We start from the raw sequence: 115,343 nt of genomic DNA, 5'->3' as shown, positions 1-115,343 counted from the left end.
GGATGTTGAGTAGTGAGTAACGGGAAAAAGATTTTTATTAGTCATAGTTCAAAGGATCAAGAATATGTGGATGCGTTTATCCAATTATTGAAAAAAATAAATAAATGTAAAGCTACTTTTGCATTTTGTTTAGAATCCTGAAATAATTTTAAAGGAGGTCCTAAAAATGAAAGTAAATTTATATAAAATTTTAACTGAAAAAAAGGAAGAATTTTTTGAGCAAATTAATTTAGAATATAAAATGGAAAGTAATGAAGTTCGTCAATATAGACAAAAAAGTGTACATATTCAGTTATATATTGATCGAAATAACTTAGAGGGAACTCCAAAATGGCAATGGATAATTGATGAATTAACAGAAGGAATACATCTAAAAACTTATGGAGCACCCAAAGGAATTTTAACAGTTTCTTTGGATGATGAGTTATATGCGTTTTCTTTTAGTCATGCGCATCATTGTGTTCATAAGTTTGCAGATAAAGAATTTGCCTTTCGTTTTGCGAGAAAGTTAGACTACAAAGAAATAAAGCGTACAGCTAAAGCAGCGCCGCATAGTTCTAAGGTAAAGATGATCGATGCTTTTAAAGATAATAAATATTTTGATTTTGATAGTGGTGAAGCTTATTTAAAAGTTAAAGCTACCCAAAAATTACCAAGAGATTTTGGAATATATAAAGAAAATATCGAAATTGGGGATGCTTTATCTGTTGAGTTGAAAAATGACTGTCTAACACACATGTTAGCGCTTGTATTTTATGCAAAAAGAATCATTACATCTGAGAAAGAAGAAATAAAAATTCCATTATTGAAGAAATTGGACAAGAATGATGATAATCTTATTAAGAAATTAGATGGGAAATTAATAAAAAAAATAATTGATGGAGAAACACCTATTTATTTTTCAGATTTTGATATTATAGGAAACATAGAGAGTTTTAATGATTATAGTACGGAATATACAGTACATTATTTAAATAGAAAACCGGTTTTTTTAGATGGATTTGACATCAATGATTTACGCATGTTCATTGAAAAAAACAAATTAATAGGCGAAGATATTTTTAAAATCTTTATAGGTAAAGAAATTGAAGGCAAGAGAAAAAAATATGAGATAAAGAAAATATTAGATTACACAGATGAAGAAGAGCGTTATACACTACTAAATGGTGAGTGGTATTCTTATAATAATGACTATATAGATTATTTAAATGATTCACTTAGTGAAATTCCAGTAATCTATAATCCTGAATATGATTTTTCTAAAAAAAGGCATGAAACTTTTTGTGCTAAGAAATATGAAGAAGAAAAAAATAGATCTGATTTTACTGGCAAAACAAAGAAAGAGATTAAAGAGTCAATAAAAAGAAAATACTATAAAGAAAGAGTTTATAATCTCTTGCTAGCAGAAGAAAATGAACATTTGGAGAATCATGATCGTCAGTTGACCAAACTATCTAATAATGAAGACATTGAGATTGCAGATATATATTGTAAAGAAACGCAAACATTATTTGCAGTTAAAATCGGTGATGCATCATCCAAGCTAAGTTATGTAGTTACTCAATCACTTGCTTCTTTAGACATTATTCGCTCAGGATTAGTAAAAGATATACCGTCTGTAGAAAAAATAGGTTTGTGGCTTGTATTAGACAAGAAGACTAAGTTGATTGAGCGAGAAAAAGGAATACCAGACTTAACATATTTGAAAATGTTTTTATTCAAAAATTATTTAGACAATTGGAAAAAACATGTATTATATTCTTCTAAAAAGCCAGTTATCTATATAAACTATATGATAGAGTAGAGCAACTTAAAATTTGAGAAAAAGCTTCTCAGCGGTTGCCGCCGCTGAAGAAAACTAGTTCATTGCACAGGCTGATCGTTTCAGTAAAAATTTTAAAGATGCTAGTAATTTCACTGAAAATCGGGTACACTAAAATTAGCTAGTGTAACTAGCAAAAAAGGCAACTGGAATAGATAGGTTGTGCTGTCTATGAAGGGCTTTGTTTGTCAGGTGGTGCTGACATACAAAGTGCCTTTTTTCTTTTTCTCAACATTTTAAGGACAAAAAACGATTGCAACATGTCACAATCGCTAACCTCGGAGAAAAAGGAATTTTTCTCCAAGGGCCATTTCGATAACCTGTTGTGTGTTTCGAAACATTCAGAACGGTGGTGCGTTCTTTCAGTGCCTAATTATCCAATTCGTTTCTTGTTCCTCTATTTACAGTATACTGAATGAAAGCCTATTCTGCAATGATAGAATCAGGTTCCTGTGATTAAATAACATAAAAAATGGGCTCCTTATATAAAGAAAAATAACAAAAGAAATTTTGAATATTGACGTTTTTTTTAGGTACGTTATGATAAATGAGAGGTGATTTTATGTTAAAAACGCAAATTGTTGATTATTTACGCAATCAAACAGCTTTTTTTGAACCATCTTTAGTCAGTGAAATTTTCACAGCAAGCAATATTGCAACGACATTTTCTATCAAACGAAATACAGCTAGTCACTATTTAAATCAGTTAAACGAAGAAGGGATTCTAGTTAAGATCAATACACGACCAGTTTACTTTTTTCATAAAGAAGCGTTTCAACAACAAAACTATCTTTTAAAAAGAACTGTTTATCAAAGTTTCCAAGAAATGATCGATGAACAGCCTGTTTTTGATCGCAAAAGTGATTTTTTTCAGTCGGTCATTGGTTATCGCGGTAGTTTAGCTCAGACCATCGAACAATTAAAAATGGCAGCGCTTTATCCTGGCGGTGGATTGCCTGTCTTAATTACAGGTGAAAGTGGTACGGGTAAAAGTTTTTTAGCATCCTTATATTATCAGTTTTGTCTTTCAAAAGAACTACTTGACGATTCAGCACCTTTTGTGACAGTTAATTGTGCGCAATATGCCAACAATCCAGAGCTTTTAACTAGTCAATTATTTGGGCATCTTAAAGGCGCTTTTACGGGAGCAGATTCCGATAAAATTGGGGCCTTTCAAAGTGCAGAAGGGGGCGTTTTATTTTTAGATGAAGTTCATCGTTTGAGTCCTGAAGGGCAGGAAAAATTGTTTACATTTTTAGATCAGGGTATCATTTATCGGATGGGTGAAACCAATCGGCCCATTCCTGTTACGTGTCGGTTGTGCTTTGCCACAACTGAAGAAATTTCTAGCACCTTTTTAACGACATTTTTAAGACGAATTCCTATTCAAATTAAAATCCCAAGTCTTGCTGAACGCACTCAAGCGGAAAGAAAACAATTAATTATGCGAGCATTTTATGAGGAACAGCAAGCTATTCAAAAAGCAGTTACTATCACGCCACAAGTTATCAAACTTTTAGAAAATCACCATTATGTAGGCAATGTAGGTGAATTAAGAAATAATATAAAAATTATTACTGCACGCAGCTTTGCCGCCAATCTTGATAAACGTGTTATTCCAATCACTTTGCACGATCTACCGAAAGAATTTCTGGATCAATCGATCAGACTAGCTCCTGATGAAAATGAATTGCCTATTCGTTTAGATGAGCAAACAAATCTGGTTAGTTTGTTAGAGGAAACAGAGCTTGCGCAAAGAAGAATTATCCAGAGTTATGAACGAATCCTTCGTCTTTATGTCTCTCACCATCATCATCTTTCCACTGCCAATAACGACATCTCGAAAGAAATTGAACGCTTATTCGATGATTTATTATTTGAAAAGAAGCGAGAGAAAAATCACGAAATGCTATTGTTTATTACGCAAAATATCCGTCAATTATTGGAAACGATTGAATCGTCTTATCAAATTCGGTTTAATGGCAGTTTAGTCTATGCATTAAGCACCTATCTGTTTCAACGAAGATGTATTGATTGGTTTCCAGAAAAAGAACCTACAACAGTCATTGACGAACTTTTAACAGAAGTTCAAACTAAATTAGCAACTAGTTATGGCTACGCTGAACAACTGTTAACTTTAGTGAAACGTTCATTAGATATTGAACTATCCCAGATGGATCGAATTATTGTCACCATTTATCTTCACTATTCGGGTTCAGTAAAGGAAAGTCACTATCCGAAAGCGGTGATTGTTGCCCACGGATATGCCACAGCAAGTAGTATTGCGAATGTTGCAAATCGGCTGTTAAATGTGCCAATTTTTCAATCGTTTGACATGCCGTTAGATGTTACTCCCAAAAAAATTTCCGAACACTTAATTCACTATATGGAACGTCAAGAAACGAGGAATGGTTTAGTAATTCTTTTTGATATGGGTTCATTGAAAGAAATTTATCAGTATTTTCCGGCAGAAGAAGAAGGTCCTTTTTTATTAATGAATAATGTGACAACAAGCTTGGCTCTGTCTATAGGAGAAGCCATTAAAGACGAAGTTTCTTTTGAAGAATTGCCCCAAAAAGCGTTAACGGTTCATCCAAATGAATGGGAAATCATATTACCTGAAAATAAAACGGAACGTGTCATTTTAACAACGTGTAGTACCGGAATTGGTACAGCCGTTAAAATTAGAGATTTACTTGAAAAAAGTTTACCTGCGGAAGCACAATTAAAGATTATTCCTTGTGAATATAATCAATTACGTAATGCAGAGTCGATCAAAGAAAGTTTCCCAGAATATGAGATTGTCGGCATCATCGGTACAAACAACCCGTCTTCAAATGACCTCCCGTATATCTCTTTAGAAGAGTTGATTGCAGGAAAAGGAATTACGACCCTTTTAGAATGGACAAAGAGAGAATTAACTAAAGATATGCTGTCCTATGTAAATCATGAGTTGATTCGTAACTTTTCATTAGATCGGGTCATTCAATCAGTGACGATTTTAGATACAGAAAAAATTATTCGACAAGTAGAAGTCTTTTTAATTCAATTAGAAGAGCGGTGGCAACAAACGATTCAAAATGATCGTAAATTGGCGGTATATGTCCATGTCAGTTGTTTAATTGAACGATTAATCCGGAATGAACCTATTGAAAATTATAATGGCGCCGAACAATTAAAGCAGTGTCAAAGAACGGTCTTGCAAGAGTTAAAAGAGGCGTTTAGTGTCATTGAAAAAGTTTATAGTGTCAATATACCTGAATCGGAGCTTTTTTATGTCTATGATGTGTTGTTTGGAAAAACGGAGTTTAACAACGCAGAAAGCGATTTTTAAAATAAAAAGGAGGGAGTGCCACTTTTTTGGCACTCTTTTTGCTATATAAAGAAGTAAGTGAGGTGAAGAAAATGGAACGTAAAATTATTCTGGCAACACATGGTAATTTCGCTGCAGGGATTCAGACATCATTAGCTTTAATTTGTGGTGAAACAAAGAATGTGGAATGTCTTTGCGCTTATATGGAACAACCTTATGATTTAGCCAAGACGGTCAAAGACATTTTAAAGAACAATCAACAAAATGAATTAATTGTGATTACAGACCTATTTGGCGGAAGCGTGAATAACGAATTCTTTAATTATGTGGGGAAACAAGCAATGCATTTAATTTCAGGATTAAATTTAGCAACGTTAATTGAAATATATACCCAAATAAATACTGTTGATTCATTAGTTGATTTAGTAAAACGCGCCGTTGAAAACGGACAAGAAAGTCTTTGTTATTGTAACGAGTTATCTAGTAAAGAAATTTTAGAAGAAGAATTTTAGGAGGAAATGAAATGATTAAATTGTTAAGAGTCGATCATCGCTTGTTACATGGTCAAGTGGCTTTTTCATGGACCCAAGGCTTAGGCGCCGATTGTATTTTAATCGCAAATGATGACGTACCTAAAAATGATATTCGAAAAACAACCATTAAGCTAGCTAAGCCAGCAGGAGTAAAACTGGTCATTAAAACGATTGAAGATGCGATTGCCGCACTAAAAAGTGGTGTTACAGAAAAATACAAACTTTTTATTGTAGTTGAGAGTGTGGAAGATGCTTATCGATTGGCTACTGCTTATCCAGAAATAAAAGAAATTAACTTAGGAGGGATGAAAGTAAGGGAAAATACTCGAAACATTTCTAAAGCAATTAATATTACGCCGGATGAAGAAAAAATGGTTAAAGAATTGGTCGCAAATGGTTGTGAAGTTGAAATTCGACAAGTCCCAAATGACAAAAAAGTAGCAGCATTAAATGTCTTGTAGAAAGGAGAAATACAAATGATAGGACAAGCGATTCTTTTAGGTTGCATCGCTTTTATTGCGCAGTCGGAATATGCTTTAGGAACCTCGTTGCTTTCAAGACCAATTGTAACCGGTTTATTTGTCGGAATTGTATTAGGTGATGTTAAAACGGGCGTAATCATGGGCGCGACCTTAGAGTTAGCTTTCATCGGTTCTTTTTCAGTGGGCGCATCAATCCCACCTGATGTAGTGACTGGTGGGATTCTTGGTACAGCGTTTGCTATTACTGCTGGCGCAGGAACAGAAACAGCCTTAGTCTTAGGCTTGCCAATCGCAACGTTAACGTTGATTCTTAAAAATATTTATTTGGGTTTGCTCATCCCAATCATGAGTCAAAAAGCTGATCAGTATGCTGAAGAAGGAGCATATAAAGGGGTGGAGCGCATGCATTTACTTGCAGGCTTTGGCTTATCGTTCATGCTAGCGCTCATTGTAACTATTTCATTTGCCGTGGGCAGCAACACCATTAAAGGCTTACTTGATCTGATCCCTGAATTTATTCAACATGGGTTGTCTGTTGCAACGGGGATTATTCCAGCGCTAGGATTTGCGATGCTTGCACGCTTACTGATTAACAAACAAGTGGCGCCATATTTCTTTTTAGGCTTTGTCTTAATGGCTTACTTTAAGTTACCTGTAACAGGAGTAGCAATTTTGGGTGCCATTACAGCAGTAATTGTTGTGAATATCATGAATTATGCCAAAGGAAAGAATGAAACAATACAAACAACAAGTGGGGAGGTAATTGATGATGACGAAGACTTCTAAAACTAAGACAGAAAACTTAATTACAAAAAAAGAACTTAATCAAGTCTTTTGGCGTTCATTTCAAATGGAATTTTCATGGAATTATGAACGTCAGATGAATATGGCTTATGTCTATGCCATGATCCCTATTTTAAAGAAATTATATCCTCAAAAAGAAGAGATGGCGGCAGCTTTAAAACGGCATCTTGCTTTCTTTAATACTACGCCGCATATCGTGACGTTTATTTTAGGAATTAATGCTGCAATGGAAGAAGAAAATGTTCTGGACGAAAATTTTGAAGTTGGAACAATCGATAGTATTAAAACCTCGTTAATGGGACCTTTAGCTGGTTTAGGTGATTCCTTTTTCTGGGGAACCTTACGCTTGATTGCAACAGGTGTTGGAACTTCGTTAGCTTTACAAGGGAATGTGTTAGGGCCAATTCTATTTTTACTCATTTTTAACGTCCCCCATGTGATTGTTCGTTATTTACTGAATCGTTGGGGCTATAAATTAGGAACTGGTTTTCTCAAAAAGATTCAAGCAAATGGCATGATGGAAAGTCTCACATTAGGCGCTTCAATAATTGGCTTGATGGTGGTAGGTGCTATGACCGCCTCCATGATTGATTTAACTATCCCGATTACAATCAGCGGAAGTGGCAAAAATGCAGTCACAGTTCAAAGTATCTTTGACGATATCATGCCTAAATTATTACCGCTTGCATCTTTTGGTTTTGTTTTTTATTTATTGAAAAAAGAAGTAAAACCTTTAGCGATTTTAGGTGGCATGGCAATTGTCGGAATTCTTGGCTCATTAATTGGTATATTTTAGGAGGCAAAATATGAAAACGATGCTGGATTATATAAATGAGGAGCAAGCAGCTCTAACTCAGATTCTTAACCAATTTCAATTAACTGATACAGACGTTTCAAAGGTCACGCACTGTCTAATTTTAGCAACTGGCTCGTCACATAACGCTTGTCAGGCGGCTAAAGTTTACCTTGAAGAAGTGGCGCCTATTTATGTGGAAATCCAAGAGCCGTTCAATTTTGCTCATTATGGCAAAGTGGATGATCGGTTTGATCTGGTCGTAGCGGTTTCACAAAGTGGTAAAAGTGCTTCAACAATTGATGCCATTGCAAAAATTAAAAACCAAACGTCTGTAAAAACAGTGGCCTTGACAAGTGATGTCACCAGCCCGATTACGGAGGTTGTGGATGAAGTCCTGGATTTAAAAATGGGGCTTGAAACAGTTGGTTTTGTCACAAAAGGCTATACGACAACACTTTTAAATTTATTTCTATTTGGTTTGAAACTGGGCTATCAAAAGCATCAATTAACAAAAGTAGAGGTTGAAGAAGAATTAGCAAAACTTGCCAAAGCAATTCAGGAAATCGATTCGGTGATTTATAAAACCGAACAATTTTGGCAAAAAACGAAAAAAGAATTAACAGAGGGGACACGATTTATCGCAATTGGTTATGGACCTAATATTGGTACGGCAAAAGAGTTTGAGACGAAGTTTACAGAAACAGTTCGCTTACCTTCCCAAGGATTTGAAGTCGAAGCCTATATGCATGGGCCTTATCTTGAAGCGGATACTACACATCTTTTGTTTTTTATTGAAAATCAAAGTCCTATTCAAGCACGTAGTCAAGCCTTGAGAAACTATCTAGCCAGTTATGTTGGCCAATGTTACACAATTACAACGCGTTCAACGAGGGCATCAAATACGTTAGAGTTAGCAAGTGATGTCGAAGAAAAAATTAGTCCTTTATTGTTAGTTATTCCATTTCAATACTTGGCGTATCAAGTAGCTACAAGTAAAGGAATTGATTTATCTCAACGGATTTTTGATGATTTTGATTGTGTCCTAAAAAGTAAAATAGCAAAGAAAGAGGGAAATCAGCCATGTTAAAATTTAATGAAGAACAACAAATCAAAGACATACGAGGTGCCTTAGCCTTGCGTTCAGATGTTGAAAAAGTTGTTGATCAAGTTTGGACGAAAGGATTTGATGCGGTTTATTATTTAGGAATCGGCGGTACTTATGCTTCAGCCATGCAAGCAGTTACTTATGCGAATGGAAAAAGTAATTTACCAATCTATGTTCAACATGCTGCTGAGTATTACACAACAGGCAATAAACGTTTAACAGAAAAATCATTCGTCATCTTGTCTTCCGTTACTGGGACAACACAAGAAGTGGTGCAAGCCGTTCAAGAAATCAAAAAGGTCGGCGCAACGTTATTTGGTTTTATCGATGCAAAAGACAGTCTTTTAGCAGATTTATGTGATTATGTGGTGACTTATCCAGCTCCAGGAACTGAGCAAATCAAGTTCTTTATGGTAGCTGATCGTTTAATGCAAAAAAACAACGAATTTACAGATTACGAAAATTATTACCAAGAATTGGAAGAATATTTGCCTACAGGTTTAGCTGAAGCCGAAAAAAGTGCCGATGCGTTTGGCTTAGCTTTTGCGGAAAAACATCGTCATGATAGCATTCACTATTTTATTGGCGCAGGGAACCAATGGGGAGCGGTCTATTCTTATGCAATGTGCTATTGGGAAGAGCAAAGTTGGCTTCGCTCAAAATCAATTCATGCAGCAGAGTTCTTACATGGAACGCTAGAAATTGTAGATGAAACTACGCCAGTAACGTTGTTTATTGGAGAAGACGAGCAGCGACCGTTGGCAGAACGAGTAGCAAAATTATTGCCGAAAATCTGTGCCAATTATACAATTATTGATTCGAAAGCGTATGAACTTCCAGGAATTAGTGAAAAATATCGTGGCCGAGTTATTTCATTTCTCCTAATGCATGCGGTAACGCAACGCATTGATGCGCATGTAGAAAAATTGAATTGTCACCCATTAGAGATTCGTCGTTATTATCGTCAATTTGATTACTGAGACAAAATAGCCTCTTTTTCCAGCAATCCTGTGGTAGACTGAAGAGAGAATACTTCAGAAAGTAGGAAAACCAATGACAAAACCGAAAATCTATACAATGACCTTTGCCAGTGTTTACCCGCTATATATCCAAAAAGCAGAACGTAAAAATCGAACGCAAGCGGAGGTTGACGAAATTATTTATTGGTTAACTGGTTATGATGAAAAAGGCTTGCAACAACAATTGGCTCAAAAAGTAACGATGGAAACATTTTTTGAAGAAGCACCCAATTTTAATGAAAATGCCCAATTGATCAAAGGCGTAATTTGTGGCTATCGCGTGGAAGAAATTGAAGATCCTTTAATGCAAAAAATCCGTTACCTAGATAAGTTAATCGACGAGTTGGCCAAGGGAAAAGCGATGGAAAAAATTTTAAGAACATGAAAACAGGGTCTCAATGAGACCCTGTTTTCATGTTCTCTTGTACACGGAATTTAACTATTTCCTGTATTAATGAAAGAGGTAACTCTTGCGTGTAGGGAAATTGAATGGCACCTTTCGAGGTTTTAAAAGGGCGTAATTCTTTGCTGAAACGTTGGATGGCTGATGGCGTAGGATAGAAACCTAAATGTTGCTTGGCCGCCGCAAAATGCACTAAATTGCCATTTAAGTAAAAGGTCGGCATTCCATAAGCGATTTTTTCAGTAGTCTCCTGAGGAACAACCGCTAAAATTGCTTGGTAGATTTCTGTTAACTGTGTTTGATGTTGGGGTTGCTGGCGAATATAGTTTGCAATGATGGTCATATAAAAACACCTCCGTTTGTTTCAGTATACTATGTAAAAAATAAAAGGCGAAGAAGATACAAAAAAACCGTCTAGTATTTTTTCTTTACTAAACGGCTTTTAGCTTAAATAACTACCTAAAGGGTCTTGCATGGAAATGTTTGTCACTCCTTAGTTTAATTGTTTTAAGTGTGCAATTGCTTCTTCAATTGTGTGACCAGTTGCTGTTTTACTTTCATTTTTTGCATCAAAAACAATGAAAATATTTTTGTCTGTGTCTAATTGAATACGGTATTGAATGTTTTTTACTTTGTAAGTCATAGTTATTCTCCTTTCATAAAGTACTCTAAAAAGGCGACGATAACTGATAACGAAATTCCATTGTTACTATACCACTGGAAAATTATTTTTGCAACAAATAACATTTTTTCTTTACCATTCCTTAGACTTCTTTGCTAGCTACTTCTTTACATTCTTTTTCAAGAAGCATAAAATAAATACATTACTAGTTTTTGAATAGGAGATCGATGTGAAAAAGAGAGTTGAGAAATTTAGACGATGGCCTTACCGCTACCTTTTGTATGGAATCGGGTTCATCTTATTAATTATTTTTAGTAATTTATATTTGCAATGGTGTCAGAATAACTTGTCTGTTGATTTAGCCTTCAAGTTTGCTTTTTCGTGGCATACGGAAAAGTTTTTCTTAGGTTGTTTTGTGCTAAGCGTTTTTTTACTTTTTTTATGTAGTTTGGCAGGTTCATTAGGAGTTGGCGCTCTTTTATATAGTGTCATAATAGGTGTTTTAGGATTTGCGGACTATCAAAAGATGTTTTATCGTGTCGAACCTATTTACCCAGACGACTTAAAAATGATCACAGAAGTTAGTTTATTAAAAGAAATGGTTGGTTTATGGCCGTTTGTTTTTGTGGTAGCGTTAGGTTGTGTAGCACTTTTTTTCTTAGGAAAAGCCTTTTATAAAAGTTTCTTTTTATCGAAGAAAAAACAAACGATTCGTGTGTTAAGTCTTGTTCTTTCGATTGGTCTATTTTCATATATTGGTGATTTTAACAATCCGCAAAATTTGTTACGTAAAGCCTATAATAAAACCGCGTTATGGATTCCTTACAGCCAAAAAATGAATTACTACAATACAGGATTTATTGGTGGTTTTCTATATAATTTAAAAGTAGAGGCTATGGACCAACCAAAGGGTTATTCAAAAGAAGCTATTTCAGAAATTACTCAGAAGTATCAAAAGTTGGCCGAGACGAAAACAGTGCCGAGCAATGAGCAACCAAATATTGTGTTTGTCATGAGTGAAAGTTTTTCAAATCCAGATCATCTGAAAGGTTTGTCCATTATTGGTAATCCTTTAGCTGATTATCAGCAAATCGCTGATAAAACTTACAGTGGCCAGATGCTTTCACAAAACTACGGGGGCGGAACTGCGAATATTGAATTTGAAGCCTTAACAAGTTTTTCGATGGAATTAATGAATGCCCAAATGACTACACCTTATACAATGATGATTCCTAAGATGACGGAATTGCCTTCCATTGTTTCATTACTTAAGGAACAAAAGTACCAAACAACGGCTATTCATCCGTACAATACATCTATGTATAAACGAAAAGATGTGTATAAAATTTTAGGTTTTGATCAATTTATCAATGAAAAAACAATGAACTATACGGATAAACTAGAAAATAATCCTTACATTTCAGATCAAGCAGCGTATCAGGAAGTGACGACACTGCTTAAAGAAAAAGAGCAACCGCAATTCATTCATTTAGTTACTATGCAAACACATATGCCCTATGAAAATAAATACACAACGTCCAATTATTTTTCTCAAGGAAACGGCAATCAAGTCGCGCTCAATAATTACTTGCAAGATATTGCCTACAGTAGCGAAGCTTTGAAAAATTTCCTACAAGAAATCGAAAAAATGCCCAAACGCACATTAGTCGTTTTTTGGGGAGATCACTTACCAAGTATTTATGATGAAAACATTCAAGCGTTGAATGAAGGGGCAGCCCTTCACCAGACCGAATTTCTAATGTATGATACGGCGAATCAGTTAACAGAAAAAAATCAGCATCAAGCAACTATTAGTCCATTTTATTTTGCTCCCTCACTGTTCCAACAAAGCGGCTTACCGCAATCGGGATTTTACGCTATGCTAAATGAGGTACAAGAACAATTGCCTGCTTTTGAAAAGGGGAATTACTATCTCGGTGGGGAATGGAAAAAAACAGTAGAAATGAATAAAAAGCAAGAACAACTATATGAGGAATACCGACTGATTCAATATGACATTGTTTCAGGGAAGCAATATAGTTTAGAAAATCAATTTTTTAGCTAAAAAAAACACACGAAATATTCGTGTGTTTTTTGATTTTTATTTTAAAGTTTTACGATAAACAATGACATAATAGCTGAAAGCTAACAGGCAAGCAAAACTTAAAAAGTAAAGCGGCAAGACCCAAATGGTACCATTGTGAAAGTAACTAATCAAATAGGTAAAGAAACTAACAAACAAGTAATAGACAAAACTAAAAATTCCACTGGCAGTACCAATTACAGATTCATAGCCTTTTAAGGCCATACTTAAGGCATTGGGCAAAGTAATATTAATCCCTAAGAAAAAGAGAAAAATAAACAAAATAAGACCAATGATTGTTTCAAATTGTGTCATTATTAATAAACAGCAAGCCGCAAAGATACTTAGCAGCAAACCAGCAAAGGCAATTTTTTCCGCTGACCAATATCCTAGCAACCAATTGATAAGAACTGCAGCAAGAATATTAGACACAGCTAAAACTAAACCAAGAAAGCCATATTGGACACTGCTAAAGCCAAAGTGATTGATGAAAATAAACGGAGCTTCTGCATAGTAGCTAAACAATAAACCATTAATGCCCCCAATCAATAAGCCGTAGCACCAAACTTTCGAGTCGAAGGAAAGGCGTTTCGCCACGGACCAAAAAGGTGCTTTCGTTAAAGTATTTCCTAAGTGAAAGGTTTCTGGTAAACGATAAAAACTATAGAAAAGTAATAGAACAGCCATGACAATTAAGGTGCTAAAGACATGCTGATAGCCAAAATAGGTTTGAACAAGTCCGCCGACTAAGGGTCCGATGGCAGGAGATAGCGATAGGGCAGCGCTTGTTTGAGCAAAAATTTTCCCTCTTTGAAGATCGTTAAAGCTTTCCCGCATCATTGATTGGGTAATGACAGAACCAACGCTTGCACCAAATGCTTGAATTAAACGGAAGAATAACAGCCAAGGAAATGTCGGACTCAAAAAAAGGCCAATATTTCCAATTAAATAGCATAAAATTCCTAATAACATAGCTGGGCGACGTCCAATCGTATCGGATAAAATTCCCCAGAATAAAACGCCAACGGCAAAGGCAACAAAATAAATACTCATGGTTAATTGTGCTACGCTATCGTGAATGTTAAAAGCAGAACTAAGCGCTGGCAAAATGGGTGTGAAAATCGACTCGCTGATTTGTGGAAATCCCACAAGCAAAATAATAATTAGTAATGATGGGACGGTGTTTCGGGTGTTTTTCATGATTTTTCTCCTTAAAAGTTTAATCTAATCAAAAACACCCATTGTCTTTTACAACCGCCAAATTTAAAATAAGTAAAATAATGTCACCAACTTTCCTTGAAATTTTTTATTATACAAAGTCTAAATGAAGAAGCGCTTCTTCTTGACTAAATTCATAAGTGTAGCGACCAGATAAACCGGAAAGCTCACCTGATGCTTGAAATAGTTCACCTGGGCAGTCTAAAAGACCCTGTGTAAACGTCCCTTTTTCGCAAGCAGTAAAGGTGCCTTTTTTTCCTAAATAAGTTCCTTCGAAATGTAGGAAACCGACCACTTGAGCCACAGCTTCAAGCCCATCTGCCATTGAAGAGCCTTGATAAGTCATTAAGTATTCTACAGAAGCTGTCCCAGATAAGGCGCCTGACAATTGATAAGTAGCGCTCGCTTGATTCACTGGGAAATTTTCATTAAGATTGTCAATCGGTTGTTCTTGCCAACTAGATACAGTAAATGATGCTTGCTCCATTGCTGTCCCTTCTTTCTTATTAATAAGAATAGGGTAGCGGGAAGCGCACTATTTGTCAACAATCCACCACTTTAACTCTTCATTTTTTGCACAAAAGAATGTAACGCTAAGCGGTTGATGTGATAAGCAGTTCCTTGTTTTTGAATAAAGCCGCGCTCTCGAAATTGTTTGAAAGTATAAATAAGATGGCGATAACTAACCCCTAAGTATTCGGCAATCTCAGTATGCTTTTCTTTATAAACATCTTCGTGATTAGCGGCAACCAATAGCAATTCCGCTAGCCGATAACTTAGTTCATAGGTCTGATTCGTTGTAAAGTGGTCCACCCGTTGGAGCATTTTTTTCCCTAGATAATGGCTGAGTTGCTGCATAAAAAGTACCTTGTTTTTTAAAACAGTTTCTGCGTAAGCTAAAGGTACAGCCAAACAACAGGTTTCACCTAAGGCGATAACGTCCTTGGTTATCGTTTCCGCTTGAACTAATGTTAAATCGCCAATTAAATCACCTGTCGTTAAAAACTGAACAATGGATTGGCGACCATTGCGTTCTGTTTTTAAAATTTTCGCTTTTCCTTTGATTAAATAAAAAAGATAATTTAATGGCTCTGCTTGATGATGAATGAATTCTTGATTTTCAAAATCGATAATAAAACTGTGTTTTAAATCAGTTTCATTAAAAAAAGGCGTATTTTTAGCTAATTCTTGTTTCGGTGATTGTTGGTAGGCTGTTTTAAGCATTTTTTCTCCTTATAATAGGAGATATCTCCTATTTGTTTCTTCTATTGTAGCACATAATAGACGTATCAAGAGTAGAGGAGTTTTTATAATGTGGAAGAAAAAAATTGTACTATCGTTTCTTTTTTATTTAATTAGTGCATTGGGGATCAGTTTGACAATTCAAGCAGGCATCGGGGTTAGCAGTTTTAATGCGTTTAATGTGACCTTTGCAACACTTACACATTTAAAAGTCGGAACTGTTACCACAGCTATCAATTTAGCTTTTTTAGGCACGTGTTGGTTGTTAGATCAGCAGCGTAAAATTCAGGACTATTTGATTATTTTGGTGGCGTTAATTGGCTTTGGTTTTGTCATTAATTTTTTCTTATATCAATTATTTGGTTCGCTTGTTTTTCAAAATTATTTGGTTAAAATTGTTCTATTTATTTTAGGGACAATCATAGCAGGAATTGGGACAGGACAGGTAGTTGCGCTAGGTGTTTTGCAATTTCCCATTGAAAAATTTTGTACACTTATTTCTGAAAGAACGCGCTATAGTTTTCAGTTTTATCGTTATTTAGTTGATATTTTTTGTGTCAATTTAGCACTAGGATTGTCCATTAGTTATCATTTGCCGATTTTTGTTCGTGAAGGAACCGTGATTAGTCTTTTCTTACTTTCTTGGGTTATTAGTTGGTCGAGAAAGCGGGGACAACAGCGTATTTTACGAATACAAATCAAGAAACTGGAATCCGAATGAAAGGATTTCAGTTTTTTTCAAATGAGCAGAACTTTTATTTGAAAAAAAGAGTGGAAAACGGTATACTAATTAAGTAATTATTCATAACATTGGTTCTCCAATCAATGTTAAATAGTTTTTTCATGAGGGAGTAACTGACAGTATTTATGCTGTGACAACATCACCAACTCCGAAAGCAATTTCTGGTGTTGTCTTAAACGGTGAGACTTATGTATGTTCGACGAAGTAGCATACACAAGTCTATTTTTTTTCATTTATTTTTGATGAAATGTAAAATAGTACTTGAAGGATGCTGCAAAAAATAGAGGAGGAAGAACATGTCAGAAGAAAAGAAAACACAATTGTCTGAAGCGTTTTACGCACAAGACGACACAGTTGTTTTGGAGAAAATGAACACAACAACTGATGGATTAAGTGCACAGGAGGCTCAAAAGCGTTTAGAAACGTACGGGGAAAATGTGCTAGATGAAGGGAAGAAAAAATCACTTGCCGTGAAATTCTTTGAGCAATTCAAAGATTTTATGATTATTGTTTTATTAGCGGCAGCGGTCATTTCAGCCGTCTTTTCCCATGATGTGGTAGACTCGATTATCATCTTAGTGGTTGTTATCTTGAACGCCATCTTTGGGGTCATCCAAGAAGCTAAAGCGGAACAAGCCATTGAAGCATTAAAAGAAATGTCTTCACCAAATGCGAATGTTCGCCGTGATGGACACGTCATTACTGTTAAAAGTGATGAATTAGTGCCAGGTGACATTGTTTTATTAGAAGCAGGGGATGTCGTTCCAGCCGATTTACGTTTATTGGAAGCGAATAGCTTAAAAATTGAAGAAGCAGCGTTAACCGGTGAATCTGTTCCAGTTGAAAAAGAAGTAACCATCTTAGAGGGAACCGATATTGGTATCGGTGACCGAATCAATATGGCTTATTCCAATAGTAATGTGACGTATGGACGTGGTCTTGGCGTTGTGGTTGGCACAGGAATGAATACAGAAGTCGGTAAAATTGCTGGCATGCTAGCGAGCGAACAAGAAACGGAAACGCCTTTAAAACAAAACTTAAACCAATTGGGTAAAATGTTAACAATTGCCATTTTAGTCATTGCAGCGGTGATGTTTGTGGTAGGAATGATGAATGGTCGTTCATGGATTGACATGTTATTAACGTCAATTTCGTTAGCTGTAGCGGCAATTCCAGAAGGATTACCAGCGATTGTCACAATTATTTTGGCTTTAGGTACCCAAAAAATGGCCAAGAAAAATGCGATTGTCCGTAAGTTACCAGCCGTTGAAACATTAGGAAGTACAGACATTATCTGTTCAGATAAAACAGGTACGTTAACCTTAAATCAAATGACCGTTGAAGCGTTGTATACAGATGGTCAAGTTTTATCTGCTTCCACAGAAATCCCTGCTGATAATATGGCTTTAAAAATCATGAACTTTACGAATGATACAAAAATCGCTCAAGATGGTTCATTAATTGGTGACCCAACAGAAACTGCCTTAGTACAATTTGGTTTAGATCATGCGTTTAACGTAACCGAAAAAGTAGCAGCTGAACCTCGTGTGGCAGAGATTCCTTTTGACTCTGATCGTAAATTAATGACTACAGTTCATGAATTAAAAACAGGTGGCTTCCTAGTTTCTGTCAAAGGTGCACCAGATGAATTATTGAAACGTTGTACGGAAATCTTATCAAATGGAGAAACAAGTCCATTAGATGAAACAAAACGTCAAGAAATTTTGAAAACAAACACCTCATTAGCGAAACAAGCCTTACGTGTTTTAGGAATGGCTTATAAATATGTTGAGACGATTCCAGCCGAAATGAGTTCTGAACTTGTGGAAAAAGATTTAACATTTGCTGGTTTAGTCGGTATGATTGACCCAGAAAGAAAAGAAGCTGCAGATGCTGTAAAAGTCGCGAAAGAAGCGGGTATTCGTCCAATTATGATTACGGGTGACCACCGTGATACAGCAGAAGCAATTGCGGCACGTTTAGGCATCATCAAAGAAGGTGACGACGATGCAGTCATTACAGGCGCTGAATTAAATGAATTGTCAGATGAAAAATTCGCACAAGTCGTGGGACACTACTCTGTCTATGCTCGTGTTTCACCAGAACACAAGGTTCGGATTGTTAAAGCGTGGCAACAAGAAGGAAAAGTGGTTGCTATGACTGGTGATGGCGTAAATGATGCCCCAGCCTTAAAAGCTGCTGACATCGGGATTGGTATGGGAATTACCGGAACAGAAGTATCAAAAGGTGCTTCAGATATGGTCCTTGCCGATGATAACTTTTCAACAATTATTGTAGCGGTAGAAGAAGGACGTAAAGTCTTCTCAAATATCCAAAAAACGATTCAATATTTACTTTCAGCTAACTTAGGGGAAGTATTAACCTTGTTTATTGCAACAATGCTCAATTGGGATACCTTGTTACCTGTTCACTTATTGTGGATTAACTTAGTAACAGATACTTTCCCAGCGATTGCGTTAGGTGTGGAACCAGCAGAACGTGATGTGATGAGCCATGAACCTCGTGGTAAAAAATCGAACTTCTTCTCTGGCGGCGTTTTAAGCAGTGTTGTTTATCAAGGGATTACGCAAGGGGCATTGACTTTGATTGTGTATAAAATGTCAATTATGTTCCCAGCACATACCGCAGCTAACACAAACTTATCGGCGCAAGCGTTGTATGATTTACAACACGGCGATGCTTTAACCATGGCCTTTGCTACTTTGGGATTAATTCAATTGTTCCATGCCTTTAATGTGAAGTCGATTTATCAATCAATTTTCAAAGTTGGCTTATTCCGCAACAAATCATTTAACTATGGGATTCTTGTTTCGTTCTTGCTATTAGCTGCAACGATTGTTATTCCAGGATTTAATGATTTATTCAGCGTTACACATTTAGATGCATATCAATGGGCAATTGTAGCAGGTACTTCTTTTGCTATCATCCCAATTGTGGAAATTGTGAAGTTCTTCCAACGTAAAGCAGGTAAAGGTGCTTAATAAATAAGAAAAGAAAATTGGCTGGTACTTAAATCAGTCAATTTTTCTTTATGTAAGGAGTGAAAGGGCTTGAAACGGAAAATTATTTTCGAAACACAACGACTTATTGTCAGAGAATGGCAGTCGGAAGATGAAATGGAATTGAAAAAATTTTTGCAAGATGAAAATGTGATGTATGCCTATGAACACGCTTTTTCTGATGAAGAGGTCGCAAACTGGCTAAAGTGGAACTTACAGTCCTATCAAGAATACGGCTACGGCTTATGGGCGTTAGAGAAGAAACAAACAGGTGAAGTTATCGGCGAGTGTGGTCTCACCAATCAATTAGTAAAAGGTAAGAGCTATCCAGAAATTGGTTATCATTTATGTGGGAAAGAATGGCACAAAGGGTATGCGATTGAAGCTGCCGCAGCGACAAAACAGTACGCATTCGATGTATTAAATTTTCCAGAAGTTATTTCAACGATTCGTGATACGAACTTAGCCTCTATGAATGTCGCTATTCGAAACCAGATGCTTGTTAGGGATCGATACATTAAAACATACCGTGGCAAAACGATGCCTCACTATGTTTTCTCTGTTAAAAATCAAAAGAATGAAGACTGAAAAAGTGCCACTTGTCAGATGGAATAGAAAAAGTGTAAAATGGAGTGAAAGAGAAAAGGGAAAAGAGGGATGGTTATGAGACCAAATTTAGGATTTTACGTTCAAACAATTAATGATATCGTTAAAACAACAGAAGACATTGGCGAAGTCATGAATCCATATTACGAAGAAGTTCGTCAAGCGATCGATAAGAATAAAGTGAATGATTTAACAGCCGAACGAATTGCAGAAATTCAAGCAAAATTTAAAGAAGGTACTGAAAAATATGAATTAATGCTCAAAAAAGTCGGAACATTAAAACCGACGCCACAAGTACTTGGCATTCACAAAAAATTTCAACATGCTTATACAGAATATGTAGCAGGATGCAATGAAATGATTTTAGCAACAGATCCAGAAACAGGTATTGATGCAGATTTATTTAATGCTTCAGAGGAAAAGCAGGATCAAGCAACGGATGAATTAACCTTTGCCATTACGCGGATGAGCAACATTCTTTTGAAAAAATAAAAAACTAATAAAAATAACTAACGAATTTAATATTTTTTTCATGTCTTTTTTATGGACAAAAGAGAAAGTGTATTGTATTATTAATTCATACCAACAACAACCTTTTTATTTTTCATTTTACTCTTATTGAGTAAATACTCCTTTTCCATCGGCAAAACTGCCGGTGGTTTTTTTGTTATTTTTTTATTTAATAATAAAACAACCTTTGATTTTATTAAAATCAAAGGTTGTTTTAGCTTGTTAATTTTCAACATTTCGCACATAATCATCAAAGTATTGAATTAACTCTTTCTTGATTTGTTGATAATCTGCTTCAGAATAGTTCTTTTCTTCTAGCGTACCATTAAAAAATGGCAAATTTAGTTCTTCTTTTAAACGTTCAATCACTTCTTCTTGCTTCATAAGGACCCCTTCTCAACGAATTGTTCTCTTCTATTATAGAACATTGTAGTCATCCGTCAATTGTTCAAAGGCAATTTTCATTTCCTCTAGACGTTCATTCAATTGATTGTTTTCATCTTCTTCATTGAAAAAATGTTGTTTTAATTCAAAATAAAAATTTTCGAAGGCTTGGAAAAAAGGCTCAGACTTGTTGTTTTCAAGAGCAGGAACACTTGTGTAGAGAACACGAGCGCTATGGTAGTAAGTGAAAACCTCGTTAATATTTAATAAAATACGCGCTTCCTCTGGGCGTGGTCGACTTGTAACTAAGTCATGTAAAGATAAACTTTTTGTATGGGTTTCAGATAAATAAAATAAAAATAGTTCCAATTGCTCTTTTGTTGCAGACATGAAAACTCCTCCTCAAACAGTAGTAACATTTATTATAAATGAAAATGAAAGTGCTTGAAAAGCAATGCGCTCAGCAAAAATAATTATTTTAAGGGAAAACTATAGTTGTTGCTTTAGCATTCTTTTTAATCATGATAAACTGAGAGAAGTATAGTAGGTCCTGACAGAGGAGGAAACAAATGAAAATTGTGATTATTGGTGCATCATTCGCAGGTATTTCCGCAGCAATTGCTTCAAGGAAAAAATATCCCCAAGCAGAAATTTCTTTAATTGATAAACAAGCAACAGTGGGGTATTTATCTGGTGGCTTAAGTGCGTATTTTAATCATACCATCAATGAATTACACGAAGCACGTTACATAACGGAAGAGGAATTACGTCGTCAAAAGATTCAGTTGCTTTTAAATAGAGAAGTTGTGGCAATGGATGTTGAGAACCAATTGATTGCTTGGACACGAAAGGAAGAGCAACAGTGGTATTCTTATGATAAATTGATTTTAGCGACAGGCGCGAGCCAGTTTTCCACGCAAATTCGTGGTAGTCAAACAGAAAAACTACTCAAATATAAATTTTTATCAGGTGCTTTAGCGGCTGTTCCATTACTGGAAAAGAGCCAGACAGTAGCCGTCATTGGTGCAGGACCCATTGGAATGGAAGCTATTGATTTTCTTGTGAAAATGAAGAAAACGGTCCATGTCTTTGAAAGTTTAGAAAATCTATTGCCTAAATATTTTGATAAAGAAATGGTTGCAGAAGTTCAAAAATCTTTGGAAAAACAAGCAGTAATTTTCCATTTTGAAGAAACGGTCCTAGGAATTGAAGAAACAGCAAATGGTATTGTTCTTGAAACAAGCGAGCAGGAAATTTCTTGTGACAGTGGGATTTTTGCTTTAAACTTACATCCTCAATTAGCCTATTTGGATAAAAAAATTCAACGAAATCTGGATCAGACAATCGCGGTGGATGCTTATTTACAAACTTCAGTGCCGAATGTTTTTGCCATCGGAGATTGCATTTCAGTTATGAATGAACCAGTCGCGGAAACTTTTTATGCTCCGTTAGTGAACAATGCGGTACGAACTGGCTTAGTAGTCGCCAACAATTTAGAAGAAAAAACACACCGATTCATTGGCTCTTTGCGAACAATGGGAACAAAAGTGGGGGACTATTACATTGCTAGTACAGGTCTAACCGAAACGGAAGGTTTATTTTTTCCGCAAACACTTGCTTCCGTAATTGTTAGACAGCCAGCGCCGCCTCTACAACACGGGACAGAAATTTTAGGCAAATTAATCTATGATAAAGTGACGCAACGGGTCCTTGGGGCACAGCTTTGTTCAAAAAACAATTGTTTAGAAAAAATAAATACGTTAGCATTAAGTATCCAAACAGGTCAGACACTGACAGACCTATTACAAAAAGATTATTTTTATCAACCTTCCTTAACCAATATTTATGATATTACAAATTTGATGGGTGCTTCGGCTTATTGGAGAGAGAACGATGAAAGTTGAGACGTTATTGGAAAAGAAAGCGATGCGACAATTATTAACGGTGCAACAAACCATCTTAGCAGGCGGTACCTGCTCAGTCTCTGATTTAACAGCATTTTTAGCGGTCACAAAAGCCTCCTTTGAAAAAGACTTAGAGGATTTACATTATTTTTTGAAACCTTTTGGACAGGACTGTCAGCTTACTTATGATGGCCAGCAGCTATCAATCACCTTATCGGATTTTTTTTCGTTGAATCATTTAATTGAAGCATTTGTAAAAGAGTCTCTTAAATTTCAACTTTTAGATTATTTATATCGTAATAAAGAGTTTTCTATTGTTCAATTAACGACTAAATTTATGATTAGTGAGTCTTCTTTATTTCGAAAGATTAAGGAACTCAATCAATTGTTAGCCGCCTTTGATTTGCAAATAAAAAATGGACAACTACAGGGAGAAGAATTGCAGATTCGTTACTTTTACTTTCAGTTGTATTGGTATATTACTCCCTATGAAATACACCAGAAAAAAACGATGTCGCCGTTAAATAAACGGATAATTGAAGGGATTGAGACTGGCTTAGGTTTTACTTTTAATGAACATAATGCGTTAAAAGTTAGCCTTTGGTTGAGTATTACGAAAAAGCGCCTAGCGGTCACTTCAAAAAAATATCAACAATTGAGAAAGAAAATGATTGATTTTAAAGAAGATCCGTTATTTAAGCAAGTTCGACAATTGTTTTTCCGTTTTTCTAGTCGCTATTCATTAGAATTAGACGAAGGAGAAAGCATGATTCATTTTGTTTTTCTAATCACAATGTCGGTCTTACCAGAATCAGCTTTTGATGAATATTCCTTAATTCGGGGACGTCGTTCCGCTGTTTCTTTAGCTGATACGTTTATCTTGGAAAATGTGGTCTTGTATTATCGGCCCCATAAATTTGAACCTACTCTTGAGAAAACCATGGCTTACTATTTTTCACAAATTCATGGAAAACTGTATTTTTTTAAAGGAGAATTGGAAGTTTTTGATCGGGCCCATATCTGGGAAAAAGAACAGCAATTATCTAGTCGGGAATTAGCTTCTTTTTCAACAACGTTATTAGAAAAAGCTTTAGCTTGTTTTGATGAAACGTATCAACCAGGAGATAGTTTGCATGAACTTTCTCTGGTCAAATATTTAAGCGTGTTGGCATTAATTGAATTTAAAATGATTGGTGAAATAAAAATTGGAATTCATTTAGCAATGGATGCTCTTTATCAAGCGGCGTTAACACAAGTATTAATGCTTAGTCTTAAAAATATGAATGGCACGCTGGTGGAGAGGTATCAGCCTGAACAAACATATGATTTAATTGTGACCAATTATCAGCAAACGAGCTATCAAGGAACACCGGAAGTCTATGTTTTGTCAGAATTAAGTTCGACCTATGATGTGCAACAATTAAAAAAGAAAATACGTACCTTGCGGGAGAAATAAACAAAAGGTTGGTGTGACAGAAATTATCTGATCCTCGCACCAGCCTTTTTACAATTAAAAGTCGAAAATTAGGCTTTTTTAAACAAAAATGTTTCTTTTTATTGAAAAAATAGAGATAATAAAAGTATTATTGAAAGCGTTGTCTTTGTTGGTTTTAGTAGAAATCCTTTCAATTTTTTTAAAATAAAAAAAGTTTTTGACATGTTTAGTTATTCTTTTGTTTGTAAGATAGGAACATAAAGAAAACGATTTCAAAAACGTTTAGGAGGAATTATCATGGCAGAAGAAAAATACATTATGGCGATTGATCAAGGAACGACTAGTTCTCGTGCAATTATTTTTGATAAAAAAGGAAACAAAATTGGTAGTTCACAAAAGGAATTTACTCAATATTTTCCTAATGCAGGCTGGGTGGAACATAATGCCAATGAAATTTGGAATTCTGTTCAATCCGTTATTGCAGGTTCTCTAATTGAGTCAGGAGTGAAACCTACAGATATTGCCGGAATTGGGATTACAAACCAACGGGAAACAACCGTTGTTTGGGACAAAGCAACTGGGTTACCCATTTATAATGCAATTGTTTGGCAATCACGCCAAACGACACCTATTGCTGATCAACTAAAAGAAGATGGCTACAGCGAAATGATTCATGAAAAAACTGGGTTAATCATTGATGCTTATTTCTCAGCAACGAAGGTTCGTTGGATCTTAGATCACGTAGAAGGTGCGCAAGAACGTGCAGAAAATGGAGAATTGATGTTTGGAACAATTGACACTTGGCTCGTTTGGAAATTAACGGGAGATACTCATGTCACTGATTATTCAAATGCAAGCCGGACGATGTTGTTTAATATCCATGATTTAGATTGGGATCAAGAAATTTTGGATCTTTTAAATATCCCACGAGTGATGTTACCGAAAGTCGTTTCGAACTCTGAAGTGTATGGATTAACAAAAAATTACCATTTTTACGGAAGTGAAGTTCCTATCGCTGGGATGGCTGGTGACCAACAAGCCGCCTTATTTGGTCAAATGGCCTTTGAACCTGGGATGGTTAAAAATACCTATGGAACAGGCTCATTTATTGTCATGAACACTGGCGAAGAACCTCAACTTTCTAAAAATAATCTGCTTACCACTATTGGCTATGGCATTAACGGCAAAGTATATTATGCCTTGGAAGGAAGTATCTTCGTGGCTGGTTCAGCGATTCAATGGTTACGAGATGGCTTAAAAATGTTGCAAACGGCTGCTGAATCTGAAGCAGTAGCCAAAGCGTCAACAGGGCACAATGAAGTTTATGTGGTTCCGGCATTCACTGGTTTGGGCGCACCATATTGGGATTCACAAGCGCGTGGGGCTGTCTTTGGATTAACACGCGGTACCACGAGAGAAGATTTTGTCAAAGCGACACTTCAAGCAGTTGCGTATCAAGTTCGTGACATTATTGACACGATGAAAGAAGATACAGGCATAGACATTCCTGTCTTAAAAGTAGACGGTGGAGCAGCAAACAATGATTTCTTGATGCAATTCCAAGCAGATATTTTAAACACTGCTGTTCAAAGAGCCCATAACTTAGAAACAACGGCCTTAGGCGCAGCTTTCTTGGCGGGCTTAGCGGTTGGCTTCTGGAAAGACTTAGAAGAAATCAAAGCATTCCAAGAAGAAGGACAACAATTTGAACCAATTATGGCGGAAGAAGAACGAGAAGATTTATATGAAGGTTGGCAACAAGCAGTAGCAGCTACCCAACAATTCAAACGTAAAAATAAGTAAATGGAAAAGGGGAATTTTCTATGACTTTCTCAATAGAAACACGCCGACAATCAATCGACGCTTTAAAAACACAACACTTAGATGTCTTAATTATTGGTGGTGGCATTACTGGCGCAGGCGTTGCCCTGCAAGCCAGTGCCGCTAAAATGAAGACAGGGTTAATTGAAATGCAGGATTTCGCAGAGGGCACCTCTTCACGATCAACCAAATTAGTTCATGGTGGTATCCGCTATTTGAAAACGTTTGACGTGGAGGTGGTGGCAGATACAGTGAAAGAACGAGCCGTCGTTCAATCCATTGCGCCACACATCCCTAAAGCGGATCCCATGTTATTGCCGATTTATGATGAGCCAAATGCAACATTTAATCTATTTTCTGTCAAAATAGCAATGGATTTATATGATCAGTTAGCTGATGTAACAGGTACCAAGTACGCCAACTATCTGTTGACAAAAGACGAGGTTTTGGCACGTGAGCCACAACTAAAAAGTGAAGGTCTACAAGGTGGCGGTGTTTATTTAGATTACCGAAATAATGATGCTCGTTTAGTTATTGAAAATATTAAACAAGCAGTAGCTGACGGGGCACATGCTGTGAGTCGGGTTCAAGCGGTGGGCTTTTTATACAATGATGAAGGTAAAATTACTGGCATTCAAGCAAAGGACCTACTAACTGACGAACAGTTTGAGATTCACGCAGATGTTGTGATTAATACTACTGGTCCTTGGTCAGATAAATTAAGAGGCTTAGACAAAAATGATTCATTTACACCACAAATGCGTCCAACCAAAGGGGTTCATTTAGTTGTCGACAAAAGCCGTTTAAATGTTCCTCAACCAACGTATTTTGATACAGGTAAACAAGATGGCCGCATGGTCTTCGTTGTTCCAAGAGAAGAAAAAACATATTTTGGGACGACGGATACAGATTACCATGGAGACTTTCAACATCCAACAGTAGAACAAAGTGATGTGGATTACCTATTGGAAGTAGTCAATAATCGTTATCCAGAGGTACAATTGACAATTGATGATATTGAAGCCAGCTGGGCTGGCTTACGACCTTTAATTTCTGCTAACGGTGGCTCAGATTATAACGGGGGAAACAATGGCAAACTTTCAGATAAAAGTATTGATGAAGTCATTGATGTCGTTGACAGATACCAAAAAAACCAAACAGATAAACGAGAAATTGAAGAAGTCCTAAACCATCTGGAAGACAGTTTGGTGGAAAATAAAGTCAATCCTTCAGCTGTCTCTCGAGGCAGCTCATTGGAAAGATCAGCGGATGGCTTGCTCACTTTGGCTGGTGGGAAATTAACAGATTATCGTAAAATGGCAGAAGGTGCGATGAAAATGATTCAAACCATCTTAGCAGAAGAATACCAGAAAGAATTCACCTTAATTGATTCTAAAAACTATCCAGTTTCAGGCGGGAAATTGAACCCTGCAACGGTAGACGAAGAATTAGAAGCGTTGGCAAAACATGGCGTGTCTAAAGGGTTAAGTGAAAAGGATGCATTATACTTAGCTCATTTATATGGCTCCAACGTACCAACTGTTTTTGAAATGATTAATGATGCCAAAGTAATTCCTGGTTTAACCTTAACAGAAACTGTCTCTTTAAACTATGCGATGGAAGAAGAAATGGCTTTAACACCCGTCGACTTTTTATTGCGACGGACCAACCACTTATTATTTATGCGTGATCGTTTGGACCAAGTGAAAGCGGGAGTCATTGAAGAAATGGCACAGCATTATCAGTGGACAGCGGAAGAAAGAGCACGACACATTGAAACATTAGAAAAAGTAATTGAAGAATCAGATTTAAAAAATTTGAAAGTAGGGTGAAGAAAAAATGGGAACTTCGATGATGACACAATTATTCGGTGAATTTTTCGGAACGATGATTTTAGTTTTACTAGGGGATGGCGTCTGTGCCGCAGTTAACTTGAAGAAAAGCAAAGCCTTTGCTTCTGGTTGGGTCGTTATTGCTTTAGGTTGGGGCGCTGCTGTTACATTAGCTGTTTACATGTCTGGGTATATGAGTCCAGCGCATTTAAATCCTGCTGTAACAGTTGCGATGGCAATTACTGGAAACTTTGAATGGGGCATGGTTTTACCTTATATCGTAGCTCAAGTCCTAGGCGGTTTTATTGGTGGTTTAGTTGTCTGGTTAGCTTATTTACCCCATTGGAACATTACAGAAGACAAAGGTGCTATTTTAGGAACCTTCGCCACTGGTCCAGCTGTCCGTAACTATCCAGCCAATGTTTTAACAGAAATTATCGGCACATTTGTCTTGGTTTTTGGCTTACTAGCCTTTTCTCAAAATGACTTAGCGGCTGGCATTAATCCAATGCTTGTTGGGATTTTGGTCTTAGGACTAGGTCTATCATTAGGCGGACCTACAGGTTATGCAATTAACCCTGCACGTGATTTAGGACCTCGTTTAGCGCACCAAATTATTCCTGTGAAAACAAAAGGTGATTCCGATTGGGCTTATTCTTGGGTGCCAATTGTGGGACCTATCTTAGGTGCTTCATTAGCTGCAGTAATTTATTTATTCACTATTTAATAAAATGAAATGTAAATAGTTGTTTTAGACAATAAAAAACGCTTGTGAGAAGTAATCAATTCTTGCAAGTGTTTTTTTGCCACATATTAAACCAAAAAAGATTTCCTTAGACATTTAGACAATTTGTCTAAATGCGGAACAGAACAATTTTCCTATATGATACAATAAAAGTGCACAAGTAATTGGGGGAGTAACACTTCATATTTATTTGTCAATTTTAAGCTGGACAATGTGTTCAGTAATATATACTAATTTAAAAAGGAGTACATGATTTGAATGGGATAATGGTTTTGTTAGTGGGGACTGGGTACATTGGTTGGGTTATTTATAGAAATGGTCGTACGTATTTCCGTTATAAAAAAAATCTAAAAAAATATCAAACGACGCACCATCTAACGGACAGTGACCTAGAGATGTACCAAAGAATTATGGACGAATTAAAAAAACAAATTATTTATTTAAACGAACTAACGAATAAGTCACGAAATTTAAAAAAAATTGAACAAGTAGAACTGGGTGTTGCTTCCGCTAAGGGCATCTTTAAACACTTAGTGAAGTATCCTGAAGCAATTACTCATTTTAGTGATTTTTTATATCATAAGGTACCAGAGATTTTACGAGCATCAGAACGGTTTTTAAGCATTAAAGAAGATAAATTGTCAACAGAAGAAATAACACTTGCAACCAATGGTATCTTAAGTACCATACGAGTGTTGTCGGAAAGTATCACAGATGATTATGAAAGATTAGTCTCCGAAGCATCTGAGGAAATTGCCTTATCAAAAAAATTAGTGGAGAGAAAAAATGGCTAAACAAAAGAATTTTTATGATACATATGATGCGCTTTTTCAAAAGCCAAAATGGTCGTTTTTTCCTGTCACAAGAACAGACACAGTAAAGCAACTTCCTAACCCAAATAAAAAAGTGGTAAAACCACAGACGAAAAAAAAGAAAAAACAAAAAAAGAACAAAAAAATTATTTGGATAGGCATTGCTGTAGCGATTGGCTTTATAGTATATATTGATCTTGCGGAGAAAGATGATTATTGGGATTACTCCGCTTCATCAGAAGATGTTTATCCTTTAAAAGAAGCTGGACTTACCACAACTGGACCTGTTGATTTAGAAAAACCACTAAAAGTCACAATAGAAGAAAATAAACTTTTATTTAATCAAGGCTACCAAATAGAAATTATCGGCGATGCCGATATTGAAACCAGTGGCGGAAAGAACTTTTTAATTTTACCTTCTACAGAGGAGTATCCAGATACAAAATATCTAGGCAATATCAGTTTTTATGAAAAAAGAGACTATTATACATCGGCAGGTATGTACCTTTCTGGCAATCTTGTCAACAGTCTTTCTGATTATTTGGATACAAGTAAAGAGTTTATCAAAGCATACCCAATTGATAAAATTGCTGATGTACAAACCGGCTATATTTTAAAACGGAATCAAGGATATACAGACATCTCAAAATATTATCTCTTTAAAGATGGGACAGGATTTGAATTAGAAGTCTCTGTTGACCAATTGGAAAAGGTCAAAGATCCCAAAGACTATTCTTCTTTTGTAAAAACATACGCAAAAGAAGTCGCTTTTATAGAAAAAAGTTTTAAATTTGAGTCTACTGATGAGGAATCTCGATAGAGAAAATAGTTTTCAGCTTCAAGTAGCGCCTAGTAACATCTTTGTTGAAAAAATGTAAGAGCCTGAGACAAAAAACACTTTGGATTTTTGTCTCAGGCTTAAAAACTGATCAGCGGTGGAAGCGTAGCACTTTAAGGACTGAAGTACGACGTGTACCCACTTACTAGATTGTCTTTGAAGGTAACATAGAAAAGAACAGCAATATACAAGCGACCTACAAACTATTTTCTGTCAGACTAAAACTGGCAGAATATGGCTGGTGAGACAGGTTGGCGCTTGATGTTTGTTTTAATATTGCAAATCAAAAATGGCGATACTTATTTTACTGAAAATTAGTTCCCAATCTTCTCGGGTTAATTCTTCTTCTAAAATGTAAATTCGGTCTATTTCTTTTGGTAAATCAAATAAGGGATAGTCAGTAATCACAATATCACAACCAGAAAAATCGGTTCGTTCAAAAATAATATCCTCACTAAATGCTTGCTTGATTTTCATCATAATAAAGCTAGCAATGTAAAAATCGCGAGAATAGGCAACACCAATTTTAATTTTTTTGCGGGGACTATAGTGCTTATAAATTCGTAACAACAATTCACATGTCCAAATTGGGTTCTCCTGATCCTTAAATCTTAACTGATAAGAGGAATGCGCTGAAAAATTTTGATAAAAAGCATAAATTTCTTTCTGTAAATCTTTTTGATAAGTACTATTTTTATTGACTAAAAAATCTAGAATTGCGGTATTTGGTTGCTGTGAAATAAATAATTGGTTATAGATAATATTTTTAAATAAAATAAGTAAGAAGTAATGACGATCAAATTCACGCATTTTTGGAATTTGAAAAACTTCGCAAAAATTGGTTAATAAAGAATCAACGTAGAAATATTCTGGGCAAGAAATTTCATTTAGAGCAGCCAGTAAATCTTTGGCTCGTTTTGCAGAATCAAAATTATCAATGGCAATGGGTGCAATGATATCTACAACCCGCTGTTGATCGTCTGAAAAATTTGATTGGGAACAAAAAATAGTTTGTTTTGAGTCTGAGAAAAGCCTTAAATAAGGATGCTCTTCAAATTCTTTTTGGAGATCATCTTCACAAGTATATGGAAAGCGATATTTTGCGATGTGTAAAAGTAAATTTAATTTTAGTAGAGAAGCATGTTCCAAGCGTTCAAGAATTTCTGGTTTAATATGTTGCGTCAGTATATCTTCAAAATAAGTAGAGGTATAACGTGGTAAGGCTAAGGTATTTAAAAAGATGGTCCAGTAGACATCAAGAAAAGCATATAGGACTTGAAATTCAGAACCTGTAATCACTTTACTCGCGGAGGGGGAAAAATGGACGGAAATTCCATACAAACCAAATAGTTTATTAATGTTATTTAACCGTTTGTAAATGTAAGATGAGCTAAAATTAGTTTCTTGACTCACTTTCCAGACAGAATTGTTTTCTTTTTTGATAATTGCTTGAAAAAGAATGAAGTCAGTAGAATGGACACAGTAATAATTAAATAATAAAAAATAGTGGGAAAGAAAATCATTGGAAGTCGTATGTAATGAAATTTTTCCGTGATGGATCTGAATCTCTAAGGTATTTTCAGGAAGGGTTGCTAAGTCTTCTTGAATTTCACGAAGATAAATTGATAAATTTTTAGTAGAAAGATCGAATTTTCGGGCAACACTAGATAAATCAAGGTTCGTTTGTTTTGCTAAGTATAAAAAGACAGCCAATTTTTTTTGTGTTTTCTTTGAAAGTAAAAATGTTTTTATGGCATCTTGTGTTTTGATGAGACTCACTCCTTAGTAATAACTTCTCTTTTATTATAATAGTTCGACTAATAAATTGTAATAAAAAAGAACAATTCTCATTGGTTTATGAGAAAATAACAAGATATTCAGCAGGAAAACACCTGTGTCAGTCGACACAGGTGTTACGATGAGCAAAAAGAGCGGGTTCTTTTTTTATCAAATAATTTTCCAAAGTGACGTGATCAACTAAAGAATCAATCACCCCTTCTTTAGAAACTGAAAATCCTGCAGCCTGAATTGCTATTTGAATGGCTGCTTCAGTCGGATAACCTTTCGAAAGATAGGAGGCGAGCGCGCTGATAAAGCTGTCACTGGCACCAGTACTATCCACAGCTATATTTTCTGTTGCAGGGAAATAGTGGCACACTTGGGGTGTTTTTAATAACACGCCTTTTTTTCCTAAAGTAACAATGACATTTTTTACGCCCATTTCTAAGAAGTACGCCGCTTTCTCTTCTAATGTACCAGTATCTGGTTGAAGTTCCAATAATTCATCTTCATTGGGAATGAAAAAATCAACCTTTTCTAGTATATTCACTGGAATATGATGAATAGCAGCTGGTTTTAAAATAATCGGTACGCCTGAATGTTGGGCGATTTCACAAGCTTTCTCTACAGCAGACAAAGGAATTTCTGTTTGAATGAGACAAAAACTGGCATCCATAAATAGGTGTTTTTGCTGTGCGATTTTTTTAGGCGTAAGCGCTGTGTTTGCACCAGGTAAGATTGAAATCATGGAGTCGCCGCTTGTCTCAACATAAATATAAGCTTGACCAGTCTCAGTATCTTGAATACGTGTGATACCATCTGTCGTAACGTGGTATTTTTCTAATTCTTTATATAAGTAATTCGCATCTGTGTCTGAGCCTAAACAACCAATTAAGGTGGCCTGATGCCCCAGTTTGGTTAAGCCAACAGCTTGATTTAATCCTTTTCCGCCGGGGAATTTAGCATAGCTAGACAAAAAATTTGTTTTGCCGTTATGTGGTAAATTTGTTGAATACAGATAATTATCAACGTTTAAACTACCTACTACAATCATTTTGCTATGTGGATTAACACTAGACATGCCTAATGTATTTTTGTGATCTAGCACCAATTTTTCAGCGTCATTAATCAAGGCTGTTTTTTCTTTGCGTTTGTTAAGCAATAATAAGGCTAACTGGCTACCAAACGTCTCTGTATCTAATAAGACGGAAGAAATATGATCAGGTAAAAATGAACGATCAATTTTTCGCTTAATTGCGAGTAAAGAGTAATTATCGGGGGTTCGCAAACCGCTCTGCTTTAAAAGCTGTTCCAAAAAAACAGCTTGGGTATAGTCATCGGTAAGGATACCCGTAATCCCATCTGTGATAAGCTGATTACTGAAATCAGCAGGGATAGTAGTTAAAATATTTTCTTTACTAAAGGGTAAATTGACATCAAATAAGGCTTTTTTATAGCCTGCAATAATTGCTTCTTTATATTTTTGGTTAGTGACGAAATAACTAATTTTTTTATGGTTATTCTGTAATAATTCTCGGGTTAAAACATAACTAGCTTCTTCATAAAGCCTCGCTAGAGAAGGCAATTCGTTAGTTGAGTGATTGACGAAATAGTAAGGAATCGTTAATTCTTCTATAAATTTCGCGTATTGTTTACTGTTTTCATTGATTGGGTCCCAAATAATGCCACTGGCTTGTTTTAAAGTTGGCGAGGTAATATTTTTCAGTTCTTGTTCTAAACTACCGTGACTATTTAAAATCAAGCAGTTATAGCCATTTTCTTGAGCTTTATCAATAAAGCTCGTAACCCAAGCCTCAAAAGTTTCATGGCTATTTAATAATAACACGAAGGTTTTTGTAGTACTATTTGTGACGAGATTTGCTGAGTAAGGTGTGTAGTTGTAATCTCGAACGATTTTTAAGACACGCTCACGGGTTTCTTTACTAATAGTTTGATCTTTATTATTTATAATTTTGGATACAGTTGAAGCGGAAACGCCAGCTAATTTTGCAATATCTTTAATATTCATCATTTTCGTCCTTTCACTGAACTCTTTTTTATAGTAAGCATTCTAAAAGCAGAAAGTCAAGAAAAAGCCTAATTATTTATTATTTAGAAATTCTGCTTGACTTTTAATGAAAGCGCTGTTAATCTCAAATTAAGAAAACGTTTCCGGAAATGTTTTTCCTAAATGTGAATGGAGGAAGAAAAATGGATACAAAGAAAAGACCAATCATTATTGATACGGACCCAGGAATTGATGATGCTGTAGCTTTAGCGATTGCACTGAATCATCCTAACCTAGAAGTTCGCTTAATAACGACGGTTGCAGGGAATGTAGATGTAGAAAAAACAACAAATAATGCCTTGAAACTTGTCGATTTTTTTGGGAAAAAGGTTCCTGTAGCCAAGGGGTGTAATTGTCCGTTACTTATTCAATTGGAAGATTCTGCTGAGATTCATGGGGAGACTGGCATGGATGGCTTTGAGTTTCCGCAACCTATCTCTACGTGTTTAGATATTCATGCAGTGGAAGCTATGCGAAAAGAAATTCTGTCTAGTGATGTTCCTTTGACCATTGTTCCAATTGCTGCATTAACGAATATTGCTTTGTTACTGACCCTCTATCCAGAAGTCAAAGAAAATATTGCAGAAATCGTTATGATGGGTGGCTCATTAGCAAGGGGAAATACAAATACAAGTGCTGAATTTAATACGTATGTCGATCCACACGCTGCACAAATTGTTTTCCAATCAGGTGTCCCGTTAACAATGGTAGGATTAGATGTTACAAGTCAAGCTGTGTTAACGAATCATGAAGTAACAGCCATCAGAGCGCTTGGCAGAGTGGGGGAAATGTTTTATGGTCTTTTCCGTCATTATAGAGGCGGCAGTTTAACTACAGGTTTGAAAATGCATGATGTCTGTGCGATTGCCTATTTAACTTCACCAGAATTATTTGAGACAACTGAAACGTTCATTGAAGTTGCTTTGGAAGGTCCAGCTGCGGGAGCTACTGTTGCGGATTTAAAAATGAAGTATCATAAAAACACGAATGCCGTTGCCTGTATAGATGTAAATGTTGAAGCTTTTCAAAAATGGGTTGTCGAAAAAATGAAAGCGGTTAATTAACTGAAGGAGGATAAGTATGATTGAAAGTTTATTGGTATTGGTCGTTTTAGTTGTTGTAGCCTATTTGATTGTAAAAAATTATCATCCCGCACTCAGCTTAATTATTGGTGCGCTTGTTCTACTTGCATGTGCATGGATGTTAGGACATCCCATTTATCCTGCAGGAGAAGGAACCGGTTTTGGATTATTTGATATTTTCTTGAAGTTTAAAGATACAATTATTGCACAAGTGAGTTCAGCAGGAATTGTAATTATGATTCTTTTTGGTTATTCAGGCTATATGAATGCAATCGGGGCCAATCAGATGGCTGTCAACTTTTTGGTGAAACCATTAATGAAGATTAAACGTAAATCGTTATTTGTCCCTGTGGTCTTTTTGATTGGAAATTTAATGTCACTAGTAGTTCCTAGTGCATCAAGCTTAGCGATTATTTTAATGTCTATATTATATCCGATGCTAGCCAGCATGGGGATTTCGTCATTAACTGCTGCAGGTGTGATTGCAATGACGGCAACTATCATGCCAACACCTTTAGGCGCGGATAACGTAATCGCCGCAAATACCCTTGGTTATGATGTGTTAAATTATGTTGTATGGAATGCCAAAATTTCGCTGCCATCGTTATTAATCATTGCGGTTGCACAGTACTTCTGGCAAAAATACTGCGATAAAAAAGAAGGTGAGGCTGCCTATGTCTCATTAAATGAAGAAGGCTTAAGCAAACAAAAAGAATTTGATGTTCCTAAATTTTATGCAATATTGCCAATATTACCGCTATTATTAATTGTTGGAGTGGGAATCGCAGGAATGTTTATTAAAGGAATAACGATGGATATTTTTGTTCTTACATTTATTTCTTTCTTCATCGCTGTATTGGTTGAGACGCTTCGCTTGAAATCTTTTAAAAAGGTTCAAGATACGGCTGTCGAGATGTTTAAAGGAATGGGGCAAGGGTTTAGTCAAGTTGTGATGCTTGTCGTAGGCGGTTCATTATTCACGTCTGCGATTCAAACGTTAGGAATTATTGATAGTATTATGGCATCTGTCGAAGCGTCAAGTTCAGCAGGAATTGTCACGACCTTAATTTTCAGCGGTGCAACGACCCTTTTTGGAATTTTAAGCGGTGGTGGTCTGGCAATGTTTTATGCGGTTATCGAACTAATCCCTGGGATTGCCGAAAAAGCAGGGATTGATGGTATTTTAATTTCCTTGCCAATGCAGATGATCGCGAATTTAACTAGAACGATTTCTCCTGTAGCAGCAGTTGTCATGATTGTCGCATCAACAGTAGGAGTTAGTCCCATCAGAATTTTAAAACGGACGAGTGTACCGACCATCATTGGCATTATTAGTGTGATTGTCTTGTCGATTCTATTGTTACCTTATTAAGAGAATAAACAATGAAAATTAGAGTGGCTGATGAGAAAGAGTTACCGATGATTCTTCAATTTTTAACAGAAGTAAAGGCATATATGGATGTTGTGGGCATTACACAGTGGACAAAGGACTATCCTTCTCAAGGAGATATCCAAGAAGACATTACAAAAAAACAATTATATTTGCTAGTGCACGAAGAAATGATTTTTTCAATGGCAACGTTATGTATGGAGCAGGAACAAGACTTTGTTTGGTTAAAGCGCTTTGCAACTTCGCCTAATTATATTGCCAAGGGTTATGGCAGTTTGTTGTTCCATGAATTGGAGAAACGAGCAGTCTGGGAAGGAAGACGTAAAATGTATGCTCAAACTAATCATACAAACCATAGAATGATTCGATTTTTCGAAAGTAAAGGGTTCACAAAAATTCATGAATCTTTACAAATGAATCGCTTAGACTTTGGCTCTTTTTATTTATACGTTAAAGAATTGGAGAACTAATCCATCGTTTAAAATAAGAAAACAGGGAGCGTGGGACAAAAATCACTTTGGATTTTTGCTCCACGCTCAAAAACTGATAAACGGCGGGAACAAAAGCAACTCCTTCGGAAATAAGCCGAAATTCTCCAAAAATTAAAGAACAATTTTCGGAAATTCCTTCTTATTTCTCGGAGTTAAACGCTTCTATCCCGACCTCCTGTTATTTTCCAAGGAAATAGTCAACTTAATTATACAAATAAAACACAAACACATTCGGGAACAGCAACATCTTTTTGAATCATTTCTAATAAGCCTGTTTCTTGGTTCCGACGATAAAGTGTTAAGTTATCAGAGTCTTGATTAGCGACAACGATGAAATCTTCAGAAGGATCTAAATCGAAATCTCTCGGAATATCGCCTTCTGTTGAAATTAATTGAATTCGTTCAATCGCTTCGCCATTTTCTGAAACAGCATAGACAGCAATTGAGTTATGGCCACGGTTTGAAGCATAAAGGAAACGGCCATCAGAAGAAATACGAATCGCAGCACCACCATTAAACGCATCATAATCAGCAGGTAAAGTAGAAACTTTTTGTAATTCAGTGAAAGAACCATCTGTTTCATCATATGAAAGAACTGAAACAGTGCTATCTAATTCACCAAATAAATAAGCCAATGATTTTGTTGGATGGAACACTAAATGACGTGGACCAGTCCCTGGCTCAGTCACGAATTGAGCGATTTCAGAAAGCTTTCCATCTAAGCTAACATTATACGTATACACACGATCGGTTCCTAGATCACAGACGACTAAGCGTTGATCAGGCGTCAAATCTGTGTAATGAACATGGGCATTGTTTTGGTTTTCATGAGGACCAGTTGGCTCTGTATGAATCACTTTGTCAGCATCTTCCAAAGAACCATCTTCTAAGATACGATACACGTGAACGATACCTTGGTGATAATTTGCTGCATAGACAAGTTGTCGGTTTTCGTCAACAGCTACATAACATGGCGGCGCACCTTCCTCAGTTACTTTATTCAATAAGTTAAAATGGTCCATTTCTGGTTGATAAGCGGCAGTGCCACCTTCACCGTCAACACTAGTGACGCTAAAAAGTTCGCCCTTTTGACTCAGAGCAAGATAGGTAGGACTCGTTTCTTCTAACAAAAGTGTCGCTTCTGTTAAACGACCTTGTGTCGTATCTAATGCAATTTTATAAATGCCTTGGCTGGCTCTTCGAGTATAGGTACCTAGTAAAATTTGTTCTAACATCACAATTCCTCCAATTTGTTTCAACACAATCACTTTTTATGAAAGTGCTTTTATATAATGTAGTATACCATAAGAAGTCTAAGAACAATAAAACTTTCTATCTGAGATGTTCGCATTTTAAAGTGGTTTGTGCTATTATGATGAGAGACTGTGATGACAGTCATTTTTTGATTTTTAGAGGGGTGACGAACATGTACGACAATACGGATAATAACGGGACCGTTCGTTGTTCATTTTGTGGGAAAACACAAGAAGAAGTAAAAAAAATTGTTGCTGGTCCGGGTGTCTATATTTGTAATGAATGTATTGATCTATGTAAAGAGATTATTGATGAAGAATTTTATGATGAAGCAGTCCGAGAATTAACGGATGTGCCAAAACCCCAAGAAATTTTAAATGTTTTAAATGAATATGTTATTGGACAAGAACGTGCAAAACGCACACTTTCTGTTGCTGTTTACAATCACTATAAACGTGTGAATCAATCAGAAACAGCTGCAACTCAAGATGACGTTGAATTGCAAAAAAGTAACATTTGTTTAATTGGACCAACAGGTTCAGGTAAAACTTTCTTGGCTCAAACGTTAGCAAAAACATTAAATGTACCTTTTGCAATCGCTGATGCGACCAGTTTAACAGAAGCAGGTTATGTAGGGGAAGATGTTGAAAACATCCTTTTAAAATTACTACAATCTGCTGACTATAATGTTGAACGTGCGGAAAAGGGCATTATCTATATTGATGAGATTGATAAAATTGCCCGTAAGAGTGAAAATGTTTCGATTACTCGAGATGTTTCAGGTGAGGGTGTTCAACAAGCCTTACTAAAAATTCTTGAAGGAACAGTTGCAAGTGTACCACCACAAGGGGGCCGCAAACATCCACATCAAGAATTTATCCAAATTGACACAACGAATGTTCTCTTCATCGTTGGTGGAGCGTTTGATGGAATTGAAACCATTGTTAAAAACCGCTTAGGCGAAAAAACTATTGGTTTTGGTAAAACTAATTCTGCTTTAAATGAAGAAGAAAGCATCATGCAACATATTATTCCAGAAGATTTATTGAAATTTGGTTTAATTCCAGAATTTATTGGACGCTTACCTGTAATGGCTGCGCTTGATAAATTAACGAATGATGATTTGGTTCGAATTTTAACAGAACCGAAGAATGCCTTGGTGAAACAATATCAAAAATTATTGTCTCTTGATGACACTAAATTAGAATTTGAACCAGAAGCATTAAAAGCCATCGCAGCCAAAGCCATTGAACGTAATACTGGCGCACGGGGACTTCGTTCAATCATTGAAGAAATTATGATGGACGTAATGTTTGATGTTCCTTCAGATGAAAGCATTGAAAAAGTTATCATTACTAAAATGGCCGCTGAAGGTACCGGTAAACCAACAATTATTTATAACAAAAAAGATAAAGAAGCTGTATAAGATTGAAGCTGAAAACAGCTCTTTCGGCGGATCTCCGAAAGAGCTGTTTTTGTTAAGCTTTTGAATGAAAGACTGAATAGAAGAACGGAGGAAAACAATGAACGTACATAATGCAGAAATCGTGATTAGTGCGGTATCCCCTAAACAATATCCTGAATCTCAATTACCAGAGATTGCTTTAGCTGGACGTTCGAACGTTGGGAAATCATCTTTTATTAATACCTTGATTAATCGTAAAAATTTAGCAAGAACTTCAGGCAAACCTGGTAAAACGCAAACGCTAAATTTTTATTTAATTGAGGATGCCTTACACTTTGTGGATGTTCCTGGCTATGGTTATGCCAAAGTTTCTAAAACAGAACGTGCGAAGTGGGGAAAAATGATTGAAACGTATATCACGCAACGTGAGCAATTACGTGCAGTCGTTTCTTTAATTGATTTACGTCATCCGCCGACCCAAGATGATATCCAAATGTATGAATTTTTGAAATACTATGATTTGCCAGTTATTATTGTGGCAACTAAGGCAGACAAAATTCCGCGGGGCAAATGGAACAAACACGAGAGTGTCATCAAAAAAGCCTTGAATTTTGATAAACAAGATGACTTTATTATTTTCTCTTCTGAAACAAAAGAAGGAAAAGAAGCAGCTTGGACAGCAATTGAAAAATTTCTATAGAAAAAAACAAGCAAAATTACTCTTTTGCTTGTTTTTTTGCTTCTTCTTTTTTTGCTTCTTGTCGTTGTTTTGCCAGTTCTTCAAGAGGTACTTCTTTCTTTAATGGATCAACGGCGAAAGAATCGAAGAGTTTATCTAAGTCATTAGAACGTTCAAATTTTAATCCCATTTACTAAGCCTCCATTCCTTTTTTTTATAGTGTAGCACGTTTTTTTTCATTTGGATAGCAACAGAAATGTAAGAATTCGTCATAGGTGCACCTGGTGTAATTTCTCGTAACTAAGACTTGCCAAACATGAAAAAACAAGCTATTCTTTAGTAAGAATTAGTTAGAAAGAAGGCACTTTATGAAAAATCCGTTAATCGGCGGTGTTCGTTTTTATCAACGATTTATTTCTCCAGGATTGCCTGCACGTTGTCGCTATTACCCAACGTGTTCACAATATATGATTGATGCAATTCATACACATGGAAGTGTCAAAGGAACAACGATGGGGGTAGCACGGATTTTACGATGTCATCCTTTTGTTAAAGGCGGCATTGACTATGTTCCGTTGAAATTTCGCTTGACGAAAAATCCTGATGAGACCTATCATGGACCGTATACGTATCGAAGAAATAAGAAAACAGAAGTAGAAAAGGATGGATAAATATGGCAATTTTAGCATTTGATCTTGGCGGTTCTTCCGTGAAATACGGCGTTTGGACAGGCAAAGAATTAACAAATCAAGGGAGCTTTCCAACACCTGGCTCTTGGGAAGAAATGAAAGCGCATTTATATTCGGTTTATGCAGACAAAAGAAATGAGTCGATTAGTGGTGTTGCTTTTAGTTCACCTGGAGTAGTTGACGAAAAAAGTCAACAGATTTTAGGGATTTCCGCCATTCCATATATTCATCATTTTAACATTTATGAAGAATTAGAAGCGTTGTTTGGCTTACCAGTGACTATCGAAAATGATGCGAATTGTGCTGGTTTAGCTGAGATATATGAAGGCGCAGCGAAAGGGAAAAAAGAAGTGCTTTTTGTCGTTATTGGGACAGGAATTGGCGGAGCGATTTTTCGCAATGGTGAATTGTACAAAGGCGCTCATTTATATGGAGGCGAGTTTGGACTGAACTTTTTAAGTAATGGCCAAACATTCAGTGAAATTGGCACAGCTGTCAAAATGGCTCAGCGCTATTGTGAACGAATTGGAGTCGAAAAACAGGCGGTGACAGGAGAAGAAGTTTTTGAACTGGCACAACGAGGGGATGAGATTGCTCGCGAAGAAGTCAATAATTTTTATGATTATTTAACACAAGGATTATTCGGCTTACAGTTTTCTTATGATCCTGAAATGATTGTACTCGGAGGCGGTGTTTCTGCTAAAGAAGGCTTATTAGCAGAGATTAATCGCCGGATGCTAACGCATTTACAGACCTTTGAATTAAAAGATTTTGTTCCAGAAATCGTGACCTGCCATTATCAAAATGATGCCAACTTGATTGGCGCAGCCGCCAACTTTCAAGCAAAAACGAATTGGGAACTATAAAGAAACAGCCGATTGTTATTCTCTTCAATCGGCTGTTTCTTTATTTATTTGCCTTGTCGTCAGTGTTTTCTTCTGCAGCAATCCGCGCTTGAACTTGTTGGCGTAAAGTTTCTAGTTCTTTTTCTTTCTTTTCTAATTCAGCTAAATCTTCAGAAATTTCATGGGCTTCTTCTGCTGGCTTAGGTTGTAAAAAGACGTTTAAACCAATCGCTATAAAGGTCCCAATGAATGTATCCAACACACGTTCCATTGCATATTGAAAGGAATCGCTTTGCGGAATACTTAAAGAAATCATTAAAAGTGTCGCAGTTGCAGAAATGATCCCAGCATTGTTATTAATCCCATCAGAAACAACGATGACGATAATGACTAAAAGTGGTAGTAGCAGTAATTCTACTAAGTGTTGGTTAGGAAAATAATCTTGTGCTAATACATAAAGCAAAGCTAAAAAGCCACCCAATGTGTTTCCAATAATGCGCGATTTTCCAAAAGACAAACTGGTATTTAAATCTTGTCTTAATGAAAAAACAGCTGCTAAACAGGCAATCATAGGTGAGCCACGATGGAAAAATTGAAATAAAAGAATACACAGCATGACAGCAATTGCTGTTTTTAACGTTCGCATGCCTAAACGAAATCGACCCACTATCATAAATATTCGCTCCTAAATAACTTTTCTCTTTAATGATAACCGAAATAGAGGTAAAATTACTAGAGAAAAGTGAAGAATTATTATTTTTTAAGGGGAGTATGCATGAAAATTGGTTTACGAACAGTCAAGACAGCCATTAGCGCTGCATTAGCAATGATTATTGCGGAAAAACTGGGATTACTTTATGCCCCTTCGGCAGGGATTATTTCAGTTTTAAGTGTTACTAGCACGAAAAAAACATCTGTCATGACAGGAATTTATCGTTTGTTATCCTTAGCTTTAGCAACTATTTTAGCGTATATTTGTTTTACTTTTTTGGGTTTTACAGCGATTGCTTTTGGTATTTTTTTGTTATTATTTATTCCAGCAGCTGTGTATTTTCAATTATCTGATGGGATTGTTGTGAGTTCCGTTTTGGTAACTCATTATTTAGTCGAAAAAAATCTTTCTTGGGCGATTATTGGAAATGAATTTTTATTAATGAGTATTGGTGTGGGACTAGCGTTATTAGCTAATTCTTATATGCCTGATACAGAAAAACGTTTAAGAGAAGACCAAGAAGTCATTGAAACAATGTTTCGTAAAATTTTAAGGGAAATGGCGCTACATTTAAACAACGCTGCAGGAGAGCGAAATTTGGTCATGCATTGTGCAGATTTAAAAACCTTTATTCGCACAGGCGAGACGTGGGCCAAAAATCATGCCGAGAATCAATTGCTGTCTACCAATACGTATTATTTAGAGTACTTTGCGATGAGAAAAATGCAAAGTAATATTCTAAAAAACATGTTGGAATTATTAGAAGATATTACTGTTGATGCGCAACAAGTTCGCTATATTCAACAATTATTGGAATATACGGCAGAAACATTTGCAGAGAATAATGATGGACAAGAAATTATGAATCGAATTAAGACCGTTTATGAAACCTATCGCACAAAACCATTGCCGCAAACAAGAAGTGAATTTGAAAATCGGGCGCGACTCTTTCAGTTTTTACAATTGTTTCAGTCATTCATTCAAGTCAAAGCGGACTTTGCCAAATTACAACTAGATAAATAAACAAAAAAGAAACCTTTTTAAACGGAGGTTTCTTTTTTTGTTCTCTTAAAAATTCAGGCAAGTTCTTTAGTATTCATTGAGAATGTGTTAAACTAATGAGAAAGAAAAATAAAAGGAATGACAGCAATGGATAATGCTCAAGTGAAGAGAAAACATTTCCGTTTTCCAGCATATGATGATGAACAGGGCGTAAAATTACCAACAGATAATGAACGTAACTTATTTCAAGATGATCTGATTGGTAAAACAATGTCTGGTAGCAGAAGAACTGCAACATCTGCCGAAGATACTAGACAAAGCACACCATCCGTCCAACAACCAACAACGAATCAATCAACTACAAATAAACAAACACAACAATTAACGGCAGCACAACAAGAGCAATTAGCACGTCATCGTTCTAATTTGCCAGACTACACAAAACATGCTAGTAAAGCAACGAAAAATAAACAAGCAACGAAAAAAAATAATAGCCTTTTTGGGACGCCAAAAGGAAATGGCTGGACACAAACGTATAAAAAAAAAGAAGTCGTAGCGAAACCAAGTAGACCTGCCGCATCACCATTAGTGCAGAAAACGACACCTTCTTATTTTGTTCCTAAATATATCCCGGCTTCTGTGATTCCTGAGGAACAGGAACCTAGTTTTACTGAAGAAGAGTTGCTAAAAGCAATGAAAAAAGATCGGCGTTCATATGTCATTCTTGATGATGAACCAACGGCTTTTCAAGTGAAAGATACGGAAGAAGATCCAACGGTGCGGAAGTTTAATATTCCAACTTCAGAACCTGAGATTCCTTTAACTAGACGACAATATCAACAAATCAAACCAGACTTAGAACGTTTTGGCGAAGATGCGTTGGATTTACGTTCGCGTTCCCGTTTGAATGCCGCAAAGAAAAATGCTAAAAGTCAAACTGCTTATGGGAAAAAATTAGCTAAAGCGAATGCTCAAGTAGAGCCTGAAGCACCTGTGACAGAAGAGAAGAAAAAGGGCATCTTGGATAAACCATTAAGCGGGATGCTAGAAGATTCAAGTTCTGTATTAGAAAACAGTAAATATTTTAGTTAAGAGATGAAACTTGCATGTGGAATTGAAACATGTAAGTTTTTTATTCTGTTTTAATAGTTGATTATTTTTTTGTTTTATACGATAATGAATCTCGTATGATTGAATTTTTTTAAAAAAGGTATGTTTTATATAGTGACAGAGAAGAGGATTATAATGGGAAATCAAGAGAACAAATTATACCATTTTGTCGGAATTAAAGGTTCTGGCATGAGCTCATTAGCGTTGGTCTTACACCAAAAAGGCTACAACGTTCAAGGATCAGACGTAGAAGAGTATTTCTTTACACAACGGGATCTTGAAAAATCAGGTGTCCCTATTTTACCATTTAATGCAGATAATATTGATAAAGACATGATTGTTATTGCTGGAAATGCTTTTCCAGATACCCATGAGGAAATCGCCCGCGCCATCGAATTAGGCGCAGAAGTAATTCGTTACCACGATTTCATTGCTCGTTTTATCGAACCGTACACAAGCATTGCTGTAACAGGGTCACATGGGAAAACAAGTACGACTGGTTTGCTAGCACATGTATTAAGTGGTATCAATCCAACTAGTTATTTAATAGGGGATGGCACTGGCCACGGCGAACCAGATGCTGATTTCTTTGCATTTGAAGCGTGTGAATATCGCCGTCATTTCTTGGCTTATTCACCAGATTATGCGATTATGACGAATATCGATTTTGATCATCCAGATTACTACAAGAGCATTGAGGACGTTTTTTCAGCGTTCCAAACAATGGCTCATCAAGTCAAAAAAGGAATTTTTGCTTATGGTGATGATAAGTATCTTCGCCAGTTAGAATCAGAAGTGCCAGTTTATTATTATGGCGTCAGCGAAGAGGATGATATCCAAGCCCGAAATATTCAACGAACAACGGAAGGCTCATCTTTTGATGTTTATCACAAGGCTGATTTTGTAGGTCATTTTGTCTTACCAGCATTTGGCCATCACAATATCATGAATGCGCTAGGTGTGATTGCTGTGGCTTATTTTGAAAAACTTGATATGCAAAAAGTCGCAGAAGAAATGCTAAGTTTTAAAGGTGTAAAACGTCGTTTTAGCGAGAAAAAAGTCAGTGACATGATTATTGTTGATGATTATGCGCACCATCCAGCTGAAATTAAAGCAACGATTGATGGCGCCCGCCAAAAATATCCTGACAAAGAAATTATTGCTGTCTTCCAGCCACATACATTTACACGAACAATTGCCTTAATGGATGAATTTGCTGAAGCACTGGATTTGGCAGATGAAGTATTCTTATGTAATATTTTTGGCTCTGCGCGTGAAACACAAGGCGAGGTACGCATTGAAGATTTAGGCGAAAAAATTCAAAAAGGTGGACAAGTAATTACCGAAGATAATGTGTCGCCTTTACTAGATTTTGAAAATGCAGTGGTGGTCTTTATGGGTGCTGGCGACGTTCAGAAATTTGAACAAGCCTACGAAACATTACTAAGTAACACAACTAGAAACGTTTTATAAGAGAACATAAACAAAATCGGGACAGGGGTATCTGGCTTCAAAAAATAAGAAGCTGCTCCTGTTCCGTTGTTTATTTTTAAAATCTAGCATGGCAGATAAGTTGGTTTTGTTTAAACATCCTTTAAGGACTACTTTTTAGCTTGCCTTTTAAGTACATTTTGGTACAATTATCTTATCAATAACGGAGGTGTACTAATTTGAATATCGGAAAACCGAGAAAATTAGGCAAAACCATCGAAGATATCGAAGAGGGAGATTCGTTGTCCTTGACAGAGTCAATTGAAGACAAGGACTTATTACTTTACTTGGGCTTGACCAATGATGCGAATCCTTTATATATCCAACATGATTATGCCCAAAAAACAGAATATGAAAAACCAATCGTACCATCAATTATGCTGATGGGAATTATCACTAGTGCGATTTCAAAACATTTACCAGGACCAGGTTCACATGTTGTGAATTTCTCTGTTAACTTTGTGGAACCCGTTTTTCATTACGAAACATTGACTTTCCAATTAGAAGTAATCAAAGTCGACAAAATGAAAGATGTGATTACCATTTCAGTTGAGGCTGTTAATGAGCAAGAAAATCGCGTGTTAGATGCAGTGGTGATGGTTCAACCACCCCAAGTGACGATTGATGAACTAACAGAGAAAGAAGGGACTTTAACTTATGAATAATCAAGAGTATATCCAAACTGGCACAGGTTTGAATAAATTTTATGCCAAAATTTACGGATTTTTAGCGTTAGGAATTGGTATTAGCGCAATCATGGCTTATGCAATGACAACTGTCTTTTTACCTGTTCTAGCTACTTTATTCCAATCAAGCTTAGCTTTTTGGATGATTTGGCTTGTTGAAATTGGCTTAGTTTTATATCTAGGCGCAAAAGCACAGAAGAATCCAACCATTGCGATTGCAGGATTTGTTGCGTATGCATTATTAAATGGTGTCACTTTATCCGTGACGTTATTAATGTATACTGGTGGAACAGTGGCCGGCGCATTTTTAAGTGCAGCAGCTACCTTTGGCGCAATGTCATTAGTAGGTGTCTTTACGAAGAAAGACCTATCAGCAGTTGGTCATGCCGCTTATAGTGCCTTAATCGGAATCATCATTGCGATGTTGCTAAATATGTTCCTTTTACACAGTAGTGCTGTAGAATTCTTTATTTCCATTTTAATGGTCCTAATTTTCTCAGGGATTACTGCTTATGATAACCAACGTATACGCCAAGTCTATGCGCAAACAGGTGATCAAGCAGGTACTGGGATGGCCGTTTTCTTCGCATTACAATTATACCTTGACTTCATCAACTTATTCTTAGCTTTCTTAAGAATTTTTGGTAAAAACAACTAACATGAACGCAAAAGAGCCAATCTGCTCAGCAGATTGGCTCTTTTTTTAACCCATTCCAATAGCGAAATTCAACAGTTTATCGGAGTATGTTGGATTTTCTAAATCGGTTTTCATTGTTTCGTTCAGTAGACTGAGCTGATCGGTAATGATGCCATCGACGCCATAAAAAATCATTCGCGTCATAACATCTTCATCATTTGCTGTCCAAGCATAAACCTTTTTCCCATCATGATGAGCGGCATTTACAAAGTTACGATTCATTGTACTGTATTCCATAGTAAAAAAGTCAACTGGCATTTTAGGTGGTCCCACAATGTTAAAAGGAATAACGTAGCCTACATAAAAGCGTGGTTCTTCTTTCTTTAAGGCCATCGCCGTATCATAGGTTAAGGTATGAAGGATATGGCCGTTTTCTAAAATATTTTCACGGTATTGTTTGACAAAGCGCTGTACTAAATCAGGGCTATCTTGAGGCGTGGTTTTGATTTCAATTAATAAACGTTGTTTTAATTGATTGGCTTTGGCTAAATAATCATCGAAAGAAACCATTTTAGCAGTTTGACCATTTTCTGTGACATTCATATTCGTTAATTCTTTAAGTGTTAATTGATTCGGTCGTTTATTAACGCCCGTTAACGCCCGTAAATTAAAATCGTGCATGACAATAAATTGATGGTCTTTGGTTTCTTGAATATCCATTTCAACATAATCAGGTTTTGCCTTATTGGTCTCGATTAAAGAATCCAAGGTGTTTTGAACGCCATTGTTACCATTAACACCACGATGGGAGATGGTAACCGGTTTTCGGTCAGGTGTATGACTTAGGTAATTCGTATTATAGGTGCCTACACCAATTCCGAAGATGATTGCAATCAAACAAAAAAGAACGACTCTGAAGGTGGTCCATTCTACCCGAACCTCTGATTTCGGGGTGAACCATTCTGGCGTGTCAGGCAAAATCCCTTCATCCTCCATATCATCAACAATAATGTAAAAAATAGCAACACTAGACAACACCAAGTTTAAGAGCATCATAACCTGAAGGAGCGTCATAGCGATGACAGCGCTAGGTAAAGACCACTCAGGTTTAAACGTTTCGACGGCGGTTTGACCTAAAAATATCAAGAAATAGCCAGCCGTAAAAATCCCTAAAACAGTTCCACCAATGATAATAAATTGTCCTAAAATCTGGAAAAAGCGTCGCTTTGTAATTTGCCAACTACGTTTTAAAGACTCACGAAAACCAACATCACGTAAAATCAACTCTGGAAGGGCAAAAGCAAGTCGAATCGCTAAATATAAGATAATCAGTTCTAACAATACGAAACCAATAATAATAATGACGCGATTTGCAAAAATAAAATCTAAGATAAAGGCTGGAATCTTAACTCTTGTTAATAAATAAGAGCGGAAGGTTAACCCACTTAATGGTAAAATCAAAAAGAAATATGCCAGGAAAAACAGAAAGGTAATTCCTCGAACTTTTTTGATCTGAAGCAAGGTGCCGTGCAATAATTGCGTTAGAGTAATTGGTTGCTTTTTCTTAATAAAATAAACACTAAGCAATAAAAAGGTAAATTCAAAAAAGAGCGCTAGTAAAATTAACAGCCCAATTAGTAGAAAAGTCAAAAGGACATAGGGATGTTGCGTAGCAATTGCCCCTAAGTTATCGTAGGAAATATAATCAATCCCACCTTCTTTGAGTACCAATTTGGACAAACTTGTCAATAAAGGCAATAGAACGAATAACATAAATCCGTGCATCAAGAGCACATCGCGAAAATACGCCGTTGTCCCTTTAAGAAAATCTAGCGTATTCACAATACTATTTTTAAAATAACTAAACATCAAAAGTCCCCCAGTTTCTACCAAAATTCCATAATAAAAGGACTAAATCAAACTGACACAGGCAGAGTTTTGATTTAGTCCGTTCGCTTTTTTATTTATTTTACATTCCCAGTAAGCTAGTTAAAAATGTACCGCCATAAATTAACGCAAGACTATATAAATAGATAGAAGCAGGTTTTGCTAATAAAATAATCAGAGTAAATTTTTTCACAGACATTTTTGTTAAACCGGCCATTAAACAAAGCGCATCATCCGGTGCAATCGGGAAGAAAATTGCTAAAGCAAACAATCGTTCAAAACGTTTTTCATTGTCTAACCAACCGATATACTTGTTATATGTTTTATCACTGACAAGGCTCATAATGAATGGTTTCCCATAATTACGACCTAATAAGAAAATGATAATAGAGCCAAGTGCAATACCAACGTAATTATAGACGAAGCCCATTGTTGGCCCGAAAATCAAGACCCCTGCAGCACAGCTAACACCACCAGGAATAATCGGAATAACCACTTGAATAATCTGAATTAACATGAAAATAATCGGACCGAGAATGACAGATTGCCCTACTAGTCCTCTTAGTGCATTGATGTCCTTGAAGACACCTAATCGGATAAAATAGATGGTTGCAATTATGGTTGCAACAATGCCCAAAATGGAAATAATATTAACAATTTTTCTAGATAGGGTAACACTCACATTTCTCATCTCCTTTAGTTATACTCATCGTACTTTTAGTATATAACTTTTCATCAATAAAAAACATCGTTTGTTCTTTCTGCAAACGAACAAAGTTGTAAGATACGCATCATTTGATAAGTTTATTATACAAAAAAAGAGACAGAAAAGACATCCTACTTAAGACCCATTCTGCACTGATCTTTCGAAAGAGAGTAAAAGAAACGAAAGTGGCGCATCTTTTAGTAATATTATAGAGGGGCAAAGAGTGAAATTAAATTTGCATCCACGTCTTTAATGATTGCGTATCGTTGGCCCCAAGGTGCATTCCAAGGTTCTTTAAAAACAATGTAACCAGCTTGGCTCATTTTTTTCACGGTGTTATCAACTTCTGCGGCCGTTTCACAAAGAAAAGCAAGTTCGATTTTATCGCCTTGTTGGCTAGGCGCAAACCCATAGACACCAGTAATCATTTGTAGTGAATTTAAAGAAATCCTGACGCCATTGTTTTGTAATTCTGTGTAATCAGGCGAAGCTTCTCCCAGCACGTTAAAACCTAGTGTTTGGTAAAAAGAGAGTGCTTGTGTCATATCGTTGACGATAATACCGACCATATCTAACTTCATCCTCATAACCTCCGATCTATGATAAAATAAGTGTAAGGGATTTTTTGGTAAAAACCAAACGATTTATAGCGAAAGTGCTTAAAAAATTAAAATGTAACAGTTTACAACGAAGAATAAGAAGACTATAATTATGTTAACTAGTTTTAGGTATACCTAAAAGTGAAATGTGTGAACAAGATAGATTGAGGGATGTTGGATGAAAGAAAAGAAAACGGAAAAAATGCTTAATTATGCAAATGGACCTAGTTTAGAAGAGATAAATAATACCGTCGAGGTACCTAAAAACGCTAGCTTTTGGCGAACTTTGCTAGCCTATAGCGGACCTGGCGCTTTAGTGGCTGTTGGTTATATGGATCCAGGAAATTGGATTACGTCAATTGCTGGCGGAGCGGAATATAAGTACACGTTACTTAGTGTGATTTTACTTTCTAGTTTAGTTGCCATGTTACTACAAAGTATGGCTGCGCGCTTAGGAATCGTGACAGGAATGGATTTAGCCCAAGCGACTAGAGAGCATACAAGTAAACGAACGGGCGTTGCCTTGTGGGTGGTGACGGAGTTAGCCATAATGGCAACAGATATCGCTGAGGTAATTGGTGGTGCCGTTGCTTTGCAATTATTATTTGGTTTTCCATTATTAATTGGTGTGTTGATAACAACGTTTGATGTTTTATTACTTTTGCTACTGACAAAGTTAGGCTTTCGCAAAATCGAAGCAATTGTTTCTTGTTTAATTGCAGTCATCTTTTTTGTTTTTGCTTATGAAGTGGCATTAGCAGATCCAAATGTTGGTGAAGTATTACGAGGTTTTATTCCAGACACAAAAATAGCGACAGATAAATCCATGTTATTTTTAGCCTTGGGAATCGTTGGAGCGACAGTCATGCCTCATAACTTATATTTGCATTCTTCCATTGCTCAAGCACGGAAATTTGATCGTAACGATGATGCTGAGAAAGCCAAAGCAATTCGTTTCACTACTTGGGATTCAAATATTCAATTAACTGTCGCTTTTGTCGTAAATTGTTTGTTGTTAATTTTAGGAGGAGCATTATTTTATGGAACCAACAGTGAATTAGGTAAATTTGTTGATTTATTTGATGCTCTGAAAAATCCAGATATTGTTGGTAATATTGCTAGCCCAGTGTTAAGTATTCTTTTTGCAATTGCTTTACTGGCTTCGGGTCAAAATTCAACGATTACAGGTACGCTGTCAGGACAAATTGTAATGGAAGGCTTCATCCATTTAAAAATGCCGTTGTGGGCACGACGAGTGTTAACTCGTTTGTTAGCAATTGTGCCAGTCATTATCTGTGTCATTATTTATGGCGGTAGCGAAACGGCTGTTGAAGACTTGTTACTTTATACGCAAGTTTTCCTAAGTATTGCTTTGCCAGTGTCGATTATTCCTTTAACGATGTATACAAGTGATAAAAAATTAATGGGCCAATTTGCGAATCCAGCGTGGGTGAAATTTTTAGCTTGGATTATTGCTATTGCCTTGACGTTATTGAATTTATTTTTAATTTATGGCACATTAACTGGTTTAACGAATTAATAAAAACAAAGGCTGACTAGAAAAGTTGGCCTTTGTTTTTTCATAGAATTTGCGCGTAAGAAATGGTAGAATAGGAAAGATGAAATACAAGGAAGAGAGGCTTTCACGTGACAGATTATTTAAATGTAGGAAAAATTGTGAACACACAAGGAATCAAAGGGGAAGTTCGGGTCATTTCGAAAACGGATTTTCCAGAAGAACGTTATCAAAAAGGGGCAACGTTACTGCTATTTCAAGAGAAAAAAGCACCAATTGAATTGGTCGTGGAGTCCCACCGCAAGCATAAGAATTTTGACATTTTAAGCTTTGAAGGACATCCAAATATCAATGATGTTGAAAAATATCGTGACGGTATTTTAAAAGTTGCAAAAGACAATCTCGCTGAATTGGGAGAGGACGAATTTTATTATCACCAAATCATTGGTGCCACTGTTTATGATGAAACCGGTAGTGAACTGGGAAAAATTAAAGAAATTTTATCTCCTGGTGCGAATGATGTGTGGGTCGTCCAACGACCAAAGAAAAAAGATTTACTTTTACCGTATATTGAAGGCGTTGTTACAAAAGTCGACGTCGAAAATCAACGGATTGATGTGGACATTCCAGAAGGATTGATTGACGATGAGAATTGATGTATTAACTCTTTTTCCTAGAATGTTTGAAGGACCAATGGGGGAATCAATTATTGGGAAAGCTCGGGAAAAGCAGTTATTAGAATTGAATGTCTCTAATTTTCGCGATTTTTCAGATAACAAACACCAAACGGTCGATGATTATCCGTATGGCGGTGGCGCGGGGATGCTTTTAAAAGTACAACCGATCTATGATAACCTAAAGGCAATTGAAGAAGAGACAAACCAGCAACCAAAACGGGTCATCTTATTAGATCCAGCAGGAAAACCGTTTAATCAGAAAATGGCCGAGGAATTTTCACAAGAAGAACATTTAGTTTTTATTTGTGGACATTATGAAGGCTATGATGAGCGAATTCGCACGATGGTCACAGATGAAGTTTCATTGGGGGATTACGTTTTAACAGGGGGCGAATTAGGCGCAATGGTCATGATTGATGCGACAGTCCGTTTATTACCTGATGTCTTAGGTAACAATCTTTCTGCACAAACGGATTCACATTCCACTGGCCTATTGGAGCATCCACAATATACCAGACCTGCTATTTTCAACGATATGGAAGTCCCTGCCGTGCTAACGAATGGTAACCATAAATTAATTGCAGAATGGCAACTAAAAGAATCATTACGACGGACCTTTTTACGTCGACCTGACATGTTGGAATCAGTAGAAATGACGCCTGAAATGTTGAAGTTATTAGAGGAAATTAAACAAGAAGAGCAAAAATAAGGGAACTTTCAAGAAAATTCTCTTTACAGCTTATTTTGTCTGTGGTAAACTAATTTGGTGAGTGCAATGCGCTCTAACTATTACAATATTCCGCTGTGGCAGAAGTGACCATAAGAATATTTGGGAATAAGGAGAAGGATAAAATGAATCCATTAATTCAAGAATTAACACAAGAACAATTACGTACGGATATTCCTGCGTTCCGCCCTGGTGACACTGTTCGCGTTCATGCGAAAGTAGTCGAAGGTACTCGTGAACGTATCCAGTTATTCGAAGGTGTTGTAATTAAACGCCGTGGTGCTGGAATCAGCGAAACTTACACAGTACGTAAAGTTTCAAATGGTGTTGGTGTGGAACGTACATTCCCATTACACACACCACGTGTTGCTCAAATTGAAGTGGTTCGCTACGGTAAAGTACGTCGTGCAAAACTTTACTACTTACGCGCATTACACGGAAAAGCAGCTCGTATCAAAGAAATCCGTCGTTAATCTTTACTATTCGACAAACGAACACCCTCTTGCTCAGCAAGAGGGTGTTTTTTTGTGTAATTAAGTAGAAAATCAACATTGACTTTTTTTGAAGTCGCATAAGTGTGAAAAGTCCTTGTCTAACAAGGACTTTTTGCTTTTCTCAAGATCAAAATTTTGGACAATGATTCAAAAATTTCCTCAAATTGTCCTAGCTTTTCTCAATTTGATGATTAAGGTGGTCAAAAGAGTGTCAAATAGCAGAGAAAAATTGACGGCAGAAGTCATCCGAAAAATATCAAAATGTTGACCGAATTTTGCAGTTTTGAGCCAAGGCTTGCAAAAAAGAGCGGGCTTTTGAGAAAATACCAAAACAATTACCTTTTACGAAAAAGGGATTGTGTCACACTGTTCCAAATAGTTATTTAGAGGTACATTATGAAAAAGTAGATAGAAGGGGCATTCTGGAAAATATGAACGAGCTTTAATTACTTCTTAAAATTAGTCAATTTATCGAAGAAAATAGCATAAAAACATGTAGTCAATATCAAGAAAAATTAAACGAGTTTCCCAAAGAAGTTCCCAGTGTCTGGTTTATTATTCAAAGATATGGCTCTTGGAATAACTTATTAAGAAAAATTGATAGGAAAGAAAATCAACATTATCAATGGAATCACCATTCAGATGAAGAGCTTATTGACATCGCACGTTCATTTATCGAGAAAGAACAAATACGTTCACAAACTGCTTCATTAAAAGCGAAAGATTTAGTTTTGAAAAAGAATGGTTCCGTTTCACGTTTTTTTGTTCGAATTCTTGACATAGAATCGAAAAAAATCAATTAAAGAAACTGTACCATGAAAGTAAAAAAGAAAGAATCAAAAAAAGCGAAAATGGAACTTGCGTTAGAAGAAGTCTTGTGTGGCTTTCCGAGAAAAACAGCTATTGATTCAATTATAAAGAATAAGATGATTCAAGAAGATACAAGTGAATGCAAAAAAAAGGAAAGTTCCCAGATTATTAACGATATAGGGAGAAATATAGTGTATTTAAGGAATTTGAGTGACGGTAAATAGTTGATGAATATATACTTTTTTAGTAGAAGAAAACTACTAATAGGAGGTATAATATTGAAAAAGAGAATATGTATTACTACTGGGGTTGCAATGTTATTAGGATTATCACCGATATTAACAACAGGGGCTACAGTATACGCAAATGAAGAGAGTAACTATGTACAAGTAAATTCTACAACAAAAGAGTTAGAGCAACGGATGGAGGCGCTAGCCAATCAATACAAAGGAGTTTCTCTATTTGAAACCGAATTCAATAAAGAAAATATGACTCCTGTTCAATTAGAATTATATAACAAAGTTTTAGATCTACAATATGATATTGCTTTACAAAATGGAAGTACAAATGGGATGTCTAGAGAGCAATATAAACAATATCTATCAAACGCTATGCAAGGTTTTATAATACAACCTAGAAATGCTGGACATGGTTTGATTTCTGTTGACGTCTTAGGAACAGTTTTAGATACTGCGCTTAATGTTGTATTAATTATCGGAGGTTTTGGGTCAGTGTCTGCAATGGTTAAAGCATTGGGTCAAGAAGGTGCAAAGAAATTTGTAAAGAAAGAAATGATTCCAGTAATTATTAAAGAAAGCGAGAAGCTAGGAATAAAAGGCGCGAAAAACTATTTACAAGATAAAGCAGTTGGATTAATTATTAGTGCGATTCTAAGTCCTGGAAAGCAGGCTGCAAAATTATTAGATTCTATTGACAAAATACCCAATAATGGCTACATTGAATTAACTTAATAGAGTTTACGAAAGGATTGAAAAAGATGTACCTTGTAATAGGGTTAATCCTAATAATCTTTATAGTCTCAGTTTTTATCGCTACTATAGGGATTTTGAATGAAAAAATAAAGAATAAATTCTACTTATTTGTTAAATTTTCGTTTAATATTTCTATTGCTTGTATTTTTTTAGGTGGTATATCTTTTCTTTATGCTTACTTTGTTTTTGACGAGTTTAAAAATTTTAAAATTATCTTGATATCCATATTTTTATTTGCAATCTCTTACAAAGGTTATATGGATAAAAAAAATATTTTCCATGAAGATGTATGATACTAGACTTAATTAGTAAGAAGGAGACATATTGATGGTTCAACTAATTTCTATTATTCTTGCGTTTTTGATTATATACACTTTATTTAAAACAAGAGAAACAAGTAGTTCTTCAAGAAAATTAAGAATGTTAGTGTACACTTTTTTTGGGATAATTTTTCTATTAGGTTTAGTAAGTGTCGTACTAGGAACCTATGGGCTGCTGAATTCTTATAACATTAGTGGAAATTGGCGTATAAATATGTCCTCTATTTTAGTTGTGTTGGCTGGATTTTTACTAGTTGTACTTTCTTATGTTGGTATTTCAAAATTTAAAATGAATTGTTAGGTGAATTAAATGAAGAAAGTTATCTCTACCATTTTACTAGTAATCCTTTTTGTGGGATCAGGTTATGTGGTAAACGCTGCTCCTGAAATGAAGAGTTTGGCTAATTTCGAAACGAATGATCAACATTATGATTTACAAGGAATAGAGCATTCTTTTGCTAAAGTGTTGAACTTTAAAACAAATAGAAAAGATATTACAGCAAAAACGATACTAAAATTTGTATATCCAAAAAAGACAGACAAAGAATTTAATAATGCTTCTGTGTCTATTAAAGATTGCATTCGCTATGCCACTTCTATTGGGGTAAATATGGAATGGCTTGATGCAACGAAGAATGAACTTAATTTCAACCAAGTGAAGAGTGAGCTTGATAAAGATCATCCAGTATTACTATGTTATAAACCAAACAAAACCGATTGGATGGAACCTTATTTATTAGCTGTAGCGCATGGATACGTATACGTTGCTCCAGATGGTGAAAATATTAAAGAACCATTTATGAGTACAAGTATCTGGATGTCGAACTATATCTATCCTTCTAGCCTGACTACGTTGACGAATAAAAATAAGTTAACTGTTACGGATTTTTCAGTGAATAATACACCGCAAAAAGATTATACCTTTATAGGTATGATTATTCTTAAGTAAGAGAGGTTGAAAGGACCGTGAAAAAATACATTTTAGGGATAGGCTTGTTTTTAACAAGCCTTTTGTTTGGAATTAATGCTTCAGCAATGGATGGTGATAATACTCCACTGTTCATTCAAACAAAAGAAGTACCTTCAGAATTGAGGATGTATGCACAGCAAGATTGGCAATTTTATTTTGAGAACTTGTCTGTAGTGGAAAATACAGAACCTTTAAGTACAGATGATTTTTATTTGGGGCAGCCATTTACTTTAACTAATGAAACAGATACTCAAACAGCCTATTTTCCTATTATCGATAAAGAATCTGGGCTTATTCATGATTTATTAGAAGTTTCTTTAATGAACAATACGCCATCGCTAACGATTTCTAGTCAGTTTGTTGAGCTGTTAAATAGACTAACACCTACAGCAGAAGGTACCAGCTTTTCTTTGAACCTTGATAGCGAGAGCCACCAACTTCTGTCTGCAGAAGAACCAACTCGTGAACAAGCAGTTGATATTAAGCAATCGGTAGACAACTTTAATAGAAAGAAACGTTCTGTACCTGATGATACGGTTCCAGAGTATAATCGAAATATTATCCCTAATTGGATGATTACAGAAACGCAAGGATTAGAACCATGGTGTGCATTTTATACGTTATCTACAATGATTAATTCGATTGAAGGGAAAGCCATAACCAATGCAAAAACGCTCATCAAAAAAGCTTTTCGTACTGCCTCAGAAGCAGAATTAGTAGATGGGAAGTATATTACAAGTAAACCTTTTGCACATACCGTTCAAACTATGCAAAAGGAATATGGTTATACTTTGGATATAAAAAATAGTCGATTGACACCAGCGGAAGTTCAAACACAAATTGATAAAAAGGCTCCAGTGTATGTTCATTTAGACAACGTTACTCAGAATTATAATCCTGCAAAATCACATGGAGTTACTGTCATCGGTTATATTATAGCCAAAAATAATACGTTAGATTCTTATTACTACTTTTGGAATCCTTGGTGGCAAAAAGTGATGTTAACTAATCAAAAAGATATGAGTAACTGGAAATTAAATGATAATGTTTATTCATGGAAGTATTCTGGTATTAATTTTAGAAAAGAACCAATAAATTATGCAATGAAAGGTAAAATTGCTACTTTATTATCAAGAGCTACTTACTATCAAACTGGAGAAAAAATTCCTACTGATTTAAGAAATAAAGAGTACATTATCAAGGATGTAAAAAGCATTTCACAATCGAGTTCTAAGGTAGCTTATTATTTAGAGGGGATAAATAAGTGGGTATTAGAGCAGGATGTAAAAGAGTTTCCTACGCCACTGCTTAATAAAAAAGTAACTTTATTATCAAAAGCTAGTCAATATCAAACTGGAGAAGCAATTCCAACTAATGTAAGAAATAAACAATATACCGCTCTAAAAGTGAAACCTTTTAGACGCTCTAATTCAAAATTAGCCTATTTTCTTTCAGGAATTAACAAATGGGTATTAGAACAAGACATTCGGTAGTCATGCATGTCAGAAGTAATTCTCAATTTCAAAAGAGTGTGTTTTTAGATAATAAAAATCAGTAAGAAAAATTTTAGTAATGGTTCTCCCCTAAGTAACTGTCTCTATTATATATTTAATTCAGTTTAATGTTTAAAAGGAACTGGCGAAGAACAAAAGAAAACACAATTCTAAGAAGTTTGCGTTCTTTTAAGATGGGATAAACGTTAAATAGGGATTTTGATAGCAAACTATCTTTAATATCGCTATAATTGTAACCAACAAAAAAAGAAAGTAGGGACTTAAACATGGAAATTACTTTTTCTAAAAAATCAAAGTTCTTCTGTTTGGCAATGACGTTACTTATGGCATTGAGTATATTTGCTAGTGCTGGTGCAAGTGTTTATGCTGCTACGAATGAAAATTTAGAGAGACAGCCATTGAATACTGTTGAACAAGAAAAATTCTCTAGAGAATTTGAAAACGATTGAAATTCCATTTTTGATAATGCAGTAACCTATGATGATTTAGGTAACGTCGAATCTTTAAATTTCAATGTTTTATATGCTAAATATGGTCATGCGGCTGAGTTAACTAAACTTGAAAATCAAGTAAAAGAAGATATTCAACAAACGCGATTTAAACGTGCAGATGCCAAGCAATGTGCTATCACAGCCATCCAAGATACTTTAGGAGTTTCTGCTATACAAGGTCTACTTAGTGGTGGTATTGTAGGTCTTCTACAAAGAAAAGCAGCCGCAGAAGTAGCTAAGTTGGTAGCAAAGTATGCTTTTAAAGGTCTTTTGCCTGCGGCAGCAGCAGCGTCACTAATTTGGAGTTTTGGAAGGTGTATGTGGTTTTAATGAAAAATAAAGATGTGGTTTTAGTGTTATATTCGTTCTTTGTAATATTACTAAGCTCTTGTATTTGGTTTTTAATTAAAGGAGAAGCCTTTCAAAAAGTACTATTAAATTCTTTTGCGATTTCTGTTGTAGGAACCATTATTTTTGTAATAGGACTTTATGTTAGTAAAATAAAAAAATAAATCACAATTAAGGTTCTGGTTGTTATTAATCTATCTCATGAAGCATTAGATGAATTAGTTCTAGAAGTACCTGTTGTACTAGTTAAAAATACTGTTAAATCAAATTTTTTGTTTAAAAGAATCATTAAGTTGGTGCCTAACTATAAAATCAGATCAATTGACTAAAATCCAATAACATTGGGGGATACTCTGTAAATCGTGTGTCGCAGTACGTTAGTCTTGTAATAAATATTAATTAGGAGGGGTTTCTATGAAAAATATTTTACTTTCTATTCTAGGGGTATTATCTATCGTTGTTTCTTTGGCGTTTTCTTCTTATTCTGTCAACGCAGCTTCTAATGAGTGGTCGTGGCCACTGGGCAAACCATATACGGGAAGATATGAAGAAGGACAACAATTCGGGAACACTGCATTTAACCGAGGAGGTACTTATTTCCATGATGGGTTTGACTTTGGTTCTGCTATTTATGGAAATGGCAGTGTGTATGCTGTGCATGATGGTAAAATTTTATATGCTGGTTGGGATCCTGTAGGTGGAGGCTCATTAGGTGCATTTATTGTACTACAAGCGGGAAACACAAATGTGATTTATCAAGAATTTAGCCGAAATGTTGGAGATATTAAAGTTAGCACTGGACAAACTGTTAAAAAAGGACAGCTGATAGGAAAGTTTACTTCTAGTCATTTACATTTAGGAATGACAAAAAAAGAATGGCGTTCTGCTCATTCTTCTTGGAATAAAGATGATGGCACTTGGTTTAACCCAATTCCTATACTTCAAGGAGGATCTACGCCTACGCCTCCAAATCCAGGACCAAAAAATTTCACAACAAATGTTCGTTACGGATTGCGGGTCCTCGGAGGTTCATGGTTACCAGAAGTAACCAACTTTAACAATACCAATGATGGTTTCGCAGGTTACCCTAATCGTCAACATGATATGCTTTATATAAAGGTAGATAAAGGGCAAATGAAATATCGTGTTCACACGGCTCAAAGCGGATGGTTGCCTTGGGTAAGTAAAGGGGATAAGAGCGATACAGTAAATGGAGCGGCAGGTATGCCTGGACAAGCAATTGATGGTGTTCAGCTAAACTATATAACTCCTAAGGGAGAAAAATTATCACAGGCTTACTATCGTTCACAAACTACGAAACGATCAGGCTGGTTAAAAGTAAGTGCAGATAATGGTTCTATTCCTGGACTAGACAGTTATGCAGGAATCTTTGGAGAACCGTTGGATCGCTTGCAAATAGGTATTTCACAGTCAAATCCATTTTAAATTTAGAAAATGACAGTAGGATTATGCATTTAATAAATTTTAAAGAGGTGAACGAGTATAAATAGAAATACAGTTACTATACTAAAAAAATCGTTTATTCTACCTTTACTTGGCTTATTCTTTATAGTTGGTACCAATGCTTTTGCTTCTGAAGATTACAACTTACTTGGAGTGAAAAATTATGATCAGTATGCCTTAGGAGCGCCTAGTGGGTGTGAGGGGGCTTCACTATTACAAGGCTTACAGTATAAAGGAAAAATTCCTGATTGGGACTTAATCAAATTTTTAAAAACAATTCCTATCTCTCCTAATGGAAATCCTTATGATGGATTTGTAGGTAGTCCTTTTGTTGAAAACTCATGGACTTACTCTGCTATCTATCCTGTGCCTTTAGTAAAATGGGGAAAAGTATATGGAGATGTACAAGATATGTCAGGTCATTCTTTAGATGAATTACTAGAGGAAGTGAAAAATAATAATCCAATTGTTGCTTGGGTGACGATAAAATTTCAACCGGCACGATGGGGAATATCGGATTTTGGTAAAGCGGTAAATAATAATCATGCAGTGACATTAGATGGCTACGATTTAAAAAATGGAACGGTTCACGTATCTGATCCGATTTCCGGTAAATATTGGATCAATAAAAATACCTTTGAAAGTATATATAATGAGAGGAATTTTGCAGTTGTAATTCGTTAAGTCCTATTTTTCAGTACTATATGGGAATAAATGAAAGCACCTTTAAAATTAAAGTCATACGAGAGTGTACAGAAAAGTTTTCCTTTCTGTACACTCTGTTGTTGTATTTTCTTATATGAGTATATTTAGTGTTTATAAAACATAACAAAAAAACAAAGGAGGAAAGTAAAACAAAAAAATCTCTCCAGTTTTTAATATAGTGAAATTAGTTTAATGGTTAAAACAATTGAAGGCAAGTTATTAATACTTATAGGCTCTGCTTTAAACTATTATATTAGATGTCATTAAAACAATTAAGAGATTTAAAAAGACAAAAACAAAAGAACAAACAGCAAAAATATTTTTTTATTTTTAGGTATTATTTCTAAATTTATATAAAGCTTAGTCTCTATAAACAGTTACCTTAGATTAGTTTTTTAGTTCAATGCATTTTTATATTCATTTGTAGATAAAAGTTAGATTTCTATATAAATGTACTTTGTAAAATATATTTTCAAGCAAGAGAAATTGAGGAGGAACCAAAATGGATTATGTAATACTTATTGGCAGTATTATTGCAGCGATTGGCTTGATTCTTTTAATGATGACAACAAGATTTGTTTGGGGGTGGAATTGGGGTTATCCTTACCGTACCACGAATAAACCTTTAGCAATTATTGGCTGGCTATTAATAATTATCGGAGTAGTGATAGTTCTTGTTAAAGCTAAATTGAATGGACAATTAGTATAAGTATGAAAAAGAACAAAAAAGGCTAAACTTATACAATACTTCGGTTACAAATATTATAATAGTACGTACAAAATCGTCACCACCTATGTACTAACTCCTGCAGAAGTTGTAACAAAAAGATGCACTTGGAAATGAGGTAGAGGGTAGTTATTCGTATAAGTATTCTGCCGACTTTGTAAAGTAAAATGGAGAACATCAGAAAATAAATTGGGAAGTTTCAGGTAAAGTTCCACAACCATTTGAAGCTAAGTCTTACATAAAAGCAGAGATAAGTAATAAAAGAGTGAATTATACTGTTTAAGTTTCTCAAACTAACGTGCCAAATAAAGTAGATACTAAACAAGTAAAATATACTAAGAATAGAGGACAAATTCATCCGTCGATGAACTTGCCCTCTATTCTTAGTGACTTTAAAAGTGTTATTCCCAATCCATTTCACCGGTTACAACTTTAGCACTCATTTCAAGGTTTCCTTCTGGTAATTTTGGATAATAGTTTTTCATTTTAGTGATAATTTCACTGCTTACTTTGCTCTCTTTCTCAGCTGTAATAAATTTTTCAATATACTCTTTCGTAAATTTAATATTTTGGGGCATAAATTGGTTTCCAGCTTCAAAATGACCAGGAATAACTGTTCTTAGTGATAAGGATTCTAATTCACTTAAATCATTTATCCATTGTAATTGACTGTCAATAGATTTAGTGTCAGCCATAAATAAGTGGCTACCAGTAGAAACTAAAATACCGCCTACCAATAGTTGATCGTTTTTATTATAAAGTGTTTGTTTTTTTATATCATTACCAAAGATTTCAAACTCTACGTCTTCTAAATTAATTGATTCCTTTATTTCATTTGGAATAATAATTTTGTCTGGTGCGTTCTCCTTTAATGTATCTGCCCATACGGATAATTTTGATTTATAAGTGTCTTTAATCCGTGAAATCGTAGAAGCTGTGGCTACTACATTTGCTTTAGGAAAAGATTTTTTTATTTGATTTGTTCCAAAGTAATAATCAGGATCACTATATGAAATATAAATTGTTTCAATATCAATATTGTTTGACTTTACAAGTTGGACAATTTTATCTGCGTCCTTTTTTGAAAATTGCGTATCTACTAAAAGTCCCTTACCGTTTTTTTCGATAATTGTTGCAGTAGAGCCAAACACGGGATCAGGATTCATTATTAAATAAGTAGCATCGATACCTTGTATTTTTTTGTACATTATATTTTCCTCCTCATTAGAAGTCTTAGTGCTTATGCTACTGTTATTATCTTTTCTCATATTATAATTTGAGCAAGAAGATAATAACAAAGAAGTAAGTCCAATAGAGAATAAAAGCAATCCTATTTTTTTCATAAAAAACCTCTTTCTTTTTCCTGATATTAATGTAACTGATTAAGTTACATTTGAATTATATTTAATTTTACTGTTTTGGTCAAGCAAAAAAGGCATGAAATAAAAATTGTTATTAGTGAAGTACACACATCAGCATATATTGAATTTTTTGTTGTACAAATTTATTTAGTTAACAATTATCAAGAAAGCAAATGCTTACAGATTGAATCCATTAGCATTTGGTAAATATAAGTAAGTACTCAAGTTGGGAAGGTGATTTATTTATATATAAGAATATGTAAATAAAGATATTGACAAATTAAAAAAAGGTTGATAAGATATCGTTGTTAAAACGTAATCATTACGATTTGTATTTTTTATCTGTAATGCACAATTGCGTGTTACGGTTTATTAGTGTATCAATAGTATGTTTTAAATATTCAAATCTGATTACAAATTAGGAAAGTATTTTAGAAACGTTTATAATTTAGGAGGTAATAAATATGGCTGTACCAGCGAGAAGAACATCGAAATCAAAAAAAAGATTGCGTCGAACACATGGAAAATTAATAAAACCTGAAATTTCGTTTGATGAGAATCTTGGTGATTATCGTAAAAGTCATCATGTATCTTTAAAAGGCTATTATGGTGGAAAAAAAGTGATGGATAAAAAATAGGAGGTAATAGTATTGAAGAAAATGAATATTATTTATCCGCCACTTGTGGAACAGAGCTTTAAATTTTATCAAGATTATGAACAAGAAAGATATGATAAGTCTGAATTATACAGAATAATGGTTATGAAGAATATTATTAATGAAAATGGCACTCCAACAGAAGAGGCTCTTAAAAAAGGATTAGTTAAAGACTTTTATGAAGAATATGATTTATCTTTTGAAGAATTTTTAAAATTGTACCCATTTTTTAAAAATTATGACCCTGATTATTTCCGGAAAATAGATGGTTTTTGGGAAGTTCCTGTTTGTTTAAAAGAAGAATTAATATTATTACTGAATGACAAAGATTGTGACTATGATGTACGGATTCAAATTCAACAATTTCTTGAAGAAAGGTGAGTAAAGACAAGATGTTCAGAAACAAATGGAAAAACAGTTCACTAATTCTTAATAAAAATGTATAGAAAGGGTCTGATGAAAAAAGGAGACATAATAGTTATTATCTTTTTAATAGCTATCTCTTTTTCTCCATATTTTATTTTTTTTCATAATAAGCCATTTAACTCCAAAAGTTTTGACGACACTAAATATGCTGTGGTCAAGATAGATGGGAAAGAGATTGAGCGTATAAATTTAGATGATTCAAAAGAATTTATCAAAACATATTATCCATCAAAAGGGCAATATAATACTATAGAAGTTAAAAATGGGCACGTTCGTGTAAAAAAAGATAATAGTCCAGATCAAATTGCGGTGAAAACAGGATGGATATCAGAACCAGGGCAAACTAGTATCTGTATTCCTCACAGATTCATTTTAGAAATTGTTCAACAATATTCTAAGGATTATTATATTTACTAAAATCCTTTTTTAGCATGTATGCTAAAAAAGGATTTGTTGGATTTATTTTAAAAAAGTAATTAAAGAAGAAAATCAAGTGAGTAAAATTATTATTCAGAATTTATAAAGCGTATAGTGAAGAAGTTGTTATAGATATGAAACAGAAAATAACTCCTAATTTTCCTACTTACGTCCTTTGATAACTAAATAAAAAATTATCAGGCCTTTCCGTGAGGAGTATGTTTTAGTTACGCCAAGACAAAAAAATAACTTCGAATGAATATATTTCTAAAACAACTTAACTATCAACTAACGCCAAGATTCGTAAACGCATTAATGATGCTTCCATAAGGCTCGCCATTATAAGCAGAAAATCAACATTGGCTAAGACCAGAAATACTTCCTTTAGTGCTCCGAGTTGCTCTAATATAAGACACCAAATTGATAACCATTTGCTTGATAAAACTCTATTAATTGTGGCAATGCTTGTTTTGTTAATTCCTTATCTACTGAATCATGCATTAAGACTACTCTAATATTATAATCCGGATAAACCTCAAGTGAATGTTGATGGAAAGCGAGCATTTCTGCGACTGTAGTAGGCTGTCTGTCTAACGGCTCCGCATCCCCAACCATCGCATTCCAGTCAATCCAATGGATGCCAAGTTGTTTGAATAATTCATCAGATTTTTCTGTACCTCCCCATGACATATGACCTCCTGGGTATCGCCAGAGAGTTGTTTGAAATGTTTCGCCCAATATTTTTTTAAGAGAGTTCTCCATGGTTGCTATTTCCGCTTGTATTTCTTCAGTGTTGACAATCCCGTTTGGATATAACGTTGCATAATCATGAGTTGAACTATGAAAGCCTATTGAATGTCCTTCTGCAACTTCGCGTTTCACTATCTTTTGATTTTCGGAAGTTAGGGTATTTCCTACAAGAAAAAAAGTTGCGTGGACGTTATACTTTTTTAATGCATCTAGGACTTGTGGGGTTATTTGATTATTAACGCCATCATCAAAGGTTAAGAATACTAATTTTTCACCTTTGTAAGGTTCTTCTCCAGTTATATATTTTCTGATTTTGTCTGCTGAGTAAGCATATTTTTTTGATGAAATAGTCATGTGTGTTGATTCCTTTTCTAACTTGGTCGGGGAATCTTTTTTTGCAGTTGAATTTTTAGTCGATGTCTGCGTAGTATCATCATTTTTACTTGTTATCTTGGGTTGAGTTAATAGGAACGTTTGAATGAAAACAAGAACAATGAGGATTAACGCACTAAATAATACATACCCGTTTATTTTGAATTTTCTTTTCTTATGTCGCATACTTTCACTCCTCTTTGATTAATGAAAAAGTTAAAAAATACACCTCCACGTTATACAAAATTGAACGTCCTATTAGTTATAGACGAATTTGAGGACCAAAAAGTTTCAATTTTTTCAATTTAGTTAGTTGTTTATTTAATAAAAAATAAAAGGTTGCTAGAGGATGAAAGGAGTATACTTTATTTATCTAGAAGAGTAATCGGAATGAGAAAGGGCTGTGGAAATGGATCATCAACAGGTGTTGAAAAATGAAATTAAACAATATTTAGTGAGTAAAAACTGTGAGAAGACGTATTATCATTGTATGGAAGTTGGAGAGTATGCCTATCAACTTGGTGAAAAATATTTAACTAGTCCAGAAAAAGTAAGTATTGCAGGATATTTACACGATATCTCTGCGGTTTATCCAAATAATCAGAGAATTAATGTCGCACAAAAATATGGGATTGAATTAAACGAAGCAGAAATGGCCTTTCCAATGATAATTCATCAAAAAATTTCTAAGTCTATTGCGAAAATGGATTTTGGTATTGAAGACAATGAAATTTTATCAGCTATTGAATGCCATACAACACTGAAGAAAAACTATTCGGACATAGATTTAGTTTTGTTTGTCGCTGATAAAATAAAGTGGGATCAAGAAGGGAAGCCACCATACTTAGATGGTTTATTACAAGCTTTAAATTGTTCTTTAGAAAATGCCGCATATTTCTATATCGATTATATTTTGAAACACGATATTAAAGTTGTGCATCCTTGGTTATGGGATGCTTACAATCAACTTAAATTGACAATTAAATAACAAATAAATATAGCCGTTTTTAGTCGAGTTTTGCTGGTGAGAAAAGGGGAAAAGTAGTACAGTATTCTTGTCAGAAAGAAGGGATTCCCAATGAAAAAAATAATCTTGATAGGTCTTTTATTGAGTATTTTATCAGGATGTTCTTCCAACAAAAATGGTGACAGCACTGCAAGCAAGCCGACAGCAACATCAGAAATGAAAGCACCTGTTACCGTTAACAACAGCCAAGCAAGTCAAATGAGCACGGAGTCAAAATCTAGTACGACTCAAAGTAATTCTTCTGCTTCTAGTAAAGCTGAAAATCAGTTGTGGTCTGCGCAAAAAAAGGCACAACTACAACAATTTATGGCTGATTGGGGGCAACGGATGAACCAAACGTATAAAGAATATACACCAGGAAATTCAATCAATTTTAATGGCGTCCAAGCGCCTGATGGTCTAGTAGGAAATGTTACTATGCAACCAGCGATTGGTCAGCATCCCATTTATTTAGAATGGTCTGAAAATGGACAAGTGAAGGATGGATATGCGTTAGTTGCTGTTTACTCTGATGCAGAAACGCAACCAGAAATGCAAAAGCATTTGTATTTATTCACCATCGTTAACAATCATCCCTTAGTTTTAGTGACGATGCAAAATCAAGGAGATCCTTATGGCTATCTGTATTTTGGAGCAACAGATAATGCAGAGTTGAGGGCTGGCTTTGAAAAAATTGTAGGTGCCCCGTCAATTACTAAAGAACAAATCCCAAATATTTCAGTCAATCCGTGGTCTTCAAAAGAGGAAGCGATTGATTTTTACGAAGGAATGTATAAAAACACGGCAAACGAAATTTCAACTCAAATTGACTGGCATAACTATCAGCGGGCAAATTGGCGCGAGGTAGAAACAAAAGGCGACACTATGACATTACATTTTGCCAACGTGGGCGGTGCTGGGGGCTCATATACACAATTCACGAAAGTTGGTACGAATACTGTTGTTGTATCGTTTGATGGCAATGCTTCTTATCCCGATAACCCAAGTAGCGTTTTACTCGTGCAAAACAGTGATTATAAAGTTTTAAGGACTTTGAATCAGTAATAGGGGAAATACATCGTTTACTTAAACATAGGCAAAGGCGGGTTGCTTACCTTTTTATAAGTAACCTGTCTTTGCCTATGTGCTATTTTTTTGGATAGAGGTGCTCAGAGTAGGGGATGTTTTTCTGGGAAGTTTTTATGCTAGATCTCTATTTGACTAGGCTCAAATAGATCTGAATCAATCGTTGAAGTGATATCTGTTTATATAAAGATAGGCTAAATTGTCATTTTTTTACGAATCGTCGTTCATGTTAAAATAAATGGAGAAATGTTTTAGTATTCATAGTAAGTATTTTATCGTAGAATAAAAGATATACTAACAATGGAGCGATGAAAATGCTAAAAGAAGAAAGATTAAATGCGATAGTCTCTCTAGTAGATCAAAAAGGGGCAATCAAAGTTACTGAAATTATGGAACGATTAAATGTTTCGGATATGACTGTTCGTAGAGATTTGACAGAATTAGAAGCAGCGGGGCGTTTAAAACGAGTACATGGAGGAGCTAGCAGTTTAAATACATATCGTCCACATGAATTGTCTCATGCTGATAAACAAATTATTAATAGTGTTGAAAAAAAAGAAATTGTCCAAAAAGCATTAAGTTTAATTCACGAAGAGGAAACTATCTTCCTAGGACCAGGAACAACTATTGAACTTTTGGCCGAGGCAATGGAATTTAAACATTTAAGAGTAGTAACAAACTGTTTGCCTGTGTTTGAAACGTTAAGTAAAAAAAAGAATGCGTTGACCATTTATTTGGTTGGTGGAGAAATGCGACTTTTAACTAAATCTTTTTTTGGTGAAATCGCTAATAAAGCATTAGAAGAAATGCATTTTCATAAAGCATTTTTTAGTTGCAATGCGTTAAAAGATAATAAAATTATGACAGCCACTATTGAAGAAGGACAAACACAAGCAATTGCATTAGATAACTCAATAGAAAAATATTTGTTAATGGATACTTCTAAAGTAGAGAAACAGGATTTTTATTCTTTTTATCAATTAGAAGAAGTGACAGCGGTAGTTACAAATAAAGATAAATTTGACACATCTAAAGTATTGGAAAAAGTTGTCAGGGTGATCTACTAAAAAGAAGAGGTGCAGATGCACCTCTTCTTTTTAGTTCCCCTTATTGAGCTTTTTGAGCATAAATAATATTTCGCTTCTTCATTTGTTTTGCATACCAAATGAAAATCAGTAGATAGGCGACTAGCGCCAGACATGCGTATAAAATAAATTCGAGTTGACCTTGTGATGCATTGCCGACTAAGTATCCTAAGAATTTTTCCATTGGCCCTTCCATGGTAGTATGTGAAATTAAAGTATTATTATTTAGACCCGCTGGGAAAGCGCCAACTTTTTTTGCGGTTTCGGTAACGAACGGTGCAATTAGGGTACCAGACCATAAGAACAAAGGTAATTCGATTGCTCCAATGATAATCATTCGGATGAGTTTACCTCTTGTAACTACTAGTAGAGCAGGGGTTACACCCATTGCAATAATTCCGCCAAGTGGTAAAAGTTTATTGCCAGGTAGGACAATGGCTTCTAATAGCATAATTGGAGCCAATACGTTAGCTGCTGCCCAGATTTCAGCACGACCAGCTAAGAAAGGCCAATCTAAACCAATATTAAGTGTACGCCCTTTTAATTTATTCGAAGCAAAATCAGTAATCCCTTGGGATAAAGGCTCAACTGCAGCGATAAACCAAGTTCCAATTAAAGAGAATAGTTCCAAACAGACTGCAGCCGTAAAGGATAGAGAAAAAATTTGCGTGGGTGTTTGGCCAGCTAAAAGACCCACAAAAATCCCTAAGTAAATCCCGATGGCAAATTTTGATCCCCAAAAGCCAATTTTACTATTCAATTTGGCAGCGTCAAAATCGTATTTGTCTAACCAAGGAAAAAGCTTATCAAAAATTTTATCAAAAACCATAATGATTGGGTTCATCATATAGTTCATATGTGTGGTAGTCATAGGATTGGTATCTGGGGCGTTAAGTAAATCGTTAAACGTTGGTTTCATTAAGTCAGAATTGATAATTTTTAAAACACCTATGAAAATAACTAAGATTGTTGCAATTATTAAGTTTGCGCCACAAAAAATAGCAAATAAACCAACAATCGATAGATGCCAAATGTCGAAAATATCCACATCTAATGTGTTTGTTTTATTTAGAATTAACATAATGACATTGACAATCACCATAATTAAAAGAAAGTAAAGCGTGTAAGGAGATCCCCAAGTGATGGTGGCTAAAGGTGCCCAACCAACATCAGTAATATTTAAAGAAATTCCTGTACGTTCTACGAAAGAGGCCATTGCATCTGAGAAAGCAGTAGTTAAAATTCCTATAATAGCACTGATACCAGTTAAAGCAATTCCTAGTTTAAGACCACCTTCTAATGCGCGAGTGGGTTTTACCTTAAAACAAAGGGCAATCAGTGTTAAAACAATAGTCATTAAAGGAGCAGCACCTAAATCAATTAAAGGTTTAAAAATTGTATTTGCTAGGTCAATAATCGTATTCATTTATTTTCTCCTTCATAAGCTAAGATAACAAAATTTTTATCTTAGTTTTGTTATTGTTGACAATGAAGCGTAAGTAATTAGTCTAAAAAGGAAATCATTTGTTTAAAGAGTGAATGATACTTTCCATTTGTTGATAAACAGGTTCAGCCATTGCTGGAATTCGATAAAGAATTGCGCCTGCATCAACTACAGGAATCGTGATTGGGAAACCCAAATCTGTTTTGGCGATTTGGGCGAAAATATCATAATGGGATAGCATCTCTTGATTGATATCTTTAATCATTACGGCATCGCAAGAAACTTGGTAGCCTCTTTTTGATAATTCTGTTTCTAATGCAGATTTGATTTGATGGCTAGAGTTTACCCCAGCCCCACATGCAGCTAAAATTTTAATCATGTTAAATCTCTCCTTTAAAATTTTTTTGTAAAAAACGATAAACTTCTTCTTTATCTTCACATTGAAAAAAAGCCAATAGTGATGAACGGTCTGTCGTGTTAATAAAATCCATGATAGTCGCTAAAAGACCCGTTTGTTCAATACCGTTTTCATTTAAAATCATGAAAAGAAAGGAAACAGAGAGCGTTTCATCTGGGATAATCATGTTATGAAATGATAAGGATTGTTTCAATTTAATCGGGATAATTCTTGTCGTCCGTACAAAGGTACTTTCGGTATGCGGAATGGCGATATTCGGTAGTGCAGGATCAATCGGTGTTAAACTTAAACCAGTCGGATAGTTATGTTCTCGTTCCAATAAATTAGTTAGAAAATCAGGTGTAACTAATTTCTTTTTTAACAAGTCTAAATAAACTTCTTCAAAAACTTCTTCTTGTGTTTTTTTGTTTGAAATATAGGTAGTATCTAATGAAAAAATCGATGTTTTAATAACCATAGAACCCCTCGTTTCTTTAATATATTATTATTTATTTACAAGTATAATATAAAACGCTTTCAAAAAGATGTCAACACAATATTAAACAATAATAAACAAAAAAGAAAATAAATGTTGAATAAAGTTCGATATTGTTTTATTATGTTTTCGAGAAGGGGATTTGAGTTTAAAGAAAGGGACAGAATTTTAATAGTAGATACACGAGGTAAGGAGGAAAACAAAATGCGTGTCATACTTGGTTCAGATTTAGATGGAATAAAATTAAAAGCAGAAATGAAACAATACTTATTGCAAGAAAAAGTTGAGGTAATCGATAAAAGTGAAAGTGCTTCGGAAGACTTTATAGAAGCAACGCTTGCTGTTGCTCATGAAGTTTTAAAGGATACTGAAAGTTTAGGAATCGTTTTTGATGGTTATGGGGCAGGTAGTTTTATGACTGCTGCTAAAATTAAAGGAATGATTGTCGCTGAGTTGTCAGATGAGCGTTCTGCATATATGGCGCGAGAACACAACAATGCTCGGATGATCACGGTGGGCGCAAAAATTGTTGGAACGGAACTAGCCAAAAACATAATAAAAGAATTCTTAACAGGTCATTATGCAGGCGGGCGTCATCAAATACGTGTAGATATGTTAAATAAAATGGCTTAACAAATAATAGAAAGGAAGTGTTTTTATGAAAATTGCCATTGGTTGTGATCATATTGTGACGGATACCAAAATAGCAGTTTCTGATTTTTTGAAAGCAAAGGGATATGAAATTTTAGATGTAGGCACGTATGATTTTACTCGAACTCACTATCCTATTTTCGGAAAAAAAGTGGGAGAAGCCGTAATGAGCAATCAGGCTGATTTGGGTATATGTATTTGCGGAACAGGCGTTGGAATTAACAATGCGGTTAACAAAGTGCCGGGTATCCGTTCTGCTTTAGTTCGCGATATGACTACAGCGTTGTATGCGAAAGAGGAATTGAACGCAAATGTTATTGGTTTCGGTGGGAAAATAACAGGAGAATTCTTGATCTGTGATATCGCTGCTGCCTTTATTGAAGCACACTATCATCCAACAGAAGACAACGAACAACTAATTGAAAAAATTAATCAAGTTGAAAAACAACATCCAGAACAACAAGATGCGCACTTTTTCGATGAATTTTTAGATAAATGGCAACGAGGAGTCTATCACGATTAGTACGTAATCAATGAGGGTTATTTGAGAAAGCGGTCTTAAATAATAATCATTGGTATTTGAGTTAAATTCCCCTTCATTAATTTTTATTGCTGTTTTAATGTGGCACTGTAAAGAGCATTATTAAGAAAAAGAAGTAACAAAGGAACAAATTGAAGGCTATACAGGTAACCATAAAAAGTACACGAGAAAAGAACTCGTGTACTTTTTATGGTTTCGCTGCTTGTTTTATTTTAGTAATTATTTTTCTATAAAAATAGTCCCAGAATTATTAAAATAATCCCGATAACTAAACTGCCGATGCCAGAAGCCGTACCATATTTTTTACCTAAATTTATATCAGTAGTATTTTTAGGAATCAAGTTTGAGAAAAAATAAAATTTTTTTACCAAGATTAGATATGCAACAAGTAAAAGTAATAATCCTAAGAGAAGATAACTAAGATTTTCAGCTAATAAATCTAGATGAGCTAATAACAATATCCCCAAAAAGAGGCCTACCAATCAATATTTCATCGTTTTTTCTTTTGCTGACATATAAATATCCCTACTTTACTTTTTAATTTATCAAGAGCATAAAACCATAGATTCGATATAAGTTCATTTTGTTGTATCCAAAAGAGGATGACCTGGAATGACCTATATAATTAGAAAATTGGAGTGATATATAGTTATTTTACCATAGCTTAAATGAGTTGATTAACTCCGAATAATGTACAACTATGTACACCTATTGTGGGTGGAATGTGTGTTGGGACTTTGCTAACCTAATAGTTGAAAAAATGAATCAATAAATTTAGAAAAGGGACTATTCAAAAGAAACTTTTTTGGGAATTGCTATATTATTTATTTTTTTAAGCGTAATCAACTAAATGTTTTTATGGATAAAGAAAGTCATTGTTCCTTGTCATCAAGCTACAACAGCCAAATTCATTAGAACTTTTTTAGTGAATGACTTTAATTTTAGAAAGGTACTGTTGTTAAACATTCATGCTATCAAAGGAGTGTGAGGCGAACGAAGCAAATATTTTCATTTTATAAAAGTTGTATTATGGACTCTTAAAAAGAGGTGATTTAAAAAATTTTGAAGTAGAAATGTTAAGAAAGGAGAGAGGAAATGACTTATTTAGTTCTGGTCAGTCATGGCGATTTTGCTAGAGGATTAAAAAATTCATTAGGAATGTTTGCTGGCGATGATATAGAGACAGTCAGAGTGTTTGGCTTACAACCTGGTGAATCTACCGATAATTTTGGTAAGCGGTTTCTTTGTGAAGTTGAAAAATTACCGCAGGAAACGAGGCTAATCGTTTTGGCTGATATTGTAGGCGGGAGTCCACTTGCTACTATTTGTAAAGTATTAGATAAGCAAAAAATGCTAGAAAATTCTCTGATTGTTGGAGGAGTGAATTTTCCAATGGCTTTAAATGCGCTTCTATTGAAAGAAACTAGTGAATTATCTGATTTGAAAAAAATGATAGTAGCAGATGCTTGTCATGGCATTAGAGAGTTAACTATAACTGAAGGCGATATAACTGAAGAGGATATCTAAAGGAGAAGATGAACATGTCAATTTCTTTTGTTCGAATCGATGATCGAATGATTCATGGCTTAATTACTTTACGTTGGACTAAAGAAATGCCTTGTGATGGCATTATAGCTGTGAATGACAAAGCAGCAAGTAACCCTATTTTAAAGGAAGCATATAAAGCAGCTGCACAAGATAAAAAAACCTTTATTTGGACAATGGCGCATTTTTTTGATGTAAAGGATAAAGTATTAGCGTCTAAGTCAAAATACTTTTTGATTACAAAGAGCCCTTTGGATATGAAAAAAATTTTGGTGGATTGGCATTTTGTTCCAAGTGAAGTAAAAATGATTAATGTTGGACCGGGAAATGACCGCGAAGGGACAATTAAATTAGGGGATAACCAATCCTTTACAGCAGAAGAAGCAGCGGCTTTTGAAGAAATTGAAAAGGCTGGTTACAAAGTGGATTTTGCCTTGTTACCTGATCAACGAATTGGTTCTTGGGCGCATTTTAAAGCTAAATTTGGTTACTGATTCTAGAAGTTTTGAAAAGAGGAGAGTAGTATTATGACAATCAACTGGATACAAGCGGCTATTTTAGGCCTATTTGCTTGTCTGTGTTCAAATTCTTGTATGGCTGGACAAGCGGTGGGAAATTATACGATTGGGCGTCCTTTAGTCGGCGGATTAGTTTGTGGCATTATTTTAGGAGATTTAAAATTAGGAATCGCTTGTGGCGTAGCAATGCAATTAGTTTACATTGCTTTGGTCACACCTGGAGGCACAGTGTCTGCTGATGTGCGGGCAATTTCATATATCGGGATTCCTTTGGCGATGGTGGCGATTTCGACCAAAGGGTTAGATCCACTTGGCGGCTCTGCAGCCGACCTAGCTAAATCGGTCGGCACATTAGTTGGAACGATCGGAACGGTATTATTTTATTCTGTTGCTGCGTTAAATTTAGTTTGGCAATCGTTTGGTTGGAAAGATATAAAAAAAGGCAAGCTTGATCATTTATATGCCATTAATTTTGGTTGGCCGTGGATTTCTCATCTACTTTTTTCCTTTTTGCCAACCGTGATTTTAACCTATTTTGGGGCTACGGCTGTTACAGCAATGAGAGATGCATTACCTATGGATGGTCTTGCAATGAAAACGCTTTTTACTGTAGGTGGCATGCTTCCGTGTGTGGGAATTGCAATTTTGTTACGTCAAATTGTTAATAAGAACATTGATTTTGTACCTTTTTTTGTAGGGTTCACATTAGCTGCTTCATTAAAACTCAATTTAGTCTCAATAACGATTATTGCGCTTCTTTTTGCTGTAATTTTTTATAAAATTGCTTTGATTAAAAACAATACTAAACTGGTTGATTCAACAGGAAGTCTGACGAATGATGATGAAGAGGAGGACATATGAGATGGAAGAGTTGAAAGCAAATAAATTAGACCAAAAAACGTTAAAGCATTCTTTTCATTTATGGTTTTGGGGAGCGTTAACTTGTTTTTCACAACAGCATATGCAAACCTTCGGCTATCTTTCTTCAATGCTTCCTATTATCAAAAAACTTTATCCAAAACATGAAGACCAAGTGAAAGCCATTCAAGCATATACAGCTTTTTTTAACACAAATCCAATGCTTGGAACGGTCATTGTTGGTGTGACTGCTAGTATGGAAGAGGCTAGAGCAAGTAAGAATGAAATTGATGGAGAAACCATTAATGATATGAGGGCAGGATTAATGGGGCCAATTGCAGGGATTGGTGATTCATTAGTTGATGGTACCTTAATTCCTATCTTGTTAGGAATTTCCTTAGGAATGTCCACGGGCGGTTCGCCAATTGGTGCCATATTTTATATTATTGTTTGGACGTTAATTTCCTATTTTGGCCAACGCTTTTTGTATTTTAGAGGCTATCATTTTGGCGATAAAGCAGTAAGTTTCTTAGTTGGGAAAGAAGGAGCCGCCGTTAGAGTTGCTATCGGAGTTGTTGGTAGTATGGTTGTCGGTGGGGTCCTTGCATCTTGGGTAAATGTGACTACTTCTTTTAAATTAATAGGTGCTGACGGAAAAGTTTTCCTTAAACTGCAAGATAAAATTGACAGTATTTATCCAGGATTATTAACGATACTTGTTACCTTATTTTGTTGGTGGTTAATGTCCAAAAAACATGTTTCCGCTATTTGGACGATGCTTATTTTAGTTGTTATTTCTCTCGTTGGCGTTTTATTAGGTGTTTTCAATCCAGGATTAACTTACTGAACAATCACCAAAAAGGACTCTAGCTGTTAGAGCAAACTGACTTTTGCATAAAACCGATAACGAAAAAGCTAATAAATTAAATTCTTACTCTCTAAGACACAGAAAAAGTCTTGTGATTAAAATAAAAATATATAAAATAGAAGAAATTTAGAGACTAGCTTCTATTTTATATATTTTTTTGTTTTAGAAATTTAGTTGGTTTATTAGAATTTTAGGAAAAATTTTACGAAAAGTGTCGCAAAAATGGCTCCTAAAAACGGTGCAGTTCCGGGAACAATCAACCCATATTGCCAATCATTATTGGTTTTATTTTTGATTGGTAAAAGTTGATAGGCGATACGAGGACCTAAATCACGTGCTTGATTCATTGCGAATCCTGTAGTACCACCTAGCCCCATGCCGATTGCCCAAACAAGCAAGCCAACAGCAATGGGTAGTTGTGTTTCGTAGGAATGTGCAATCGCTAAAATAGATGTTAAAAAAATGAATGTTGCAAAAGTTTCAACAAAATAGTTTCTTGGTAAATTTCGTTGGTTCGGATTTGTAGAAAAAATATTACGAATAGCGATTGGATCGACACTATCGGTGGATAGCTTGAAATGATCAGCATACATAATATAAACAATGACGGCGCCACAAATGCCGCCTAACATTTCAGCGATGACATAGGGAATGAAGTAAGACCATGGAATCATTCCTAAAATAGCTTGAGCGAGGGCCATTGCTGGATTAATACAGACTCCGCCAAAGACGAACAGAACAACAGAGATTCCAAAAGCCCAAGTAGTGATTGCAAACATGTGACCAGAACCAGCGTATTTTGTTCGTTTTAGGACATCGTCGCAGTGAACACCTACCCCAAATACGATCATTAATGCAGTTCCCATAAATTCTGATAAGATATGATGAAACATAAGATAAAGCTCCTTTAATCAATAGTTTTGTTATTTAATGTTTGGACGAGGCGATAGACTTCCTCAATTGTAAAATTATATTGTTTAGCAATTCGTTCACAATCTTGGTATTCAATAGACTCTTTCAATAGGCCATGATAATGATTTTTTTTAATATGGACCTTACCAAAAGGTGTTTCCAAGATTTTGAAAGAACGGTCCATCACACTACGTTCCATTGTTTGAAAACGCATACCAATTGTAGAAGTATGTTTAAAGAGTAGTTCTGTAAAATATTCTTTTTCCTCTGTTGTTGTTAAAACCGTTAATAGAATGGCACTTCGGTTTTTTTTCATATGAATGGGCGTGAAAAAAACATCTAGAGCACCATGCTCCAATAATAGATCCATTGCGTAACCTAACTGTTCAGGTGTTTGATTGTCTATATTTGTTTCAATTTTTAAAACTTGGTCATGGTGTTCTGTCCTCTTTTTTTTACTATGTGTTTCAGTAAAGATTGATCCTCTGAGGGCATTGAACTTGCCTGTTTCCCGTTTGCCAAATCCGTAACCTATTTTTTCAATTAATCGTTGTTCTGGTGCGACAAATAGAGGACTAAGTTCTTTAAAAATAGCTAAGCCAGTCGGTGTGACAAGTTCAGTTTTTATCTCAAAGTCTTGTTGAATGATTAAATTCGTTTCTTTACGTAATTCCATAACCGCAGGAACTGGTATTGGCATGACTCCATGGGCAATTGTGATAGTGCCACTTCCATCTGTAATTGGCGTTGAATAGACTTGTTCAATCTCTAACTGTTCCCATAAGATAAAAAAGCCAACGATGTCAACAATTGAATCAATTGCTCCAACTTCATGAAAATGAATAGTGTCAATTGTTTGTTGATGAACAGCAGCTTCAGCTTTTGCAATGTCATAGAAAACATTTTTACTATGTTTTTTTACAAAATTGGACAAGTCGCTTTTTTCAATTAATGTATAAATATCTTTTAAATTTCTAGAATGGCTATGATGATGTGCATGTTCTTTCGTTTCATGATGTTCATTTTCGTGGTGAGGAGAGAGACTGTGTTTTATACCGTAATCCTTTTTTCCATGTTGTAGGAGAACATCGAAATCTGTTCCGTAAATACAACTTTTAGCAATTCGTTGGGCTTGAATGGTGAACCCATCGATGGGAAGTTTTTTTAATTCGATTAACAGTTTGTTTAAATCCCCGCCTAAGTCAAGCAACAATCCATTTAACATATCACCACTAAGACCAGAAAATGGTTCTAAAAATAAGCTTTTCATAGTGAAGACTCCTTTATTTGATTAATCATACTTGCATTATAAGCGGCACCAAACCCGTTATCTATGTTGACTACACTAACGCCAGAGGAACAACTATTTAGCATTCCTAAAAGAGCAGTCAGTCCTTGGAAATTGCTGCCGTAGCCTATGCTAGTAGGGACGGCAATCACTGGCACGCTAACTAGTCCGCCTAGCACGGACACCAGTGCGCCTTCCATACCTGCAATCACAATAACCGCCGAAGCCTGTTGAATCTCATCTAGGTGAGCGAACAAACGATGAATGCCAGAAACGCCTACATCATAGATACGTTTTATTTGATTCCCGAAAGTTTCTGCAGTGATTGCTGCTTCTTCAGCAACGGACATGTCTGACGTTCCAGCAGTAACTATCGCAATATAGTTTTTTGTTGTAGTCTCCATTTGGTTGATAACGAAACAACGTGCAAGTTCATAGTAGGTTCCATGAGGAAAGTTCGACTCTAAAGGCTGGGCTTTTTGTTGTGAAACGCGAGTAACTAAAATTGTATTGTTTTCTTTTCTTAAGCTATTGATAATTTTGATGAGTTGCTCAATTGTTTTCCCTTCCCCATAAACGACTTCTGGATAACCAGTTCTTTCTTTACGCTGCGTATCAATTTTTGCAAAGTCTAATTCGCAAAAGCCATTTAATTTGTTTGTTGCTTCTTCTAAAGATAATTTTCCCTCTTTAAAAGCTCCTAAAATTTCTTTCGGTTGCATAATACAACGCTCCTTATTCCTGATTTCTCAAGGATCATTATTCTACAATGACAGACAAGCCATCTCGAATCACAGTCACTTTTGCATTTAGACCTTCTCTTTCAAATGCTCGCTCTAACGCTTCATCAAACGTTTTTGCTATTTCCATATGCATCGAAGTGATAAGCTCAGGATCAACAAGATCTGAAACAAAAATTATATGATGATGAACTAAAATTCGCGCTAAAATTTGCGAAGTCCATTGATCTGGCACGGTTTCTAATCGTGGTGTATGGATGGCTGCTTCTAAAAATTCGTTTGGATTTTTAACATTGGCAATATTTTCATAAAAACCTTCACCACCGTGACCATCACGACATCCAGCGACCATAATAATGACACCGCCGTCTTTATTGGTTGCTTCTGCAGCGGTCATCCCTTTAACTGCTTGATAAATGTTTTGATCAAGTGGAAATCCGCCATTCGTTGAAACCGCAATGTCGCAAGGTATTTTTTTGACACGGGCAATTTCTTTTACAAAGTTACAACCAACTTTATGCGCTTCAACCATATCACCTGCGAAGGAACCAATAATTTTTTTGTCACCATCTAAAACGACATTAACAATAAAAGCTAGATTCGCTTTAGCGGCAGCGTAGACCATGTCATTATGAATCGGATTATCCGTTAAATTTCCTGTCCGTGAGTTGGAGGAATCAATAAATTCTCCAGAATGGTTAGCCATGATGGTTTTATAAGAAGCAATTCCAGGTAAAACAGATTTACGTCCACCAGAAAATCCTGCAAAAAAGTGTGATTCAATAAACCCTTCGGCCAGCAGTAAATCTGCTTCTGCTGCAATGCGATTAATGATACAATCGCCCCCTGAAGGTAGTTGACCGATTTTGACCATTGAGGAATCATCAGTAGAGATATGCATAACGATTTCTTCATTCTCTACAATCGCTTTACCATATTTGCTAATCAGTTCTTCTCGTGTAGAAGGGCGATGAAAGCCTGTAGCAACTAAAATCCGGATTCTAGCTGTTTTGTTCACTGAACGAATTCTACGCAAAATAATTGGGGTGATAATATGTGAAGGAACGGGACGTGTGTGATCGGAACTAATGAGGACAATGTCTTTTTTACCCATAGCTAATTCTTCTAATGGAAGGCTTCCAATAGGATTGTCCAGCGATTTTTCGACTGTTTCTTTCTCAGTATATGGATTTGAAAAATGTTCAGCTTTTGATTCGAGAAGCCCAATAAAATTTTTATCGGGAATTCTTGCAGTAATCATTTTCTTGTCATAAGGTAGGTTAATTTCTACCATAGCAATCATCTCCTAAGTAATATTTTACGAGACTAAGTATAATGAAATTTAGGAATCACACAGTCCTTATTGTGGGTAACATTTGCTAACAAAAGGTTGGTGAGAGTGTTTATAATAGTTAACGAATCAAACAGAAACTTAGTCAAAGGAGTGACAATTATGGAGTCAGATTATCTTACAGCTTTCTTAGATAGAAAGAAGACGCCGATTATCAAAAAAAAACGCCATACTTATCTCGCTTATCATGGATTGGAGGAAGCGTACACCTATGTATTAAAGAAAGGGGTCGTTAAGACGAGTATTATTTTAAAGGATGGACGAGAATTTAATCTGTCGTATATTGTGTCTCCTGACATTATTTCATTGTTACGTGATGAAGTATCAAATTATACATCTGCTCCTTTTAATATCCGCATTGAGTCGGAAGAGGCTAGCTTTTATCGGATACCAAGGACTGTATTTTGGGAATATGTTAGAGAAGATGCTGTTCTTCAAGATTATGTACGGGATTACTACCGAGCGAAATTATCGGAGAGTATTAGTTCCTTACAGAATATGACAATGAATGGTAAGAAGGGGGCTGTTTGTACTTTTATTTACCAATTAATTGATTTGTTTGGTGTACAGACAGAGGAAGGAATATTAATTGATTTTCAAGTAACTAATGAGGATATTGCGGGGTTTTGCGGGATTTCAACGAGAAATAGCGTAAACCGAATTATCCATGATTTAAAAGAGGAAAAAGTCATCGATATCAAAAAACAAAAAATTGTGATTTACGATCAAAGTTATTTAGCTGATTATATTGATCGATAAGATAGGAGTCTGACGAACATGCATATTCCAGAAAATTATTTAAGCCCACAAACTTGCGCAGTGATGGGCGCGATTATGGTACCTGTCTGGTACCGCGCTGTAAAAAAAGTTGACGTTCAAATTAAATTAAAAAAAGATACAGGGACCATGTTAGGGATTTCCTCCTCCTTGTCATTTTTAATAATGATGTTTAATTTGCCAGTACCTGGTGGAACAACTGCGCACGCTGTTGGGGCTGTTCTCATCGCATTATTGATGGGACCTTGGGCCGCGACGCTGTCTGTTTCGGTGGCTTTACTATTACAGGCTTGTTTATTTGGTGATGGTGGTATATTAGCTTTTGGTGCAAACGCCTTTTCTATGGCGTTTGTGATGCCATTCGTGGGATATGGAGTTTATAAGCTAGTTACGCGTGTAAAAAAATTTGAAACAATGGGTCTTTTCTTAGCTGGGTATCTTGGTGTAAATGTGGCGGCATTTTCTACTTCTGTATTATTAGGTATCCAACCCTTACTATTCCATGAAGCGAATGGTACGCCACTTTATAACCCATATGGTCTTTCTATAACTATACCAGCAATGATGAGTGTCCATCTGTTAGTAATAGGAATTGTTGAAGGTCTCTTCACCGTGTGTGTCTATAATTTTGTAAAAAGTGTGTCAAAAGATGCAATTTTTATCGAAGAAAAGAAGAAAAGGACTCCGTTGTTGCGATTAAAGAGACTGTTATTGGTTATGGTAATTTTATGTCCATTAGGTTTGATTGATCATGCCACTGCTTGGGGTGAATGGGATTTATCTGAATTAGTCAAGAATTTAAAACAGAATCATTTACCTGCAGTACAACCAAAAGGTATGGTGAATGGTTTTTCATTTCATGCACTTTTCAGTGATTACTTTATTCCAGGACTGCCATTAGCACTTGGATATATTTTAAGTGGCGTAACAGCCATAATCGTTTTTTTACTCATTTTTCGTTTATTTAATGGAAGAAGGCAAAGTTGATGCCTGAATGGATGAAAGAATCTTCCACGTCCCTTGAACCTAATAAAAAAGAAACCTTTATGCTTAAAAATCGAAAAGGAATCCTTTTTTTATTAAATAAATTTCAGGTGAGTGGGAAACGCAATAAGACTATTCTCAGTGATATACACCCAGCAATTCAACTGATCAGTACTTTTTTACTAATTGTTTTAATCAGCACAGCACAAAAAGTTCTTGTTTTGTGGCTCTTAGGCATCTACCTAGGCATGTTACTTTTAGTTGAAAAACCAACTATTCTACGAAACATTGTCAAAAAAGCTAGTATCCTCATTTTGATGCCGCTGATTATCTATTTACCGATCTTTTTTTTAGGTCAATTTAGTTTATTATTTATTGTTCATTTGTTTTTTTTAGCCATAGCGATTAGTCAATATATGGAAACAACCAACATGAATCAATTTATAGCAGCATTAAAAATCTTTCATTTTCCGAATATAATACTTTTACAATTAGATATTACGATTAAATATATCTTTTTCTTTGGAAATCTCTTAATCCAACTGCTTGCCGCTGTAGAAGCTAGAGCAGTTGGTGGGAATATCCAGTTGAGTACGGGTAGTAATTTAATCAGTCTTATTTCTTTAAAATCTTTTACGTATGGGAAAAAGTTGGACATGGTGATGGAAGCAAGAGGATATACTGGTCAATATTATCGAGTAAAGCAACCATTAAAAACGAAAGATTTTTTGGTTAGTATTGCCTATCTTTTATTTTTCGGGGGGTTGCTTTATTTAGGGAGGAACTAATATGTATCGAGTAAATCATTTGGTTTATCGCTATCAAACGAAGCCTGTTTTTTCGCCTTGTAATTTGGAAATAGCCAGAGGAGAATATCTGGTTTTGATGGGAGATAACGGCAGTGGAAAATCCACTTTTTTAAATTTGCTCGCAGGTTTTTTAAAACCTTCCGAGGGAACGATTTATTTTATGGAACAATCATTAACGGCCTGGAAAAAAGACCCTATTCATAAAAAGAAGTATTATGCTCATTTGGGTATATTATTTCAAGAGACGGACACACAATTATTTAATGCAACAGTTTATGACGAATTGGCATTTGGCCCTAGACAGCTCCAACTATCCGAGCATGAAACAGCAAAAAGAATTAATGATTGTTTGAATTTATTAAAAATTACCCATTTAAGCAATCAAGTGCCTTATCAATTGTCGGGAGGAGAAAAGAAAAAAGTGGCTTTTGCTAGTCTGTTAGTAATGAATCCAGACGTGTATTTATTAGATGAGCCGTTTGCTGGGTTGACAAAAGAATCGGAAAAATTATTTAAAAAGATAATAAAAAATCTGCATCAACTTGGTAAAACAATTATCCTTTCCACCCATGACTATTTGAGTATTTGCGAGGAAGCTGATTCCATTTTATTGTTTGATTCGGCTGTTACAAGGTACTCAAAGGAAGAGATAGAAGCCAATGCTAACTTGTTACAACATTTAAAACGGTATTAAGTGTACAAATATTGACAATAATTGATACTATGAATCGTGATTTTTTCTAATGTGGAGATGTCTATAATTAATTATGTAAAAGAAAATCAATAGGAGATGGTTTAAATGTCTGTCATGAAAACGAAAGAACAAAATTTAGTTCGCGAATTACAAAAAATGGATAAGTTGGCTGTTGCATATTCAGGTGGAATTGATAGCTCTTACTTGCTAAAAAAAGCTTTGGACACTTTAGGTGCTGAAAATGTACTTGCGGTTGTTGTAAATTCAGAATTATTTTCTGATGATGAGTTTGATAAAGCGGTTGATTTAGCTAATGGGTTGGGAGCAAATGTGTTAGGCCTTGAAATGAGCGAATTAGCGGATGATAGAATTGTTGCAAATAACCCTAATAGCTGGTTCTACAGTAAAAAATTATTATATAAAACTATTCGTTCGGCTATTCAGAAAGAGGGATTTGATGTTCTGGCCGATGGGATGATTATGGATGATAATACTGACTTTCGTCCTGGATTAAGAGCAAGAGATCAAGAAGGGGTCATCAGTCCGCTACAACAAGCTAAATTATATAAAATTGAAATACGTCAACTTGCTAAAGACGCAGGTATTTCCAATTGGAGTAAAGTTGCCTCATGTAGCATTGCTTCAAGAATTCCTTATGGCATTAAGTTAACACGCTCAGCTATTGATCAAGTATTTGCTAGTGAAAAATATTTACGGGAAATAGGTTTTCCAATTGTCCGTGTCAGAGCACATCATGATTTAGCACGGATTGAAATTCCAGAAGACAAACTTTCTCTGTTATTAGAAAACAGAGAAAAAATTGCAGATTATCTTAAAAAACAAGGATTTAATTATGTAACTTTTGACTTAGAAGGATTTAAATCTGGCCGAATGAATGATATCCTCACAGAAACTGAAAAAAAAGTTTTTTGTGAATGTTAGACAGATAAGTTTATAAAATTGAGTCGGTGTAACGGAGTCAGGACAGGGGTATTCCGTTACAAAAACCAAGTTTTCTGCTCGATTAGGTCGGTTGTTTTCATTGATTACTCTGCCAGTAGTTTATTAACTTTTAAGCCTAGGAAAAATTCCCTTTGGATTTTTCCTAGGCTTTTTGTCTATTTAATCATTTGATATTTGCTAAAAAGAAATTAGCTGTAGAATTTTTTAAGATTACCAGTGATTGTTCAATTTGAGGAAAATAAATGGATTGTTTGGACTGGTTGATTAGTCGATTATTTTTGGGATTCGTGAGTGAAAGTATTTGCTGTGAATAGTTAAATAACTCAGTGTTTAGTGTGTCCGGCCTAACTGGCGTTAATTTTTTTAAGTAGTGTTGTGTTTTCATAAGTTCTAAAAGAAGCTCTTCCATAGCAGTTTGCATTTCCAACAGTTGATCATTTAGTTGTTTTTGTTGCATTAAGCTTTCAGCAGAGGCATCGTTACTATAAATAGGAGATTCAAGAACAATTTCTTGAATAGAATAGTTTACTCTACGTTGTACTCGATAAGCTAGCACCCAAGCATCACTTGGTAACGTGGTCTCTTCATTGATTAACGCTAGCAAAATAGAGCTGATCGTTTTTGACCAACTATTGATATTTTTACTTAATACTTGACTATGCCATGTTGGGAAAATAAAAAACATAACAAAAGCAATCAGCGCACCAATAATTACATCAAAAACTCTTGTATAGCCTGCAGAACTACCACCTAATGTGAAAGTTAACCAAGTGGTCACACTTAGCATTAGAAATGCTTGACTTAATTTACGGACGCTTTCATACAATATAACTAGCAAACAAGACAATAGCATTGGCCATAAAGGATTTAGGTTTGTTAAGTTAGCAATTAATTGAGACAAAAAGATGCCTAAACAACCACCTAAAATAGAACCAATAGTTCTTGAAGTGATTTTACCGAGTGTACCATGATAACCTGGCATAACCATTAAACAACCAGAAATAACTACCCAGAATTCGTGATTAGCTAAAGGCAAAGGGTACATGTAATTAAGTATAAGCGAACAAAAATGACACACTAAACCTGTTAAAGCTAAACGAATTGCGAATCTAGCAGAGCTGCCTTTGTAAGAATGAAGGATCTCTTTGGCTTCTGCAAGTCCTTCTTTTGTGGGTAAGAAAGATTTAAATGAGATTTTTTTAGAGGTTTGTTTGTTTTGTATCAAAAGGATTGCTGATTTTATTTCGGTGTTTGCTGAAGCAAATTCTTGAAGAGGCAGGGTTAATTGTTCTCCTTTTAAAAAGAGTAGAATTGCTTTTAAAGCAGGAAGATTTTCAGCTGCATTGGTTGAATCTAACGAGCCTGCAATTGCATCTGCTTGTGAAACCAAGGGATAAATCCATGGTGTTTTTTGATGATTGACCCATGGCATCGTTTCAACGGATTCGCGTACTTTTATTCTGAAATGGACATAGCGTGCGGGTTTTCCTTGTGCTAATAAATATAATTGTTCATATAAATCGGCTACTAATTTTCGTGCTTCATTATTTTGCGGCTTAGAATAAAGACAATAGAACAAACAAAGGATGGACATACCTAAAATTATTGCACCCAGACCTTCAAAAGTTTGACCAATAGACAAATTGCCTTTTAATTGCGCACCAGCTAGTAAAGAAATGGTCCCAAAGAGACATCGAATATACAGACCAATACTAAAGTTTCTTACAATCCCTGAAAAATACAAACCAAGGACGAATAATAAAATAATGAATATACTTGACGACTGTAAAAGTATCCCCAGACTGGCACCAATAAAAATCATTAAAATACCATCTATGGCACTTCTTTGTGGAGAGCCATGTCGTGGTAAGACACAAATTACAGTGCCCAAAAAGCTACCAACATTTACTAAAACAAAAGCGAAAGGAAAGACTATTGTTAGAACAGCACCAACAGCATTTGCAATAATGATACTAAGAACAAGGGCAAACCAGTTCTGTCTTGTATCAAAAGTTAGTATAGGGCGACTATACGCCCAAGACGATTCTAAGAAGACCTCAAAAAATTTTTTGATAGATAATTTCACAAAACATTCCTTCTTTAAAAATTTATTAGAAGCTAAAAAATTATTCCTCTGCTAGTATACACCTCTAAAATTTTTTTTCAAATTTGCTCTTTTTAAGAAAACTCACAATTATAAGCCAACATTAAGTTTAGCCATATATTTTTGTTGAATAAATTCTGTAAGCTCATGCCAACTTTCTTCATTTTCAATGGAATCTAAGTAGAAAATATCTTGATTAGAAGTAGCTTTTTCGAAGGAATCTGTGATGATGATATCCGCATTTGTGAAGTCTTCGGTAATAGAGATTGCGTTTGTATTATATAAGGAGGATAACCGTGTTTTAATAAAATAACTTGCATAAAAATCTTTGATAATTTGTAAATAGATTCTCACTTGTACTTTTTTTTCGGACACAGACAATGTGTAAAGCAGTTGACTGAGTAACTCTAAATGCGTTTCTTGGTGAACTAATTTTGCCACCGTTCCTTTTATTCGATTAAAGTATGCCACATCTGACGGAGTACAAATTTCTGGCTGCGGTAAATAAAGTGTTAAAAAAGTATAATAATTGCCCTCCGTTAAAAAGTACCAAGCATTAAAAATAGAAAGATAGTAAACGTATTGATAATCATGCTGATTTGTCAGTAAGTAGGCTACTTGCTTAAACAATTTTTTTGATAAGACACAATAAGGATGGTTAGATTCTATAAATAATTTTTCTATTTGTTTCGTTTGCTTTTCCGAAAAGATATAAGGGATAAAAATGCGAGATAAAAAATTAAAGTATAAAATTTCAGTTTTTCTTGTTTCGCATTGAATGTCAGCGAAGGAGTGTTCAAGAAAAAATAAAGTGACATGACTGTATTGATTGATCAGAATAAAAAAAGAATGCAGGTTTTTAGAGTGCGGCATCTTTAAGAAGTTTTGTGCACTTGTTCTAGTTTTAAATATCGCATATAAAATATAAAACGCTCTTTTCTTCATTCGGACATTTTTATAGGATCGTTCAAGAAGTTCATCGGGTAGACTTTTTTTAATTTCTTCAAGACTTATTTTAGAAAAAGGCCAAGCCAATTCTTGAAAGGAATCTTGTAGGAAAATGAAAGAAAACACTCGAATCGATAATTCATTGCCAGTTAATTGATAAATACCCTTAATACTAACGATTACTATATCAAAAATTTTAAAAAAGTTATTCAGTTGTTTCGTGATTTTTACCAGATAATGTTCAGAAATATATAAAACTTTAATTAATTCGTTTTTATCAATGGAAGAATGTGTGACCAATTGTACGCAATAATTAAATTGTACATTGTTTTTTAAAAGATTGAGTTTTAACGTGTAGGCGTATTCGACCGCGCTTTTTCGGTACGCTGGATTTACACAAACAATGCCATTATTGTTAGAGACAATAAAATGTTGGATTTGATAAGTATCCTCGAATTCTTGATTTATTTTTATCAGATTTTCTTTGACCGTTCTTTTTGAAATTTTTAAATTGGAAGAAATTTCATTTAATGACGTATGAGCTCGCTTCACTATATAAAATAAAATTTCTAGCTCATTCGTTAGGTAGGATGGAAACATGTTATGGACCTCCAAAAGTAAAATTTAGGTTCATTGTAGTCTACTTTCTTTAAATTTTTGTATTGATATGTTAACACAAGCGCAATAAGAAGCGGCCATCACAATTAATGTACAGCCTTATACATTAATTGTGTGTGGCAAAGCAATTTCAATGTTGATAAGCTAGCAGTAGTTAGAATAATTATTATTTAGTTTCTAATTCCAAAAAAGGTCAAGGTGAGTAAGCAATGAAAAAAATCAACGAACAATTAAAAATGAAAATGCCAACCTACAAAAGAAAAAAAAGCATTGCTTATTTCTTTTACTCTTGTCTACTATTGGTATCGATTTCTTGTTTTTTGAGCGTGCATTTTCAAGAATGCGAGGCAGCTTCGCTCTATCAAGCGGGAGGGATAGCCATTGATTTGAGAACTGATTTACCTTATGGAATGGAGATAAGCCATGACGGTGGTGGTGGTCCTGATGGATCATTTGGAGGAAAATTACACGTAAAATTATACGGAACAGTGGACACTTCTCATACAGAAGCATTGAAGTTTCTTTCTTTTGGTACTGTAGGAATGCAATATGGACTGATGTTTCATTTGCCAGAAAATATAAGTGCAGATAATTTTAAAGCGGCTTATGACAAGGCTTTTGCGGATAATCCAGAAAATTTTTATTCAATTAGTGGACAAAAAAACACACAAATACCAATTGTTAACACAAAAGGAATGCGGACGTTTAACGGTTCTTCAGAAGATGGTTCACCGGGATGGGGTGATCCTGATCAAGATTATAGCGGAATTGATACTGAGCATCAGGTGATGTTTTGTGAACGGGGGGACACTATTAATTTTTCTTTTACTAAACTTTATGAAATTTGGCGACATGAACCTGACAAATCGGCCATAAAATTTGAACTTCATTTTGATTTAGATGTAGCTACTTTAATGAAGGATGGCGATTCAAAGGATTATTCCCTCAATAAAAATTTAACGAAACATCGCTTACCAGTATCAAATGTTTTGTCGGATGGCACTGAAAGTGATCAATTTTCGTTGTCGGCAGATTTTTTTGGTCGAACTTACGAATCAGATACAACGAATACGGTTAATCATAATTGGATATTGCTTAGTCCGGACATGTGGTTACGTGCGACAAGTTTAGCGGCAGCAGCAAAGCAAGATCCAAATAATTTGAATCATCAAATTATCACTGGAATCACTGGAAAAGTGGCTACTTGGTCTTCTTATATCTCGCCATGGGACAGCGGTGATAAAGACAATCCATTATCCAATTACAATACCCAAGATGCCTCTAAATATCCTGAAATACCTGAAAGCACAACGATGTTACCAGGGGATTTTTTATCACCAAAGTTTACGATGAACCAAAGACAAGACAATCCGCTTAATTGGACAGATGGGTATGTTGCTCAACGGTTTGCGCGCGTAGTTAATTTTCATACTCACACAGTTGATCCTAAGGCCAATGTGAATGTCTCTTCACAACAACAAAACGGGTTAACAACCTATTTATTTAGTGGCAAAGATGGTTGTGGGCTGCCGTTAGTCAATCCGCCAGGAACGGATTCTTCAGAGCCCACAGATAAAACATATATGCGCGTCACAACAGATCCCTACCAAGTGCCAAGTTTAGAAAAGGCAGCTTTTGTTAAAGGTCAAACAACATTTCACCCGCAACAAAAGATACCAGTAGAACTAACCGTTAAGGCTCCGACAACTAGAAAAGTTCAAATTGAAGAAAAAATTTCAGGTGCTGCCCAAACTGATTTTCATAAAATTGGGGAGCAAGATTTAAAAAATTTACCAGTCACAGATGATTGCGTTAGTTTTAACTGTTTAGCAGATGCTTTACCAACTTCAGGAGATTACACATTAACATTTAGAATTCTTGATGTTGATGATACATCTAAAAGCTACTCAAATGAGAAAAGTTTAGCTGTGCACATTGATCAAGCGCAAATTAAAGTTAAATCTCAAGATACGATTTATCAATATACTCAATGGCAACCAGAAAGTGAAGTGACTAGCTTACAAACACCAGATGGTAAAAAAGGTGATTTTCGAGACGTAAGTGTCACCATATATAAACTGGACGGAGAGCAAAAGGTCCCAGTAGATGCGGTGGATACAAAAGTGGTTGGTAAATATGAAATTGATTATAACTACCTAGGATTAGAGGCGCAGACTGCACTAGAAGTCATTCCCTCTTCAGCTCATATTGGTGCACATAACGGCAGCTTTTCTGTGGGGACGCCCTTCGATCCAAAACGTCTTTTTGATAGTGCAACAGATAATGATGGACAGTCCATTCCTTATAGTAAGATAACGATTCGCTATACGCCTAAGCAGGTAAACGATGAAGTAGCGGGCATCTATAGAATTACTTATGATATCTCTAAAATAGTAGGTTTTAGTAAAAGTGTTACTGTTGATTGGACCTACTATTACTCTAATCGTCTAGACTTTTATCACTTATCTGAACAACTAATGCCTTTTGAGAACGTAAAATTTAATGGCCAAGATCAAACACAGACATTAAAAAGTTGTGAGATGAACATTGAAGATACGGGGGATCCTAATCGGACAACTGGCTGGCAGCTTGAAGTAGCCTATAATTTAAATGATCAGAAAACACAAGCGTGGAAAGACGCAGGGCTTGATCTCACGCTAAATCCAAAGTCAGTCGATTATGTAACAACTGAGCAAAATATCATGGTTAACGATGAGCAACAATTAGTAGCTGATGTAAGTAACCAATCTATCAAAAATAAAAAAGTTTTGACGAAATTACAATTATTGCCCACATTAACTATTTCAAAAGTCACACCTGCTGATAAATATGAAGCTCAGTTAATTTGGAACTTAGAAGCAACACCGTAAGGGAAGAGGGAATAGCTGTGAAATGGTTTATCTATGATTTATTGTTTGTTGCCTTTATTCTCGGTTTGCCAATTCAAGCACAAGCTGAAGACAAGACAACTGACGCACAAGCTGGCACAAAAGTCATGGTAATAGTGAAAGAGAGTGAGGATATTGTTCCACATCCCAATGAGCTTATACCTCAGACTAACGATATGCCAACTTCACGAGGACAACCTAATTTTTTACCAAAAACAAACGAGATTACGTCTCAAGAGACGCTTTTAGGAATCGTGGTACTCGGAAGTACATTAATCGTCGGACTTTATAAAGAAAAGAGGAAAAATAATGAATAAAAAAATAATTGGTTTAACTGTCACTTTAGGAACGGGGATTTTTTTAATTGGACAACAAACTGTGAATGCGGCTGATAATACAAATACCACAGCGAATGTGTCGGTTTTGGGTGGCGGATTAACCATTACACCATTAGCACAAATTAACTTTGGGACGGTGACAAAAGACGGCCAAGATCATACGCAACCAGATCAAAGCAAGTCGCAACTTATCATTAATGATAATCGTGGGACAACGAATACAGGTTGGTATCTGACAGCGAATTTAGAAGATAAAGGAAAAGGTGTCACTGGCTTAGACGGAATGACACTTCATTTAGACACTAAAAAACCTGACGGATCTTCTGAAAAAGGTACCTTTACGGGGGTTGATTTAACCACAGATGCTTCAACCATTATTTCGCTAGATAAAAGTGATATCCGTTTATCAGACACTGTCACGACAGCCGATTTAAATGCAACGTTAAATATACCTAAAAGTATTGCTGCAAATACCTACTCTGGGACCATCGTCTGGAATGCCATCGATGGAGCACCCGCCTAAGAATTTAACATAAAACGATGTAAGAAAACGAGGCAGATAAATTGAAAAGAATTTTAAAGATACTTTTTATATTGACTATTCTCTGTTTAGGTGGAGCGATGCGTGCCTGGGCAGAGCCGTCTAATACCAATAGTTCAGCAACAATTGACAATGCGAATGCGTATACAGTCACACCCGTTTTCGGAGCAACTCAAAATAACAAAACCAGTAATTTTTTTGATATGACATTAACTCCGAAACAAAAAGATACATTCAAATTAACGATAACCAATACTACGCCGAACCCTCAAAAATTTAAAGTTCAGGTAAATACAGCAACAACAAATAGTAATGGGATAGTTGACTATACAAAAAGTAGCTTTGAAAAAGATCCATCGATGAGTTTGGTACTTAGTGATTTGATTAGTCCCAATAGGAAGGACATTAGTGTTCCTGGTAAACAATCACAAACGATTGATTTTCAAATAACGATGCCAGAAAAGTTATTCTCAGGAATTTTATTAGGTGGAGTGACGATTCGACCTGTAGAGATAGCTGGGGACCAAAGCAAGGGTGGGATTCAAAATGTTTATATGCATACGATTGCTATTCGGGTGAATGAAACAGCAGAGACCATACCTGCAAAATTGGAAAGTGGTTCTGTTAAAATTGGGCAAATTAACCGCCACAATACTGTTTCGATGGAAATTAAAAATCCACAGCGGAAGTTATTGTCAAAAGTCGAAGGAGATTTTTTTGTTAAAGAAAAAGGAACAAACAAAACGATCATTCACGAAAAGAAAAATAATCTTAGTTTTGCACCAAACACAAGGTTTGACCTGCCTATTTTACTGAAAGATTCGTTTAAACCTGGACACTATACCTATACCATTAAGTTGAAAAACCATGAGGGGAACTGGACGTTCTCAAAAGATTTCACGATAAACAAGAAGCAAGCTGATCAGTATAATAAGCGTTCTGTTGATCATAAAGCCAAAAACCTTCACTGGCTTAAGTACCTCATGGCCTTTTTAATTCTAGTTATTTTAGGTACCGTCTGCTATATCTTAGGAAAAAAGAAGGGGAAAATGAGGTTGTAAAACCTGCCTTTAAAATAGTTGACAATTATGCAGAAAAAATCATGCTAGTATGAATTATCTATGATATAAGGGAAGAAGGGCTGTCTAGCAAGGATAAACTGTCAAATTAGCGTTAATTTACGCAAGTCATTGGTGTTCCTTATTTTGGAAAGTAGTATTATACTATTATTGTTCAATGATTCACAATAGAAACAAGGAGGAAAGAACCATGTATAAAGCAATTGTCGCAGCAAAAGGAAAAACAACAAAAATTGTTGAAAAAGAATCGCGTCCATTGAAAGATAATGAAGCGCGGTTGAAAATGGAAGTCTGTGGTGTCTGTCATACGGATTTACACGTTAAGAATGCAGATTTTGGCGATGTTAGCGGTTGTACCTTAGGTCACGAAGGAATTGGGATTGTGACGGAGGTTGGAAAAGACGTTACTAGTTTAAAAATTGGTGATCGTGCATCTGTTGCATGGTTTTATGAAGGCTGCGGGCATTGCGAATATTGTACTTCTGGTCGAGAAACGCTTTGTCGTTCAGTAAAAAATGCTGGATATACAGTTGATGGTGCCATGGCCGAAGAATGCATCGTCACAGACGGTTATGCAGTGAAAGTGCCAGAAAATTTAGCATCAGAGCCAGCTTCCTCTATTACTTGTGCAGGGGTAACAACCTACAAAGCGATAAAAGAATCTGGGATTCGTCCAGGTCAATGGCTAATGATTTCAGGATTAGGTGGGCTAGGTAATCTAGCTTTACAATATGCCAAGCATGTCTTTAATGCAAAAGTAGTAGCTGTTGATGTGAATGATAATCAGTTAACTTTTGCGAAAGAAATGGGTGCTGATCTTTTAATTAATCCAGTTAAAGATCCTGATTTTGCTGCACAACTTCAAAAAGAAATTGGCGGTGTCCATGCAGCAGTAGTCACTGCGGTAGCTAAATCAGCATTTAATGGCGCAGTCGATGCAGTCCGTGCGGGAGGAACGGTTGTCGCCGTTGGATTGCCTGTTGAGACAATGGATTTATCTATTCCACGTCTTGTTCTTGATGGCATTCACGTAGTCGGATCGTTAGTTGGAACCCGTCAAGATTTAAGAGAAGCTTTCCAATTCGGTGCAGAAGGAAAAGTTGTTCCTGTTTGTCAAACACGCCAACCAGAAGAAATTAATGCTATTTTTGAAGAAATGGAACAAGGAAAAATTTGCGGGCGAATGGTCATTGATTTTCGCAGTTAATTTAGTTTTTTAGTGATTCGTTGATTTAATCTGAAAACCATGAAAGGATGGATGGAATGTTTGCGAATCTTACTCTCCGTGAGAGACGACTGCTTAAACAAGCACAAGTGGGAGCCACAATTAGCTTTATTCTTTTGTTTGTACCAATTCTGACAATCAGTCTTTTGCATACTAGTGACTTATTAGCAAAATGGCTAGGTATAGTTGGGGTAATTATGGTTTTACCATTGTTGTATTTTGCGTGGCAGATTTTAAAGATAGCCTATAAAGATCAAAAAGATAATCCAACGCCTCCTTTGTGGGTTCCGAAAGTTTATGGGATTGGGCTTTCGATCAATCCCTATCACCGGTTTGGAAAGTTAATTTTTATATTGCTAGCGGTACTGATAGTTGGCATCATCATTAGTTTGCTTTTCACACCAGCAAGTCAAATCAATCACTAAAAAACGAGTAATCAACACCCTCTTGCTGAGCAGGAGGGTGTTGATTATTTTTAAATAGACTAGATTTGAGCAACAGGTATTAGATTTTTGAAAAAAGTCTTTCTTTTTCTGATGTAGATATTTTTGCAATAAAATCATCATTATAAGTGAATTAACAGGTTTATCAAGGGTTAATACTTGTTAATGGTGGCTGCTATAATTAACCGTTGACAAACACAAAAAAACCATCATACGATAATTATGTTATTAAAAAAGTGAAAAATTGGTAGTCAACAAATGAAAACGCATTCATCGGGAAATTGTGATTCTGTACTAAAATTTTTATATAAGATGAAAATAGATTGTTTTCATTTAATAATTTATTGAAAGGATGTGTTTATGGAGGGGTTACTGAAACTGACTTGCTTACAGTCTCAGTAAACTAAGAAAATCGTTATGACTTTTCATCTGGATAAAACTTTGTTGGGTTTTGGATTTTGTGAGTAATTGTGTCGGAAATATTCTATGGGGAGCAATTTTAAGGAGGAAAAAATGAACAAAGAGTATCAGGGTAAAAAAATTTACGGTAAAAAGCACTGGTTGACATTTTTATTAGTGAGTTCGTCTGTATTGGCGTTACATTCGTTTGTTACGATGGATTCTCAAGTGGTTGATGCGCAAGAGCAAACAGCAAAAGAAGACGTAGCTGATTCAGCAACGTCAGTCGGAGCAATTGTGTCGATTGAAAAAGCGGAGAAAAACTTTGTCATTACGTATGCTTCTGGAAAAAAAGCACAAATTAGTATTTTAAACGACCATCTTTTTCGCTATCATCTAGATCCAACTGGTAAATTTGAAGAATATCCAACGCCAAATGATCCAAAGCATGTTGCGAAAATTACGGCTAAAACAATGGCCGACTATGGTACACAAGCCTTTGAGCAAACGAACGTCACAGATTCAGGAAACCAATTTATTCTAGAAAATAATGGTTTAAAAATTATGTTCGAAAAAGAAAACGCTTTAATGGAGGTTCTAGACAAGAAAAAGAATCAAGTTATTTTAGAAGAAACCGCTCCGCTATCCTTTAAAAATGATAAAGCTACACAAACGTTAAAACAAAGTAGTCAAGAAAATTATTTTGGCGGAGGAACTCAAAATGGTCGATTTACGCATAAAGGAACAGCTATCCAGATTGTCAATACGAACAATTGGGTAGATGGCGGAGTAGCATCGCCTAACCCATTTTATTGGTCAACTGCAGGGTATGGCGTTGTTCGAAATACATGGAAACCTGGCAACTATGATTTTGGAAGTCATGATCCACAAACAACCACAACAACGCACGAAGGAACAGATTTTGATGCTTTTTATTTCTTTAATGATTCCTCAGCAGGTATTTTAAAAGATTACTATGAATTAACCGGGAAACCAGCTTTGATGCCAGAATACGGGTTCTATGAAGCGCATTTAAACGCGTATAATCGGGACTATTGGGTGAAAGTAGCAGAAGGAACCGCGGGAGCAGTTAAGTTTGAAGATGGTAATTTTTACAAAGAATACCAACCAGGCGATCTAGGAAACTTAAATGGCACGCTAGAATCTTTAAATGGAGAAAAAGAGAATTATCAATTTTCTGCACGCGCAGTTATTGATCGATATAAGAAAAACGATATGCCGTTAGGGTGGTTCTTGCCAAATGACGGCTACGGTGCTGGCTATGGCCAAACAGATTCATTGGACGGCGATGTACAAAACTTAAAAGAATTTACAGAGTATGCTCAAGCCAATGGTGTTGAAGTGGGGCTGTGGACTCAATCTAATCTTCATCCAGCGGATCCTAAAAATCCTAAAAAAGGAGAACGGGATATTGCGAAAGAAGTTAGTGTCGCTGGTGTTAAAGCTCTCAAAACTGACGTGGCGTGGGTCGGGTATGGGTATTCCTTTGGCTTAAATGGTGTAGAAGATGCCGCGAATGTTTTTGTAAAAGAAACAGACGGCGCAGTTCGTCCGATGATTGTTTCATTAGATGGTTGGGCCGGAACCCAACGGCACGCTGGTATTTGGACAGGCGATCAAACGGGTGGTCAATGGGAATATATTCGCTTCCATATCCCAACATATATCGGGACTTCGTTGTCTGGACAACCAAATGTCGGTTCAGATATGGATGGAATTTTTGGTGGAAAAAATAAAGAGGTCAACATACGTGATTTCCAATGGAAAACTTTTACACCAGTGCAGCTAAATATGGACGGCTGGGGCTCCAATCCAAAAACGCCATTTGCTTTTGATCAAGAAGCCACAGATTTGAACCGAGCGTATCTAAAATTAAAATCAATGATGATGCCTTATAACTACAGTATTGCCAAGGAATCAGTTGATGGACTACCAATGGTACGGGCCATGGCTTTAGAATTTCCTAATGAAGGAACAGCATATACAAAAGATTCTCAATACCAATATATGTGGGGACCCAATTTACTCGTTGCCCCAATTTATAATGGCAATCAAGATGAGGCAGGAAATTCAATCCGTGATGGAATCTACTTACCAGATGAAAAACAAGTCTGGGTTGACTTATTTACAGGCGAAAAATATCAAGGTGGCCGTGTCTTAAATGGAGTAAAAACACCGCTGTGGAAGGTGCCCGTTTTCGTCAAAGATGGCAGTATTATCCCAATGACGAATCCAAACAACAATCCAAAGGAAATCCAACGGGATCAACGATCTTTCTTGATTTATCCAAATGGCGCCACTTCTTTTAATATGTATGAAGATGACGGAATTTCAACTAGTTATGAAGCTGGGCAATCAGCTACGACTAAAATAAATAGTCAAGGCCCTAAATCAAACGAAAAAGGGGATCTGACCGTTACTATCGAACCGACAAAAGGAAGTTATAAAGACTTTGTTGATGAACGAAGCACCACGCTTGATTTGTTAGCTTCAGAAGCGCCCGAAAGCGTAACAGCAATGGTGGGGGGAACAGAAGTAACCTTGAAACAAGCAGCTAATAAAGAAGAATTTTTAGCTGGCACAAATCTATATTATTTTGATAAAGAATTCCAAGTGAATCAGTATCTTTCTGAAGCTTCAGGAGAAAAACTGAACCAATCAGCGTTATCAGTAAAACTAGCGAAACAATCTGTGACCGCCAAAGATGTTCAAATAACTGTCAAAGGTTTCATTAATAAAGGAACGGTTGACGGAGGAAATACAACGGTCGATGACCAGTTAACTATTCCGGCAAATGTCGCAATCAATGAAGAAAAAACAACACCATCTTCTTTGACTCTTCAATGGGATCAAGTAACTGAGGCAACAAGCTATGAAGTAGAGCGTGACGGGACTGTTTTCGGAAATATTCAAACGAATACAGCAACATTTGATGGATTTTCCTTCCTAAGCGAACATACTTTTCGAGTTCGAGCTGTTGGAAAAAACGGGGTCTCTGAATGGAGTGAACCGATTAAAGGAAAAACACAAGATGATCCCTATAAAGAAACAATTAATCAAGTCAAAGCAACAAGTAATTTACCAGAACAACCAGGCGCAGAATTGAAGAAATTAACAGATAAAGATTTGAGTACAGGTTGGCATACGAACTGGTCAACCGGCATCGCTAATCCAAGTGATGGAAATTTCTTGTCTTTAAAATTTGATCTTGGTGCGGAGTATCAAATGGATAAAATTGAATACTTGCCAAGAGACAATGCCGGCAACGGAAATATTTTGCAGCTCCAGTATCGGACGTCGAAAGATGGAGCTAATTGGACAGAGTTTTCAGAACCTATTAACTGGAAGCAAGATGCTTTGACAAAAACCATTGAAACGAAGGACCAAGCGTATCGTTTTGTTGAAATGAAGGTATTAAAATCGGTGGGTAATTTTGGCTCTGGTCGTGAGATGCTCTTTTACAAACAACCAGGAACAGAAGGAATCTTACATGGAGACATTACTAACGATGGAACGATTGATGAAAATGATGCAATGAGTTATCGAAACTATACAGGCTTAGAATCTGTGGACAGTGACTTTAATGGCTATGTTGAAAAAGGTGATTTAAATAAAAATGGGGTAATTGATGCTTATGATATCAGTTATGTTTTACGACAATTAGATGGCGGGATTGAGATACCTGATGTCGAAGAAATTGCGGGCGGTTTATCCCTTGCTGTGGTTAATGAAAATGGCAAGGATACCTATCTTTCTGGCGATACATTAACCTTTACACTTAAAGGTCAAGACTTAAAAAACATTAATGCGTTAAGCACCAAAATGTCCTTTGATTCTAGCAAATTTGAACTTGTCGGTCAGCCTGCAACCACGAATAATACAAAACAAATGGAAAATTATTCTAAATATCGGAAACATTCAAATGATGTGGAGAATCTGTATTTAGTTCTTAGTAATCAAGGAAATAAACAATTGTTAAATGGTTCAATGGACTTAGTTACCTTTAAAGTTAAAGTAAAAGAAACAACTCGTGTAAAACGTGCGACAACTGTTGAGCAGCCATTACAATTTGATATGAGTCAAGGCTTATTAGTAGGCCAAGGATTCCAACAAGCCACACTTTCAGATTTTTCTGTAACAGTGAAGCCCACAGAGCTAGTAGATAAAGAGTTATTACAAGCGCTAATTACGCTAAATCAAGCACGTGTCGAAAAAGAATATACGCCTGAAACTTGGGCAATTTTTAAACCAGTCTTAGATGAGGCAGTAGCTGTTCTAGCCAATGAACAAGCCACACAGACAGACGTTTCTGCTGCTGTGGAAAACCTAGAAAAGGCTGCAAGTCAGTTGGAAAAAATGCCTGATGTAGCGAATAAAGCTGATTTAGAAAAAGCAATTCAAGAGGGGCTGGCGAAGAAACCAAGTGATGGGCAAGAATTCACCGAAGAAACTAAAAAAGTTCTCGAAGACTCATTAGCAGCAGCTCAAAAAGTATTTGCTCAAGAAAAAGTTACCCAAGAAGAAATAGACCAAGCGACTAAAACATTGCGTGAAGCAATTGCACAATTAAAAGAACAACCCGTCGCCGTTGATAAGGAAACCTTAAAAGAGAAAATCGCTCAAGCCCGAGGAAGAAAGCCGGAAGAAGGATACCAATTTACAAAAGAAACAGAAAAACAATTGCAAGAAGCAATTCAAGCGGCTGAAGCAATCGTAGCGAAAGAAACGGCGACAAAAGAAGAAGTCTCAGAGGCTCTAAACGCATTGGAAACTGCAATGGCTCAATTAAAAGAAGTACCCCTTGTAAATAAAGACCAATTACAAGAAGTTGTCAAACGAGCGCAGCAAGTCACTCCAAGTGAAGGGCACCAATTTACTGCCTCCTCGTTACAAGATTTACAAAAAGCGCTTTTAGCAGCTAAAAACACATTGGAAAACCCAGCAGCTAATCAAAAAATGATTGAGGAAGCGGTTGCTGAATTAACTAGTGCCATCGATGGGTTACAAGAAGAAGTGTTAGTTACAGATAAAAAAGCCTTAGAGGCAATGATAGCCAAAGCAAAAGCAATCAAACCATCTGCCGGAAAAGAATTTACCAGCGAGTCTAAAGCGCGCTTAACTGAAGCAATTGACCAAGCGGAAGGGATTTTAGCTGATAAAAATGCTCGGCAAGAACAAATTGATACTGCTGAAAAAAATGTAAAAACTGCTTTGGATAGTTTAGAGGAACAAGTCCTTCAAACGGATAAAACAAAGTTGAAAGAACTGCTTCAAAAAGCAGAAACCTTGAAACCTAAAGCAGGAAAACAATTTACAAAAGCATCGCAAGAAGCTTTAGCTGAAGCAATTAAACAAGCAAAAGCACTTGTTGAGGACCCAAGTGCGACGCAAGAAGCTGTGGACAAATGTTTAAGTATTTTAGCACAAGCCATTGAAGCAATGGCAGAAGAGCCAATCAGTAGCAACTCTACAGGCAACAATAGAAATCATGGCACGGTTAGCGGGACTGGTAGCGTAACCAGTCCAGGAAAGGGCACAGCAGCAGGTGGAACGACAACGAAAACCACCACTTCTGGTACTTTGCCAAAAGCAAATGAAGTTGTTTCGCCAATCTGGTCAATCAGTGGTTTTCTATTGATAGTAAGTATTGGTTTAGGAAAATTATTCTTCAAAAATAAAAAAGACCAAAATTAGCGTATCATTAACTTACAAGGCGCATTTGTACAAAAACAGTGTGCAAATGCGCGAGTATGTAATAGGAGAGGATTTTTACGAATGAAAAGAAAGAAAATCAAGAATCAACTACTTGTTTTAACAAGTATTCTCGTTCTTCTGAGTTTGGAAGTCGCTCCAGTTGTTACGTTGGCTGCAGAATTACCAAGTAGCTCGCTACAAACAGCTCTGTCCTCGGAAACGACAATTACTTCGGAAGAAAAAGTAATTGAAACAACCGAAACAACTGTTGCTACATCGACAACGTCCACTAGTAGTTCGTCATCTGAATCAAGTAGTTCTACCGATACGATTACCGAATCAACGAGTCATTCAACGACAGAAACGACAACCACAAATACTAGTTCTGAAACAAAAAAAGAACCTACAGAGCCAACGGTATCATCAGAAATCACGCAGCCTATTGAACAATCGCAACCACCACAAGTTCCTGTGACCAAGCAAGAACCTGAAGAACCTATTCAAGTTCCTGAAGCCACCAATAACGTTGTTGAAGAAAATCAGGCTGTATCGTTAAATCCGTCCCTCAAAGTAGATGAAATAGCTTCTTCAAATTTAAAAGGCTACGAACTGCCACTGTTGTCGTCTTTTGGCGAAAAGAAACGGGCAGTCGTGGTGGCTGAAGCATTAAGACACGTTGGGAAAACAAAAAAAGAATTTAATTTGACGGAGCAAGCATTAACCAGTAGTTTCCTTGCCCAAAAAATTTACCAACAATTATTTAAAATAGACATTGGCAGTACACCGCAAGAACAAATGACATTTGGTAAAGTTCGTTCTATAGAGGAGGCAGAACCTGGTGATCTGATTTTTTGGCAAACAGCTGAAGGAAAAACGCTTCAAAATGGTGTTTATCTTGGCCAAGGAAAATATTTAATTGCCGCAGCGGAAGCGGATTCTAAAGAGAAACCAGAAGTAATCGCTCAGTTAGAGAATATCTATACTGCCAAACAACAACCAGACTCAAAAGAGGAAAAACGCTTGGTAGTGACTAATCCTTTTAAGGAGTTCATATTAACGGAGTATGGCAAAGAAGTTTTAGCAACATATGGTGCGTCATTTGAAATGCAGAAGTCAGAACAAACCACAGCGTTTATTAAAAAAATTGGTGAGACAGCCAGAGAACTTGGCGAAAAATACGATGTTTTTGCATCAGTGATGATAGCTCAGGCTATTTTAGAAAGTGGCTCTGGCGAAAGTCAACTAGCCAAAGAACCTTATTATAATCTCTTTGGCGTGAAAGGTTCGTTCCAAGGAAATAGTGTTAGCTTTTCAACAAAAGAGGCTGATCAGAGGGGCCAACTTTATACAATTTCCGCTGGGTTTCGCGATTACGGTGGCTATAATGACTCACTGCAAGATTATGTTCAATTACTCCGACAAGGGATTGACGGAAATCAAGATTTTTATAAACCAGCGTGGCGTTCGGAAGCCAAAAACTACCTTCAAGCAACGCGTTTTTTAACAGGTAAATATGCAACAGACAAGCAATACGATAATAAATTAAATTCGTTAATTGCGGTTTATAACTTAACGCAATTTGATTTACCAAAAACAGTGGACGGTTTGATTATCCAATCTAAAAATGAGCTGTCAGAAGCGGAACAGCAACAAATGCATTTTCCAGTCTATGATGGGATCAATTATAATCGAAGTGGTAGCTATCCCGTGGGCCAATGTACGTGGTATGTCTATAATCGTTTCAAACAGTTGGGCACTTCTGTGGATGAATTTATGGGAAATGGCAGTGACTGGGGAAGAAAAGGACGTGCATTAGGCTATCAAGTTAGTTCATTGCCTAAAGCTGGTCGTGCGATTAGTTTCCAACCAGGAGTTGCTGGCGCAGATAATCAATATGGACATGTTGCTTTTGTTGAAGCGGTCACTTCTGATGGAATCATTATTTCTGAAAGCAATGTCATCAATGATCAAACGATTTCGTATCGTGTCTTACCTAATGTAATTGCTTATAGTAGTGGCGTGACCTACATTGGCGCTTAATCGACTCATTCAACAGGAAGAACTGTGGATGTTTAAGTAAAAAATTAGCACAATGATTCATGTGTGAACTAACAAATTAAAATAACCAGAATCGACCAATGAATTGATTTTGTCATGTATAAAATGACAAGAACAGTTTGGCGGTTGATTCTTTGTTTTTCATCAACGAAGAGACAATAGTCCTCATGATTCGTTAGTAAAAGATGAATAGTCCAAAGTACTCTTTCTTGATGCTTTGTTATTTTATGTTTTTGTTTGCAGGAAACTACTGAAATCGCTATACTAAATTTATGTGAATATACTAACAGACAATCAATTTTTTATCTTTTTTATTGGTGTATAAATTGATTGAACATTATAATCATTTGTCTTTTGTTGTGTAATTTTATATCTTCTTGAGAAAGGGATGAGTGAACAAATGGCTATTTATATATTAGAAGACCAAATTATTCAAGCAAAAGCGTTAGAAGCATTGTTAACAAATATCCTACATTCAAGAAATATTTATAATGAAACAATCCATTTATTTTCACGTTCAGATGAATTATTACAAGTGGCACACCAGGACGCCCAACTAAATATCTTTTTCCTAGATATTCAAATGAACAATCATATCCAGGCAGGATTTGAGGTTGCTAAAGAAATCAGAAAAACAGACAGTGAAAGTCTGATTGTATTTATTTCTACTCACACAGAATTAGTTTTAACTTCCTACAAATATATGGTTTCAGCTCTTCAATTTATTCAAAAGAACGTGGATTTTCTAGATTTCCAAAAAGAGGTCGAAACATGTGTCGATGCATATATTCAACAAAAAGAAAATATAAAGACAAAAAGTGAATATATTATCATTAACTTAAAAGCGTCTTCTATAAAAATGGATATTAATGATATTTATTTCTTTCAAACGGAATACGATCATCGTGTATCAATGGTTGGTAAAAATTTTAAAAGAGAATTTTATGGAACTTTATCAAAAATTGAACAACTGCATCCAGATTTGATTAGAGTCCATCAATCAATCATCATCAATAAAAAATATGCGTCAAAATTAAATTATAAAACGCATCTTTTAACTATGAGAGACGGAACGGAAGTACCAGTCTCAAGAAGATATTATACTCAGGTCAAGGCACTATTTCTTACTTAGGGAGGGATAATGACTAATTAAGGAATTATCTATCTATTAGTCGCTATATTCGTTATAATTTAGTGCAATACTTGAAGAGGAGGGCGATATGCTAATCGATTGGATTCTAAAAAATATTATGGATATAGATCAGGAAGATCAATCAGGAAAAACACAATGGACAAAGTATTATCTAACCGTTTATTTTTCTGGCTTATTTAATTTTCTGATGATTCTGATTTTATCAGTTTTATTTGGGACGTTAAGCGAAACCTTTATTGTATACGTCGTACTGATTTTTTTACGGCCTGTCGCAGGTGGCTGGCATGCAAAAACCAAATGGCTCTGTCGCCTAGAAAGCATTGTTATCTATGTCGCCATACCATTTGTATTGAAAAATTCTTCTGTGAGCTTACCGTTTATTTATAAAATTTTATTGATTTGCCTCTTAGTCGTATTATTTTATTGGTATGCGCCACAAGGAACAGCAATCGAACCTGTTCAGCCATCTGATTTAAACGTGCTCAAAAAGCAAAGCCTTATAAGGGTGTGTTTACTTATTTTATGTAGTCTGTTTGTCAAAGAAAAGATTGCTTCAGTAATACTCTACGGTCTCGTCATCCAAGGTCTGATGATACTCCCTGTAACAAAAAATTTAATTGAAGGAAGTGTTTTTATGAAATTTGGTAAAAAAATAATTAAAAATGTTATTGAAAAAAGAGTTGCAAAAGTTAGTGATGGTGTGGGAACTAAGCCTAGATTAAATCAAAATTCGCCCAATATATTTGGACAATGGATGGGACAAACTGAAAAACCTAAAAAGAATATTGAAAAATGATTTTGTCGTTATTAGCTACTAACGTTTTGCTTGTATCTAGCTTTATCGTTTTTGTCTTTTTACGAGTAACATTGATCAAGATTGAATGTAAAATACCGTTACTTTCATTGCTTATTGTCATTAATCTTTGTTCGTTTGCGGCATTAATGTTGGGTTGCTCTTGGTTGATTTATGCGCTGACAGTCGTTATTTTTACAGGATTTTTACTCATTCACAAAAAGAGGTTCTCAATTTTTAAAGCGATATTTTTGTCTGTTTTTACATTGCTTATGGTTTCGTTTATCAATTACACGGAGCAAACGATTTTAAGTGTTTTTTTTCAACAGATTTATCAAAATAAATTATTATGGATTGCCTCAAATGTTATTCTGTTGCTTATAAATATCTGGATTGCTTTAAAAATTCCCAATAGTGTTTTTTTAAGATTAAATCGTGTGTTAGAAAATAGCCGAATTTTTTTTGGTTGTTTACTTTTATTGTTGATTCTGTTGTTACTTTTTGTGTTTTTGATTTCGCCAGAGATTTCACCTGACTTTATGCGAGGATTTGTCACGGTAAATAGTTCTAAATTGGAGTTATTAATAAGTGTAGGTTTATTTTTAATTCTGATTGGCTTAGTCATTGAAGCTTATTTGGAAGAACAACGTATCAACACTCAATTATTGAATAATTTAACGATTTATACTGAAAAAATAGAATCCATTAACGAAGAGCTAGCGATGTTTCGTCATGATTATAAAAATTTATTGTATAGTTTACAAATTGCTATTTCATACGAAGATATTCTGGAAATCAAAAGAATTTATGAAGAAACGATTGCACCAACCAAAAAAATTATTGATAATGAAGAATTTGAACTTATGAAGTTAAATCGTTTGAAAAATATGGAACTTAAGGCACTCATAAGTATGAAAATTAATACCGCAAAGCAAGCAAAACTAAAAGTGATTGTTGATGTGCCAGAAGTATTTATTCTCGATACATCAATCGACTTAGTGGTTGTGATTCGTTTGTTGGCTATTCTATTAGATAACGCGATTGAAAACAGTGCAAAATCAGAATTGAAAATGTTCGCTATCTCAATTTTCAATAAAAATGAAACACAAGAGTTTGTGATAACAAATAGTGTCCAAGCCGAATTTGATTTTAGGGTTATGAAGAAAACCAAATTTAGTTCTAAAAGTAACCCAGAAGAGCACGGTTGGGGATTGTTATATGTAAAAGAAATTGTTGATTTTTCAGATCAATTTGACTTGCAAACGTCCTTCAATGAAGGATCGGTTACTCAACATTTAATTATTGAAAAAAATCATAACAGTAAAAAAGTTGTTAACGAATGAATTTGTTAACAACTTTTTTGCTATGGTATTGAGTTATGAGGGGCAATACAGGGAAAAATGTCGGCTGATTAAGGAATTTAGATAGTGCCGGTTAGGTAGTTGTCTATAATGAAAATAGCAACAAATATTTACGCAGGGAAAGGGGCGGTCGTTTAACGGGAAAAATTAGGGAGGATAAAGCAATACTTTTGTTGGGAAAAGAAATAAAAGGAAACTGGGGAAGGAGTTAATTGTTTGATGAAGGGAAATAAAATTTTATACATTTTAGGTACAGGCATCTTTGTTGGAAGTTCATGTCTATTTTCTTCACTTTTTGTAGCCGCAGAAGAACAAGTTTATTCAGAAAGTGAAGTTTCAACAGTTTTATCGAAGTTGGAAAAGGAGGCAATTTCTGAGGCAGCTGCTGAACAATATACGGTTGTAGATCGAAAAGAAGACGCGTGGGGGATGAAGCATCTTAAGTTAGAAAAGCAAACGGAAGGCGTTACTGTTGATTCAGATAATGTGATTATTCATTTAGATAAAAACGGTGCAGTAACAAGTGTTACAGGAAATCCAGTTGATCAAGTTGTGAAAATTCAATCGGTTGATGCAATCGGTGAAGAAGGAGTTAAAAAAATTATTGCTTCTGATAATCCGGAAAATAAAGATCTTGTCTTTTTAGCTATTGACAAACGTGTAAATAATGAAGGGCAATTATTTTATAAAGTCAGAGTAACTTCTTCACCAACTGGTGACCCCGTATCATTGGTTTATAAAGTGAACGCTACAGATGGAACAATTATGGAAAAACAAGATTTAACGGAACATGTCGGTAGTGAAGTAACGTTAAAAAACTCTTTTCAAGTAACGTTTAATGTACCAGTTGAAAAAAGCAATACGGGAATTGCTTTACACGGAACGGATAACACAGGGGTTTACCATGCAGTAGTTGATGGCAAAAATAATTATTCTATTATTCAAGCGCCATCACTAGCGACATTAAATCAGAATGCTGTTGACGCCTATACGCATGGAAAATTTGTGAAAACATATTATGAAGATCATTTCCAACGACACAGTATTGATGATCGAGGGATGCCCATCTTGTCAGTTGTTGATGAACAACATCCAGATGCTTATGACAATGCTTTTTGGGATGGAAAAGCAATGCGTTATGGTGAAACAAGTACACCAACAGGAAAAACGTATGCTTCCTCTTTAGATGTAGTTGGTCATGAAATGACACATGGTGTGACGGAACATACTGCCGGTTTAGAATATTTAGGACAATCAGGTGCCTTGAATGAATCTTATTCTGATTTGATGGGTTATATTATTTCGGGTGCATCTAATCCAGAAATTGGTGCGGATACTCAGAGTGTTGACCGAAAAACAGGTATTCGAAATTTACAAACGCCAAGTAAACACGGACAACCAGAAACCATGGCTCAATACGACGATCGAGCACGGTATAAAGGAACGCCTTATTATGATCAAGGCGGTGTTCATTATAATAGTGGAATTATTAATCGGATTGGTTACACCATTATCCAGAACTTAGGCATTGAAAAAGCACAGACTATTTTCTACAGCTCGTTAGTAAATTACTTAACACCTAAAGCACAATTCAGTGATGCTCGTGATGCGATGCTTGCTGCTGCAAAAGTTCAATATGGCGATGAAGCAGCTTCAGTGGTGTCAGCAGCCTTTAACTCTGCTGGAATCGGAGCTAAAGAGGATATTCAAGTAAACCAACCAAGTGAATCTGTTCTGGTCAATGAATGAAAAAAATTCCCCAATTAAATAAAAATGGATAAGGAGTGGCATAATCTTATGAAAAAGTTCTCCATACGAAAAATTAGTGCTGGTTTTTTGTTTCTGATTTTAGTAACTTTGATCGCCGGTTTTAGCTTGTCTGCAAATGCAGAAGAGTATATCGTTCCTGCCGAAAGTCATTCACGACAAAAAAGATCGTTACTGGACCCTGAAGACAGAAGACAAGAAGTGGCAGATACAACCGAAGCGCCTTTTGCGTCAATCGGAAGAATCATTTCCCCTGCCAGTAAACCAGGCTATATTTCTTTAGGAACAGGCTTTGTTGTTGGAACTAATACAATTGTCACCAATAATCATGTGGCTGAAAGTTTTAAGAATGCCAAAGTATTAAATCCGAATGCCAAAGATGATGCTTGGTTTTATCCAGGTCGAGATGGCAGTGCGACACCATTTGGTAAATTCAAAGTGATTGATGTAGCTTTTTCCCCGAATGCGGATATTGCGGTAGTGACTGTCAGCAAACAAAACGATCGTCCAGATGGCCCAGAGTTGGGAGAAATTTTAACGCCATTTGTTTTGAAAAAGTTTGAATCTTCAGATACCCATGTCACAATATCAGGCTATCCAGGTGAGAAAAACCACACACAATGGTCTCATGAAAATGATTTGTTTACATCTAACTTTACAGACTTAGAAAATCCATTACTATTTTATGATATCGATACAACAGGTGGTCAATCTGGTTCCCCAATCTATAATGCTCAGTTTGAAGTAGTTGGTGTTCATTCCAATGGCGGCATTAAGCAAACAGGAAACCATGGTCAAAGACTAAATGAAGTGAATTATAACTTTATTGTCAATCGAGTGAATGAAGAAGAAAATAAACGTTTATCCGCTGTGCCAGCAGCGTAAAGAACCATAAAAATACTCGGAATTTCCAGAATCACGGGAAATCTCGAGTATTTTTGTTTTTTAAGATAGTGTAAGTTACGATAAAAGTACCTTGTAATTATCGGTTAAAAGCATATAATAGTGCTGAAAAGAAGGCAAATAATCCGATTAAGTTAGTATTTCTAAACCATCATAACTCGTAATGATTTCATGCTTTTGAGATAAAGCCGCCATCTCCGCATATGACAAGCCGCCATTGTGAGAAAAATGGTTGGCAACGTAAATCGTTTTATCTGTGACGAGTTTTCTTTCTTTTAATTCTGTAATTAATTTTAAATTTTCTTCCCAATTCATATGACTATTGCCAGTTTCGTTTGTTTGACTAGTACAATCTAAAGAAACAATACTAAGAAGTAAGTGGCTCTTTTCAAGATATTCAAACATTTCTGACGTAAAGTAACCTGTATCATGGGTGGATAAAAAAGCATCTTTACCATCGTCTATAACGAAAATAAAACAATCTTCACTGAAATTTCCATGTTGTGCAGGAAGGGGATAAATCGTATAGTTCGCAATAGTAAAACATTTGTAGGGCTGAATAACCTGATAATGTAATCGGGTATCGTCTTGACGACCTTCTAAATCAAAGGAGCGCTGATAAAACGTCTTAACTGCTTCATTTCCGTAAACAGTTAAACGATTGGGAATATCTAATGCATAACCAGACATTCGATAAGCCAAATCCTCGCCGTAAAAATGATCGGAATGCCAATGAGAGATTAGTAAAGAGTCAAAGTCTGCAAAACACAAGTCGTACTGCAACAGGTGTAAATAAGAATCCCCTGGAAAATCAATCAGCAGGACATCATCAATAATTAATTGAGTTTGTGTACGAATTTCTCGTCCTTTTTTCTCTCGAGCGTACTTACATAATTTACAATTACAAAAAATTCCCGGAATCCGTTCTGCTGCACCCGTACCTAAATAGTTGATTTTCATTGGGAGTACCTAACCTTTCTTTGACATTCTTCATACTTAGTAGATAACGCTGAACCTTAAAGTAAATGGGCATGGAAACTGAAACATTTGTTGTGTCCATCTTACCTTTTTTAGAGAAGAATTGAAATGGAATTTCTTAAGTAAATTTGCGTAAAATAGAAAAAGCTAGACGCCTTTTTTAATAAGCTGAATTTGTTGCGAATGTTCATGCTATTTCCGAGAAAAAGTTTTACCAAAGGCACTTTCATATCCATCTACTATTAGTTATAGAAAAATAACAAGATGGACATAGCTTGTTAGAGCAAAAATAACTACGCTATTGATAAAGAGTGAGGCGTGTTTTGAACAGGTTGCGTGGGCAAATGAATTTGAATAAAAGGGATGACAAAAGATGACTACTGAAAAATTAGAATATTTTTATACCATTGCAAAATATAATAGTATTTCCAAAGCAGCCTCTGAACTCCATGTTAGTAAATCAACCTTAAGTGCGTCATTAAAAGATTTGGAAAGTGAATTGGGCCATTTACTTTTTGACCGTAACGGGAATTCTTTGACGTTAAATTCCTATGGTGATAAAATCGTCCAATCTGTATATATCATTTTAAACGAGGCCAAGAAAATGAAACTTAATTTGCATGAAATGATTGAGAATCCAGTGATGCGTTTAGGTTTTGGAAATACGTCCTTGATGTATAAAGTGACAGAAAATGAGGACCAACTGAATCGTTTTTGGGAATGTTACCATGGTTCATCGTTTGAGTTATTGAATAAATTGGAGAATCATGAGTTGGATTTTGTGATTACTTCTGCAGATGTGAATAGTCCAGTTTTAAAGAAAGAACAATTAATTGAACTAAAAATGTATCTTTGTGTTTCAAGAGAAATTAAACAAGAAATTGAGGAAGAAGGCTTCAGCTGTTTGACCAACTATCCATTTCTATTTTTGCCTCATCACTTAGATCATTTAGAAGCTACCAAGAGTGTGCTAGAAATGTTGCAATTAACAAGTCCGCTTGTTTGTTGCTACGATACGTTGATGCTTACTCGTCTCATTGAAAAAAGTAAAGGAGTTTATGCGGTGATCTCTCTTCGGAAAGAACAACTGCAGGAAATTGATTCTAAACTCTTCTTTTTACCGATTGAACGAAAACAAAAATTTTATTTATACCGAAATGTTTCCAGTTCGGTTTTTGTCCAACCTGGTCAAATCAAGGCAACTTTACAAAAGTTGCTAGAGACTTAGCCATTAAAATTACTTTGGAATAGTTACCAAAAATAGCTTTATTCGCTTAGATTTACTTCTGCTGCGGATAAGGCTATTTTTGTTGTTCATTGTTTAAAAGAGATGCTCAATTATGGGGCTGTTCGATATTTCTGAACGGAATGTTCAATTATTTAATAACTTAAGAATCGATAAATCGTATCTATTACGGTTCAATTTAAAGGGGTTCTGGTGTATAGTTTGGCTATCTAAAGATTTACTTTTTTAAGTATAAAATAACTAAATGGCAAGGAATATAAAGAACTGTTGATACGTGAGTACTTGCGATAACTGTGTCGTTAGAAGTTTAAGTGTCATTGTTGCTTTTCCTGTTTTATGTAGTTGCTAGAAAGGACTGTTTTTATGATCGATAGAAAAAAAGTTATTTTGTATACTTGTTGCATGAGTTTGTTTGTAGTGACCATGGATGTTACGGTTGTCAATGTGGCGTTACCATCCATTCAAAGTGATTTTCACACGAATCTGTCTACATTACAGTGGGTAACAGATGGCTACACTTTAATGGTAGCATCCTTATTATTGTTGTCTGGGTCTACAGCAGATCGAATTGGCCGTAAACGAGTCCTTCAATTGGGCTTAGCCTGTTTTGGTTTAGCGTCTTTCCTATGTGGGATTTCGCAAACCCCAGGGCAATTGATCGCGTTTCGCATGTTGCAAGGGATTGGTGGTTCTATGTTAAATCCGGTAGCAATGTCTATTATTACACAGGTATTTACCGAAAAGTTAGAACGTGCGAAAGCAATTGGCTTGTGGGGCTCTGTTACAGGGATTTCCTTAGGCATGGGCCCGATTATTGGCGGACTAATTGTTTCTTATTTTAGCTGGCGGTATGTCTTTTTTGTAAATGTACCGATCATTGCAGCGGCAATCATCCTTACACAAAAATTTGTACCTGAGTCAAAAGTAGAGAAGACGGCGAAAAATGATTTTGTTGGTCAAGCATTGATGATTCTTTTTCTATTTAGTTCTATCTATTCCATTATCGGACTACCTAGAAAAGGGCTTTTCGCGCCAGATATTTTAAGTACTGGGATAATCGGCTGCTTAGCCATTGTTATTTTCTTTATTTATGAATATAACATTGACAATCCGTTAATCAACCCGCGTTTCTTTTTATCTATTCCATTTACATCGGCTTCTTTTTTAGCTATTTTTGGCTTTATCATATATAACGGCTATTTATTTTTAAACACGCTATATTTGCAAGAGATGAGAGGCTTCAGCCCGTTGAAAGCTGGCTTATCAACCATTCCTTTGGCTTTTGTTAGTTTTCTTGTTGCCCCGAGAGCCGGCGAAATGGTAGGGAGAATAGGGACGAAACGTCCTATTATGCTTTGTGGTATTTCAATGTTGGCTGTTAGCTTTTTACAATTATTTGTAACTAAAACAACGCCTATGATTATTTTATTTGTTATTTATATCTTTTTAGGCATTGGGTTTGGGATGTTAAATTCGCCGATTACCATTACAGCGATTGAAGGAATGCCACTTTCTCAGTCAGGAACGGCAGCAGCCATTGCGGTGACATGTAAGCAAATTGGCAATTCTTTAGGGGTTGCGCTACCAAGTCTTTTAATTACAAAGCCTATTACTAGTTCGCTTACTCGAACACCTTTTACAAACGTATGGCTTTTATTTGGATGTTGCGCCATTGCGATTATCTTTTTAAGTTATTTATCCAATTCTCCGCTAGCGAAAAAGTCATTGCGCAGAGTTAGGTTTTATTTTTAACAAATCAAGATTTTTTTGAAGGGAAAGGAAGACAAACTTAGATGAAAAAAATAAATAACCGATTAGGACTCTTTTTATTTTTTGTTTTACTCTTTTGGGCAAAAACGATTCTGGCGTATTACCTAGATTTCTCATTGGGCGTTAAGGGCAGTCTCCAGCGAGAAATTTTATGGTTCAATCCAGTTGCTACTACGCTGTTATTATTTGGTTTTAGTTTGTATTTTAAAAAGCATAAAACATTTATGCTTAGCTTAACTCTTTTAAATGTTTTAAATACATTAATTTTATATTTGAATATTATTTTTTATCGTGAATTCACTGACTTTATTACCATCCAATCTGTTTTTGGCTTTTCAAAAGTTTCAGAAGGGATTTCTGGTGATTTACTTGCCTTAATGAGAGTCCACGATGTCTTTTATTGGCTAGATACTTTAGTGCTGCTCGTTTTGGTATTTTACTCTTTTAAACAGCGACGGAATCATCAAGTCTTTATGACTAAACCTATCAACAGAAGATTGGCGATCTCAATTAGTTGTTTAAGTGTCTTGCTCTTTTCGGTTAACTTATTTTTAAGCGAAACCGATCGTCCTCAATTGCTTCAAAGAATTTTTGATCGTAATTATATTGTAAAATATCTTGGCTTGGATGCATTCACAGCCATCGATGGTGTCAAAACAGCCATGTCAAATGAGGTAAGAGCAGAAGCTAGTTCAAACGAATTACCTGAAATCATGAAATTTACCAAGCAAAACAATTTACCGCTTAATCCGCAGTATGCCGGGATTGCCAAAGGGAAAAATGTATTTGTGATTCATTTAGAAAGTTTTCAACAATTTTTGATTAATATGAAAGTCCAAGGCCAAGAGGTTACACCGTTTTTAAATCAGCTTTATCAAAACAAAGCGACAATCAGTTTTGATAATTTCTTTCATGAAGTAGGGCAAGGAAAAACGAGTGATGCGGAGAACATGTTGGAAACAGGAACATTCGGGTTACCGCAAGGCTCTCTTTTTACACAATTAGGATCAGACAATACTTTCGAAGCGGCTCCCGCAGTTTTAGGACAAAAAGGCTATACAACCGCTGTTTTCCATGGAAATGTGGGGAGTTTTTGGAATCGAGACCATGTGTATAAAAACTTAGGATATCAATACTTTTTTGATCGGTCATATTTTTCAAAAGATGACAAAATGCTAGGTTACGGTATTTTAGATAAACAATTGTTGCGTGAATCAGCTAGTGAGCTTGAACATTTACAGCAGCCATTCTATGCGAAGTTTTTAACTGTGACCAATCATACCCCTTATTATACGGATGACCAAAACTTCCCGTTTCCTAAATTGAACACAGGCAATTCGATTGTGGATGATTATGTTCGAACAGCGCACTATTTGGATCAATCGCTAGAACAATTTTTCCATTACTTGCAAACAACAAGTTTATACAATCATTCTATTTTTGTTATTTATGGTGACCACTTCGGTATTTCAGATGCGAACAACAAGGACTTATGTAAAGCTTTCAACCGCGATCCAAAAACGTGGACAAACTATGACAATGCGCAATTGCAAAGAGTACCTTTGATGTTTTACATGCCAGGCTATACGCAAGGGAAAATCATGCACGAATATGGTGGGGAAATTGACGTTTTACCGACACTGTACCATCTTTTAGGTGTCGA

108 protein-coding genes and 1 pseudogene (1 of these 109 cut by a window edge) are annotated in these 115,343 nt (G+C 35.6%); 81 read left to right on the top strand and 28 right to left on the bottom strand.

The annotated features are described in order from the left end of the window. Window positions 1-12: 12 nt before the first annotated feature. The 11 genes and pseudogenes from IGL13_RS08010 to IGL13_RS07960 form a co-directional block, all read left to right on the top strand. Window positions 13-96 (top strand): annotated as a pseudogene (locus tag IGL13_RS08010) (toll/interleukin-1 receptor domain-containing protein); the annotation flags it as partial. Between the two features lie 70 nt (window positions 97-166). Continuing rightward, window positions 167-1,804 carry a DUF6119 family protein gene (locus tag IGL13_RS08005; RefSeq protein WP_002362044.1) on the top strand — a complete coding sequence of 546 codons (1,638 nt, stop codon included), beginning with the start codon at window positions 167-169 and terminating at the stop codon, window positions 1,802-1,804. 221 nt (window positions 1,805-2,025) lie between these two features. Further along, window positions 2,026-2,241, top strand: coding sequence for a hypothetical protein (locus IGL13_RS08000; RefSeq protein WP_033602090.1), 216 nt, complete (start codon window positions 2,026-2,028; stop codon window positions 2,239-2,241). Window positions 2,242-2,384: 143 nt separating this feature from the next. Continuing rightward, window positions 2,385-5,156 carry a sigma 54-interacting transcriptional regulator gene (locus IGL13_RS07995; protein WP_002378433.1) on the top strand — a complete coding sequence of 924 codons (2,772 nt, stop codon included), beginning with the start codon at window positions 2,385-2,387 and terminating at the stop codon, window positions 5,154-5,156. Window positions 5,157-5,227: 71 nt separating this feature from the next. Then, window positions 5,228-5,647, top strand: a complete 420-nt coding sequence (locus IGL13_RS07990) for a PTS sugar transporter subunit IIA (RefSeq protein WP_002389037.1) — start codon at window positions 5,228-5,230, stop codon at window positions 5,645-5,647. 11 nt (window positions 5,648-5,658) lie between these two features. Then, the gene (locus IGL13_RS07985; protein WP_002357106.1) at window positions 5,659-6,129 is read left to right on the top strand and encodes a PTS sugar transporter subunit IIB; all 471 of its coding nucleotides are present in this window, start codon (window positions 5,659-5,661) and stop codon (window positions 6,127-6,129) included. A gap of 15 nt (window positions 6,130-6,144) precedes the next feature. Next, window positions 6,145-6,936 carry a PTS mannose/fructose/sorbose/N-acetylgalactosamine transporter subunit IIC gene (locus IGL13_RS07980; protein ID WP_002357107.1) on the top strand — a complete coding sequence of 264 codons (792 nt, stop codon included), beginning with the start codon at window positions 6,145-6,147 and terminating at the stop codon, window positions 6,934-6,936. Beyond that, entirely contained in the window at window positions 6,917-7,750 is an 834-nt protein-coding gene (locus IGL13_RS07975) for a PTS system mannose/fructose/sorbose family transporter subunit IID (RefSeq protein WP_002401797.1), read from the top strand. Before IGL13_RS07980 ends, IGL13_RS07975 begins: the two co-directional genes overlap by 20 nt. Window positions 7,751-7,760: 10 nt before the next feature. Beyond that, window positions 7,761-8,837 (top strand): SIS domain-containing protein, encoded by a 1,077-nt coding sequence (locus IGL13_RS07970; RefSeq protein ID WP_002401796.1) that lies wholly within the window; start codon window positions 7,761-7,763, stop codon window positions 8,835-8,837. Beyond that, window positions 8,831-9,835, top strand: a complete 1,005-nt coding sequence (locus tag IGL13_RS07965; RefSeq protein ID WP_002357110.1) for an SIS domain-containing protein — start codon at window positions 8,831-8,833, stop codon at window positions 9,833-9,835. Before IGL13_RS07970 ends, IGL13_RS07965 begins: the two co-directional genes overlap by 7 nt. A 73-nt stretch (window positions 9,836-9,908) precedes the next feature. Continuing rightward, window positions 9,909-10,259 carry a DUF2200 domain-containing protein gene (locus tag IGL13_RS07960; RefSeq protein ID WP_002360043.1) on the top strand — a complete coding sequence of 117 codons (351 nt, stop codon included), beginning with the start codon at window positions 9,909-9,911 and terminating at the stop codon, window positions 10,257-10,259. Window positions 10,260-10,269: 10 nt separating this feature from the next. Here the strand turns inward: IGL13_RS07960 and IGL13_RS07955 are convergent, their stop codons facing one another. Together IGL13_RS07955 and IGL13_RS07950 are read right to left on the bottom strand one after the other, a co-directional pair. Then, window positions 10,270-10,620, bottom strand: a complete 351-nt coding sequence (locus IGL13_RS07955; protein ID WP_002357112.1) for an iron chaperone — start codon at window positions 10,618-10,620, stop codon at window positions 10,270-10,272. Window positions 10,621-10,770: 150 nt separating this feature from the next. Beyond that, window positions 10,771-10,920: a hypothetical protein gene (locus tag IGL13_RS07950; protein ID WP_002357118.1), complete on the bottom strand. Its 150-nt coding sequence runs from the start codon at window positions 10,918-10,920 to the stop codon at window positions 10,771-10,773. A 208-nt stretch (window positions 10,921-11,128) separates the two neighbouring features. Between IGL13_RS07950 and IGL13_RS07945 the strand changes: the two genes are divergently transcribed. Further along, the gene (locus tag IGL13_RS07945) at window positions 11,129-12,964 is read left to right on the top strand and encodes an LTA synthase family protein (protein WP_002378430.1); all 1,836 of its coding nucleotides are present in this window, start codon (window positions 11,129-11,131) and stop codon (window positions 12,962-12,964) included. Between the two features lie 36 nt (window positions 12,965-13,000). Here the strand turns inward: IGL13_RS07945 and IGL13_RS07940 are convergent, their stop codons facing one another. The 3 genes from IGL13_RS07940 to yeiL all read right to left on the bottom strand — a co-directional run bounded on the left by IGL13_RS07940 (window position 13,001) and on the right by yeiL (window position 15,424). Further along, a complete protein-coding gene (locus IGL13_RS07940; protein WP_002378429.1) occupies window positions 13,001-14,182 on the bottom strand; it encodes a multidrug effflux MFS transporter in 1,182 nt (393 codons plus the stop codon). Between the two features lie 109 nt (window positions 14,183-14,291). Continuing rightward, entirely contained in the window at window positions 14,292-14,687 is a 396-nt protein-coding gene (locus tag IGL13_RS07935) for a DUF3224 domain-containing protein (protein WP_002378428.1), read from the bottom strand. 71 nt (window positions 14,688-14,758) lie between these two features. Next, on the bottom strand, window positions 14,759-15,424 hold the full coding sequence (gene yeiL / locus IGL13_RS07930; protein ID WP_002357123.1) for a transcriptional regulator YeiL: 666 nt from the start codon (window positions 15,422-15,424) through the stop codon (window positions 14,759-14,761). Window positions 15,425-15,512: 88 nt separating this feature from the next. Between yeiL and IGL13_RS07925 the strand changes: the two genes are divergently transcribed. The 4 genes from IGL13_RS07925 (at window position 15,513) to IGL13_RS07910 (ending at window position 20,302) form a co-directional block, all read left to right on the top strand. Continuing rightward, window positions 15,513-16,163, top strand: coding sequence for a YczE/YyaS/YitT family protein (locus tag IGL13_RS07925; RefSeq protein ID WP_002378427.1), 651 nt, complete (start codon window positions 15,513-15,515; stop codon window positions 16,161-16,163). A 317-nt stretch (window positions 16,164-16,480) separates the two neighbouring features. After that, the gene (locus tag IGL13_RS07920) at window positions 16,481-19,186 is read left to right on the top strand and encodes a cation-translocating P-type ATPase (RefSeq protein WP_002377094.1); all 2,706 of its coding nucleotides are present in this window, start codon (window positions 16,481-16,483) and stop codon (window positions 19,184-19,186) included. A 69-nt stretch (window positions 19,187-19,255) separates the two neighbouring features. Then, window positions 19,256-19,792, top strand: coding sequence for a GNAT family N-acetyltransferase (locus tag IGL13_RS07915; RefSeq protein ID WP_002378426.1), 537 nt, complete (start codon window positions 19,256-19,258; stop codon window positions 19,790-19,792). A gap of 69 nt (window positions 19,793-19,861) precedes the next feature. After that, complete coding sequence (locus IGL13_RS07910; protein WP_002385841.1) at window positions 19,862-20,302, top strand: hypothetical protein; 441 nt, start codon at window positions 19,862-19,864, stop codon at window positions 20,300-20,302. A 240-nt stretch (window positions 20,303-20,542) separates the two neighbouring features. On the opposite strand, the gene IGL13_RS07905 is transcribed toward IGL13_RS07910, so the two are convergent. Further along, window positions 20,543-20,704: a hypothetical protein gene (locus IGL13_RS07905; RefSeq protein WP_002357133.1), complete on the bottom strand. Its 162-nt coding sequence runs from the start codon at window positions 20,702-20,704 to the stop codon at window positions 20,543-20,545. Window positions 20,705-20,737: 33 nt separating this feature from the next. After that, window positions 20,738-21,094, bottom strand: a complete 357-nt coding sequence (locus IGL13_RS07900; protein ID WP_002378424.1) for a hypothetical protein — start codon at window positions 21,092-21,094, stop codon at window positions 20,738-20,740. Window positions 21,095-21,273: 179 nt separating this feature from the next. Here IGL13_RS07900 and IGL13_RS07895 point away from each other — a divergent pair, with 179 nt between their 5' ends. The 7 genes from IGL13_RS07895 (at window position 21,274) to IGL13_RS07865 (ending at window position 30,073) form a co-directional block, all read left to right on the top strand. After that, complete coding sequence (locus IGL13_RS07895; RefSeq protein WP_430604577.1) at window positions 21,274-22,608, top strand: FAD-dependent oxidoreductase; 1,335 nt, start codon at window positions 21,274-21,276, stop codon at window positions 22,606-22,608. Then, the gene (locus IGL13_RS07890) at window positions 22,598-24,064 is read left to right on the top strand and encodes a helix-turn-helix domain-containing protein (protein WP_002397428.1); all 1,467 of its coding nucleotides are present in this window, start codon (window positions 22,598-22,600) and stop codon (window positions 24,062-24,064) included. Before IGL13_RS07895 ends, IGL13_RS07890 begins: the two co-directional genes overlap by 11 nt. 276 nt (window positions 24,065-24,340) lie before the next feature. Beyond that, window positions 24,341-25,846, top strand: coding sequence for a glycerol kinase GlpK (gene glpK / locus IGL13_RS07885; protein ID WP_002357138.1), 1,506 nt, complete (start codon window positions 24,341-24,343; stop codon window positions 25,844-25,846). Window positions 25,847-25,866: 20 nt separating this feature from the next. Further along, window positions 25,867-27,696, top strand: a complete 1,830-nt coding sequence (glpO, locus tag IGL13_RS07880; protein ID WP_002378422.1) for a type 1 glycerol-3-phosphate oxidase — start codon at window positions 25,867-25,869, stop codon at window positions 27,694-27,696. A 7-nt stretch (window positions 27,697-27,703) separates the two neighbouring features. Continuing rightward, on the top strand, window positions 27,704-28,423 hold the full coding sequence (locus tag IGL13_RS07875; protein ID WP_002357140.1) for an MIP/aquaporin family protein: 720 nt from the start codon (window positions 27,704-27,706) through the stop codon (window positions 28,421-28,423). 284 nt (window positions 28,424-28,707) lie between these two features. Then, window positions 28,708-29,235 carry a 5-bromo-4-chloroindolyl phosphate hydrolysis family protein gene (locus IGL13_RS07870; RefSeq protein WP_002385845.1) on the top strand — a complete coding sequence of 176 codons (528 nt, stop codon included), beginning with the start codon at window positions 28,708-28,710 and terminating at the stop codon, window positions 29,233-29,235. Then, entirely contained in the window at window positions 29,228-30,073 is an 846-nt protein-coding gene (locus tag IGL13_RS07865; RefSeq protein ID WP_002369202.1) for a hypothetical protein, read from the top strand. Before IGL13_RS07870 ends, IGL13_RS07865 begins: the two co-directional genes overlap by 8 nt. 288 nt (window positions 30,074-30,361) lie before the next feature. On the opposite strand, the gene IGL13_RS07860 is transcribed toward IGL13_RS07865, so the two are convergent. Both IGL13_RS07860 and IGL13_RS07855 read right to left on the bottom strand, forming a co-directional pair. Then, window positions 30,362-31,870 carry a helix-turn-helix domain-containing protein gene (locus IGL13_RS07860; RefSeq protein ID WP_002362030.1) on the bottom strand — a complete coding sequence of 503 codons (1,509 nt, stop codon included), beginning with the start codon at window positions 31,868-31,870 and terminating at the stop codon, window positions 30,362-30,364. A 118-nt stretch (window positions 31,871-31,988) separates the two neighbouring features. Continuing rightward, on the bottom strand, window positions 31,989-33,902 hold the full coding sequence (locus IGL13_RS07855; RefSeq protein WP_002401795.1) for a PfkB family carbohydrate kinase: 1,914 nt from the start codon (window positions 33,900-33,902) through the stop codon (window positions 31,989-31,991). A 146-nt stretch (window positions 33,903-34,048) separates the two neighbouring features. Here IGL13_RS07855 and rihC point away from each other — a divergent pair, with 146 nt between their 5' ends. The 3 genes from rihC to IGL13_RS07840 are packed head-to-tail and all read left to right on the top strand — an operon-like array spanning window position 34,049 to window position 36,880. Then, window positions 34,049-35,002, top strand: coding sequence for a ribonucleoside hydrolase RihC (rihC, locus tag IGL13_RS07850; protein WP_002383111.1), 954 nt, complete (start codon window positions 34,049-34,051; stop codon window positions 35,000-35,002). A 16-nt stretch (window positions 35,003-35,018) separates the two neighbouring features. Beyond that, the gene (gene dcuC / locus IGL13_RS07845) at window positions 35,019-36,392 is read left to right on the top strand and encodes a C4-dicarboxylate transporter DcuC (protein WP_002360057.1); all 1,374 of its coding nucleotides are present in this window, start codon (window positions 35,019-35,021) and stop codon (window positions 36,390-36,392) included. Between the two features lie 11 nt (window positions 36,393-36,403). After that, on the top strand, window positions 36,404-36,880 hold the full coding sequence (locus IGL13_RS07840; protein ID WP_002374559.1) for a GNAT family N-acetyltransferase: 477 nt from the start codon (window positions 36,404-36,406) through the stop codon (window positions 36,878-36,880). A gap of 227 nt (window positions 36,881-37,107) precedes the next feature. On the opposite strand, the gene IGL13_RS07835 is transcribed toward IGL13_RS07840, so the two are convergent. Continuing rightward, a complete protein-coding gene (locus tag IGL13_RS07835; RefSeq protein ID WP_002357153.1) occupies window positions 37,108-38,136 on the bottom strand; it encodes a lactonase family protein in 1,029 nt (342 codons plus the stop codon). Window positions 38,137-38,327: 191 nt separating this feature from the next. On the opposite strand from IGL13_RS07835, the gene clpX reads away from it, so the two are divergent. Together clpX and yihA are read left to right on the top strand one after the other, a co-directional pair. Further along, window positions 38,328-39,581, top strand: coding sequence for an ATP-dependent Clp protease ATP-binding subunit ClpX (clpX, locus tag IGL13_RS07830; protein WP_002357154.1), 1,254 nt, complete (start codon window positions 38,328-38,330; stop codon window positions 39,579-39,581). Between the two features lie 97 nt (window positions 39,582-39,678). Then, complete coding sequence (gene yihA, locus IGL13_RS07825) at window positions 39,679-40,260, top strand: ribosome biogenesis GTP-binding protein YihA/YsxC (RefSeq protein WP_002357155.1); 582 nt, start codon at window positions 39,679-39,681, stop codon at window positions 40,258-40,260. Window positions 40,261-40,276: 16 nt separating this feature from the next. On the opposite strand, the gene IGL13_RS07820 is transcribed toward yihA, so the two are convergent. After that, entirely contained in the window at window positions 40,277-40,429 is a 153-nt protein-coding gene (locus tag IGL13_RS07820) for an SPJ_0845 family protein (RefSeq protein WP_002362024.1), read from the bottom strand. Window positions 40,430-40,607: 178 nt separating this feature from the next. Between IGL13_RS07820 and yidD the strand changes: the two genes are divergently transcribed. Continuing rightward, complete coding sequence (yidD, locus tag IGL13_RS07815) at window positions 40,608-40,910, top strand: membrane protein insertion efficiency factor YidD (RefSeq protein ID WP_002357157.1); 303 nt, start codon at window positions 40,608-40,610, stop codon at window positions 40,908-40,910. Window positions 40,911-40,912: 2 nt separating this feature from the next. Next, window positions 40,913-41,794: an ROK family protein gene (locus IGL13_RS07810; RefSeq protein ID WP_002360061.1), complete on the top strand. Its 882-nt coding sequence runs from the start codon at window positions 40,913-40,915 to the stop codon at window positions 41,792-41,794. A gap of 40 nt (window positions 41,795-41,834) precedes the next feature. On the opposite strand, the gene IGL13_RS07805 is transcribed toward IGL13_RS07810, so the two are convergent. Then, window positions 41,835-42,446, bottom strand: coding sequence for an FUSC family protein (locus IGL13_RS07805; RefSeq protein ID WP_002374566.1), 612 nt, complete (start codon window positions 42,444-42,446; stop codon window positions 41,835-41,837). 102 nt (window positions 42,447-42,548) lie between these two features. Between IGL13_RS07805 and IGL13_RS07800 the strand changes: the two genes are divergently transcribed. From IGL13_RS07800 to IGL13_RS07780, 5 genes are all read left to right on the top strand, one after another. Next, the gene (locus tag IGL13_RS07800; RefSeq protein ID WP_002360063.1) at window positions 42,549-43,508 is read left to right on the top strand and encodes an aromatic acid exporter family protein; all 960 of its coding nucleotides are present in this window, start codon (window positions 42,549-42,551) and stop codon (window positions 43,506-43,508) included. Window positions 43,509-43,625: 117 nt separating this feature from the next. After that, window positions 43,626-44,579: a hypothetical protein gene (locus IGL13_RS07795; RefSeq protein WP_002378420.1), complete on the top strand. Its 954-nt coding sequence runs from the start codon at window positions 43,626-43,628 to the stop codon at window positions 44,577-44,579. A 153-nt stretch (window positions 44,580-44,732) separates the two neighbouring features. Continuing rightward, window positions 44,733-46,070, top strand: a complete 1,338-nt coding sequence (gene murC / locus IGL13_RS07790; protein WP_002360065.1) for a UDP-N-acetylmuramate--L-alanine ligase — start codon at window positions 44,733-44,735, stop codon at window positions 46,068-46,070. 197 nt (window positions 46,071-46,267) lie between these two features. Beyond that, window positions 46,268-46,753: a MaoC/PaaZ C-terminal domain-containing protein gene (locus IGL13_RS07785; RefSeq protein WP_002357164.1), complete on the top strand. Its 486-nt coding sequence runs from the start codon at window positions 46,268-46,270 to the stop codon at window positions 46,751-46,753. Next, the gene (locus IGL13_RS07780; RefSeq protein WP_002364139.1) at window positions 46,746-47,432 is read left to right on the top strand and encodes a Bax inhibitor-1/YccA family protein; all 687 of its coding nucleotides are present in this window, start codon (window positions 46,746-46,748) and stop codon (window positions 47,430-47,432) included. The genes IGL13_RS07785 and IGL13_RS07780 overlap by 8 nt, the downstream gene beginning before the upstream one ends. 45 nt (window positions 47,433-47,477) lie before the next feature. Here IGL13_RS07780 and IGL13_RS07775 read toward each other — a convergent pair whose 3' ends face one another. The 3 genes from IGL13_RS07775 to IGL13_RS07765 form a co-directional block, all read right to left on the bottom strand. Beyond that, the gene (locus IGL13_RS07775; RefSeq protein WP_002364138.1) at window positions 47,478-49,280 is read right to left on the bottom strand and encodes a glycerophosphoryl diester phosphodiesterase membrane domain-containing protein; all 1,803 of its coding nucleotides are present in this window, start codon (window positions 49,278-49,280) and stop codon (window positions 47,478-47,480) included. A gap of 100 nt (window positions 49,281-49,380) precedes the next feature. Next, window positions 49,381-49,989, bottom strand: coding sequence for a TVP38/TMEM64 family protein (locus IGL13_RS07770; RefSeq protein ID WP_002383106.1), 609 nt, complete (start codon window positions 49,987-49,989; stop codon window positions 49,381-49,383). A gap of 221 nt (window positions 49,990-50,210) precedes the next feature. After that, window positions 50,211-50,585: a VOC family protein gene (locus IGL13_RS07765; protein WP_002381774.1), complete on the bottom strand. Its 375-nt coding sequence runs from the start codon at window positions 50,583-50,585 to the stop codon at window positions 50,211-50,213. A gap of 196 nt (window positions 50,586-50,781) precedes the next feature. Here IGL13_RS07765 and IGL13_RS07760 point away from each other — a divergent pair, with 196 nt between their 5' ends. The 13 genes from IGL13_RS07760 (at window position 50,782) to IGL13_RS07700 (ending at window position 62,340) form a co-directional block, all read left to right on the top strand. Continuing rightward, on the top strand, window positions 50,782-52,143 hold the full coding sequence (locus IGL13_RS07760; RefSeq protein ID WP_002360069.1) for an Nramp family divalent metal transporter: 1,362 nt from the start codon (window positions 50,782-50,784) through the stop codon (window positions 52,141-52,143). Window positions 52,144-52,250: 107 nt separating this feature from the next. Next, the gene (gene rimM, locus IGL13_RS07755) at window positions 52,251-52,775 is read left to right on the top strand and encodes a ribosome maturation factor RimM (RefSeq protein WP_002357172.1); all 525 of its coding nucleotides are present in this window, start codon (window positions 52,251-52,253) and stop codon (window positions 52,773-52,775) included. Continuing rightward, on the top strand, window positions 52,765-53,505 hold the full coding sequence (gene trmD, locus IGL13_RS07750; RefSeq protein ID WP_002381776.1) for a tRNA (guanosine(37)-N1)-methyltransferase TrmD: 741 nt from the start codon (window positions 52,765-52,767) through the stop codon (window positions 53,503-53,505). Before rimM ends, trmD begins: the two co-directional genes overlap by 11 nt. Window positions 53,506-53,648: 143 nt before the next feature. After that, window positions 53,649-53,996, top strand: a complete 348-nt coding sequence (gene rplS / locus IGL13_RS07745; protein WP_002357176.1) for a 50S ribosomal protein L19 — start codon at window positions 53,649-53,651, stop codon at window positions 53,994-53,996. An 836-nt stretch (window positions 53,997-54,832) separates the two neighbouring features. Beyond that, window positions 54,833-55,051: a hypothetical protein gene (locus IGL13_RS07740; protein ID WP_002371972.1), complete on the top strand. Its 219-nt coding sequence runs from the start codon at window positions 54,833-54,835 to the stop codon at window positions 55,049-55,051. Window positions 55,052-55,105: 54 nt separating this feature from the next. Beyond that, on the top strand, window positions 55,106-55,798 hold the full coding sequence (locus IGL13_RS07735) for a hypothetical protein (protein ID WP_002391270.1): 693 nt from the start codon (window positions 55,106-55,108) through the stop codon (window positions 55,796-55,798). Window positions 55,799-56,449: 651 nt separating this feature from the next. After that, the gene (locus IGL13_RS07730; protein WP_002371966.1) at window positions 56,450-57,088 is read left to right on the top strand and encodes a C47 family peptidase; all 639 of its coding nucleotides are present in this window, start codon (window positions 56,450-56,452) and stop codon (window positions 57,086-57,088) included. Between the two features lie 17 nt (window positions 57,089-57,105). Continuing rightward, window positions 57,106-58,602, top strand: a complete 1,497-nt coding sequence (locus IGL13_RS07725) for a C47 family peptidase (RefSeq protein ID WP_002371964.1) — start codon at window positions 57,106-57,108, stop codon at window positions 58,600-58,602. 287 nt (window positions 58,603-58,889) lie between these two features. Further along, window positions 58,890-59,072, top strand: coding sequence for a hypothetical protein (locus tag IGL13_RS07720; protein ID WP_002371963.1), 183 nt, complete (start codon window positions 58,890-58,892; stop codon window positions 59,070-59,072). A 356-nt stretch (window positions 59,073-59,428) separates the two neighbouring features. After that, complete coding sequence (locus IGL13_RS07715; RefSeq protein ID WP_002371962.1) at window positions 59,429-59,626, top strand: hypothetical protein; 198 nt, start codon at window positions 59,429-59,431, stop codon at window positions 59,624-59,626. A gap of 250 nt (window positions 59,627-59,876) precedes the next feature. Beyond that, window positions 59,877-60,908, top strand: a complete 1,032-nt coding sequence (locus IGL13_RS07710) for a M23 family metallopeptidase (protein ID WP_194180178.1) — start codon at window positions 59,877-59,879, stop codon at window positions 60,906-60,908. 171 nt (window positions 60,909-61,079) lie between these two features. Continuing rightward, complete coding sequence (locus IGL13_RS07705; protein ID WP_002378419.1) at window positions 61,080-61,610, top strand: C39 family peptidase; 531 nt, start codon at window positions 61,080-61,082, stop codon at window positions 61,608-61,610. 523 nt (window positions 61,611-62,133) lie between these two features. Then, window positions 62,134-62,340 (top strand): hypothetical protein, encoded by a 207-nt coding sequence (locus IGL13_RS07700; protein ID WP_002371958.1) that lies wholly within the window; start codon window positions 62,134-62,136, stop codon window positions 62,338-62,340. 419 nt (window positions 62,341-62,759) lie between these two features. Here IGL13_RS07700 and IGL13_RS07695 read toward each other — a convergent pair whose 3' ends face one another. Then, window positions 62,760-63,701: a hypothetical protein gene (locus tag IGL13_RS07695; RefSeq protein ID WP_010709519.1), complete on the bottom strand. Its 942-nt coding sequence runs from the start codon at window positions 63,699-63,701 to the stop codon at window positions 62,760-62,762. 482 nt (window positions 63,702-64,183) lie between these two features. Between IGL13_RS07695 and rpmF the strand changes: the two genes are divergently transcribed. The 3 genes from rpmF to IGL13_RS07680 are packed head-to-tail and all read left to right on the top strand — an operon-like array spanning window position 64,184 to window position 65,218. Next, the gene (rpmF, locus tag IGL13_RS07690) at window positions 64,184-64,357 is read left to right on the top strand and encodes a 50S ribosomal protein L32 (RefSeq protein WP_002371955.1); all 174 of its coding nucleotides are present in this window, start codon (window positions 64,184-64,186) and stop codon (window positions 64,355-64,357) included. Between the two features lie 21 nt (window positions 64,358-64,378). Next, window positions 64,379-64,756: a hypothetical protein gene (locus IGL13_RS07685; RefSeq protein ID WP_002394546.1), complete on the top strand. Its 378-nt coding sequence runs from the start codon at window positions 64,379-64,381 to the stop codon at window positions 64,754-64,756. A gap of 57 nt (window positions 64,757-64,813) precedes the next feature. Continuing rightward, window positions 64,814-65,218, top strand: coding sequence for a NusG domain II-containing protein (locus tag IGL13_RS07680; RefSeq protein ID WP_002371952.1), 405 nt, complete (start codon window positions 64,814-64,816; stop codon window positions 65,216-65,218). A 402-nt stretch (window positions 65,219-65,620) separates the two neighbouring features. On the opposite strand, the gene IGL13_RS07675 is transcribed toward IGL13_RS07680, so the two are convergent. After that, a complete protein-coding gene (locus tag IGL13_RS07675) occupies window positions 65,621-66,526 on the bottom strand; it encodes a polysaccharide deacetylase family protein (protein WP_002378417.1) in 906 nt (301 codons plus the stop codon). Between the two features lie 223 nt (window positions 66,527-66,749). Between IGL13_RS07675 and yqeK the strand changes: the two genes are divergently transcribed. The 3 genes from yqeK (at window position 66,750) to IGL13_RS07660 (ending at window position 69,499) form a co-directional block, all read left to right on the top strand. Then, window positions 66,750-67,328, top strand: a complete 579-nt coding sequence (gene yqeK / locus IGL13_RS07670; RefSeq protein WP_002401404.1) for a bis(5'-nucleosyl)-tetraphosphatase (symmetrical) YqeK — start codon at window positions 66,750-66,752, stop codon at window positions 67,326-67,328. A gap of 90 nt (window positions 67,329-67,418) precedes the next feature. Further along, window positions 67,419-68,411, top strand: coding sequence for a DUF4767 domain-containing protein (locus tag IGL13_RS07665; protein ID WP_002378415.1), 993 nt, complete (start codon window positions 67,419-67,421; stop codon window positions 68,409-68,411). Between the two features lie 335 nt (window positions 68,412-68,746). Then, entirely contained in the window at window positions 68,747-69,499 is a 753-nt protein-coding gene (locus IGL13_RS07660; RefSeq protein WP_002369238.1) for a DeoR/GlpR family DNA-binding transcription regulator, read from the top strand. A gap of 40 nt (window positions 69,500-69,539) precedes the next feature. Here the strand turns inward: IGL13_RS07660 and IGL13_RS07655 are convergent, their stop codons facing one another. The 3 genes from IGL13_RS07655 to IGL13_RS07645 all read right to left on the bottom strand — a co-directional run bounded on the left by IGL13_RS07655 (window position 69,540) and on the right by IGL13_RS07645 (window position 71,836). Next, window positions 69,540-70,943, bottom strand: a complete 1,404-nt coding sequence (locus IGL13_RS07655) for a PTS galactitol transporter subunit IIC (protein WP_002357183.1) — start codon at window positions 70,941-70,943, stop codon at window positions 69,540-69,542. 94 nt (window positions 70,944-71,037) lie between these two features. Then, window positions 71,038-71,340 carry a PTS fructose transporter subunit IIB gene (locus IGL13_RS07650; RefSeq protein ID WP_002357185.1) on the bottom strand — a complete coding sequence of 101 codons (303 nt, stop codon included), beginning with the start codon at window positions 71,338-71,340 and terminating at the stop codon, window positions 71,038-71,040. A gap of 1 nt (window position 71,341) precedes the next feature. Further along, complete coding sequence (locus IGL13_RS07645; RefSeq protein ID WP_002357187.1) at window positions 71,342-71,836, bottom strand: PTS sugar transporter subunit IIA; 495 nt, start codon at window positions 71,834-71,836, stop codon at window positions 71,342-71,344. Between the two features lie 222 nt (window positions 71,837-72,058). Here IGL13_RS07645 and lacA point away from each other — a divergent pair, with 222 nt between their 5' ends. Together lacA and lacB are read left to right on the top strand one after the other, a co-directional pair. Beyond that, complete coding sequence (gene lacA / locus IGL13_RS07640; protein WP_002357188.1) at window positions 72,059-72,487, top strand: galactose-6-phosphate isomerase subunit LacA; 429 nt, start codon at window positions 72,059-72,061, stop codon at window positions 72,485-72,487. 25 nt (window positions 72,488-72,512) lie between these two features. Then, window positions 72,513-73,028 carry a galactose-6-phosphate isomerase subunit LacB gene (gene lacB / locus IGL13_RS07635; protein WP_002374591.1) on the top strand — a complete coding sequence of 172 codons (516 nt, stop codon included), beginning with the start codon at window positions 72,513-72,515 and terminating at the stop codon, window positions 73,026-73,028. A 245-nt stretch (window positions 73,029-73,273) separates the two neighbouring features. Here the strand turns inward: lacB and IGL13_RS07630 are convergent, their stop codons facing one another. Next, entirely contained in the window at window positions 73,274-73,513 is a 240-nt protein-coding gene (locus tag IGL13_RS07630; protein ID WP_010709513.1) for a hypothetical protein, read from the bottom strand. A 628-nt stretch (window positions 73,514-74,141) separates the two neighbouring features. Here IGL13_RS07630 and IGL13_RS07625 point away from each other — a divergent pair. Genes IGL13_RS07625 through IGL13_RS07610 form a run of 4 tightly spaced genes read left to right on the top strand, consistent with a single transcriptional unit; the run spans window position 74,142 to window position 76,814 of the window. Then, on the top strand, window positions 74,142-74,573 hold the full coding sequence (locus tag IGL13_RS07625) for a PTS sugar transporter subunit IIA (RefSeq protein ID WP_002394544.1): 432 nt from the start codon (window positions 74,142-74,144) through the stop codon (window positions 74,571-74,573). A 14-nt stretch (window positions 74,574-74,587) separates the two neighbouring features. Next, window positions 74,588-75,085, top strand: a complete 498-nt coding sequence (locus IGL13_RS07620; RefSeq protein ID WP_002357192.1) for a PTS system mannose/fructose/N-acetylgalactosamine-transporter subunit IIB — start codon at window positions 74,588-74,590, stop codon at window positions 75,083-75,085. A 33-nt stretch (window positions 75,086-75,118) separates the two neighbouring features. Beyond that, complete coding sequence (locus IGL13_RS07615) at window positions 75,119-75,970, top strand: PTS mannose/fructose/sorbose/N-acetylgalactosamine transporter subunit IIC (protein ID WP_002357194.1); 852 nt, start codon at window positions 75,119-75,121, stop codon at window positions 75,968-75,970. Further along, window positions 75,945-76,814 carry a PTS system mannose/fructose/sorbose family transporter subunit IID gene (locus tag IGL13_RS07610; protein ID WP_002401402.1) on the top strand — a complete coding sequence of 290 codons (870 nt, stop codon included), beginning with the start codon at window positions 75,945-75,947 and terminating at the stop codon, window positions 76,812-76,814. The genes IGL13_RS07615 and IGL13_RS07610 overlap by 26 nt, the downstream gene beginning before the upstream one ends. A gap of 203 nt (window positions 76,815-77,017) precedes the next feature. On the opposite strand, the gene larD is transcribed toward IGL13_RS07610, so the two are convergent. The 4 genes from larD to larA are packed head-to-tail and all read right to left on the bottom strand — an operon-like array spanning window position 77,018 to window position 81,069. Beyond that, window positions 77,018-77,728, bottom strand: coding sequence for a D/L-lactic acid transporter LarD (larD, locus tag IGL13_RS07605; protein ID WP_002415516.1), 711 nt, complete (start codon window positions 77,726-77,728; stop codon window positions 77,018-77,020). A gap of 14 nt (window positions 77,729-77,742) precedes the next feature. Next, entirely contained in the window at window positions 77,743-79,017 is a 1,275-nt protein-coding gene (larC, locus tag IGL13_RS07600; protein ID WP_002401400.1) for a nickel pincer cofactor biosynthesis protein LarC, read from the bottom strand. Then, complete coding sequence (gene larB / locus IGL13_RS07595; protein ID WP_002362000.1) at window positions 79,014-79,757, bottom strand: nickel pincer cofactor biosynthesis protein LarB; 744 nt, start codon at window positions 79,755-79,757, stop codon at window positions 79,014-79,016. The genes larC and larB overlap by 4 nt, the downstream gene beginning before the upstream one ends. Window positions 79,758-79,794: 37 nt before the next feature. Continuing rightward, window positions 79,795-81,069, bottom strand: a complete 1,275-nt coding sequence (gene larA, locus IGL13_RS07590; RefSeq protein WP_010711703.1) for a nickel-dependent lactate racemase — start codon at window positions 81,067-81,069, stop codon at window positions 79,795-79,797. Between the two features lie 159 nt (window positions 81,070-81,228). On the opposite strand from larA, the gene IGL13_RS07585 reads away from it, so the two are divergent. The 5 genes from IGL13_RS07585 to larE all read left to right on the top strand — a co-directional run bounded on the left by IGL13_RS07585 (window position 81,229) and on the right by larE (window position 85,332). Then, window positions 81,229-81,885, top strand: a complete 657-nt coding sequence (locus tag IGL13_RS07585; protein WP_002361998.1) for a Crp/Fnr family transcriptional regulator — start codon at window positions 81,229-81,231, stop codon at window positions 81,883-81,885. A gap of 18 nt (window positions 81,886-81,903) precedes the next feature. Then, window positions 81,904-82,890, top strand: a complete 987-nt coding sequence (gene cbiM / locus IGL13_RS07580) for a cobalt transporter CbiM (RefSeq protein WP_002361997.1) — start codon at window positions 81,904-81,906, stop codon at window positions 82,888-82,890. Continuing rightward, window positions 82,890-83,675, top strand: coding sequence for an energy-coupling factor transporter transmembrane component T family protein (locus IGL13_RS07575; RefSeq protein WP_002398393.1), 786 nt, complete (start codon window positions 82,890-82,892; stop codon window positions 83,673-83,675). The genes cbiM and IGL13_RS07575 overlap by 1 nt, the downstream gene beginning before the upstream one ends. Window position 83,676: 1 nt before the next feature. Next, complete coding sequence (locus IGL13_RS07570; RefSeq protein WP_002361995.1) at window positions 83,677-84,390, top strand: ABC transporter ATP-binding protein; 714 nt, start codon at window positions 83,677-83,679, stop codon at window positions 84,388-84,390. A gap of 105 nt (window positions 84,391-84,495) precedes the next feature. Beyond that, entirely contained in the window at window positions 84,496-85,332 is an 837-nt protein-coding gene (gene larE, locus IGL13_RS07565) for an ATP-dependent sacrificial sulfur transferase LarE (protein ID WP_002374609.1), read from the top strand. Window positions 85,333-85,516: 184 nt separating this feature from the next. Here the strand turns inward: larE and IGL13_RS07560 are convergent, their stop codons facing one another. Beyond that, window positions 85,517-87,439, bottom strand: coding sequence for an FUSC family protein (locus IGL13_RS07560; protein ID WP_002401397.1), 1,923 nt, complete (start codon window positions 87,437-87,439; stop codon window positions 85,517-85,519). Between the two features lie 108 nt (window positions 87,440-87,547). After that, window positions 87,548-89,005 carry a helix-turn-helix domain-containing protein gene (locus IGL13_RS07555; RefSeq protein ID WP_002394536.1) on the bottom strand — a complete coding sequence of 486 codons (1,458 nt, stop codon included), beginning with the start codon at window positions 89,003-89,005 and terminating at the stop codon, window positions 87,548-87,550. 227 nt (window positions 89,006-89,232) lie between these two features. On the opposite strand from IGL13_RS07555, the gene IGL13_RS07550 reads away from it, so the two are divergent. The 13 genes from IGL13_RS07550 (at window position 89,233) to sprE (ending at window position 109,668) form a co-directional block, all read left to right on the top strand. Next, window positions 89,233-91,893 carry a bacterial Ig-like domain-containing protein gene (locus IGL13_RS07550; protein ID WP_002401396.1) on the top strand — a complete coding sequence of 887 codons (2,661 nt, stop codon included), beginning with the start codon at window positions 89,233-89,235 and terminating at the stop codon, window positions 91,891-91,893. Then, window positions 91,869-92,228 carry a hypothetical protein gene (locus tag IGL13_RS07545; protein ID WP_002401395.1) on the top strand — a complete coding sequence of 120 codons (360 nt, stop codon included), beginning with the start codon at window positions 91,869-91,871 and terminating at the stop codon, window positions 92,226-92,228. The genes IGL13_RS07550 and IGL13_RS07545 overlap by 25 nt, the downstream gene beginning before the upstream one ends. Continuing rightward, on the top strand, window positions 92,221-92,772 hold the full coding sequence (locus tag IGL13_RS07540; protein ID WP_002357217.1) for a hypothetical protein: 552 nt from the start codon (window positions 92,221-92,223) through the stop codon (window positions 92,770-92,772). The genes IGL13_RS07545 and IGL13_RS07540 overlap by 8 nt, the downstream gene beginning before the upstream one ends. A 98-nt stretch (window positions 92,773-92,870) precedes the next feature. Next, complete coding sequence (locus IGL13_RS07535) at window positions 92,871-93,851, top strand: DUF916 and DUF3324 domain-containing protein (protein ID WP_002415521.1); 981 nt, start codon at window positions 92,871-92,873, stop codon at window positions 93,849-93,851. A 208-nt stretch (window positions 93,852-94,059) separates the two neighbouring features. Further along, on the top strand, window positions 94,060-95,076 hold the full coding sequence (gene adhP / locus IGL13_RS07530; protein ID WP_010711707.1) for an alcohol dehydrogenase AdhP: 1,017 nt from the start codon (window positions 94,060-94,062) through the stop codon (window positions 95,074-95,076). A gap of 47 nt (window positions 95,077-95,123) precedes the next feature. Then, a complete protein-coding gene (locus IGL13_RS07525; RefSeq protein ID WP_002361986.1) occupies window positions 95,124-95,519 on the top strand; it encodes a hypothetical protein in 396 nt (131 codons plus the stop codon). Between the two features lie 504 nt (window positions 95,520-96,023). Beyond that, window positions 96,024-101,651: a TIM-barrel domain-containing protein gene (locus IGL13_RS07520; protein ID WP_025191960.1), complete on the top strand. Its 5,628-nt coding sequence runs from the start codon at window positions 96,024-96,026 to the stop codon at window positions 101,649-101,651. Window positions 101,652-101,732: 81 nt separating this feature from the next. Continuing rightward, complete coding sequence (locus IGL13_RS07515) at window positions 101,733-103,691, top strand: amidase domain-containing protein (protein WP_002401391.1); 1,959 nt, start codon at window positions 101,733-101,735, stop codon at window positions 103,689-103,691. 418 nt (window positions 103,692-104,109) lie between these two features. Next, a complete protein-coding gene (fsrA, locus tag IGL13_RS07510) occupies window positions 104,110-104,841 on the top strand; it encodes a response regulator FsrA (RefSeq protein ID WP_078126945.1) in 732 nt (243 codons plus the stop codon). Window positions 104,842-104,929: 88 nt separating this feature from the next. Further along, the gene (locus tag IGL13_RS07505; protein WP_002401390.1) at window positions 104,930-105,658 is read left to right on the top strand and encodes an accessory gene regulator AgrB; all 729 of its coding nucleotides are present in this window, start codon (window positions 104,930-104,932) and stop codon (window positions 105,656-105,658) included. After that, window positions 105,655-106,998 carry a sensor histidine kinase FsrC gene (gene fsrC, locus IGL13_RS07500; RefSeq protein ID WP_002401388.1) on the top strand — a complete coding sequence of 448 codons (1,344 nt, stop codon included), beginning with the start codon at window positions 105,655-105,657 and terminating at the stop codon, window positions 106,996-106,998. The genes IGL13_RS07505 and fsrC overlap by 4 nt, the downstream gene beginning before the upstream one ends. A 234-nt stretch (window positions 106,999-107,232) precedes the next feature. Then, window positions 107,233-108,765 (top strand): M4 family metallopeptidase coccolysin, encoded by a 1,533-nt coding sequence (gene gelE, locus IGL13_RS07495; RefSeq protein ID WP_002357227.1) that lies wholly within the window; start codon window positions 107,233-107,235, stop codon window positions 108,763-108,765. Window positions 108,766-108,813: 48 nt separating this feature from the next. Then, complete coding sequence (gene sprE / locus IGL13_RS07490) at window positions 108,814-109,668, top strand: serine proteinase SprE (protein ID WP_002357230.1); 855 nt, start codon at window positions 108,814-108,816, stop codon at window positions 109,666-109,668. A 147-nt stretch (window positions 109,669-109,815) separates the two neighbouring features. Here the strand turns inward: sprE and IGL13_RS07485 are convergent, their stop codons facing one another. Continuing rightward, window positions 109,816-110,646 carry an MBL fold metallo-hydrolase gene (locus IGL13_RS07485; protein ID WP_002401387.1) on the bottom strand — a complete coding sequence of 277 codons (831 nt, stop codon included), beginning with the start codon at window positions 110,644-110,646 and terminating at the stop codon, window positions 109,816-109,818. Window positions 110,647-111,037: 391 nt separating this feature from the next. Between IGL13_RS07485 and IGL13_RS07480 the strand changes: the two genes are divergently transcribed. From IGL13_RS07480 to IGL13_RS07470, 3 genes are all read left to right on the top strand, one after another. Beyond that, window positions 111,038-111,892, top strand: coding sequence for a LysR family transcriptional regulator (locus IGL13_RS07480; RefSeq protein WP_194180177.1), 855 nt, complete (start codon window positions 111,038-111,040; stop codon window positions 111,890-111,892). A gap of 381 nt (window positions 111,893-112,273) precedes the next feature. Beyond that, complete coding sequence (locus IGL13_RS07475; RefSeq protein WP_010711710.1) at window positions 112,274-113,662, top strand: MFS transporter; 1,389 nt, start codon at window positions 112,274-112,276, stop codon at window positions 113,660-113,662. Window positions 113,663-113,703: 41 nt separating this feature from the next. Beyond that, window positions 113,704-115,343 carry the 5' portion of an LTA synthase family protein gene (locus tag IGL13_RS07470; protein WP_002378413.1) on the top strand. The gene runs 421 nt beyond the window's last position, so the window shows 1,640 of its 2,061 coding nt (coding positions 1-1,640); it begins with the start codon at window positions 113,704-113,706; its stop codon lies off the right edge, out of view.

This window comes from Enterococcus sp. DIV1937 (assembly GCF_050535975.1).
GTDB lineage: Bacteria > Bacillota > Bacilli > Lactobacillales > Enterococcaceae > Enterococcus > Enterococcus faecalis.
Note: the sequence above shows the minus strand (reverse complement) of the source record. Positions and strands in the feature narration are given on the sequence as shown.

Excerpts from the sequence above, each read along its gene's own strand:
- IGL13_RS07505 (WP_002401390.1), top strand. The coding sequence starts at position 104,930 with ATGCTAATCGATTGGATTCTAAAAAATATTATGGATATAGATCAGGAA.
- IGL13_RS07965 (WP_002357110.1), top strand. The coding sequence starts at position 8,831 with ATGTTAAAATTTAATGAAGAACAACAAATCAAAGACATACGAGGTGCC.
- IGL13_RS07905 (WP_002357133.1), bottom strand. The coding sequence starts at position 20,704 with ATGAAGCAAGAAGAAGTGATTGAACGTTTAAAAGAAGAACTAAATTTG.
- rpmF (WP_002371955.1), top strand. The coding sequence starts at position 64,184 with ATGGCTGTACCAGCGAGAAGAACATCGAAATCAAAAAAAAGATTGCGT.
- IGL13_RS07835 (WP_002357153.1), bottom strand. The coding sequence starts at position 38,136 with ATGTTAGAACAAATTTTACTAGGTACCTATACTCGAAGAGCCAGCCAA.
- IGL13_RS07720 (WP_002371963.1), top strand. The coding sequence starts at position 58,890 with ATGGAAATTACTTTTTCTAAAAAATCAAAGTTCTTCTGTTTGGCAATG.
- IGL13_RS07980 (WP_002357107.1), top strand. The coding sequence starts at position 6,145 with ATGATAGGACAAGCGATTCTTTTAGGTTGCATCGCTTTTATTGCGCAG.
- IGL13_RS07615 (WP_002357194.1), top strand. The coding sequence starts at position 75,119 with ATGACAATCAACTGGATACAAGCGGCTATTTTAGGCCTATTTGCTTGT.
- dcuC (WP_002360057.1), top strand. The coding sequence starts at position 35,019 with ATGATTGAAAGTTTATTGGTATTGGTCGTTTTAGTTGTTGTAGCCTAT.
- IGL13_RS07625 (WP_002394544.1), top strand. The coding sequence starts at position 74,142 with ATGACTTATTTAGTTCTGGTCAGTCATGGCGATTTTGCTAGAGGATTA.
- IGL13_RS07585 (WP_002361998.1), top strand. The coding sequence starts at position 81,229 with ATGGAGTCAGATTATCTTACAGCTTTCTTAGATAGAAAGAAGACGCCG.
- IGL13_RS07950 (WP_002357118.1), bottom strand. The coding sequence starts at position 10,920 with ATGACTTACAAAGTAAAAAACATTCAATACCGTATTCAATTAGACACA.
- IGL13_RS07685 (WP_002394546.1), top strand. The coding sequence starts at position 64,379 with ATGAATATTATTTATCCGCCACTTGTGGAACAGAGCTTTAAATTTTAT.
- IGL13_RS07515 (WP_002401391.1), top strand. The coding sequence starts at position 101,733 with ATGAAAAGAAAGAAAATCAAGAATCAACTACTTGTTTTAACAAGTATT.
- trmD (WP_002381776.1), top strand. The coding sequence starts at position 52,765 with ATGAGAATTGATGTATTAACTCTTTTTCCTAGAATGTTTGAAGGACCA.
- IGL13_RS08005 (WP_002362044.1), top strand. The coding sequence starts at position 167 with ATGAAAGTAAATTTATATAAAATTTTAACTGAAAAAAAGGAAGAATTT.
- IGL13_RS07920 (WP_002377094.1), top strand. The coding sequence starts at position 16,481 with ATGTCAGAAGAAAAGAAAACACAATTGTCTGAAGCGTTTTACGCACAA.
- IGL13_RS07955 (WP_002357112.1), bottom strand. The coding sequence starts at position 10,620 with ATGACCATCATTGCAAACTATATTCGCCAGCAACCCCAACATCAAACA.
- IGL13_RS07570 (WP_002361995.1), top strand. The coding sequence starts at position 83,677 with ATGTATCGAGTAAATCATTTGGTTTATCGCTATCAAACGAAGCCTGTT.
- IGL13_RS07855 (WP_002401795.1), bottom strand. The coding sequence starts at position 33,902 with ATGATGAATATTAAAGATATTGCAAAATTAGCTGGCGTTTCCGCTTCA.
- IGL13_RS07675 (WP_002378417.1), bottom strand. The coding sequence starts at position 66,526 with ATGCGACATAAGAAAAGAAAATTCAAAATAAACGGGTATGTATTATTT.
- fsrC (WP_002401388.1), top strand. The coding sequence starts at position 105,655 with ATGATTTTGTCGTTATTAGCTACTAACGTTTTGCTTGTATCTAGCTTT.
- fsrA (WP_078126945.1), top strand. The coding sequence starts at position 104,110 with ATGGCTATTTATATATTAGAAGACCAAATTATTCAAGCAAAAGCGTTA.
- IGL13_RS07810 (WP_002360061.1), top strand. The coding sequence starts at position 40,913 with ATGGCAATTTTAGCATTTGATCTTGGCGGTTCTTCCGTGAAATACGGC.
- larE (WP_002374609.1), top strand. The coding sequence starts at position 84,496 with ATGTCTGTCATGAAAACGAAAGAACAAAATTTAGTTCGCGAATTACAA.
- yqeK (WP_002401404.1), top strand. The coding sequence starts at position 66,750 with ATGGATCATCAACAGGTGTTGAAAAATGAAATTAAACAATATTTAGTG.
- IGL13_RS07960 (WP_002360043.1), top strand. The coding sequence starts at position 9,909 with ATGACAAAACCGAAAATCTATACAATGACCTTTGCCAGTGTTTACCCG.
- IGL13_RS07975 (WP_002401797.1), top strand. The coding sequence starts at position 6,917 with ATGATGACGAAGACTTCTAAAACTAAGACAGAAAACTTAATTACAAAA.
- IGL13_RS07575 (WP_002398393.1), top strand. The coding sequence starts at position 82,890 with ATGCCTGAATGGATGAAAGAATCTTCCACGTCCCTTGAACCTAATAAA.
- IGL13_RS07660 (WP_002369238.1), top strand. The coding sequence starts at position 68,747 with ATGCTAAAAGAAGAAAGATTAAATGCGATAGTCTCTCTAGTAGATCAA.
- IGL13_RS07820 (WP_002362024.1), bottom strand. The coding sequence starts at position 40,429 with ATGGGATTAAAATTTGAACGTTCTAATGACTTAGATAAACTCTTCGAT.
- IGL13_RS07995 (WP_002378433.1), top strand. The coding sequence starts at position 2,385 with ATGTTAAAAACGCAAATTGTTGATTATTTACGCAATCAAACAGCTTTT.
- IGL13_RS07990 (WP_002389037.1), top strand. The coding sequence starts at position 5,228 with ATGGAACGTAAAATTATTCTGGCAACACATGGTAATTTCGCTGCAGGG.
- IGL13_RS07520 (WP_025191960.1), top strand. The coding sequence starts at position 96,024 with ATGGGGAGCAATTTTAAGGAGGAAAAAATGAACAAAGAGTATCAGGGT.
- larB (WP_002362000.1), bottom strand. The coding sequence starts at position 79,757 with ATGCAACCGAAAGAAATTTTAGGAGCTTTTAAAGAGGGAAAATTATCT.
- IGL13_RS07875 (WP_002357140.1), top strand. The coding sequence starts at position 27,704 with ATGGGAACTTCGATGATGACACAATTATTCGGTGAATTTTTCGGAACG.
- IGL13_RS07940 (WP_002378429.1), bottom strand. The coding sequence starts at position 14,182 with ATGAAAAACACCCGAAACACCGTCCCATCATTACTAATTATTATTTTG.
- IGL13_RS07610 (WP_002401402.1), top strand. The coding sequence starts at position 75,945 with ATGATGATGAAGAGGAGGACATATGAGATGGAAGAGTTGAAAGCAAAT.
- IGL13_RS07800 (WP_002360063.1), top strand. The coding sequence starts at position 42,549 with ATGAAAATTGGTTTACGAACAGTCAAGACAGCCATTAGCGCTGCATTA.
- IGL13_RS07770 (WP_002383106.1), bottom strand. The coding sequence starts at position 49,989 with ATGAGAAATGTGAGTGTTACCCTATCTAGAAAAATTGTTAATATTATT.
- glpK (WP_002357138.1), top strand. The coding sequence starts at position 24,341 with ATGGCAGAAGAAAAATACATTATGGCGATTGATCAAGGAACGACTAGT.
- IGL13_RS07525 (WP_002361986.1), top strand. The coding sequence starts at position 95,124 with ATGGATGGAATGTTTGCGAATCTTACTCTCCGTGAGAGACGACTGCTT.
- IGL13_RS07535 (WP_002415521.1), top strand. The coding sequence starts at position 92,871 with ATGCGTGCCTGGGCAGAGCCGTCTAATACCAATAGTTCAGCAACAATT.
- IGL13_RS07730 (WP_002371966.1), top strand. The coding sequence starts at position 56,450 with ATGAAGAAAGTTATCTCTACCATTTTACTAGTAATCCTTTTTGTGGGA.
- yidD (WP_002357157.1), top strand. The coding sequence starts at position 40,608 with ATGAAAAATCCGTTAATCGGCGGTGTTCGTTTTTATCAACGATTTATT.
- sprE (WP_002357230.1), top strand. The coding sequence starts at position 108,814 with ATGAAAAAGTTCTCCATACGAAAAATTAGTGCTGGTTTTTTGTTTCTG.
- IGL13_RS07555 (WP_002394536.1), bottom strand. The coding sequence starts at position 89,005 with ATGTTTCCATCCTACCTAACGAATGAGCTAGAAATTTTATTTTATATA.
- IGL13_RS07795 (WP_002378420.1), top strand. The coding sequence starts at position 43,626 with ATGACAGCAATGGATAATGCTCAAGTGAAGAGAAAACATTTCCGTTTT.
- IGL13_RS07700 (WP_002371958.1), top strand. The coding sequence starts at position 62,134 with ATGGATTATGTAATACTTATTGGCAGTATTATTGCAGCGATTGGCTTG.
- IGL13_RS07645 (WP_002357187.1), bottom strand. The coding sequence starts at position 71,836 with ATGGTTATTAAAACATCGATTTTTTCATTAGATACTACCTATATTTCA.
- IGL13_RS07540 (WP_002357217.1), top strand. The coding sequence starts at position 92,221 with ATGAATAAAAAAATAATTGGTTTAACTGTCACTTTAGGAACGGGGATT.
- IGL13_RS07970 (WP_002401796.1), top strand. The coding sequence starts at position 7,761 with ATGAAAACGATGCTGGATTATATAAATGAGGAGCAAGCAGCTCTAACT.
- lacB (WP_002374591.1), top strand. The coding sequence starts at position 72,513 with ATGAAAATTGCCATTGGTTGTGATCATATTGTGACGGATACCAAAATA.
- IGL13_RS07765 (WP_002381774.1), bottom strand. The coding sequence starts at position 50,585 with ATGAAGTTAGATATGGTCGGTATTATCGTCAACGATATGACACAAGCA.
- IGL13_RS07985 (WP_002357106.1), top strand. The coding sequence starts at position 5,659 with ATGATTAAATTGTTAAGAGTCGATCATCGCTTGTTACATGGTCAAGTG.
- IGL13_RS07870 (WP_002385845.1), top strand. The coding sequence starts at position 28,708 with ATGGTTTTGTTAGTGGGGACTGGGTACATTGGTTGGGTTATTTATAGA.
- IGL13_RS07780 (WP_002364139.1), top strand. The coding sequence starts at position 46,746 with ATGAATAATCAAGAGTATATCCAAACTGGCACAGGTTTGAATAAATTT.
- IGL13_RS07760 (WP_002360069.1), top strand. The coding sequence starts at position 50,782 with ATGAAAGAAAAGAAAACGGAAAAAATGCTTAATTATGCAAATGGACCT.
- IGL13_RS07805 (WP_002374566.1), bottom strand. The coding sequence starts at position 42,446 with ATGATAGTGGGTCGATTTCGTTTAGGCATGCGAACGTTAAAAACAGCA.
- IGL13_RS07655 (WP_002357183.1), bottom strand. The coding sequence starts at position 70,943 with ATGAATACGATTATTGACCTAGCAAATACAATTTTTAAACCTTTAATT.
- clpX (WP_002357154.1), top strand. The coding sequence starts at position 38,328 with ATGTACGACAATACGGATAATAACGGGACCGTTCGTTGTTCATTTTGT.
- glpO (WP_002378422.1), top strand. The coding sequence starts at position 25,867 with ATGACTTTCTCAATAGAAACACGCCGACAATCAATCGACGCTTTAAAA.
- lacA (WP_002357188.1), top strand. The coding sequence starts at position 72,059 with ATGCGTGTCATACTTGGTTCAGATTTAGATGGAATAAAATTAAAAGCA.
- IGL13_RS07890 (WP_002397428.1), top strand. The coding sequence starts at position 22,598 with ATGAAAGTTGAGACGTTATTGGAAAAGAAAGCGATGCGACAATTATTA.
- yeiL (WP_002357123.1), bottom strand. The coding sequence starts at position 15,424 with ATGCTTAAAACAGCCTACCAACAATCACCGAAACAAGAATTAGCTAAA.
- IGL13_RS07840 (WP_002374559.1), top strand. The coding sequence starts at position 36,404 with ATGAAAATTAGAGTGGCTGATGAGAAAGAGTTACCGATGATTCTTCAA.
- IGL13_RS07865 (WP_002369202.1), top strand. The coding sequence starts at position 29,228 with ATGGCTAAACAAAAGAATTTTTATGATACATATGATGCGCTTTTTCAA.
- IGL13_RS07710 (WP_194180178.1), top strand. The coding sequence starts at position 59,877 with ATGAAAAATATTTTACTTTCTATTCTAGGGGTATTATCTATCGTTGTT.
- IGL13_RS07485 (WP_002401387.1), bottom strand. The coding sequence starts at position 110,646 with ATGAAAATCAACTATTTAGGTACGGGTGCAGCAGAACGGATTCCGGGA.
- rihC (WP_002383111.1), top strand. The coding sequence starts at position 34,049 with ATGTTTTTCCTAAATGTGAATGGAGGAAGAAAAATGGATACAAAGAAA.
- murC (WP_002360065.1), top strand. The coding sequence starts at position 44,733 with ATGGGAAATCAAGAGAACAAATTATACCATTTTGTCGGAATTAAAGGT.
- larC (WP_002401400.1), bottom strand. The coding sequence starts at position 79,017 with ATGAAAAGCTTATTTTTAGAACCATTTTCTGGTCTTAGTGGTGATATG.
- rplS (WP_002357176.1), top strand. The coding sequence starts at position 53,649 with ATGAATCCATTAATTCAAGAATTAACACAAGAACAATTACGTACGGAT.
- larA (WP_010711703.1), bottom strand. The coding sequence starts at position 81,069 with ATGGTAGAAATTAACCTACCTTATGACAAGAAAATGATTACTGCAAGA.
- IGL13_RS07680 (WP_002371952.1), top strand. The coding sequence starts at position 64,814 with ATGTATAGAAAGGGTCTGATGAAAAAAGGAGACATAATAGTTATTATC.
- IGL13_RS07665 (WP_002378415.1), top strand. The coding sequence starts at position 67,419 with ATGAAAAAAATAATCTTGATAGGTCTTTTATTGAGTATTTTATCAGGA.
- IGL13_RS07475 (WP_010711710.1), top strand. The coding sequence starts at position 112,274 with ATGATCGATAGAAAAAAAGTTATTTTGTATACTTGTTGCATGAGTTTG.
- IGL13_RS07480 (WP_194180177.1), top strand. The coding sequence starts at position 111,038 with ATGACTACTGAAAAATTAGAATATTTTTATACCATTGCAAAATATAAT.
- IGL13_RS07895 (WP_430604577.1), top strand. The coding sequence starts at position 21,274 with ATGAAAATTGTGATTATTGGTGCATCATTCGCAGGTATTTCCGCAGCA.
- yihA (WP_002357155.1), top strand. The coding sequence starts at position 39,679 with ATGAACGTACATAATGCAGAAATCGTGATTAGTGCGGTATCCCCTAAA.
- IGL13_RS07925 (WP_002378427.1), top strand. The coding sequence starts at position 15,513 with ATGTGGAAGAAAAAAATTGTACTATCGTTTCTTTTTTATTTAATTAGT.
- larD (WP_002415516.1), bottom strand. The coding sequence starts at position 77,728 with ATGTTTCATCATATCTTATCAGAATTTATGGGAACTGCATTAATGATC.
- IGL13_RS07740 (WP_002371972.1), top strand. The coding sequence starts at position 54,833 with ATGAAAGTAAAAAAGAAAGAATCAAAAAAAGCGAAAATGGAACTTGCG.
- IGL13_RS07900 (WP_002378424.1), bottom strand. The coding sequence starts at position 21,094 with ATGTCTGCAACAAAAGAGCAATTGGAACTATTTTTATTTTATTTATCT.
- IGL13_RS07910 (WP_002385841.1), top strand. The coding sequence starts at position 19,862 with ATGGTTATGAGACCAAATTTAGGATTTTACGTTCAAACAATTAATGAT.
- IGL13_RS07775 (WP_002364138.1), bottom strand. The coding sequence starts at position 49,280 with ATGTTTAGTTATTTTAAAAATAGTATTGTGAATACGCTAGATTTTCTT.
- cbiM (WP_002361997.1), top strand. The coding sequence starts at position 81,904 with ATGCATATTCCAGAAAATTATTTAAGCCCACAAACTTGCGCAGTGATG.
- IGL13_RS07650 (WP_002357185.1), bottom strand. The coding sequence starts at position 71,340 with ATGATTAAAATTTTAGCTGCATGTGGGGCTGGGGTAAACTCTAGCCAT.
- IGL13_RS07620 (WP_002357192.1), top strand. The coding sequence starts at position 74,588 with ATGTCAATTTCTTTTGTTCGAATCGATGATCGAATGATTCATGGCTTA.
- IGL13_RS07935 (WP_002378428.1), bottom strand. The coding sequence starts at position 14,687 with ATGGAGCAAGCATCATTTACTGTATCTAGTTGGCAAGAACAACCGATT.
- adhP (WP_010711707.1), top strand. The coding sequence starts at position 94,060 with ATGTATAAAGCAATTGTCGCAGCAAAAGGAAAAACAACAAAAATTGTT.
- IGL13_RS07550 (WP_002401396.1), top strand. The coding sequence starts at position 89,233 with ATGAAAAAAATCAACGAACAATTAAAAATGAAAATGCCAACCTACAAA.
- IGL13_RS07695 (WP_010709519.1), bottom strand. The coding sequence starts at position 63,701 with ATGAAAAAAATAGGATTGCTTTTATTCTCTATTGGACTTACTTCTTTG.